We start from the raw sequence: 115,343 nt of genomic DNA, 5'->3' as shown, positions 1-115,343 counted from the left end.
CGGTGACCTGCAGCAATCGCTTCTGCGATAGCGCTCGCAGGCTTGGTTTTGCTGACTGCAAGCAACGTAATTTCTTCTGAAGCACGGCCGCAACGCGTTGCAGCGGCTGAGATTTTGTCCCGGACCTGTGCCAGGTTATGCGCAATGTCGTTCATTTTCCGAGGAGTAGTCTATGGATGTGGAAGAAATTGTGGCCCTTAGTGTAAAGCATAACGTCTCCGATCTACACCTGTGCAGTGATTCACCACCGCGCTGGCGCAGATTGGGCCGCCTTGAGCCGGCCCCGTTTCCGCCGCCGGATGTCGGGGCGTTGCTAAAGGCGTGGCTCAACGACGAACAGCAGGGTGCATGGTGGGCAAACGGGCAGGTCGATTTTGCCGTGACGGTCGCAGGAGACCAGCGTCTGCGCGGCAGTGCGTTTAAGCAGATGAAGGGCATCTCCGTTACCCTGCGGCTGTTGCCGCGTTCCTGTCCGCAGCTCCCTTCACTTGGGGTGCCGCGCGCTATTCCCGAACTGTTGTCCAGCGACAATGGGTTGATTCTGGTAACGGGAGCGACCGGCAGCGGTAAATCCACCACGCTGGCCGCAATGGTCGACTTCCTCAACCGCCATACTGACGGCCATATCCTCACGCTTGAAGATCCGGTGGAGTTTATGTACCAGAGTGAACGTTGCCTGATTCAGCAGCGGGAGATAGGCCAGCACAGCCCGTCATTTGCAGAGGCGCTGCGCAGTGCGTTACGCGAGGACCCGGACGTTATTTTGCTGGGGGAGCTGCGCGACAGCGAAACGATCCGCCTGGCGCTGACGGCGGCGGAGACCGGGCATCTGGTGCTGGCGACGCTGCACACGCGCGGGGCAGCACAGGCGATTGAACGGCTGGTCGATACGTTCCCGGCGCAGGAGAAAGATCCGGTGCGTAACCAGCTGGCCGGCAGCCTGCGGGCAGTGCTGGCGCAAAAGCTGCTTCCCGATCTTCAGGGCGGGCGCGTCGCGCTGTACGAGCTGCTGGTAAATACCGCGGCGGCGGCGAATCTGATTCGTGAGGGGAAGACGTGGCAGCTGCCCGGCATCATTCAAACCGGCCAGCAGGCGGGAATGCAGAACTTTGACCAGAGCCTGGCGGAGAGACGGGCACAGGGGCGGCTGTAGGCCCCTGTGTTTAAAAGCCCTGTTCGAAGTAGCTTTCGAGGATGATAACGGCTGAAGCGGAGTCTACGCTGCCTTTGTTGAGCGCCCGGAAGCCACCGTGTTCAAACAGGCCTGCACGCGCTTCGACGGTGCTGAGACGCTCGTCGTGAAGCTTCACGGAGACGCCAAAGCGGCCATGGATTTTATTGGCGAATTTACGCGCGCGGGCGGTAAGCGGTTGCTCGGTGCCGTCCATGTTCAGCGGCAGGCCGACAATCACGTCGTCCGGCTGCCAATCTTTGAGCAGGCGCTCAATCAGGTTCCAGTCCGGCGTGCCGTCGTTAGCTTTCAGCGCCGTGAGCGGGCGGGCGGTGCCGGTGATCCGTTGACCCACGGCGACGCCGATGCTTTTGGTGCCGAAGTCGAAGGCGAGAAGGGTGCCGCTCATTACGCGTGCCCCGCTACGCCAGGCATGGTCAGAATATCAATGCCTATCAGCTTTGCCGCGTCACGCCAGCGATCGGCAATAGGGGTTTTAAACAGAATATTCATGTCCGCAGGTGCGGTAAGCCAGGCGTTATCGAGGATCTCTTGCTCAAGCTGGCCTTTCTCCCACGACGAATAGCCCAGCGCCACCAGCACTTCGGAAGGCTGCTCAGCGGTGCCCAGCGTTTCAAGCACGTCGCGCGAGGTGGTGATCACGGTGTTATCGGAGATGCGAATGCTGGAAGAGAATACCGGCGGGGTATGCAGGATAAAGCCGCGATCTTCGGCAAGAGGTCCACCCAGCATCACCGGTTTATCAAGCCGGATTTCCGGCAGGCGCGCTTCAGCCGAGATTTTCAGCTTGTCCAGAATCCCTTCAACCTGCAGGTTTTCCAGCGGTTTGTTGATGATAATACCCATCGCGCCGTCTTCATTGTATTCACAAATATAAACCACGGCGCGGCGAAAAATCGGATCCTGGAGAGCAGGCATGGCAATAAGAAAGTGATGCTGTAAATTCATTGTCAGAGGTACTGTTTCCTGGTTTAAAAAGCGACAGCGCCCAGTATGGGGATAAACCCAGGCGCTGTCACAGTTTATTTCTGTAAACGTTTTTCGATAGCGTCCATCAGCATTCCGGTGATCGAGATCGGGAACTCCGCTTCGATTTCGCGAATGCAGGTTGGACTGGTGACGTTAACTTCGGTCAGGCGATCGCCGATGATATCCAGGCCAACGAAGATCAGGCCTTTGGCTTTCAGCGTTGGGCCAACGCGGCGGGCAATTTCCCAGTCGCTTTCGGTTAGCGGGCGCGGCTCGCCGCGGCCACCTGCCGCCAGGTTACCGCGGGTTTCGCCACCCTGTGGGATACGCGCCAGGCAGTAAGGCACCGGCTCACCGTCCACGACCAGCACGCGCTTATCGCCATCTTTGATCGCTGGAATATAGTTTTGCGCCATGCAGTAACGCGTGCCCAGCTCGGTCAGCGTTTCGGCAATCACGCCAATGTTCGGGTCGCCTTCCTTCACGCGGAAAATAGACGCGCCGCCCATGCCGTCCAGCGGCTTCATGATGATGTCGCCGTGCTTCTGCCAGAATTCTTTCAGCTGCGCTTTGCTGCGGGTGACCAGCGTTTCCGGCGTCAGGTCAGAGAACCAGGCGGTGTAAAGCTTCTCGTTGCAGTCGCGCAGGCTCTGCGGCTTGTTGACGATCAGCGTCCCTTTCTCTTCGGCACGCTCAAGGATGTAGGTGCTATAGATGTATTCGGTGTCAAACGGCGGATCTTTACGCATCAGGATAACGTTGAGGTCGGCCAGGGCAATGTCCTGCTCGGTGCCGAATTCGTACCATTTGTCGTAGTTCTGCTCGACGTTAACGATGCGGGTGCGTGCGCGGGCTTCACCGTTGATCAGATAAAGATCGTTCATCTCCATATAGTGGAGCTCATAGCCACGACGCTGCGCTTCCAGCAGCATGGCGAAGCTGGAATCTTTCTTGATGTTAATGTTTGCGATGGGATCCATCACGATGCCGAGCTTTATCATGTTCTTCTCCGTTAATACTTCAACCCAGATCGCCAAACCGTACCTGTAGCGCGGTTATGGCCGTGAGTGCCGTTGTCTCAGTGCGCAGAACGCGAGGTCCCAACAGAATATCAGTAAACTGGTAGCGCGCCGTCATCGCAATTTCGTCCGCCGACAGGCCGCCTTCGGGACCAATCAGCAGGCGTACGCGCTCAACGGGCAGCGGCAGCGTATTGATGCTGGCGCTGGCGCGCGGATGAAGATTGAGCTTCAGCCCGCTATCCTCTTCTGCACACCAGTCCTCCAGATCCATCGCCGGGCGGATCTCCGGAATACGGTTGCGGCCGCTCTGTTCGCAGGCCGCAATGGCGATTTTCTGCCACTGCTGGATCTTTTTGTTCAGACGTTCCGCATCCAGTTTAACGCCACAGCGCTCGGAAAAAAGTGGCGTAATGAGGCTTACACCCAGCTCAATGGATTTTTGAATGGTGAACTCCATCTTTTCTCCGCGCGACATCACCTGCCCAAGGTGGATATGCAGCGGCGATTCACGGTCGTCCACTTCGCCGCGCAAGACATTCACATGCACGCTTTTTTTATCCGCCCGCGTGATTTCCGCGTCGAAAACCTGATTCGAGCCGTCGAACAGCTGTATTGCCTGGCCAGCCCCCATGCGCAGCACGCGGCCGACGTGGTTGGCGGCGTCGTCAGACAGGGCGATTTCGCGGCCTGCGGTAATCAGTTCAGGGTGGTAAATGCGGGGAATGCGCATAGTCAAAAATTCCATATGTCATGCGGTATAAGCGAATTGCCGTAGTGTAGGTTAGCTCTTTTGCGCCTGGCAAGCCCGCTGGACGTAAGGGTTATGATTCCCCTGGACTCTGGCGATACGTTCGTCGCGCTGGCATTCCCATTCCGTCACCGGATACTGCTTATCCCAGGCATTGAACAGCTGCGTCTGCTGGCGTGAAAGGTTGAGGTCATAACGGTCACGCATGTAGAAGTAGGTGCGGGCGATGCTGCCGCGCGCGCGGGCAGGGGGCTCGGCGACTTTCTCTTTGAAATCTACCTTCATACCGCACTGGCCATACTGGCCTTCGCCACCGTTCCACTGGCTGTACATGAAATTGCCGCGGTCGCCGTTCACTTCACCAACCGCAGGCTGCAGGTTATGCATGTCGCTTTCCATCTGGCGATAAACCGGATCTTTGGCGCAGTTTTTACGTCCGCCGTCCTGCCAGCACTGGCGCTGGTGACCAAACTGCCAGGCCGGAACGACATGCTCCCACTCGATGCGGCTGGCGCGGTTTTCGTTTTTACGCACCTTATAGCCGCAGGATTCGAGGTCAACGACCCCTTTTTTGCCCTGCCAGTTAATTTTGCAGCCGCAGTAGAAATCGCCCGGCACATCGGCGTTCACCTTCACGCCTGCTGCCTTGGCCTGGGAAAAACTGTTGATACCGTCGGCCAGGGCCTGACCGGAAAGCGCCGTCGCCAGAAAAGCGACCGCGAGAGAAACATTACGGGACATCTTACACTCCGTGTCAAAACGAGCCCGCAACGTAACGAATGTTGTTCCTGTATGCAATCAGTCAGATCAGGAAAGTTCCTGAAAGTTCAGGTGATTACTCTGCAATCAGCGGTTCGCCGCATTTGACGCAGCGGTAGGTCGCCTCGCCGCGCACCACGCGGTTATGGCGGCGGACGGTAAGCTGGTGCTGCTGGCACTGGCAGCGGTAGGGGAAGGTATTGCGGCGCACCGATTCCAGCTCGAACTGATGGGTACGGCGCGCCGGAACGCCGAGCACCGCCTCCATCATCCACTTCCACTCTTTGCCGTGCGGTGCGACGCGGCCAAAATGCTTCCATACCAGAAGGTGCGCCAGCTCGTGCGGCACCACTTCTTCAATAAACGCCTGCTGGTTTTCCATCATCAGCACCGGGTTCAGGCGGATCTCGTACGATTCCAGCCAGGCGGTGCCGGCTGCGGTGCCGCGCTGCTGATAGACCAGCTTCGGTTCAGGGTAATTGCGGCCGAGTTTCAGATTCGCCTGGGCAAGTTTTTCCCGCAGGCTGCGCATAACGGCTTGCTGAATGGCGATGGGGAGACGGGGAGCTTTCATAGGGGCAGAGCATAAAGCGGGAAGCGGGGAGGCGCAAGAGGCGCCTCCCGCAAGAGGATTAGTCGTGGGCGCCGATTTCGCGCAGCGGACGACCTTTCATCAGGTTACGTTCAATATGTTCCAGAGAAACATGTTTGGTTTCTGGAACCAGCCAGACGGTCAGCACAATAAAGAAGATATTCAGACCGGCGTAGACCCAGAAGGTGTTGGCATTGCCCAGGGTGTTGAGCATGGTCAGGAACGTTGCGCCGACGATCATGTTGGCAATCCAGTTGGTTGCGGTAGAGCAGGTGATACCAAAATCACGCCCTTTCAGCGGCTGGATTTCAGAGCACAGTACCCAAATCAGCGGACCGGCGCTCATCGCAAACCCGACGATAAACATCAGCAGCATGCCCACCGCGAAGTACTGGGCGGTTGGGGAGTGGATGCCCACATGCATCATCGTACCGAGAACGCCCATACCCGTCGCCATCACCAGGAAGCCCAGGGTCAGGGTTGGCTTACGACCCCAGCGGTCCACCAGGCCGATGGCGATAAAGGTCGCCAGCACGTTGGTCAGGCCCACGATGACGGTGCCCCACATCTGCTCGGTGGTGTTGGTGTAACCCGCCAGTTCAAAGATTTTTGGCGCGTAGTACATGATGACGTTCATCCCGGTGAACTGCTGCATCACCTGCAGCAGCACGCCGAGGAACACCGCCCGACGGAAGTTGCTGTTCTCTTTAAACAGCGCCCAGCCGGACTGTTTTACCTTCAGGCTTTCGCGGATCTCTTCCAGCTCGTTTTTCGCTTCCGCGCTGGTATCGCGCAGGCGGAGCAGCACGCGTTCGGCATCAACGAAGCGGCGTTTGGCGGCAAACCAGCGCGGGCTGTCCGGCAGGAAGAAGACGCCAATCAGCAGCAGAATGGCCGGGATGATGATCACGCCGAGCATCCAGCGCCATGCGCCGCTGTAGCTGAACGCGGTATCGGACAGGTAAGCGCCGAGAATACCGATGGTGATCATCAGCTGGTACATGGAAATCATACTGCCGCGGATTTTCTCCGGCGCAATTTCGGAGAGGTAAAGCGGGGCGGTGTATGACGCCACGCCCACCGCAAGGCCCAGCAGCACGCGGGAAAGAATAAGCACTTCAACGTTAGGGGCAGCAGCGGAGAAGAGCGAACCGGCGACGAAGAGGATCGCACCGATCATCAGGCTCTTTTTGCGTCCGAGCTTGAAGGAGAGCCAGCCGCTGCCGACGGCCCCAACGGCCGCACCGAACATCATGGAGCTAACCACCCATTCCTGGGTATGCGCGTTAATCTGGAATTCGTCTGCGATGAAGGGAAGAGCGCCGGCAATGACGCCGATATCCAGGCCAAAGAGTAATCCTGCCAGGGCGGCGAGGAAGCAGACGAAGAAAGTCATCGCCTTGTTGGACGTACGCCCCTGTTTTTTATTGTCAGGCATTATGCCCTCCAGTTGGGTTATCAGTTTTATTGATGATAAGGGTAGGTGAGCGACCCATAAAAATATGTGAGATTAATCACAATGGTGTAATCGGTTACACTAACGTGCAACCGTAAAAATTATTAAAGCTTTGAAAATATAGAGGTAAACGAGGTGATGCGCATCGCGTTTGTTTGAATTTCAGACTTAACTGAAAGGAAATGTAACAGCAGAAGAAAGGCGAACATGCAAAGAGATTATTCTGAAAGCGGAGTGGTGCCGGTGCGGTGTAATCGCTTTCAGTTGTGCGGCTTTAGCCGCCACCCGACATAAAAAAAGCCAGCACAAAGGCTGGCCTGTTTAATACTCTCGGCTGTCGATTACTTCAGACCGGCAGCCTCACGCAGCAGAGCGGCTTTGTCGGTTTTTTCCCATGGGAAATGTTCACGACCAAAGTGACCGTATGCAGCGGTTTCCTGGTAGATTGGGTGCAGCAGATCCAGCATCTGAATCAGGCCGTATGGACGCAGGTCGAAGAACTCGCGCACCAGCAGGGTCAGCTGTTCTGAAGGCACTTTTTCAGTACCGAAGGTTTCCACCATGATGGAGGTTGGCTCAGCCACGCCGATAGCGTAGGAAACCTGAATCTCACAGCGGTCGGCCAGGCCGGCAGCAACGATGTTTTTCGCCACATAACGTGCAGCGTACGCGGCAGAACGGTCAACTTTAGACGGATCTTTACCGGAGAACGCGCCGCCACCGTGACGCGCCATGCCGCCGTAGGTATCAACGATGATTTTACGACCGGTCAGGCCGCAGTCGCCCATTGGGCCGCCGATAACAAAGCGTCCGGTTGGGTTGATGAAGAATTTGGTTGCTGAGCTCAGCCATTCGGTCGGCAGAACCGGCTTGATGATCTCTTCCATCACTGCTTCCTGCAGGGATTTCTGATCGATCTCTTCGGCATGCTGGGTAGACAGCACCACCGCGTCAATACCGACGATTTTGCCGTCGTCGTACTGGAAGGTGACCTGGCTTTTCGCATCCGGGCGCAGCCACGGCAGGGTGCCGTTTTTACGCACTTCAGCCTGACGCTGCACCAGACGGTGTGCGTAGGTCACAGGTGCTGGCATCAGCACGTCGGTTTCGTTGGTTGCATAACCGAACATCAGGCCCTGGTCGCCCGCGCCTTGTTCCAGCGGATCGGCACGGTCAACGCCCTGGTTAATGTCCGGAGACTGCTTGCCAATCGCGCTCAGTACCGCGCAGGAGTTGGCATCAAAGCCCATATCAGAATGCACATAGCCGATCTCACGCACCGTGTTACGGGTGATCTCTTCGATATCAACCCATGCGCTGGTGGTGATCTCACCGCCAACCAGAACCATGCCGGTTTTGACATAGGTTTCACACGCTACGCGCGCTTTAGGATCCTGCGCCAGGATCGCATCCAGCACCGCATCGGAGATTTGGTCAGCAATTTTATCAGGATGTCCTTCTGATACGGACTCGGACGTAAACAGGTGTTTTGCCATGTTTTATTTCACCTAAGAGGAATTTGGTTAGCTCAAGCTGCTGTGTGGAATAGCCAAAGGAGATAATTCTACCAAGGCCTGCAGGTTTTTGACACTGGCAGTATGAGTGTTAATCAGTATAGATGGATTAACATCTGGATGGCTATTTTAGGTCACTTCTTCGCCCGATTTCCAGTTTTTTTTGATTCATCTCTCACTGCGTTGAAATGGCTGCTGGAAATTTTTCCTGACGCTGCTGGCAACACGCGTATTTTTGTTTTGCTTTTTAGCCCCCTTCTCGGTATAAAACGCGGCGCGCGGCTCACATAAAATCAGCGCTCGATGAATACATCGTGTCGCCACTTCCAGCCGGGTTAAGCAGTGAACTTTTAGCTTTGGCTTGGGGTCCGTTTCATCAGAGGCGGCCGTGGAGGTGATACGAGATAATGAACCATCGTTTTCCGCTAATTCAGCGCTGCCGTTCTGGCGCGCCATTGATTCCCGCAACCCGCATTTCTAGTCTGCAAACCTGCCGATGTTATACCCATCTCGGCGCTTCTCAGGATTCAAGGGCCGGTTACGCTCTGTGAAAACTGAACAAGGGCGCTCTTGTTAATACAAGAGTTTTCTCGTGGTTTCGCCGAACCTTGTCATACAGAGTTCGGATACGTGTTTTACAATGATATGAATAAGAAACCGGTCGCACGGTCTGGATTTCAGCATACTCTGCTGGGAAACGGAGCCGTTTATGGGTTGTTATCGCCGTATAACGCTGCGATAGTAGTCAACTGTTTTACACTTAATACAAAGAGTTGAGGTTCGCTATGTCTGACGACATGTCTTCTTTTTCGCCTTCGTCAGCGGGCGAACAGGGTGTACTACGTTCTATGCAGGAGGTTGCGATGAGCTCCCAGGAAGCCAGCAAGATGCTGCGCACTTACAATATTGCCTGGTGGGGCAATAACTACTACGACGTCAACGAGCTGGGCCACATCAGCGTCTGCCCGGATCCGGACGTCCCTGAAGCGCGCGTGGATCTCGCGAAGCTGGTGAAAGCCCGTGAAGCGCAGGGCCAGCGTTTGCCTGCACTGTTCTGCTTCCCGCAGATCCTGCAACATCGCCTGCGTTCCATTAACGCCGCGTTCAAGCGCGCGCGTGAATCCTACGGCTATAACGGCGACTACTTCCTGGTTTACCCGATCAAGGTGAACCAGCACCGCCGCGTAATCGAATCCCTGATCCACTCCGGCGAACCGCTGGGACTGGAAGCAGGCTCCAAAGCGGAGCTGATGGCGGTTCTGGCGCACGCGGGCATGACACGGTCGGTGATCGTCTGTAACGGCTATAAAGACCGCGAATACATTCGTCTGGCCCTGATTGGCGAGAAGATGGGCCACAAGGTCTATCTGGTGATCGAGAAGATGACCGAAATTGCCATCGTGCTGGAAGAGGCCGAGCGTCTGAACGTGATCCCACGCCTCGGCGTGCGTGCGCGTCTGGCGTCGCAGGGTTCCGGTAAATGGCAGTCTTCCGGCGGTGAAAAATCCAAGTTCGGCCTCGCGGCGAACCAGGTGCTGCAGCTGGTGGAGATCCTGCGCGAGCGCGGTCGTCTGGACAGCATTCAGCTGCTGCACTTCCACCTTGGCTCGCAGATGGCCAATATTCGCGACATCGCCACCGGCGTGCGTGAGTCCGCGCGTTTCTACGTTGAGCTTCACAAGCTTGGCGTGAATATTCAGTGCTTCGACGTGGGCGGTGGCCTGGGCGTGGACTACGAAGGAACCCGCTCGCAGTCCGACTGCTCGGTGAACTACGGCCTGAACGAATACGCCAACAACATCATCTGGGCGATTGGCGATGCCTGTGAAGAGCACGGCCTGCCGCACCCGACGGTGATTACCGAATCTGGCCGCGCGGTTACCGCGCACCATACGGTGCTGGTGTCTAACATCATCGGCGTCGAGCGCAGCGAAATCACCGAAGCGACGCCTCCGGCAGACGATGCCCCACGTTCCCTGCAAAGCATGTGGGAAACCTGGCAGGAGATGCACGAGCCGGGCACGCGCCGTTCCCTGCGCGAATGGCTGCATGACAGCCAGATGGACCTGCACGATATTCACGTCGGCTACTCGTCAGGCACCTTCAGCCTGCAGGAGCGCGCGTGGGCCGAGCAACTCTATCTGAACATGTGCCATGAAGTGCAGAAACAGCTCGACCCGAGCAACCGCGCGCATCGTCCGATTATCGACGAGTTGCAGGAGCGTATGGCGGACAAAATGTACGTTAACTTCTCCCTGTTCCAGTCGATGCCGGATGCCTGGGGTATCGACCAACTGTTCCCGGTTCTGCCGCTGGAAGGGCTGAACCACGCCCCGGAACGTCGCGCGGTGCTGCTGGACATCACCTGTGACTCTGACGGCGCGATTGACCATTACGTTGACGGTGACGGTATCGCAACGACGATGCCAATGCCGGAGTACGATCCGGAGAACCCGCCAATGCTGGGCTTCTTTATGGTGGGTGCGTATCAGGAGATCCTCGGCAACATGCACAACCTGTTCGGCGATACCGAAGCGGTTGACGTGTTTGTCTTCCCTGACGGCAGCGTCGAGGTTGAGCTGTCCGATGAAGGGGACACCGTGGCGGATATGCTGGAATACGTGCAGCTGGATCCGAAAAAACTGCTCACCCAGTTCCGCGACCAGGTGAAAAACACCGGTCTGGACGATGCCTTGCAGCAGCAGTTCCTGGAAGAGTTTGAAGCGGGTCTGTACGGGTACACCTACCTGGAAGACGAGTAGTAAAACATCCCTCTCCCGGTGGGAGAGGGTTGGGGTGAGGGCATCAGACCGCACAATGCCCTATACTCACTTGAACCCGTATGAATTACCGGCGATAATTCGCCCCAATATGCGATTTACGAATCAATCCCTTCCTCGTCGGGTTTAACGACGCGGAGGGGATTTTTTTTCATCTGTTTTTAATGTATCGACGTTAAAAGAGGTCAGGACATGAGCACTTTAGGTCATCAGTACGATAACTCTCTGGTATCTAACGCGTTTGGTTTTTTACGCCTTCCAATGAACTTCCAGCCGTACGACAGCGACGCTGACTGGGTGATCACCGGTGTACCGTTCGACATGGCAACCTCCGGTCGTGCGGGTGGTCGTCACGGCCCGGCGGCAATCCGTCAGGTTTCCACCAACCTGGCCTGGGAGCACAACCGCTTCCCGTGGAACTTCGACATGCGCGAGCGCCTGAACGTGGTGGACTGCGGTGACCTGGTGTACGCCTTCGGCGACGCGCGCGAAATGAGCGAAAAATTGCAGGCGCACGCAGAGAAACTGCTGGCGGCCGGCAAACGCATGCTCTCCTTCGGCGGTGACCACTTTGTCACTCTGCCGCTGCTGCGCGCCCACGCGAAGCACTTCGGTAAAATGGCGCTGGTGCACTTCGATGCGCATACCGACACCTACGCGAACGGCTGCGAGTTCGACCACGGCACCATGTTCTACACCGCGCCGAAAGAAGGCCTGATCGATCCGAACCACTCTGTGCAGATCGGCATCCGTACCGAGTTCGACAAAGACAACGGTTTCACCGTGCTGGACGCCGGCCAGGTGAACGATCGCGGCGTGGACGATATTCTGGCTCAGGTTAAGCAGATCGTCGGCGATATGCCTGTATACCTGACCTTTGATATCGACTGCCTGGATCCGGCGTTTGCACCGGGTACCGGTACGCCGGTTATTGGCGGCCTGACGTCAGACCGCGCCATCAAGCTGGTGCGTGGCCTGAAGGATCTGAACATCGTTGGAATGGACGTGGTGGAAGTGGCGCCAGCCTATGACCAGTCCGAGATCACCGCGCTTGCCGCGGCGACCCTGGCGCTGGAAATGCTCTACATCCAGGCCGCGAAAAAAGGCGAATAAGCCTTACGCGCTGATTGCTGCTGCGCGACGCATGCGCAGCAGCAACATTCCCCCGGCAAGCAGGGTGATTACCTGCGAGACGACCAGCACCGAAAAGCCTGAGCTGACTGACCCTACCGACCTCATCACCATCCCCATCAGCAGCGGAATAAACGCCGCGCAGATATTGCCGATCCCGTTGATAATGCCGTAAGCGCTGCCCACCGCTTCCCGCGCGGCGTGATGCTGGATCACCGCCGGAATAGCCGCCCCCTGAAGCCCCCAGAAGATATTCGCCGAGAGCATAAACAGCGCCAGCCAGGCAGGCTGATGGCTGAGCATCAGCGCGACCACGGACAGCGCCGTCAGCGCGCCGCCCACCACAAACAGCATTGGCGCCTGTTCCGGGCGCATTTTGTCGAGCAGCACCCCGCCGAGGAACTTCGAGCCCAGGCTCAGCAGGAAGGGAACGGCCGCAAGCATGCCCGTGGCGTGCAGCGAGAAATGATGCTCGTCGCGCAGCCATGCGGGCAGCCAGGCGCTGCTCCCCCAGAGATAGCTCAGAGTGGCAATCTCCACCAGCAGGATCCACCCGAGCAGCGGCGTTTGCCAGGCCAGCGAAAACGTCTCTGTAAAGCCCGGTTTTTTCATCTTCACCGCACTTCGCGGCGCGGGCAGGAAGCGCCAGACAAGGCCGCCGCCCAGCACCAGATTTAATACCGCCAGGGCATAAAACGACCCGGCCCAGCCGAGATGCGCCATCAGCCACGTTACCAGCGGAAAGCCCACGGCCAGCCCGAGCGAGACGCCCAGCGCGGTCACGGCGTTGGGTTTGCCGATCTCCTGCGCGCTAAAATGATCGCTGATGAAGCGCGTTTTCAGCGAAAAGAGCGGTCCCTCAGCGATCCCCAGGATCGTGCGCGCGACGAGCATGCCCATCAGCGATCCGAGCAGCGGGGAAATGGCGCATACCGCTGCCCAAATCGCTATGCTGCTCAATAATCCCTGTCGATAATGGAGTTTGCTTTCAATAACCGGAGTTAATAATAAAGCCGAAAATCCATAACCCAGCAGAAAACAGGTCATAAGCATTCCCTGTAACATTCTGTTTTCATTTAGCTGAAAATGCTGAGCAAATTCCGGGTTTAAAATCATTACAGAAATATTCACCCGGTCAACGTAGGAAATAATAATCAGTAATAACAGTGCCACTGTGCCTTGCCATCTTGCCGTCATAACGCCTGCCTTATGTTTTCGCTTATTTCTATTTTTATGCGCGTGATTGTCACGTGGGTAAAATGGTTCACCTGTGAAACTCATTGTTTATTAAGGTAAAAATGAAATTAAGTTTCACAGGTGAAACACCATGGTTTTCTCTTCTTTTATTTTTAAGGAACAAAAAGAAAAGAAGTCAATCACTGTTTATTAAAATTTAAGGCCATCGATAAATCGTATTCTTTCACACCGAAATAATGAAAATTTCATATCGCTGCATTTTTTCGTGATCCTTTGCACACTTAGTTAATTAATTACCGTTTGATTAACAAATTCGTCACATTGCTGCTTGACGAAACATTCATCGCTTTTATATTGACCGTATTAAATAAGAAACAGAGTTTCATATATGAAACAAAAGCCTGGAGGATCGTGATGAGCTGGATAGGCGTATGTGACGCAGAACAAGTACAGGAAGATTTCCCTTTTAGCGGCAACGTCGACGGTAAAGAGATCGGCGTGTATTTGATTGACGGTGAATATTACGCGCTGGAAGACGTATGCCCCCACGCCTATGCCCTGCTGAGCCAGGGCTTCGTGGAGGACGGCAAGGTGGAATGCCCGCTGCACGAGGCGGTATTCGACGTCAAAACCGGCCAGTGCCTGCACGGCCCCGGCGGGCGCAACCTCAACCGCTACCCGGTTCGGGTTTTTGAAAACCAGATTCAGATTACCTTCGTCGAGGAGACCGTGGCATGAGCGACACCCTGAACTACAACCCGGCGCTGCCGGAAAGCCGTCAGTTTGCCCCACCGGCTGAGGGCGGTAACGGTGCGATCCATAAGCCGGGTGATTACCAGAACCTGATCTGGCAGACCCGCAGCCGCGAGCCGGAAAGCTGGGAAGTGAACCTCATCGCCACGCTGGAAGATCTCTTCGAGAAGGGGGTTGAAACCTTACCGGAGCTGGTGAACGGGCTGAACGCGGTGCGCATGCAGGATCAGCAGGGCGAGCCGTGGAGCGAGGCCAGCTTCCAGGCATTCTTACAGGTTAACGGCTACTGAGGGCAACGCGATGACGACTACCGTACAACACTATCTCGATAAAGGTCTGCGCGGCCTCTGGTATCCGGTGCTGGCGAGCTGGGAGGTGCAGTCTGCACCGGTGGGCATTACCCGCCTGGGCGAACAGATTGTGGTCTGGCGCAACAAAGACGGCCAGGTGCAGGCGCTGGAGGACCGCTGTCCGCACCGCGGCGCACGCCTGTCGATGGGCTGGAACCTGGGCGACCGCATTGCCTGCTGGTATCACGGCGTGGAGGTCGCGGGCAACGGCGAGGTGAAAGACGTGCCCGCGGTGGACAAATGCCCGCTGGTCGGCCAGCAGTGCGTGCGCAGCTACAACGTGCAGGAGGCGCACGGCGCAATCTTCCTGTGGTTTGGCGTCACCGCGGACCAGCAGCCGGACGAGCTGACCTTCCCGGACGAGCTCGCCGATACGGACAGCTTCAGCAACTTCCTCTGCACCGCCGCGTGGAAATGCAATTACCAGTACGCGCTGGAAAACGTGATGGACCCGATGCACGGCACCTATCTGCACTCCTCGTCGCACTCGATGGCGGAAGGGGATCGCAAGGCCGACATGGTGCTCCAGCCGACCAAAACCGGTTTTATTTTTGAGAAAAAAGGGCAGAGCGGCGTCAACTTTGACTGGGTGGAGCTGGGCAACAGCGGCACCTGCTGGATGCGCCTCTCCATTCCGTACAAGAAGCGTTTCGGGCCGGGCGGCCACTTCTTTATCGTCGGCATGGTGGTGCCGGAAGATAACGACAACTGCCGCGTCTTCTTCTGGCGCATTCGCCGGGTGCAGGGCTGGCAGCGCGACATGTGGCGCTTCATGTACCGCAACCGTCTGGAAAAACTGCACTGGGAAGTGCTGGAGCAGGACCGCGTGGTGCTGGAAAGCCTGGCGCCAAACGCCCGCGACCATGAATATCTGTATCAGCACGACGTCGGCCTCTCGCGCCTGCGCCGCATGATGCAAAAGGCCGCCAAAGAGCAGCTGGCGATGCGCGAAGAACAGCAGGGAGCCGCCTGATGAACGGGCTGCTGAGCGGCAAACGCATCGTCATAACCGGTGCCGCGCGCGGGCTGGGCTTTCACTTTGCCAAAGCCTGCGCGGAGCAGGGCGCGGCGGTGGTGATGTGCGACATCCTCAAGGGCGAGCTGGCCGAGAGCGCCCACGCCCTGAGCGAGCGGGGCTATGCGATCGAACCGCACGTTATCGATCTGGCCGATCCACAGTCCATTGAGCAGGTGTTCAGCGCGATTGGCGAGCAGGGTCAGATCGATGGCCTGGTGAACAACGCGGCGATGGCGACGGGCGTCGGCGGCAAAAATATGCTCGATTACGATCCGGATCTCTGGGATCGGGTGATGAGCGTTAACGTCAAAGGCACCTGGCTGGTGTCGCGCGCCGCAGTGCCGCTGCTGCGCGAGGGCGCGGGTATCGTGAACGTTGCGTCCGACACCGCGCTGTGGGGCGCGCCGCGCCTGATGGCCTACGTCGCCAGTAAGGGCGCCGTGATTGCCATGACCCGCTCAATGGCACGCGAACTGGGTGAAAAGCGTATACGCATTAATGCCATCGCGCCGGGGTTAACCCGCGTCGAGGCGACCGAATATGTTCCGGCCGAGCGCCATCAGCTCTACGAGAATGGCCGCGCGTTAACCGGCGCGCAGCAGCCGGAAGACGTCACCGGCAGCGTGGTCTGGCTGTTAAGCGATCTGTCGCGGTTTATCACCGGGCAGCTGATCCCGGTCAACGGCGGTTTTGTCTTTAACTAAGGTGTGGCGATTATGGCAAACGATCAGGAAGTGAAGTATCTGGTGCCGGGGCTGGAGCGCGGTTTACAGCTGCTGTTGGCCTTTGGCGAGCAGCATCGCGATCTGACCTTTGCCGAGCTGCACCGGCTGGTGGATATGCCGAAGGCGACCGCCTATCGCGTGGTGCAGACGCTGGAGTACATGGGCTTTCTGGAGCGCAACGCGCGCACCAATACCTTTTCGCTGGGCATGAACGTGCTGCGTCTCGGCTTTGAGTACATCGCCTCGCTGGACGTGGCGCAGGTCGGCCAGCCGGTGATTGAGCAGCTGCGCGACGTGAGCCAGTGCAGCAGCCATCTGGCGATCCGCGACGGGCGCGACATTATCTACATCGCCCGCGTCAGCGCCGCCGGGTCGCGCATCAATCAGGTCAGCATTGGCACCCGCCTGCCGGTGCACTGCACCTCGCTGGGCCGCATGCTGCTGACCGATATTTCCCGCGCCGAGTTCGAACAGTTGTTCCCGCACGAGCGCCTGCCGGGCAACACGCCGGGGCAACTTCACGACCGCGAGGCCCTGTGGCAGATGGTGCAGCAGGACAAAGCCCGCGGGTTTGTCATCGGCGAATCCTTCTTCCGCCACGGCATCTCCTCCATCGTCTACCCGGTGTATGACCGAAGCGGGCGCGTGGCGGCGGTGGTCAGCATTCTGGTGCCGTCGGAAGAGATCCCGCAGACCGACCGTGAGCGGTTGCAAAACGAGGTTCGCCTCGCGGCGGATAAAATTTCTGGCTTCTTAGGCTATTTGTCACAGGCCAGCTAAATCAGTGAGTTAACGTCAGGCGCTTGACTGCGTCGGGCATGTTTTACGCCCAATTTGGGCCAGATGAGGCAACGAACGATGAGTGTAACCGGAATTGAAAAGCTGGAATTTGGCGTGGAAGACCTGACGCACTGCGCCAAATTTATGCGTGATTTTGGCCTGACGGGCGATGCCAGCGGCCAGCGTTTTACCACCCTGAGCGGCGCGCGCGTGGAGCTGAACCCCATCGACAGCCCAGACCTGCCGCCGGCGTTTGAAGCGGGCAACACCCTGCGCCGCATGACCTGGGCGGTGGCCGCACAGTCAGATCTCGACGCGCTGCGCCCGAAGCTGGCGAGACAGCCCGGCTTTCGCGAAGTGGGCGACGCGCTGGAATGCCTCGATCCGAACGGCATGACCCTGCGCGTGCAGGTCAGCCAGCAGACCGACGTGGAGCTGAACGTTGAGCCGATCAACCAGTGGGGCGATGCCCGCCGTATCGACACGCCCAGCCCGGTTTACGATCGTGCGCAGCCGATCAACGTCGGGCACGTGGTGTTCTTCGTGGAGGAGCTGGCGGCGGTGGAGAAATTCTACCGCGAGGTGCTCGGCTTCCAGGTTTCGGACCGCTACATCAACCGCGCCGTGTTCCTGCGCTGCGGGGTGCGCGGCGGACATCACAACCTGTTCCTGCTGCAACTGCCGAACCGCAGGCGCGGCCTCAACCACGTGGCCTTCACCGTGCGCGACATCCACGAGGTGATCGGCGGCGGTATCGCGATGAATAAAAATGAATGGAGCACCTTTATCGGGCCGGGCCGCCATCCGGTGTCGTCGGCCTATTTCTGGTACGTCAATAGCCCGACCGGCGGCGCGTTTGAGTATTACACCAACGACGACTATCTGACCGAAAACTGGCAGCCGCGCGAGCTGGAGCACTCCCTGGTCTCCTTTACCGAATGGGCGGTAGAAGGCGGGATTGACCACGACACGCGCCGCCAGCAGAAAAAGCCGGAGGCGGTATGACGTCGCGCATTGTCATTATCGGTGGCGGTCAGGCGGGCGGCTGGGCGGCGAAAACCCTGCGCGACGAGGGCTTCGACGGCGAGATCTGCGTGGTGGCGGAAGAGGAGTGGGATTTCTACGAACGTCCGCCGCTGTCGAAAGCGTCTCTGCTGGAGCCGGACGCGGCGCTCCCGCGGCTGTTTAGCGAAGAAGCACAGCAGGCGCTGAACCTGACCTGGTACCGCCCGCTGCGTGCTGAATCAGTCGATCGTGAAGCGAAAACCGTGCGTTTAAGCAACGGCGAACGTCTTAGTTACAACATTCTTTTAATGGCCACCGGCGGGCGGGCGCGCCTGCCTTCGCAGGCGTGGGCGGCGCATCCGCAGGTCTACACTCTGCGCCACTGGCAGGATGCGCAGCGCCTGAAGGCGCGTCTGGCGGAAAGTAAAAGACTGGCGATTGTCGGCGGCGGCTGGATCGGCCTTGAGATTGCCGCTTCCGCGCGCAAAAGCGGCGTAGCGGTCACGCTGTTCGAGCAGCAGCCCGCGCTGTGCATGCGCTCGGTGAGCGGCGAGGTGTCGCAGCGCTTAGAGGCTATCCATCGCGAGCAGGGGGTGGATATCCGTACCGGCTGCGGCGCGCTGGAGCTGGAGGACGATAACGGCCTGCCGGTCATCCACTGCGACGGCCAGCGCGAAACCTTTGACGCGGTGGTGGTGGGGATCGGTGTCGATCTCAATCTTGAGCTGGCGCGCGATGCGGGACTTCGCACCGAGCGGGGGATCGTGGTGAACGCCCAGGGACGCACGTCCGATCCGTTCATCTTTGCCGCCGGCGACGTGGCGCAGCACCATCACTACGGCCTGTGCATCCAGTCCTGGGCCTTCGCGCAGAATCAGGCAGTGGCGACGGCGAAAGCGATGCTTAACCCCGATGCGCCAGGCTACGACGACGGGCCGTGGCTGTGGTCGGATCAATATCAGCACAACATCCAGATCCTCGGCATTCCGCAGCCGGGCAGCCGAACGATAGTGCGTGAAGAGGCGCTGTACTTCTCGCTGGACGACAACGGTCGGCTAACGCAGCTGGTGGCGTTCAACGATGCGCGCACCGTCAAGCTGGCGAAGCGCTGGATGGCGGCGGGGCGGGACCTGTCGGACGTACCGCTCGCCGACCCGGCTTTTTCACTGATGTCATTGCGATAGCTAACCCGCACCCGTAGGGGGAGACATGACTACATTAGAGACCAACACCGCGCCCGTCGAGGCGAGCGGTGAGGGAACCCGCACGCCTGAAAAAGCGGTGCGCTGGGCCATCCCGCTGTCGCTGCTGGCCTGCGTGCTGCTGGCCTTTTTCGACAAAATCAGCATCGCGGCGCTCTTTTCCGACACCCATTTCCAGCAGGCGATGGGCATCGATTTTGACACCACGCGCCTCGGCATTCTGATGAGCGCCTTCCTGCTGAGCTACGGTTTTTCGTCGGTATTTTTGAGCGGTTTAGGCGACAAAATCGCGCCGCTGCGCCTGCTCACCGGGATGATGGCGATCTGGTGCGTGCTGATGGTGGCGATGGGTTTTACCCATAACTACACGCTGATGATCGTCCTGCGCATCCTGCTGGGCGTGGCGGAAGGACCGCTGTTCCCGCTGGCTTTCGCCATCGTGCGCCACAACTTCCCGCAGCATTTACAGGCGCGCGCCACCATGCTCTGGCTGCTGGGCACGCCGGTTGGCGCGGCGATTGGCTTCCCGCTCTCCCTGTGGCTGCTGAACACCTTCGGCTGGCAGAGCACCTTCTTTGTCATGGCAATGCTGACCGTGCCGGTGCTTATCTTTGTGCGCGTTGGCCTGCGCGGGATCCGTCTGGAAGCAAAACCCGGCACCTCGCAGGCGTCCCGGGACGAGCGGCGCGCGGCGCGGCGCGAGCTGTTTGTCAGCCCGCACTTCTGGATCATCTGCATCTTTAACATCGCCTTTCTGACCTACCTGTGGGGCATCAACGGCTGGCTGCCGGGCTATCTCATTAAGGGCAAAGGCATTCATCTGGAGCACGCGGGCTGGCTGTCGTCGATGCCGTTCATCGCCATGCTGGCGGGCGAGGTGATTGGCGCGTGGCTCTCTGACCGGGTCGATAAGCGCGCGGCGGCCTGCTTTATCTCGATGGCGGGGGCGGCGGTAGGCCTGGCGGCGGTGATGCACCTCGACACCCCGCTTGCCATCATCGCGGCGATGAGCTTCAGCACCTTTATGTGGGGCACCGGCGCCCCCAACATTTTCGCCCTGCTGGCGAAAGCCACCCATCCCCGGGTGAGCGCCACGGCGGGCGGCATCTTCAACGGGCTGGGAAACTTTGCGGGCGCGCTGTCGCCGGCGGTGATGGGCGCGCTGATCGCTTTCACCCACAGCATGGATTCCGGGCTGATTTTTCTGGCGGTGATGGCGGCGGTGGGCTGCGTCCTGTTACTGCCGCTGCTGAGACGTTACTGAGGAGAGTGTCATGACTGATTCAACCGTAACCAACAAAACAGGCATCAAACCTGACCACCTGACGATGGAAGAGTGGGTCGAGTCGCGCATCGCGCGCTTCGAAGGCCGTAAATACGACTGGAACGCGCTGAAGTTCCAGGCCGATTTTGACCCGAAATACCGCCGGGCGCAGATGCGCTACATCGGCACCGGAGCAACCGGCGTGGCGAACGACACCAATACCGTGCAGGCGGACCATTTTACCTTCTCCACCATGGTGCTGCCGTCGAAGTGCGAAGGGCCGCTGCACCTGCACGACGACGTGGAGGAGGTGTTCTTCATGCTCAAAGGACAGATCACGCTGATGATCCAGGACGGCGACAACTACACCGAAACCGTGCTGCGCGAGCGTGACCTGATCTCCGTCCCGCCGGGCATCTATCGCGGCCTGTTTAACCACGGGGAAGAAGAGGCGCTGATGTGCGTCATGCTGGGAACCAACAAGCCGGAAATCCCGACCTACCCATCCGATCATCCGCTCTCAAAAGTGAAGCGGAACTAAGGGGGCGACATGACGGCTTTTCGTGAACAGGGAAGCGGCATCCCGCTGATGCTGCTGCACGGGATCAGTTCGGGCGCTGCGTCCTGGCACAAGCAGATGGCGCTGGAGGGCTTTCGCGTGCTGGCGTGGGACATGCCCGGTTACGGCGAAAGCCCGATGCTGGCGGTTGAGCGGGCGAACGCGGGAGATTACGCCGACGCGCTGGCGGCGATGCTCGACCGCGCAGGCGTCTGGCAGGCGGTACTGGTGGGCCATTCCCTGGGGGCGCTGGTGGCCAGCGCGTTTGCGGCGAAGTTCCCTGAACGCGTTATTCATCTGGTGCTGGCGGACGCCGCGCAGGGCTACGGTAATGCCGCGCCGGCGCAGCGAGAGCAGGTCTGGCGTAATCGCGAGCAGCAGATGGCGCTCGGCGGCGACATTCTCGCGCAGACCCGCGCCGCGAAGCTGCTGCGCCCCGGCGCGCGCCCGGACGATATCGCCACCGTCGCGGCGGGCATGCGCAGGCTGCGTCCCGAAGGCTACCTTGCTGCCGCGTGGATGCTGGCGCATGACGACATTCACGGCTGGCTTAAGCGTTACGCCGGTCAATTTGAAGTCTGGTGCGGCGAGCAGGACGCGATAACGCAGCCCGAGCTGGTGCAGGGGCTGGCGCTGCGCTACGGCATGCCGTTTACCGCGATTCCGCAGGCCGGACACGCGAGCTATCTCGATAACGACGCGTTTTTTAATCAACAGCTTTTACGCATTAACGAAGAGGTGCGCGATGAATGCACACATTGACGGCCGCGTAGCGGTCGTTACCGGCGGTTCGTCCGGCATTGGCTTTGAAACGCTGCGCCTGCTGCTGGGCGAAGGGGCGAGAGTCGCCTTCTGTGGCCGCGACCCGGACCGGCTCGCCAGCGCCCATGCGACGCTGCAAAACGACTATCCTGACGGGGAAATTTTCTCATACCGCTGCGACGTGCTGAACGCCGACGAGGTGCAGGCCTTCGCAGATGCGGTGCAGGCGCGCTTTGGCGCGGCGGATATGCTGATCAACAACGCCGGTCAGGGCTACGTGGCGCACTTCAGCGACACGCCTCGCGAGGCGTGGCTGCACGAAGCCGAACTTAAACTGTTTGGCGTCATTAATCCGGTGCAGGCGTTTCAGCCGCTGCTGGAACGCTCCGATATCGCCTCCATCACCTGCGTTAACTCCCTGCTGGCGCTTCAGCCGGAAGAGCACATGATCGCCACGTCGGCAGCCCGCGCCGCGCTGTTGAACATGACGCTGACGCTCTCGAAAGAGCTGGTAGGCAAAGGCATTCGCGTCAATTCCATACTGCTCGGTATGGTCGAGTCCGGCCAGTGGCAGCGCCGCTTTGAAAGCCGGGCGGATAAAAGCCAGAGCTGGCCGGAGTGGACGGCGGAGATCGCGCGCAAGCGCGGCATTCCGATGGCGCGCCTCGGCAAGCCGCAGGAGCCCGCGCAGGCGCTGCTGTTCCTCGCCTCGCCGCTGGCCTCGTTTACCACCGGCGCGGCGCTGGACGTTTCCGGCGGCTTTTGCCGTCATCTGTAAGGACGCATCATGAAGAAGGTAATGTTAATTGGTTATGGCGCCATGGCGCAGGCGGTGATTGAGCGTCTGCCCGCTGGTGTGGCTATCGGCTGGATCGTGGCGCGCGCGTCTCACCATGCCGCCATTCGCGACCAGTTTGGCGATGCGGTCGAAGCGCTGACCTCGCCGATGGCGTGCGCACAAACGCCCGATCTGGTGCTGGAGTGCGCCAGCCAGCAGGCGGTTGCGCAGTACGGCGAAGCGATTCTGCGCCGCGGCTGGCATCTGGCGGTCATTTCCACCGGCGCGCTGGCGGACAGCGCGCTGGAGCAGCGCCTGCTCGCGGCGGGCGGAAAACTGACGCTGCTTTCCGGGGCGGTGGCCGGCATCGACGGGCTGGCGGCGGCGAAGGAGGGCGGGCTTGAGCGCGTCACCTATCAGTCGCGTAAAAGCCCGGCCAGCTGGCGCGGCAGCTACGCCGAGCAGCTTATCGACCTTAACGCAGTCAGAGAGGCGAAGGTCTTTTTTGAAGGCAGCGCCCGCGAGGCGGCGCGCCTGTTCCCGGCGAACGCCAACGTGGCGGCGACCGTGGCGCTCGGCGGCGTCGGGATGGATGAAACCCGCGTGCAGCTGATGGTTGACCCGGCAACGAAACGTAACACCCACACGCTGCACGTAGAAGGGCTGTTTGGCGAATTCCATCTGGAGCTGAGCGGGCTGCCGCTGGCGTCTAACCCTAAAACCTCCACCCTGGCGGCACTCAGCGCGGTGCGCGCCTGCCGCGAACTGGCCCTGAGCTGAGGAGTGACGATGGACGATCTGAATATTTTTATCGGCGGCCAGTGGCGACGCGGCGGTGGCAACCCGATGCAGAGCCACTTCCCGGCTGACGGGTCGCTCAATGCGACGTTGAACGCGGCAAACCTTGACGATCTGCACGACGCGATCGAGGCCGGCGAGCGCGCGTGGCGCGATCCCGTCTGGCGCAACAGCCTGCCGCACGTGCGGGCAAAGATCCTGCACAAGGTGGCGGATCTGATTGAGTCCCGCGCTGACGAGCTGGCGCAGATGCAGAGCCGGGATAACGGCAAGCCGCTGGCGGAGGCGCGCGGGCTGGTGATGAGCGCGGCGGGAACGGCCCGCTACTTCGCCGCCGCCTGCGAGCTGCTGGAAGGGGAACTGCCCACGCCGCGCCAGCCGGATCTGCTGACGCTAAGCCGCTATGAGCCGCTCGGCGTGGTGGCGGCCATCACGCCGTGGAACTCGCCCATTGCCAGCGAGATGCAGAAGGTCGCCCCGGCCATCGCCGCCGGGAACGCGGTGATCCTCAAGCCAGCCGAAGCCACGCCGCTGATGGCGCTGGAGCTGGCGCGCATTTTTGAACAGGCCGGGCTGCCCGCCGGGCTGCTGAGCGTGCTGCCGGGCAAAGGCTCGGTGATTGGCGACGCGCTGGCGCGCCATCCCCGCGTGCGAAAAATTTCCTTTACCGGCGGCACCGCCACGGGCCGCCATCTGGCGCACGTGGCCGCGGAAAAGCTGATCCCGGCGTCGCTGGAGCTGGGCGGTAAATCCCCGACCATCGTGCTGGAGGATGCCGACGTTGAGCAGGCCGCGCGCGGGATCTGCTACGGCATTTTCAGCTCAGCAGGGCAGGCGTGCATCGCCGGGTCCCGGCTGTTTATCCACGAAAGCCTGTACGCGCCGCTGATGGCGCGGCTGCTGGAATTAACTCGCGGGCTGCGCGTAGGGCACCCCTTCACCGACGGCGTTCACGTTGGGCCGCTGATCAATGAGAAACATCGCCAGAGCGTGCAGGAATACGTCGAGCTGGCGAAGCGCGAGGGGGGCCGGGTGCTGTGCGGCGGGGAGATCCCGGCGGATCCTGACCTCGCAAACGGCAGCTTCTTCCAGCCGACCATTATCGAAGGGCTGACGAACGGCGCCCGCGCCTGCCAGGAGGAGATCTTCGGCCCGGTGCTGGTGGCGATGCCGTTTCGCGATGAAGCGGCGTTGATCCGCGAGGCGAACGACTCGGTTTACGGCCTGGCGGCAGGGATCTGGACCCGCGACACCGGGCGGGCGCTGCGCCTGAGCGAGCAGCTGGAGGCCGGTACGGTGTGGATCAACACCTACAAAGTTTTTGCGATTTCGACCCCGTTCGGGGGCTTTAAAGAGAGCGGTCTGGGCCGCGAAAAGGGCATTCAGGGGCTGAAAGCCTGGATGCAGCAAAAGAGCATTTATCTGGCGACGGGTAACAGCGTCAACCACTGGTGCGACTGAGAAAGGGTGAGCAATGAGCGAAATGATAACCGTCGGCGACGCCATCGCCAGAACGCTGGAGCAGTATCAGGTTGAGGCCATCTACGGCGTCATCTCCATTCACAACCTGCCGATCGCGGACGCGGTAGGGCAGCGGGGCAAAATCCGCTTCGTGCCCGCGCGCGGCGAGGCGGGTTCCGTCACCATGGCCGACGCCCACGGGCGATTTTCCGGCCTCGGCGTGGCGCTGACCAGCACCGGCGCGGGGGCGGGGAACGCGGTAGGCGCGCTGGTGGAGGCGATGAACGCCTGCACGCCGCTGCTGCATTTAACCGGACAGGTTGAAAAGGCCTGGCTGGACGCTGACACCGGGTTTATCCACGAGACCCGCGACCAGCTGACCTTCCTGAAGGCCAGTTCAAAACGGGCGTACCGCATCAGCAATGCCAGCCAGGCGATAGCCATCCTGCATAAAGCCATTCAGGAGGCGCAGACGCCGCCGTGCGGGCCGGTCTCCGTGGAAATCCCGATTGATATTCAGGGGGCTAAAATTCCTCTGTCTCTGGTGACCGCACCGGTGAAACCAGCTTCGGCTGCAGCTGTGGATCCCGCGATGGTGGATGCTTTATGGGCGCAGCTCAGGCAGGCTAAACAGCCGCTGCTGTGGCTGGGCGGCGGGGCGCTGGGAAGCGCTGACGCGGTGAAAAAGCTGGCCGATGCGGGCGTGACGGTGATCTCCAGCACCCACGCGCGGGGCGTGCTGCCGGACGACCATCGTGCCAGCCTGCGGGCGTTCCACAATTCGCCGTCGGTAGAGGCGCTGATTGCGCAGTGTGATTTTACGCTGGTGGCCGGTTCTCGCCTGCGCAGCAACGAAACCCGCTCCTGGACGCTGGAGTTGCCGTCTCCACGCGTGCAGATGGATATCGACCCGGCGGCGGCGAGCCGTAACTATCTGATGGATAACACGCTGATAGCCGACTGTTCAGCGCTGCTTGGCGCGCTGGCTGAAAAAGCGCAGGGCCGCGAGTGGGGCAACGCCCAGTGGGACGCGCAGGTGCAGCAGGTGGTCTCGCAGGCTGAACAGGGCCTGCGCGAGCAGTGCGGCGCCTATGCGAAGCTCAACGACGCCATTGAAAAAGCCCTGCCGCAGGACGGCCTGCTGGTGCGCGATATCACCGTTTCCGGCAGCCTGTGGGGCAGTCGTCTGTTCCGCGCTAACGGTCCGCTGATGAACATTCACTCTCTTGCCGGGGCGATTGGCATGGGGCTGCCAATGGCGATTGGTACCGCGATTGCCAACCCGCAGCGCAAGGTGGTGGGGCTGGTGGGCGACGGTGGCCTGAGCCTGAATTTAGGCGAGCTGGCGACGCTGGCGCAGGAGAAAGCTAACGTGACGATGCTGATCATGAACGACGGGGGCTACGGCGTGATGCGCGGCATTCAGGATAAGTACTTCGGCGGGCGACAGTATTATAACGAACTGCATACGCCGGACTTTACCCTGCTGGCACAGGCAATTGGCCTGCAGGCGTGGAGCGTTGAGCGGGCAGAGGATTTTGAAGCCGTGATGACGGAAGCGCTGGCGATGCCGGGACCGTCGGTAGTGGAAGTGCGGATGGGTCAGATTGGCGCTCTGAAGTTTGCCGGGCCGCCGCAGAAAACGCTTTACTAGCTGTTTTCCCTCTCCCTGAGGGAGAGGGAGAAAACAGTAGTCCGGGTAAGGCGAAGCCGCCACCCGGCTTGTTTTATTAGAATACGTTAAACGGGTATTCCACGTAGGCGCGGATCTCGTCCCCGCCCACGTTATAGTCGCTGGCGTTGCTGGAGACGCGCAGCACGGAGTAGCGCAGTTTCAGCTTCAGATCTTTCGCCGGGCCGTCCTGCACCTGGTACTGGATCTGGTTAAACCACTCGTGCTCTTTGCCGTTGCTGGTTTCAGAGGTCTTGATATTGTCGCCGCGCACGTAGGCGGTGGTCCAGCTCAGGCCCGGCAGGCCGAGTCCGCCGAAGTCCAGGCCGTAAGAGGCCTGCCATGAGCGTTCGTCTTCACCGTTAAAGTCAGACCAGTAGGAGTTCGCGAGCCAGATGGTGTTGCCGCCGTCGCCCACGCCGCCCTTGTCGCGATATCCGCCGTAGTTGTAGCCGGTGCTGCCGCTGCTCTGCTGGTACGCCACTTTGAACGTGTGAACATCCCAGATGTAGCTCGCCGCCAGGCTCCAGATGGTGTTGCTGCGGCCGGTGTCGAGGCTGTCAGCGTAGCCCTGATCCAGACGCGAGTTATAGCCGTTAAAGTCGAGCACCAGCTGCTGCCCGGTGCTGAACGGCTGTTTGTAATTCAGCCCCAGGTACTGTTTGTTCATCACCTCTTCGTTATGAGAGGCGTATAGCGCGCCGCTGAACTGGTCGTTGAACTGGTAGCTTGCGCCACCGAAAGTCAGGCTTTTCAGGCCGCTGTCGTGGCGGTCGTCGCTTTTACGCTGCTCGTCGGTGAAATAACCGGCGTTCACTTCCAGCCCGTCGATCTCTTTAGACGTCAGCATGGCACCGGTGTAGCTTTCAAACAGCAGGCGGGAGCTGTCGGCGTTAACGATAGGCAGTTCAGGACGCTGGTTACCGTAGCTCAGCACGGTATTCGAGATCCGCATTTTGGCGGTAGCGCCAAATTTCGCTAAATCGGATTTGGCCCGGCCATCGTCTTCCTGTTTAAAGAAGTCGATACCGCCCGCGCCGCTCTTGCCGCGACCGCCGTCCAGGCGCACGCCGTACTGCGCGATGCCGTCCACGCCAAAGCCCACCAGCCCTTCGGTATAGCCGGATTCAAAGGTGGCGATGATCCCCTGACCCCATTCGGCTTTATCCTGCTGGCCCTGATGGTAGTCACGGCTGATATACGCATTGCGTAAAAACAGGTCTAAATGGCTGTCGTCGATAAAACCCTTGCTGTCAGATTGCTGGCTTGCAGCGGCGGGTAATGCGGAGAATAAACTTAAAGCAATTAACGATAATTCTTTTTTCACGGAGGGAACGTCTCTGTCTTAATATATTAAATTGAATTACTGCGCGTTTGATAATTACCGGAAAGATTAACGATTGCAATAAATATGTGACCAGACGTTTCAGCCGGAAAGGGTAGGTCTGACGGGGCTTTCAGAGGTGTTACCGATACGTGCGATTTAGTTAGCAATTCATGCGAAATAAAAAGGAGGCAAAATTGCCTCCTTCCAAAATTATTTAATTCCGTCTGCGGCCATTCGGTCGCGAATATGCTGCGCGCGCGCTTCTGAGGCCGGGTGATCGTCAAACATGGAGCTCTGGCGACCCGCTTCCAGTTTTGCCAACTTTTCGAAGCTGGTGGCTAAACCGGATGGATTAATACCGCGTTTGCGCAACAGATCGTAGGAGTAGTCGTCCGCTTCGGACTCCTGACGCTGCGAGAACTGGGAGTTAACCAGTTTTTCACCTACGTCACCAAGCTGCGACTGGGACAGGCTGCCAACGATGCCGCCCGCAGAGGCCGCCGCCGCGCGAATGGCGTTGGTGCCTAAGGCAACCTGCATCCCTTTCTTCACGTGGCCGAGCGCAACGTGACCCATTTCATGGCCGATAACCGCTTCCACTTCGTTGTCGGTCATCATATCCATCAGCCCGCTGTAGACGCGGATACAGCCGTTAGCCATCGCGAAGGCGTTGACGTCTTTCGCCATGTAAACCTTGTAGTTCACCGGCTGGCCGTTGATGTTATCGCCGAGCGCGGAAGCAATCTTATTCAGACGCTGTGTGTAGGTACTGTCAGCCGGCGCAAGCGTGGCTTTTCCGTCCATATCTTTACAGGCCTGATCGCTCAGCGCTTTAACCTGCGCGTCGCTCAGGGAGTAGGCCTGAAAGGCTTCTGCACCTGAGGTCATCAGACCGTTAGAGTCCATATTCTGACAGCCGCTCAGCACGAGCGTTGTACCCAGGGCCAGCACTATTGCACGCATTTTCATGAGGTTGCTTCCGTACTCGTTAAACTGAATAAAATCCGAAAAGTGCCCCCGCAACGAAGCCGGGGCGGGATAAGTATAAGGAATATCTACAGGCGCGGGCGAGCAGATTGCGCAACATGCGAGCATGATCCAGAGATTTCTTAAGCTGCAAAAGAATGGTCCATGTACATGCCCTGCGGCTTGGGTTACATTGTTGGCACTTTTTTCCGGCGTAGCCCAAAACGCGCTGTCGTCAAGGGCATGGCCTTTAACAGTCCGATCTGGAGTTAAAATGTCCTCACGTAAAGAGCTTGCTAATGCTATTCGTGCGCTGAGCATGGACGCAGTACAGAAAGCCAAATCCGGCCACCCGGGTGCCCCTATGGGTATGGCTGATATCGCCGAAGTCCTGTGGCGTGATTTCCTTAACCACAACCCGCAGAACCCGGCATGGGCTGACCGCGACCGTTTCGTGCTGTCTAACGGCCACGGCTCTATGCTGATCTACAGCCTGCTGCACCTCACCGGCTACGATCTGCCAATCGAAGAGCTGAAAAACTTCCGTCAGCTGCACTCCAAAACTCCAGGTCACCCGGAAGTGGGCTACACCGCTGGCGTAGAAACCACCACCGGCCCGCTGGGTCAGGGCATTGCTAACGCTGTGGGTATGGCGATTGCCGAGAAGACCCTGGCGGCGCAGTTCAACCGTCCTGGCCATGACATCGTTGACCACTTCACCTACGCTTTCCTGGGCGACGGCTGCATGATGGAAGGCATTTCTCACGAAGTGTGCTCCCTGGCTGGTACCCTGAAACTGGGCAAACTGGTGGCGTTCTACGACGACAACGGTATCTCCATCGACGGTCACGTTGAAGGCTGGTTCACTGACGACACCGCCGCACGTTTCGAAGCCTACGGCTGGCACGTTGTGCGTGGTGTTGACGGCCACGATGCTGACTCGATTAAACGTGCAGTAGAAGAAGCTCGCGCAGTCACCGACAAACCGTCCCTGCTGATGTGCAAAACCATCATCGGCTTCGGTTCTCCGAACAAAGCGGGCACCCATGACTCCCACGGCGCACCGCTGGGCGACGCGGAAATCGCACTGACCCGTGAAGCACTGGGCTGGAAACACCCTGCCTTCGAAATCCCGTCTGAGATCTATGCTCAGTGGGATGCTAAAGAAGTGGGCCAGGCGAAAGAAGCGGCCTGGAACGAGAAATTCGCTGCCTATGCGAAGGCGTTCCCACAGGAAGCGGCTGAATTCACCCGTCGTATGAAAGGCGATATGCCGTCTGACTTCGACGCGAAAGCCAACGAATTCATCGCGAAGCTGCAGGCGAACCCGTCTAAAATCGCCAGCCGTAAAGCATCTCAGAATGCGATTGAAGCGTTCGGTCCGCTGCTTCCGGAATTCCTGGGAGGCTCCGCTGACCTGGCGCCTTCTAACCTGACCCTGTGGTCTGGTTCTAAGCCAATCAACGAAGACACTGCCGGTAACTACATCCATTACGGTGTACGTGAGTTCGGTATGACCGCTATCGCGAACGGTATCGCTCTGCACGGTGGTTTCCTGCCATACACCTCTACCTTCCTGATGTTCGTGGAATACGCACGTAACGCCGTGCGTATGGCTGCGCTGATGAAACAGCGTCAGGTGATGGTCTACACCCATGACTCCATCGGTCTGGGCGAAGATGGTCCAACTCACCAGCCGGTAGAGCAGGTAGCTTCCCTGCGCGTAACCCCGAACATGAGCACATGGCGTCCATGTGACCAGGTTGAATCTGCGGTGGCGTGGAAATACGGCGTTGAGCGTCAGGACGGCCCGACCGCGCTGATCCTCTCCCGTCAGAACCTGGCGCAGCAGGAGCGTACCCCTGAGCAGCTGGCAAACATCGCCCGCGGTGGCTATGTGCTGAAAGATTGCGCAGGCCAGCCTGAGCTGATCTTTATCGCGACCGGTTCTGAAGTTGAACTGGCTGTAGCAGCATGGGAAAAACTGACTGCCGAAGGCGTGAAGGCGCGCGTGGTTTCCATGCCGTCTACCGATGCGTTCGACAAGCAGGATGCGGCTTACCGTGAATCCGTACTGCCTAAAGCGGTTTCCGCTCGCGTGGCGGTGGAAGCGGGTATCGCTGACTACTGGTTCAAATACGTGGGCCTGAACGGCGCTATCGTTGGTATGACCACCTTCGGTGAGTCTGCTCCGGCAGAACAGCTGTTCGAAGAGTTCGGCTTCACCGTTGAGAACGTTGTCGCTAAGGCGAAAGAATTGCTGTAATCGCCGTTTTGCCCGGTGGCGCTTACGCTGACCGGGCCTACAAATGGCTCAAAAGTAGGCCGGGTAAGCGCTAGCGCTTACCCGGCTTTTTTGCGTCATTATTCCAACGAAAATGTGACGCAAGTCATATAGCTCGCTTATTCATCTGGACAGACATTCCTTTTATTCCCCGATTCGCTTATTCTTGCTGAAGCGTTTCAGTCGATTAAATGTTCGACAATTGACCAATCAATCGCAGTTTGTGATAGCAAAGATTCCCCTTCGGGCGTCGCTGGATTACTCTTTCAGCCACCTCAAACTCAGGGATTGCTTTGCAGGAGATCTATGACCGTACGCGTAGCGATTAATGGCTTCGGTCGCATCGGGCGTAATGTGGTTCGTGCTTTGTATGAATCCGGACGTCGGGCGGAAATCACCGTGGTGGCAATCAATGAACTGGCGGATGCTGCTGGCATGGCGCATTTATTGAAGTATGACACCAGCCACGGACGCTTCGCCTGGGATGTGCGCCAGGAAAGAGATCAGCTTTTTGTGGGTGATGACGCTATTCGTGTGCTGCATGAGAACAGCATTTCCGGGCTACCCTGGCGTGAACTGGGTGTGGATGTCGTGCTTGACTGTACCGGTGTGTATGGCAACCGCGAACACGGCGAAGCGCATCTGACAGCAGGCGCGAAAAAAGTCCTGTTTTCTCATCCCGGAAGTAACGACCTCGACGCGACCGTCGTGTTTGGCGTCAACCAGCATGAGCTGCAAGCCGAGCACCGCATTGTTTCCAACGCCTCCTGCACCACCAACTGCATTATTCCGGTCATCAAACTGTTAGACGATGCGTATGGCATTGAATCCGGCACCGTAACCACGATTCACTCCGCCATGCACGATCAGCAGGTTATCGACGCCTATCACCCGGATTTACGACGCACTCGCGCGGCGAGCCAGTCAATCATCCCGGTGGACACGAAACTGGCTGCAGGGATCACCCGAATTTTCCCGCAGTTTAATGACCGTTTCGAAGCGATTGCCGTGCGTGTTCCGACGATAAACGTCACCGCAATCGACCTCAGCGTGACGGTGAAAAAACCGGTAAAAGCCTGTGAAGTCAACCTGTTGCTGCAAAAAGCGGCACAGGGAGCATTTCATGGTATAGTTGACTATACGGAATTACCGTTGGTCTCAGTAGATTTTAACCACGACCCGCACAGCGCCATCGTGGATGGCACGCAGACGCGAGTCAGTGGTGCGCACCTTATCAAGACGCTGGTCTGGTGTGATAACGAATGGGGCTTTGCTAACCGAATGCTCGACACCACGTTAGCCATGGCCGCAAAAGGTTTCAGGTAGAGCGCACCTTGCGCTTGCAAAACTTTAAGAATCAACGAGAGGATTCACCATGTCTGTAATTAAGATGACCGATCTGGATCTGGCAGGTAAACGCGTTTTCATCCGTGCCGATCTGAACGTACCGGTTAAAGATGGCAAAGTGACCAGCGACGCGCGTATCCGTGCATCTCTGCCAACCATTGAACTGGCTCTGAAGCAGGGCGCTAAAGTGATGGTCACCTCCCACCTGGGCCGTCCAACTGAAGGCGAGTACAACGAAGAGTTCTCTCTGCTGCCGGTTGTTAATTACCTGAAAGACAAACTGTCCAACCCGGTTCGCCTGGTGAAAGATTACCTGGACGGCGTAGACGTTGCCGAAGGTGAGCTGGTTGTTCTGGAAAACGTTCGCTTCAACAAAGGCGAAAAGAAAGACGACGAAACCCTGTCCAAAAAATATGCTGCACTGTGCGACGTATTCGTGATGGATGCATTCGGTACTGCGCACCGTGCGCAGGCATCTACCCACGGTATCGGTAAATTCGCAGACGTCGCGTGTGCGGGTCCTCTGCTGGCTGACGAACTGGAAGCACTGGGTAAAGCACTGAAAGAACCTGCTCGCCCAATGGTCGCTATCGTTGGTGGTTCTAAAGTGTCTACCAAACTGACCGTTCTGGATTCCCTGTCTAAAATCGCTGACCAGCTGATCGTTGGCGGTGGTATCGCGAACACCTTCGTTGCCGCTCAGGGCCACAACGTGGGTAAATCCCTGTACGAAGCAGACCTGGTTGACGAAGCCAAACGCCTGCTGGGTACCTGTGATATCCCGGTTCCAACTGACGTTCGCGTGGCGACCGAGTTCTCCGAAACCGCAACCGCGACCCTGAAATCAGTAAACGACATCAAAGACGAAGAGCAGATTCTGGACCTGGGCGACGTTTCTGCACAGAAACTGGCTGAAATCCTGAAAAACGCAAAAACTATCCTGTGGAACGGTCCTGTTGGCGTGTTCGAATTCCCGAACTTCCGCAAAGGGACTGAAATCGTGGCTAACGCAATCGCAGACAGCGAAGCGTTCTCTATCGCAGGCGGTGGTGACACCCTGGCAGCAATCGACCTGTTCGGTATCGCTGACAAGATCTCCTATATCTCCACTGGTGGCGGCGCATTCCTCGAATTCGTGGAAGGCAAAGTACTGCCAGCAGTAGCAATGCTCGAAGAGCGCGCTAAGAAGTAAGCCATTCAAGGGCAGGGAAACCTGCCCAATTTTCAGCGCGCTTTTAAGAGCTCGCACCTTTTCTAACGGCCGAAGATACAGGACTAAGCAACATGTCTAAAATTTTTGATTTCGTAAAACCTGGCGTTATCACTGGTGATGACGTACAGAAAGTGTTCCAGGTAGCTAAAGAAAACAACTTCGCTCTGCCAGCAGTTAACTGCGTAGGTACCGACTCCATCAACGCCGTACTGGAAACCGCTGCAAAAGTTAAAGCACCGGTTATCGTTCAGTTCTCTAACGGCGGCGCTGCGTTCATCGCAGGTAAAGGCGTGAAAACTGACATTCCTCAGGGTGCTGCTATCCTGGGTGCTATCTCTGGTGCGCACCACGTTCACCAGATGGCTGAACACTACGGTGTTCCAGTTATCCTGCACACTGACCACTGCGCGAAGAAACTGCTGCCGTGGATCGACGGTCTGCTGGACGCGGGTGAAAAACACTTCGCGGCAACCGGTAAGCCACTGTTCTCTTCTCACATGATCGACCTGTCTGAAGAGTCACTGCACGAAAACATCGAGATCTGCTCTAAGTACCTGGCGCGCATGGCCAAAATGGACATGACCCTGGAAATCGAACTGGGTTGCACCGGTGGTGAAGAAGACGGCGTGGACAACAGCCACATGGACGCTTCTGCCCTGTACACCCAGCCAGAAGACGTTGATTACGCTTACACCGAGCTGAGCAAAATCAGCCCACGCTTCACCATTGCAGCGTCCTTCGGTAACGTGCACGGCGTTTATAAGCCAGGTAACGTGGTTCTGACCCCGACCATCCTGCGTGATTCTCAGGAATACGTGTCTAAGAAACACAACCTGCCGCACAACAGCCTGAACTTCGTCTTCCACGGCGGTTCCGGTTCTTCTGCTCAGGAAATCAAAGACTCCGTAAGCTACGGCGTAGTGAAAATGAACATCGATACCGACACCCAGTGGGCAACCTGGGACGGTATCCTGCAGTACTACAAAGCGAACGAAGCTTACCTGCAGGGCCAGCTGGGCAACCCGAAAGGCGAAGACCAGCCGAACAAGAAATACTACGATCCACGCGTATGGCTGCGCGCTGCTCAGACGTCCATGGTGACCCGTCTGGAGCAGGCTTTCAAAGAACTGAACGCAATCGACGTTCTGTAATTTGAGCTGCTGACAGCATCAGAAGGCCCGCAAATGCGGGCCTTTTTTTATGCTTTTTCAATATCCTGCAATACCTGTTTTTGTGATCTGTTTGGCAAAGCCGGTGCTTTTTGTTTACCCTTTACTGACCTGCCTGTCTCCATGGGGGATGGATTTTGTGTTTTGGTTTAACAAAAGGAAGAATAAATGGAACAACTCGATGTTGTAGACAGCATCAATAACGCCGGCAACTGGCTGGTGCGCAACCAGGCCCTGCTGCTGAGCTATGCCGTGAACATTGTCGCGGCGATTGCCATCATCATCGTCGGGATGATCGTGGCGCGTATCGTGTCGAACGCCGTCAACCGTGTGATGGTCGCACGACACATTGACGCCACGGTGGCTGACTTCCTCTCTGCACTGGTGCGCTACGGCATTATCGCCTTCACGCTGATTGCCGCGCTGGGCCGTGTTGGGGTGCAAACCGCCTCCGTGATTGCCGTTCTTGGTGCCGCCGGCCTGGCCATTGGTCTGGCACTGCAGGGCTCGCTTTCAAACCTGGCGGCGGGCGTACTGCTGGTGACTTTCCGTCCGTTCCGTTCCGGTGAATATGTTGACCTTGGCGGCATCGCCGGTACCGTGTTGCAGGTACAGATTTTCTCTACCACCCTGCGTACCGTCGATGGTCGTATTGTGGTGGTACCGAACGGGAAAATCATTGCGGGCAATATCATTAACTTCTCCCGCGAGCCGGTGCGTCGTAACGAGCTCATCATCAGCGTGGCGTATGATTCCGATATCGATCAGGTGAAGTCGCTGATCGCAAATATCATCGCCTCTGACGACCGCATTCTGAAGGACCGCGAGCAGACGGTTCGCCTGAACGAACTGGGTGCTTCCTCTATTAACTTCGTGGTGCGTATCTGGAGCAAAAGCAGCGATCTGCAAAACGTTTACTGGGATGTGCTCGAGCGCATCAAGCGCGATTTCGACGCCAACGGCATCAGCTTCCCTTACCCGCAGATGGACGTAAACGTCAAAAAAGTCAAAGAAGCAGAATAACGTCACCCGTAGGCCCGGTAAGCGCTCGCGCCACCGGGCTTTACTTTTATAAGCTCCGCTAATACCCAATTAATATTATCCATTTCCTCTAATGTGATTCGCGCAGTATAGTCAGCCTCCAGAACAACACTGCGAGAAAATCGTCATGCTATCTTATTATTTTCAAGGGCTTGCCTTAGGTGCGGCCATGATCCTTCCGCTCGGCCCGCAAAACGCCTTCGTGATGAATCAGGGCATTCGCCGCCAGTATCATCTGATGATTGCCCTGCTGTGCGCGGTGAGCGATCTGCTGCTGATTTGCGCCGGCATTTTTGGCGGCAGCGCGCTGCTGATGCAGTCGCCCTGGCTGCTGGCGCTGGTGACCTGGGGCGGCGTGGCGTTTCTGCTGTGGTACGGATTCGGTGCCCTGAAAACGGCGATGAGCAGCAACATTGAGCTGGCAAGCGCCGAAGTGATGAAGCAGGGCCGCTGGAAGATTATCGTCACCATGCTGGCGGTCACCTGGCTAAATCCGCACGTCTACCTTGACACCTTCGTAGTGCTGGGCAGCCTGGGCGGACAGCTGGACGTTGAGCCGAAACGCTGGTTTGCGCTCGGCACGGTCAGCGCCTCTTTCCTCTGGTTCTTCGGTCTCGCCATTCTGGCGGCATGGCTGGCGCCTCGTCTGCGGACTGCCAAAGCCCAGCGCATTATTAATACCCTGGTGGGGCTGGTGATGTGGTTTATTGCTTTTCAGCTGGCAAAAGAGGGCATTCACCACGTCCAGGAATTGTTCAACTAATCCTTGTCTTATGGACAACTGAGCAAGACCCGCTAAGCTTGCTGGCATGAGCCCTGTTGTTAGGGCACTCTTCGCAACATGGAGGAATGACAGTGAAGTTTAAAGTGATGGCCCTCGCGGCATTAGTAAGTTTCGGTGCGGTGTCGGCGCAGGCAAGTGAACTGCCGGATGGCCCGCACATCGTCACGTCAGGCACCGCAAGCGTGGACGCGGTACCGGATGTTGCAACCCTGGCAATTGAAGTGAATGTGGCGGCGAAAGATGCCGCTTCCGCCAAAAAACAGGCAGACGATCGTGTTGCGCAATATCTCTCTTTCCTGGAACAGAACGGTGTTGCTAAAAAAGACATCAGCTCTGCGAACCTGCGTACCCAGCCCGATTACGACTACCAGAACGGCAAAAGTATCCTGAAAGGCTATCGCGCCGTGCGCACTGTGGAAGTGACCGTGCGTCAGCTGGACAAGCTGAACTCTCTGCTGGACGGTGCGCTGAAGGCCGGCCTGAACGAAATCCGTTCCGTGTCGCTGGGCGTTGCGCAACCGGAGAAATACAAAGACGAAGCGCGTAAAGCGGCGATTGATGATGCCATTCATCAGGCGGAACAGCTGGCGTCTGGCTTCAAGAGCAAGCTTGGCCCGGTATACAGCGTGCGTTACCACGTCTCTAACTACCAGCCAAGCCCGATGGTTCGGATGATGAAGGCGGACGCCGCGCCGGTTTCTGCTCAGGAAACCTACGAGCAGCCAACGATTCAGTTCGACGATCAGGTTGATGTGGTGTTCCAGCTGGAACCCGTTGCAGCACAGCCGAAACCTGCACAATAATCAATAGGCCGGGTAAGGCGTAGCCGCCACCCGGCTTTTCATTTTAATCCTGTCTCAACACCTTATGTCCAAATGCCAGCAGCGCATCAGTCACGTTGCGCATCATGCGGCTTTCCGGCGCAAAACGGTGCCAGTAGAGCATCCGGCGCTGATACAGCCCCGGCGTCAGGTCAATCAGCTCACCGCTTTTCAACTCTTTCTCAATCTGTAAATGCGGGATCATGCAGCAGGTGGTGCCCTGACGCGCCAGCTGCACGAAAGCTTCGGACGAGTTAACGATATGACACGGCACGCTGCCCGGCGGCAGATCGAAGTTTTGCTGCAAAAACGCCTGGTGCATATCGTCCAGATGGTCGAACGCCACGGCAGGCGCCTTCAGCAGCGCGGCGCGGGTGACGCCATTCGGGAAGTAGCGCTCCGCAAAGGCTTTTGAACCGACAAACAGGTAGTCGAGCGCGCCCAGCTGATCGACAAGACAGCTTGGCAGGGCCTGAGGCTGGATACTGACCGCCCCAACCACTTCGCCGCGACGCAGGCGTTCCTGGGTGCGGGTTTCATCTTCGACCTGAAGATTCAGGCGGATAGGGGAGTCGGCCAGCACCGGCGCAAGGGCCGGCAGCAGCCAGGTCGCCAGACTGTCGGCGTTCACCGCCAGCGAGAGCAGCAGCGGCGTGGAACCCGTTTGTTCGTCACCCAGCCACTCGTCTTCCAGCAGTTCAACCTGACGCAGCAGGGCGAGAAGCTTTTGCCCTTGCTCCGTTGGGCGCGGCGGTACGGTACGCACCAGCAGCGGCTGCCCGAACATGTTTTCAAGCTGTTTGATACGCTGTGATACGGCGGACTGGGTGATGCACAGCTTTTGCGCTGCGCGCTCAAAGCCGCGTTCACGAATAACTGCATCAAGTGCCTGTAGTGTTCTGTAGTCCGGACGTTTCATTGCTCTGGCTGGCTCCTAAATTTTGCTTAATCTGCACTATGACACAATTTTCCCTTCCTGACAGACGAAATCCATTCGACGTGTTCTATAATGCGCCCTGAGTTTTCACACCACAGGCAAAACGATCATGACGCAGGATGAACTGAAAAAAGCAGTAGGATGGGCCGCTCTCCAGTACGTACAGCCAGGGACCATTGTCGGTGTTGGTACGGGGTCAACGGCGGCGCACTTTATCGATGCACTGGGCACGATGAAGGGGCAGATCGAGGGCGCGGTTTCCAGCTCCGATGCGTCCACGGAAAAGCTGAAAAGCCTCGGCATTACCGTTTTCGATCTCAACGAAGTGGATCGTCTGGGCATTTACGTTGATGGCGCGGATGAAATCAACGGCCATATGCAGATGATCAAAGGCGGCGGCGCGGCGCTGACCCGTGAAAAGATCATCGCCTCCGTGGCGGACAAGTTCATCTGCATCGCGGATGCCTCCAAGCAGGTCGACATTCTGGGTAATTTCCCGCTGCCGGTTGAAGTGATCCCGATGGCGCGCAGTGCGGTTGCCCGTCAACTGGTTAAGCTGGGCGGCCGTCCGGAATACCGTCAGGGCGTGGTCACCGACAACGGTAACGTCATCCTCGATGTTCACGGTCTGGAGATTCTCGACGCGATTGCGCTGGAAAACGCCATCAACGGCATTCCAGGCGTCGTCACCGTAGGGTTATTTGCCAACCGCGGCGCGGATGTGGCGCTGATCGGTACGGCTGACGGTGTGAAAACCATCGTAAAATGATCTGACGGGGGGAGTGCTCCCCCCGCTAAAAAATTTTTGAAAAGCTAAATTTGGTGACTTGTGTCACGCTTTTCCGCCTCTTTTGCCGATCCTGCCACGTTTGTAAATTTTCTCAGCATTTTACTCTGTCATTTTGCCCTGTATGACTTTTCTTCAGAGTGCCGACGCAAACGTTCATATTGCTGCAATAGTTTTTTTTGATATGTTGGCTACAGCGGATTTCAATCCAGCACAACATCAGTTCAGATAAAAACAGGGTCGGGGAAATGGCAAAGGTATCACTGGAGAAAGACAAGATTAAATTCCTGCTGGTCGAGGGCGTGCACCAGAAAGCGCTTGATAGCCTTCGTGCGGCGGGTTACACCAACATCGAATTTCACAAAGGCGCGCTGGACACTGAAGAGCTGAAAGCCGCCATCCGTGATGCCCACTTCATTGGCCTGCGATCCCGTACCCACCTGACTGAAGACGTGATTGCCGCGGCAGAAAAGCTGGTTGCTATTGGCTGTTTCTGCATCGGCACCAACCAGGTCGACCTGAACGCTGCCGCAAAACGCGGTATCCCGGTCTTTAACGCCCCGTTCTCTAACACCCGTTCCGTGGCGGAGCTGGTAATTGGCGAGCTGCTGCTGCTGCTGCGCGGTATCCCGGAAGCTAACGCCAAAGCGCACCGTGGCGTGTGGAACAAACTGGCCGCGGGCTCATACGAAGCCCGTGGTAAAAAGCTGGGTATCATCGGCTACGGCCACATCGGTACCCAACTGGGGATCCTCGCGGAATCGCTGGGGATGCACGTCTACTTCTACGATATCGAAAGCAAGCTGCCGCTGGGTAACGCGACGCAGGTACAGCATCTGTCTGACCTGCTGAACATGAGCGACGTGGTCAGCCTGCACGTGCCGGAAAACGCCTCCACCAAAAACATGATGGGCGCGGAAGAGCTGGCGCTGATGAAGCCGGGATCTCTGCTGATCAACGCCGCGCGTGGTACGGTGGTCGATATCCCTGCACTGTGCGATGCGCTGAAGCGTAAGCATCTCGCGGGGGCGGCCATCGACGTGTTCCCGACGGAACCGGCCACCAACAGCGATCCGTTTAACTCTCCGCTGTGCGAATTCGACAACGTGATTCTGACGCCGCACATCGGCGGTTCTACTCAGGAAGCGCAGGAGAATATCGGTCTGGAAGTGGCGGGTAAGCTGAGCAAATATTCCGACAACGGTTCAACGCTTTCTGCGGTGAACTTCCCGGAAGTGTCTCTGCCGCTGCACGGCGGTCGTCGTCTGTTGCACATCCACGAAAACCGTCCTGGCGTGCTGACCGCCATCAACCAGATTTTTGCCGAGCAGAGCGTCAACATTGCCGCCCAGTATCTGCAGACCAACTCGCAGATGGGCTATGTGGTCATTGATATCGAAGCGGATGAAGACGTGGCTGAAAAAGCGTTGCAGAGCATGAAGGCCATACCGGGAACGATTCGCGCGCGTCTGTTGTATTGATGGTGCGGTCTGTGGTGTCGGGTGGCGGCTACGCCTTACCCGACCTACGTTGAGCTTTTGTAGGCCGGGTAAGCGTAAGCGCCACCCGGCTTTATGCTACCAAAGCCACGTTTTACCTGGCGTTACCACCGCAGGCAGCGGAATATCCCATTTCTCCACCGGCAAGGCTTCTACAGCCTGGCAATCATGCGCATACCCCACCGGCTGCAGCCCGTACTGCTGCCAGTTTTGCAGCGTCCTGTCGTAAAAACCGCCGCCCATACCTAAGCGCTGTCCTTGTTCATCAAACGCCACCAGCGGCGTAATCAGCACGTCCAGCTGTGACAGCGGGAGTACGTCGCGCACGTCGAGTTTCGGTTCGGTGATTTTCAGACGATTCACCACCAGCTCGCTGTGCGGATGGTAGTGCAGAAACAGCAGATTGCCCCGGCTGAACGGATGCAGTACCGGCAGGTAAACTTTTTTCCCGGCGCGCCAGAGCTGGTCGATAAGCGGCTGGGTGTCCAGTTCGCCGTCAAACGAGAGAAACAGCGCGACGGTGTTTGCCATCACCACGGGCGGATAGGCCATCATGCGGGCAGCAGCCTGCTGCGCAAAGTGTGCTTGTTGTTCGGACGTCAGGGCGCGACGACGCTGGCGAATGAGCTGACGGATGTCCTGGCGTGAAGCAGAAACTTCAGGGAATTGAGTCATGGTAGTCGGTAGAAGAAGAGAGAGGGAATCTCCGAGATGCCGCCGCAGGCTGTAACCCTTGAACCCTTGGTTCAAGGTGAATGTGTCGTCATAGTTTTAAGGCTTCTCGGACGAACCGAGCATGCTCACCAACCATGGAGCGCCACATTCTTGTGGTATGAAATATCGGCTCAGGGGACTGGCCCGCTTGCAAACATCTCAGAGAAATTTTGTCTTCACAGTTACTCTACCATAGTCAACTGCGAAGTGTTATTCAAACTTTGGTCCCGGTCTTTCGGGATTGCGACCTTGATCAAGCAACGCCTGTTCAATGGTCTGCTGGAGCATTTTAATGCGCTGCTCCATGCTAGCCGCGTAATCGCGGGTCTTCGCTTTTTCCTGAGTCAGTTCATAGCTGATGTTCAACGCGGCGATGAAAACCAGCTGCTCAGTATTTGTGACTCTAGTGCGTTCTTTTAGATCTTGCAACCGCTGATTCAAATCGTCCGCAGCCTGATTCAAAGCATCCCTTTGTTCAGGTGGACAATTCACTCGCAGTGAACGGCCAAAAATCTGGAGATCGACGGGTTGTGCAGACATGCCACCTTCCTGCTGATTGACTGCGCTGCCTTCGCTTACTGCCCCGGGGGCTGCGAAGGGGCGACACTATAGCTACCCTGATGTGAAGATACAAGCCCTTTTCTGGTATCACCAGGGTCCAAAGTGGTAGCATATCATGAATATCCTCCCTTTGATGACGAATGCGTATGTCTATACAGAACGAAATGCCTGGTTACAAGGATTTAAACCAGTTACTGAACCAGCAGGGAGTCGGTCTTACCCCTGCCGAAATGCACGGTCTGATCAGCGGCATACTGTGCGGCGGAAACAGCGACAGCTCATGGCAGCCGCTGATCCACGACCTCACCAACGAAGGGCTGGCGTTTGGCCACGAACTGGCGGAAGCGCTGCGAAAAATGCACGCGGCAACCAGCGATTCGCTGGAAGACGATGGCTTCCTTTTTCAGCTTTATCTGCCTGAAGGCGACGATGTCAGCGTCTTTGATCGCGCCGATGCGCTCGCGGGGTGGGTAAACCACTATCTGCTTGGCCTGGGCGTCACCCAGCCTAAGCTTGATAAAGTAACCGGCGAAGCGGGTGAAGCGATTGACGATCTGCGCAACATCGCCCAGCTTGGTTACGATGAAGAGGAAGATCAGGAAGAGCTGGAAATGTCTCTCGAAGAGATCATCGAGTACGTGCGCGTGGCGGCGCTGCTGTGCCACGACAACTTTACGCGCTCGCAGCCGACCGCGCCGGAAGTTCGCAAGCCAACCTTACATTAAGAAAAATAACGCACAGGAGGGTGTCATGGTTATCTCGCAACAAGAGTATTTGCGCCGTCGTCAGGCGCTGCTGGCAAACATGCAGCCGGGAAGCGCGGCGCTGATTTTTGCCGCGCCGGAAGTGACGCGCAGCGCCGACAGCGAATACCCCTATCGCCAGAGCAGCGATTTCTGGTACTTCACCGGCTTCAACGAGCCGGAAGCGGTGCTGGTGCTGATTAAGAGCAATGACACCCACAACCACAGCGTGATTTTCAACCGCGTACGAGACTTAACCGCTGAGATCTGGTTTGGCCGCCGCTTAGGGCAAGAGGCCGCCCCGGAAAAGCTGGGCGTTGACCGCGCGCTGGCGTTTAGCGAAATCAACCAGCAGCTCTATCAGCTGCTTAATGGCCTCGACGTGCTCTACCACGCGCAGGGCGAATACGCCTACGCCGATGAGATTGTTTTCAACGCGCTGGAAAAACTGCGTAAAGGCTCGCGGCAGAACCTGTCCGCGCCCGCAACCCTCACGGACTGGCGTCCGGTGGTGCACGAGATGCGTATGTTCAAATCTGAAGAAGAGCTGAACGTGCTGCGCCGTGCGGGCGAAATCAGCGCCCTGGCGCACACCCGCGCGATGGAAAAATGTCGTCCCGGAATGTTTGAATACCAGCTGGAAGGCGAAATTCACCACGAATTTAACCGCCACGGCGCGCGTTATCCCTCCTACAACACCATCGTTGGCGGCGGGGAAAACGGCTGCATTCTGCACTACACCGAAAACGAAAGCGCGCTGCGCGACGGCGATCTGGTGCTGATTGACGCCGGTTGCGAATATCAGGGCTACGCGGGCGACATCACGCGTACCTTCCCGGTGAACGGCAAGTTTTCGCCAGCGCAGCGGGCGATTTATGACATCGTTCTCGAATCTCTCGAGACGGCGCTGACGCTGTATCGCCCGGGCACCTCCATTCAGGAGGTGACCGGTGAGGTGGTGCGTATCATGATTACCGGGCTGGTTAAGCTTGGGATCCTCAAAGGGGATGTCGACACCCTGATTACCGAGAATGCTCACCGCCCGTACTTTATGCACGGCCTGAGCCACTGGCTGGGGCTGGACGTGCACGACGTGGGCGCGTACGGCCCTGAACGTTCGCGCGTGCTTGAACCGGGCATGGTGCTGACCGTCGAGCCAGGCCTGTACATCGCGCCGGATGCCGACGTGCCAGAGGAATACCGCGGAATTGGCATTCGTATTGAAGACGACATCGTCATCACCGAAAGCGGCAACGAAAACCTGACCGCGAGCGTGGTGAAAAAAGCGGACGATATCGAGGCGCTGATGGCAGCGACGCGCGTATGAGCGTGATTATCGTTGGCGGTGGCATGACCGGCGCCACGCTGGCGTTAGCCATCTCGCATTTGACGAAGGGGCAGCTTCCGGTGCATCTGGTTGAAGCCGTCGCGCCGCAGGCGAAGAATCACCCTGGGTTTGATTCCCGCGCCATTGCCCTGGCGCAGGGCACCTGCCAGCAGCTATCCCGCATTGGCATCTGGCAGGCCATCGCCGACTGCGCTACCGCCATTAATACCGTGCACGTGAGCGATCGCGGTCATGCCGGGTTTGTGACGCTGGATGCCCATGATTACCGTATTGACGCGCTGGGTCAGGTCGTTGAACTGCACGATATTGGCCTGCGCCTGTTCCGCCTGTTGCAGGACGCGCCGGGCGTCACGTTGCACTGCCCGGCACGCGTTGCCAGCTTCACCCGTAGTGAAGACGCGGTTAGCGTAACGCTGGACAATGGCACCGTGCTTGACGGACAGCTTCTGGTGGCGGCTGACGGGTCGCGCTCGGCGCTCGGCACCCAGTGCGGCGTAGAGTGGCGGCAGCAGCCTTACGGGCAGGTCGCGGTCATCGCGAACGTCTCGACCGCAGCAGAACACAACGGCCGGGCGTTTGAGCGCTTCACCCAGCACGGCCCGCTGGCGATGCTGCCGATGACGGGCGGGCGCTGCTCGCTGGTCTGGTGCCACCCGCAGGAAAAGGCCGAAGAGGTTAAATCCTGGTCCGACGAACGTTTTTGTACCGAGCTGCAGAAAGCCTTTGGCTGGCGGCTGGGGCGTATTACCCATGCCGGGAAACGTGCGGTCTATCCGCTGTCGTTAACCACGGCATCACAGTCTGTTTCTCACCGCGTGGCGCTGGTCGGCAACGCGGCGCAAACCCTCCACCCCATCGCCGGGCAGGGCTTTAACCTCGGCCTGCGGGATGTGATGAGCCTGGCCGAAACGCTTTCGCAGGCGTGGAGCGAACAAAAAGACTGTGGCGCTTACCCGGTGCTAAGCCATTACCAGACGCGACGTCAGGCTGATAAAGAGGCGACAATTGGCGTCACCGACGGCTTAGTCCATCTCTTTGCCAATCGCTGGGCGCCGCTGGTTGTTGGTCGCAACCTCGGGCTGATGGCGATGGAACTGTTCATTCCGGCACGTGACGTGCTGGCGCAGCGGACCCTGGGTTGGGTCGCGCGTTAAGGAGTTATCACTGTGCAAAATGTTGATGTTGCCATCGTTGGCGGCGGAATGGTTGGACTGGCGCTGGCCTGTGGATTACAGGGCAGCGGCCTGCGCGTGGCCGTGCTGGAGCAAAAGCAGCCCCAGCCTGTCGCATCAGATGCCCCGCCGGAACTCCGCGTGTCGGCGATTAACGCGGCCAGCGAAAAGCTTTTGACGCGTCTCGGCGTCTGGTCAGATATCGTCGCCCAGCGCGCCAGCTGCTATCACGGCATGGAAGTGTGGGACAAAGACAGCTTTGGCCATATTGCCTTTGATGATGAAAGCATGGGCTATAGCCATCTGGGGCATATCATAGAGAATGCGGTGATCCACCACGCGCTGTGGCAGAAAGCAGAGCAGTGCAGCGACGTGACGCTAATTGCGCCTGCGCAGATCCAGCAGGTGGCATGGGGCGAAAACGAGGCGTTTATCACCCTGCAAAGCGGCGACATGCTGACCGCGCGTCTGGTGGTCGGTGCCGACGGCGCTAACTCCTGGCTGCGCAACAAGGCTGATATCCCGCTAACGTACTGGGATTACCGCCATCATGCGATGGTGGCAACGATCCGTACTGAAGAGCCGCACGGCGGCGTTGCGCGGCAGATTTTCCACAACGACGGCATACTGGCGTTCCTGCCGCTTGCCGATCCGCACCTGTGCTCGATAGTCTGGTCCCTGGTGCCGGAGAAAGCGCAGCAGATGCAGGATGCGACGCCGGAGGCCTTTAACCAGGCGCTGTGCGTGGCGTTTGATAATCGCCTTGGCCTGTGCACGCTTGAAAGCGAGCGGCTGGTTTTCCCGTTAACCGGCCGCTACGCGCGTCAGTTTGCGGCGCACCGTCTGGCGCTGGTGGGGGATGCTGCCCATACCATTCATCCGCTGGCCGGGCAGGGCGTTAACCTCGGCTTTATGGACGCGGCGGAACTGGTGGAAGAACTGCGTCGCCTGCACCGTGAGGGTAAAGATATCGGCCAGCATCTGTATCTGCGTCGCTACGAGCGCAGCCGCAAGCACAGTGCGGCGATGATGCTGGCAGGAATGCAGGGCTTCCGCGAGCTGTTTGCCGGGGCAAATCCGGCGAAAAAACTGCTGCGCGATATCGGCCTCAAGCTGGCCGACACCCTTCCCGGCGTCAAACCTCAACTTCTTCGTCAGGCAATGGGTCTTAACGATCTTCCCGACTGGTTACGCTAACCTCGATCCCCGTCACACTTTATTTTCCCGGCCTCTGCGCCGGGGAAATCCCCTCGTTTGAAATATTCTAATTCCACGCCATTTTTCGCATTAGTTATTCTCATGTCATGATTTTTACGTGACGGAAATTCGGCCCGTTTTTCCGCACGAAATATCACCATGTGCTAAATCCTGTTAGATCATTGTTAATTTTGTGCGGGGTTAATCGCATTTTTCCAGTGAATAACTCTGTAGGCTTTTCAGCGTTTTTTGGTCATAAGCTAATGTGATGACCCGTTTTACCTTATGGTTAACCGCCGGTTTCGGTGGTAAGTTCAGGTAAAAGAGAACGTTTGCGTCGGCATTCGCGAACGAGGCCGATACCGGGTTTCACGGTGAATTTTTCAACGAGGACAAGATGGCTCAACAGACTCCTTTGTACGAACAACACGTGTTATGCGGCGCCCGCATGGTGGACTTCCATGGCTGGATGATGCCGCTGCACTACGGCTCGCAGATTGATGAGCACCACGCGGTGCGCACCGATGCCGGTATGTTCGACGTGTCCCACATGACGATTGTCGATCTGCACGGTAGCCGCACCCGGGAGTTTTTGCGTTATCTGCTGGCAAACGACGTCGCCAAACTGAAGACGCCGGGCAAAGCGCTCTATACCGGCATGCTCAATGCCTCGGGCGGCGTGATTGACGACCTTATCGTCTACTACTTCACCGAAGATTTCTTCCGCCTCGTTGTAAACTCCGCCACCCGCGAAAAAGACCTCTCCTGGATCACCCAACACGCCGAACCTTATGCCGTCGACATCACCGTCCGTGACGATCTGTCGCTGATCGCCGTGCAGGGGCCGAACGCGCAGGCAAAAGCCGCGTCTCTGTTCAGCGACGAGCAGCGCACCGCCACCGAAGGCATGAAGCCGTTCTTCGGCGTGCAGGCGGGGGATCTGTTTATCGCCACCACCGGCTACACCGGTGAAGCGGGCTACGAAATTGCGATGCCGAACGAGAAAGCTGCCGATTTCTGGCGTGCCCTGGTAGAGGCGGGCGTAAAGCCTGCGGGTCTGGGCGCGCGCGATACGCTGCGTCTGGAAGCGGGCATGAACCTCTACGGTCAGGAAATGGATGAAGGCGTCTCTCCGCTGGCGGCCAACATGGGCTGGACCATCGCGTGGGAACCGGCTGACCGTGACTTTATTGGCCGTGAAGCGCTGGAGATGCAGCGCGAGAAGGGCACCGAACAGCTGGTGGGACTGGTGATGAAGGAAAAAGGCGTGCTACGCGGCGAGCTGCCGGTGCGCTTTACCGATGCTGACGGCAATCATCGTGAAGGCGTGATCACCAGCGGAACCTTCTCACCGACGCTGGGCTACAGTATTGCACTGGCACGCGTGCCGGCGGGCATTGGCGAAACGGCGGTGGTGCAAATCCGCAACCGCGAAATGCCGGTCCACGTGACCAAACCGATTTTTGTTCGCGCCGGTAAGCCGGTCGCCTAATCATTTTTATCAGGAGAACTTCAATGAGCAATGTGCCAGCAGAACTGAAATACAGCAAAGAACACGAGTGGCTGCGCAAAGAGGCGGACGGCACTTACACCGTAGGGATCACCGAGCACGCGCAGGAGCTGCTGGGCGACATGGTGTTTGTTGACCTGCCTGACGTGGGCACGACTGTTAGCGCGGGCGACGACTGCGCCGTGGCGGAGTCCGTAAAAGCGGCGTCTGACATCTACGCACCGGTAAGCGGCGAGATTGTTGCGGTCAACGATGCGCTGAGCGATTCGCCAGAGCTGGTCAACAGCGAGCCTTATGAAGGCGGCTGGATCTTCAAGATCAAAGCCAGCGACGAATCGCAAGTTGCCGCGCTGCTGGATGCAACCGCGTACGAAGCACTACTGGAAGACGAATAACGTTGTGCCGGATGGCGCTGCGCTTATCCGCCTTACAGGGCCCGGTAAGCGGTAGCGCCACCGGGCAACAGCGTTACAGATAACTACGATTCACTGCACGTATCAGGAACCATCGCTCATGACACAGACTTTAAGCCAGCTTGAAAACCGTGGCGCCTTCATTGAACGTCACATTGGGCCGGATGCTCAGCAACAGCAGGAGATGCTGAAGACGGTTGGCGCGGATTCATTAGACGCACTGATCGGCCAGATTGTGCCAAAAGACATCCAGCTTGCCACGCCGCCTCAGGTAGGGGAAGCCACCACGGAGTTCGCCGCGCTGGCGGAGCTGAAGGCTATTGCAGGCCTCAACAAGCGCTATAAGTCTTACATTGGCATGGGCTACACCAACGTGCAGTTACCGCCGGTTATTCTGCGCAACATGCTGGAAAACCCGGGCTGGTACACCGCTTACACCCCTTATCAGCCAGAAGTCTCCCAGGGGCGTCTGGAAGCGCTGCTGAACTTCCAGCAGGTGACGCTGGATCTGACCGGTATGGATATCGCTTCCGCCTCTCTGCTGGATGAAGCGACCGCCGCTGCCGAAGCGATGGCGATGGCAAAGCGCGTGAGCAAGCTGAAAAATGCTAACCGCTTCTTCGTGGCGGCGGACGTGCATCCCCAGACGCTGGACGTGGTGCGCACCCGTGCAGAAACCTTCGGCTTTGAGGTGATCGTCGACGACGCCGACAAAGTGCTGGATCACCAGGAGGTCTTCGGTGTGCTGCTGCAGCAGGTGGGTACCACCGGCGAAGTTCACGACTACGGCGCGCTGATTGCCGAGCTGAAATCCCGCAAAGTGGTTGTCAGCGTTGCCGCCGATTTTATGGCGCTGGTGCTGCTGACGGCGCCGGGCAAACAGGGCGCGGATATTGTATTCGGCTCCGCGCAGCGCTTCGGCGTGCCGATGGGCTACGGCGGCCCGCACGCGGCGTTCTTCGGCGCGAAAGATGAATTCAAACGCTCCATGCCAGGCCGTATCATTGGCGTGTCAAAAGATGCTGCCGGTAATACCGCGTTGCGCATGGCGATGCAGACCCGCGAGCAGCATATCCGCCGCGAGAAAGCGAACTCCAACATCTGTACTTCCCAGGTACTGCTGGCAAACATCGCCAGCCTGTATGCGGTATTCCACGGTCCGGCTGGCCTGAAGCGCATTGCCAGTCGCATTCACCGCCTGGCCGATATTCTGGCCTGCGGCCTGCAGCAGAAGGGCCTCAAGCTGCGCCACGCGCACTACTTCGACACCCTGTGCGTGGAAGTGGCAGACAAAGCCGCCGTGCTGGCGCGCGCGAATGCAGCAGAAATCAACCTGCGCAGCGACATTCACAACGCGGTCGGCATTACGCTGGATGAAAGCACCACTCGCGACGATATCCTGAATCTGTTCAGCGTGTTGCTGGGCGACGCTCACGGTCTGGACGTTGATACGCTCGACAAAGAGGTCGCGCTCGACAGCCGCTCCATTCAGGAAAGCATGCTGCGCAATGACGCGATCCTGACTCACCCGGTGTTCAATCGCTATCACAGCGAAACCGAGATGATGCGCTATATGCACTCTCTGGAGCGCAAGGATCTGGCGCTGAACCAGGCGATGATCCCGCTGGGCTCCTGCACCATGAAGCTGAACGCCGCGGCAGAGATGATCCCGATTACCTGGCCTGAATTCTCCGAACTGCACCCGTTCTGCCCGCCAGAACAGGCGGAAGGCTATCACATGATGATCAACCAGCTTTCAGACTGGCTGGTGAAGCTGACCGGTTACGACGCGCTCTGCATGCAGCCAAACTCCGGCGCACAGGGTGAATACGCGGGCCTGCTGGCGATCCGTCACTATCACGAAAGCCGTAACGAAGGCCACCGCGATATCTGCCTGATCCCAAGCTCCGCCCACGGCACCAACCCGGCCTCAGCCCAGATGGCGGGCATGGAAGTGGTGGTGGTCGCGTGCGATAAGAACGGCAACATCGATTTGGCCGACCTGCGTGCGAAAGCCGAGCAGGCGGGCGACAAGCTCTCCTGCATTATGGTGACCTACCCGTCCACCCACGGCGTGTACGAAGAGACCATCCGTGAAGTGTGCGAAGTGGTGCACCAGTTTGGCGGTCAGGTATACCTCGACGGCGCGAACATGAACGCTCAGGTGGGCATTACCTCTCCGGGCTTTATCGGCGCGGACGTGTCGCACCTGAACCTGCATAAAACCTTCTGCATTCCGCACGGCGGTGGCGGCCCGGGCATGGGACCAATCGGCGTGAAAGCGCACCTGGCGCCGTTTGTGCCGGGCCACAGCGTGGTGCAGATTGAAGGCATGCTGACCCGTCAGGGCGCGGTCTCTGCGGCACCGTTCGGTAGCGCATCAATCCTGCCAATCAGCTGGATGTACATCCGCATGATGGGCGCGGAAGGGCTGAAGCAGGCGAGCCAGGTGGCTATTCTGAACGCCAACTACATTGCGACTCGCCTGAAGTCCGCCTTCCCGGTGCTCTATACCGGCCGCGACGGTCGCGTGGCGCACGAGTGCATTCTGGATATTCGTCCGCTGAAAGAGCAGACCGGCATCAGCGAGCTGGATATCGCCAAGCGTCTGATCGACTACGGCTTCCACGCGCCAACCATGTCGTTCCCGGTTGCGGGAACGCTGATGGTGGAGCCGACCGAGTCTGAAAGCAAAGCCGAGCTGGACCGCTTTATCGACGCGATGCTGGCCATCCGCATGGAGATCGACCGCGTGCAGGACGGCGAATGGACGCTGGAAGATAACCCGCTGGTCAACGCCCCGCACACCCAGCACGAGATGGTGGCAGAGTGGAACCACGGTTACTCCCGCGAGCTGGCCGTCTTCCCGGCAGGCGTGGCAAACAAATACTGGCCGACCGTGAAGCGTCTTGATGACGTTTACGGCGACCGTAATCTGTTCTGTTCCTGCGTGCCGATGAGCGAATACCAGTAATTATTTGCCATACTGTAGGCCGGGTAAGCGTAAGCGCCACCCGGCTTTTTTTTATCTGGAGGTTGTGAATGGCAATTGCACTGGTCACCGGCGCGAGCCGGGGCATTGGGAAAGCCACCGCGCTGCAGCTGGCACGTGAAGGCTACACCGTGGCGGTGAACTATCACCACAACATTAAAGCCGCGACGGACGTTATCAATCAGATCGTTGAGGCCGGCGGTAAAGCGTTTGCCGTGCGTGCGGACATCAGCGATGAAGCTCAGGTGCTGGCGATGTTTGACAGCATCGATCGTGAAGGTGAGCCGCTTCGCGCGCTGGTCAATAATGCAGGCATTCTGTTTGAGCAATCCACCATCGAGAATCTGTCCGCAGAGCGCATTAACCGCGTGCTGGCGACCAACGTCACGGGCTACTTCCTCTGCTGTCGTGAAGCGGTGAAACGCATGTCCATCAAGCATGGCGGCAAGGGCGGGGCTATTGTGAATGTCTCTTCCGCCGCGTCTCGTCTGGGCGCGCCGGGTGAATATGTCGATTACGCTGCTTCCAAAGGCGCGGTTGATTCGCTGACAACCGGGCTATCGCTGGAGGTGGCGGCGCAGGGTATCCGCGTGAACTGCGTGCGGCCTGGGCTGATTTATACCGATATCCATGCTTCCGGCGGAGAGCCGGGGCGAGTGGATCGCGTGAAATCGTTACTGCCGATGCAGCGCGGCGGCCAGCCGGAAGAGGTGGCGCAGGCGATTGTCTGGCTGCTGAGCGAGAAGGCGTCTTACGTGACGGGCAGTTTTATCGAGCTGGCTGGCGGGAAGTAACCCCCTCACCCTAACCCTCTCCCCAAAGGGAGAGGGTTAGGTGCCCGGCGTTAAAGTTTCTCGCCGTTGCTGGCAATCACGCCTTTATACCACTCGAAGCTTTTCTTACGGGAGCGCGACATGTCGCCCGTGCCGTCGTCGTGCTTGTTGACGTAGATAAAGCCGTAGCGCTTGCTGTACTGACCGGTGGTGAACGACACGCAGTCGATGCAGCCCCACGGCGTATAGCCCATCAGATCCACGCCATCGTGCGTGACGGCTTTGATCATCTCTTCCACGTGGGCACGCAGGTAGTCGATGCGATAGTCATCGTTGATGCTGCCGTCTTCTTCCACCTTGTCGTAGGCACCGAAACCGTTCTCAACGATAAACAGCGGCTTCTGATAACGCTCGTACAGTTCGCACAGGGAATAACGCAGGCCCACCGGGTCAATCTGCCAGCCCCAGTCGGACGCCTTCACGTGCGGGTTCGGCACGCTGCCTTCAAAGCCGGAAATGGCGTCACCAGTGCCGCCTTCCGCCTTCACCGCGTTGGTCATGTAGTAGCTGAAGCCTAAGTAGTCGCAGGTACCTTCACGCAGGATCTGCTCGTCGCCCGCCTCCATTTTGATGGAAAAGCCGCGGCGCTCCCACTCGTTCAGCACGTAGGACGGGTAGTAACCACGCAGCTGGACGTCGGTAAAGACATAGCGCTCGCGCATGGATTCCTGGGCGAACATCACGTCTTCAGGCTTGCAGGAGAACGGATAGAGCGCCACCATCGCCAGCATGCAGCCGACTTTCATCTCCGGGTTGATGCGGCGCGCGGCTTTCACCGCCAGGGCGCTGGCCACAAACTGATGGTGCAGCACCTGGTACATGGTCTCTTCCGGGTTGTCATGTTCGGTATAGACCACGCCCGAGCAGCAGTAGCCGAACAGCGGGGCGCGCCAGTTGCGCTGGTTGTTGATTTCGTTGAAGGTCATCCAGTATTTGACCTTGTGCTTGTAGCGCTCAAACACCACTTCCGCGAAGCGCACAAAGAAATCGACCACTTTGCGGTTGGTCCAGCTACCATACTCCTGCACCAGGTGCAGCGGCATTTCGAAGTGGGAGAGGGTGATCACCGGTTCGATGTTGTACTTCAGCAGCTCATCGAACATGTCGTCGTAAAACTTCAGCCCTTCTTCGTTTGGCTGCGTTTCGTCACCTTTCGGGAAGATGCGCGTCCAGGCGATAGAGGTACGGAAACACTTGAAGCCCATCTCGGCAAATAGCTTGATGTCTTCTTTATAGTGGCCGTGGAAGTCGATAGCTTCGTGGTTTGGGTAGTATTTACCCGGCACCACCTCCTGCGTGATTTCGCGCGGCACGCCGTGTGCGCCGCCGGTCAGCACGTCACAAATGCTTGGCTCTTTGCCGCCTTTGTTCCAGCCGCCTTCAACCTGGTGAGCGGCAACCGCGCCGCCCCATAAAAAATCTTTTGGTAAGGTTAATTTTTTCATCGCTGCTATTCTCAATAAATGGCTTATTGGCATTGAGTCTAGCAAAGCGAAATTGAATGTCACGATATAACAATTTGCGGAAATTGTGATTTGTCACATCGAAAAAACAAGGTGTTTTATTCCGTCAGTTTTTTCGCCAGCTTGCGTCCGAGAGATTCCAGAATATAAATGACGGGAATTTGCGTGGTGATATCGTAGACGCCGCCAATTCGCGTCTGGGGAACGTGCCAGGAGAGATTAAAGTCCGCCAGTTTCGCCAGGCGCGAGTGCTCGTGGCTGGTGATAGAGAGCACCTTGCAGTGATGAAGGCTGAACTGGCTGGCGAAGCGCAGGATCTCCTCGGTTTCGCCCGAGACGGAGAGCACAATCGCCAGCGCATTTTTCGCCATATCATTGGTGACCGGGAAATAAGGGTCATCAATATGATTACTGAATTTACCAATGTTTGAAAAGAAACGCGCGCCATATTTCGCCAGTGAGCCTGACGTTCCCGCCCCAACAAATATAATGCGCTCTGAAGAGAGAATGATATTTACCGCGTCATTTAATAGCGCGTCGAACTCTTCATTATTCACGCTTTTAAAGAAGCTGATAATTTCGCTGGCGCCGAAATTCGCCTGCTGGGGCTCGTTCTGCTCAAGATAGAGCTTAAAGCGCACGCGAAATTCAGAATACCCTTCGCAGTTGAGCTTGCGGCAAAAGCGCAGGATAGTGGTGGTTGAGACGCCGGCCGCATCCGCCAGCTCGCGGATGGTCATGTACATCACTTTGTCCCGGTTTTTGATGACATAGTTGTAGACCATCATTTCCAGGTTATTGAGACTGGCAATGGCGGAGTGGGTGAACATACTCACAGTGGCAAAACTCTCATTCAGACCTCATTTATCCATCATATCATGCAGCCAGACGGCAGGAGCCAATTTTATGCCATTGATTAGTAACGCTTAAATTTTTATGTGAACAAATGTCAGGTGAATTTTTCGTTTATGTTTTTGATTTTTATTATAAAAATTTACTTTAAAATTATTTTAGCTAACAGGTGTTCACTGGAATCATTCTCAGTTAGCATAGTCATGCGATGAATAATCATCTTTAGTTTTCCCGGAGTTTAGTATGGCGAGCAGACCATTAATCGCACAGGGATATTCGCTGGCTGAGGAAGTAGCCAACAGCATCAGCCACGGCATTGGCCTGGTGTTTGGGATTGTCGGTTTAGTGTTATTGCTGGTACAGGCGGTGGATACCAATGCCAGCGCGATGGCTATTACCAGCTATAGCCTGTATGGCGGAAGTATGATCCTGCTGTTCCTGGCCTCGACGCTCTATCACGCGATTCCGCATCAGCGGGCCAAAATATGGCTTAAGAAATTTGACCACTGCGCTATCTATCTGCTGATTGCGGGTACCTATACGCCTTTCCTGCTGGTGGGGCTAAACTCACCGCTGTCGCGCGGCCTGATGATTGTTATCTGGAGCCTGGCGCTGCTGGGGATCCTGTTTAAGCTGACCATTGCGCACCGGTTTAAAGTGTTGTCGCTGGTCACCTATCTGACGATGGGCTGGCTGTCGCTGATTGTGGTGTATCAGCTGGCGATTAAGCTGGCAGTAGGGGGCGTCACGCTGTTGGCGGTGGGCGGTGTGGTCTACTCGCTGGGCGTTATTTTCTACGTCTGTAAGCGCATCCCATACAACCATGCCATCTGGCACGGCTTTGTGCTGGGCGGCAGCGTGTGCCACTTTTTGGCGATTTATTTGTACGTGGGGCAGGTTTAGTTTGTTGTCGGTGGCGGTTTCGCCTTACCCGACCTGGATTTGCACCCGTAGGCCCGGTAAGCGCAGCGCCACCGGGCGATAGAGCATCACTCTTCCAGTGAATACGGTAGCGGCTCAATACTCAACGTATTCGCGTCGTCGCGCACGCGGAACACGCTGTCCGCTTCCATGTCGTTGTTCATTACAGCCTGTACCAAAAGACGGCCATCGTCCAGCTGGACTGCGGCTAACACGGTACCGGTGCGGCGCCAGTTGTCGCCCATCTTCAGTTCTAAGTCTTCTCCTGCTTCCGGTACGCGGCTGGCATGGCCTGCCAGTGTCCACAACGCGCGTTTGTTTGCCCCACGGAATTTTGCACGCGCGACCATTTCCTGACCGGTGTAGCAGCCTTTTTTAAAGCTGATGCCCCCCAGCGCCTGCAGGTTAGTTGCCTGAGGAATAAACTGCGCGCTGTTGGCTGCGTCAATTACAGGCAGACCCGCTTCGATGTTCAGCGCCAGCCACTGCTGGCTGTTGTTGAGCTGAGCTTCGCCGCGCAGCGCCTCGGTCACGCGTTCGGCTGTTGCGGCATCCGTGACTAACAGGAAGCGCTCTGCCGGGTGTTCAAACCACAGGATGGAAGTTGCGCCCTCGCTGACCACCTGTTTTTCTGCATCCGGCAGCTCAGCAAACAGGTTTTTCAGCGCCGCACGCGCCTGGAAGCCCGCCACGCCCAGCAGAACATGTTCGTCGTCCGGGGCGATGGTGACTTTGGAAAAGACCGCGTATTTTTTCAGTTCTTTGAGCTGCGCATCGCGCAGGCTGCGGCGCTCAATAAAGGCAAAACCGTCCTGACGGCGGAAGAGACGCAGGTTGCTCCACATTTTGCCCTTAGGATCGCAGTGCGCGGCCAGCAGATGCTGGTGTTCAGTCAACTGCGCAACATCCGCAGTCACCTGACCCTGCAAGTATTTTTCGGCGTCGGCGCCGGAGAGGGTTGCCAGCGCCCAGTCATCAAGAGAAATAAGCGTCAGCGGCAGACGCGCAGAGGCGGCGGGCTGGCGAGGAGAAAATGGTGTAAAGGCCATAACGGTATCCTGAATTGCTTAACGCTTTGATAATGCCTAATGGTAAAAGAGCCTGCAGGCATTGCAAGCGCTTTCAGCAGACCATTTGTGCCATAAACGGGTTATGCGTAGCGCTACGCAAAATAGTGTAATCCGCTGTCTATGTAGGGATTATTCTGGAAGCCAGCCCGTCAAACGCAATATTCCAGTAATGAAACGGTCAAAAACACGTTACACTAGCTGGTGTCCCCGTAGAGAAATTAAGAACAGAAAACGGGGTACCGACTGTGCCAAACGTAATGCAGGAAACTGAACATGGATATTAACAACAAGGCCCGTATTCACTGGGCATGCCGTCGCGGAATGCGTGAACTTGATATTTCCATCATGCCTTTCTTCGAATATGAATACGACAGCTTAAGCGATGATGATAAGCGTCTGTTTGTTCGCCTGCTTGAGTCTGACGATCCGGATTTATTCAACTGGCTGATGAACCACGGCAAACCCGCCGACACCGAGTTGCAACGGATGGTGCAATTAATTCAAACACGGAATCGGGAACGTGGTCCTGTGGCAATCTGATCTTCGCGTCTCGTGGCGCTCGCAGTGGATGTCTTTATTGCTCCACGGGCTGGTTGCGGCCATCGTTTTACTCATGCCGTGGCCGCTCAGCTATACGCCGCTGTGGCTGCTATTACTTTCGTTTGTTGTTTTTGACAGCGTACGCAGCCAGCGTCGCATTAACGCGCGTCAAGGCGAGATCAAGCTGTTGATGGATTCCCGCCTGCGCTGGCAGGGAAAAGAGTGGGATATTCTCGGTGTGCCCTGGATGCTTAACGCCGGGATGATGCTACGGTTACGCAAAGTGGGGGGCGGACGTTGCCAGCACCTGTGGCTGGCGGCGGACAGTATGGACGCATCAGAATGGCGGGATCTGCGCCGGATGTTGCTGCAACAGCCGACGCAGGAGTAACGCGCGTTAGCTGAATTTTTCTGCCATTTCGCCGAGGATCTGCTCGCACCAGGCCTGCAGGCGCTCGTCGCTGAGATCGTACTGATTAGTTTCATCCAGCGCGAGCCCGACAAACAGCTCGCCGTCGGCAATAATCGGCTTTTTACTGGTGAATTCATACCCTTCGGTTGGCCAGTAGCCAATAAACGCCGCCCCTTTTGGTGCCAGCTTATCGTGCAGCATGCCGAGTGCGTCCAGGAACCATTCGCCGTAGCCCAACTGGTCACCCATGCCGTACATCGCAATAATTTTACCGTCGAAATTGACTGAATCGAGCTGATCCCAGATGGCTTCCCAGTCTTCCTGTATCTCACCAAAATCCCAGGTTGGGATGCCCAGAATCAGCACATCGTACTGCTCCATCAAGGCGACCGCGTCATCTTTCAGGTTATGCAACGTCACCAGTTCCGGGCCAATGATGTCGCGAATTTTCTCCGCCGCCATTTCGGTGTAGCAGGTGCTGGAACCATAGAACAGACCAATATTCATCGCGTAACTATCTCAATTCTTGCTATGACTTTGCGCGTAGTGTACCAGAAACCGGTCGCAATCAGGCATAATGGCCTGACTGCAAAATCAAAGGGGCTGATGTGGAAAAGGATCTCGCACTCGTTGAACAGTTTCTCGACGCGCTGTGGCTTGAGAAAAATCTGGCCGAGAATACCCTCAGTGCCTACCGGCGCGATCTCACCATGCTGGTCGAGTGGCTGGCGCGTCGGGAGCTATCGCTTGCGAGCGCGCAAAGCGACGACCTGCAGGCGCTGCTCGCTGAACGCGTAGAAGGAGGGTACAAAGCCACCAGCTCTGCACGCTTGCTCAGCGCAATGCGTCGGCTTTTCCAGCATCTTTATCGGGAGAAGATTCGCGAAGACGATCCCAGCGCGCTGCTGGCGTCCCCGAAACTCCCGCAGCGGCTGCCGAAAGATCTCAGCGAAGCACAAGTTGAGAGATTATTACAGTCACCGGCTGTTGACCTGCCGCTGGAGTTACGCGATAAAGCCATGCTTGAGCTATTGTATGCTACCGGCTTGCGCGTTTCGGAACTGGTTGGCCTGACGATGAGCGACATCAGCCTTCGTCAGGGCGTGGTGCGCGTCATCGGTAAAGGAAACAAGGAAAGGCTGGTTCCGCTGGGAGAAGAGGCGGTTTACTGGCTGGAGACGTATCTTGAGCATGGCCGCCCCTGGCTGCTCAATGGCGCGTCTATCGACGTCCTGTTTCCGAGCCAGCGCGCGCAGCAGATGACGCGACAAACGTTCTGGCATCGCATCAAGCATTACGCCACACTGGCGGGTATCGACAGTGAAAAGCTTTCGCCGCACGTATTGCGTCACGCCTTCGCGACGCATCTGTTAAACCACGGCGCAGATTTACGCGTGGTGCAGATGCTGCTGGGACACAGCGATCTTTCAACGACGCAAATTTACACCCATGTCGCGACGGAACGCCTGCGGCAGCTACACCAACAGCACCACCCTCGTGCGTGAGTGCCGACAAATTGTAACAGGATCAATTATGAAAAAGTCTTTCGCGCTGTTCACCCTGCTGGCAGCCTCATTTACCGGCTTCGCCCATGCGGATGACGCCGCCATCAAACAGTCTCTGGCTAAGCTTGGCGTCACCAGCAGCGACATCCAGCCTGCGCCGGTTGCCGGTATGAAAACCGTACTGACCAACAGCGGCGTGCTGTACGTCACCGAAGACGGCAAACACTTTATTCAGGGACCGCTGTACGACGTGAGCGGCGCGCAGCCGGTAAACGTCACCAACCAGCTGCTGATGAAAAACCTGAACGCGCTCGAAAAAGAGATGATCGTCTATAAAGCGGCGCAGGAAAAACATGTGATTACCGTCTTCACCGACATCACCTGTGGCTACTGCCACAAGCTGCATGAACAGATGAAAGACTATAACGCGCTGGGCATTACCGTGCGTTACCTGGCCTTCCCGCGCGCAGGCGTACAGAGCAAGCCAGAGCAGGACATGAAAGCGATCTGGTGTGCCAAAGACCGCAACAAAGCGTTTGATGACGCGATGAACGGTAAAGACGTTAAGCCTGCCTCCTGCGACATCGACATTGCTAACCACTACGCGCTGGGCGTGCAGTTTGGCGTGAGCGGTACGCCAGCGATTGTCCTGAGTAACGGCTATGTCGTTCCGGGCTATCAGGGACCGAAAGAGATGAAAGAGTTTCTCGACGCGCACCAGAAACAGTTTGGTGGTAAATAATTCGCGTGAAAGCCCCCATCAAATTGCGCCGCCGCGAGGCGGTTGAACACGTTGATTTACCGGACGATCTCCCGCCGCTGCTAAAGCGCCTCTACGCAAGCCGCGGCGTGCGTCGCGCAGAGGATCTTGAGCGCAGCGTGAAAGGGATGCTGCCCTGGCAGCAGCTGAACGGTATCGAGAAAGCTACCGAAATGCTCTACAACGCGCTGCGTGAGGGAACGCGCATTGTGGTGGTAGGGGATTTCGACGCCGACGGCGCAACCAGCACCGCCCTGAGCGTGCTCAGCCTGCGCGCGCTGGGCTGTGATAATGTCACCTATCTGGTGCCGAACCGCTTTGAAGACGGCTATGGCCTAAGCCCGGAGGTGGTCGATCAGGCCCATGCCCGCGGTGCGCAGATGATCATGACCGTCGACAACGGGATCTCCTCCCATGCGGGCGTCGATCATGCTCACGCTTTGGGGATCCCGGTGCTGGTCACCGATCATCACCTGCCCGGCGATACGCTCCCCGCAGCAGAAGCGATTATTAACCCCAACCTGCGCGACTGCGATTTCCCGTCGAAATCCCTCGCCGGCGTGGGCGTGGCGTTTTATCTGATGCTGGCGTTGCGTACTCTCTTACGCGATAAGGGCTGGTTCGAATCCCGCGGCATTGCCGTTCCAAACCTGGCCGAATACCTCGACCTGGTGGCGCTGGGCACCGTGGCGGACGTGGTACCTCTTGATGCCAATAACCGCATTTTGACCTGGCAGGGCTTAAGCCGTATTCGCGCGGGCAAGTGCCGTCCCGGAATTAAGGCGCTGCTGGAGATTGCCAACCGCGATCCGCTCAAGCTGGCGGCAAGCGACCTGGGCTTTGCCCTCGGGCCGCGTCTGAACGCTGCCGGAAGGCTGGACGATATGTCCGTCGGCGTGGCGCTGCTGCTGTGCGACAACATCGGTGAAGCGCGCGTGCTGGCCAACGAGCTGGATGCCCTGAACCAGACCCGTAAAGAGATTGAGCAGGGGATGCAGGCCGAAGCGCTGACCCTGTGCGAAAAACTTGAGCGCAGCGGCGATACGCTGCCGGGCGGGCTGGCAATGTACCACCCCGAGTGGCATCAGGGCGTGGTCGGCATTCTGGCGTCGCGCATTAAAGAGCGCTTCCACCGTCCGGTGATCGCGTTTGCGCCCGCGGGTGACGGCACGCTGAAAGGCTCTGGCCGTTCGATTCAGGGGCTGCACATGCGCGATGCGCTGGAGCGTCTGGATACGCTTTATCCCGGTCTGATGATCAAGTTCGGCGGCCACGCGATGGCGGCAGGCTTGTCGCTGGAAGAGGCAAAGTTCGACGAGTTCCAGCGCCTGTTTGGCGAGCTGGTCACCGAGTGGATTGACCCGGCGTTGCTGCAGGGCGAAGTGGTCTCTGACGGTGAGCTGTCTGTCTCCGAAATGACGATGGAGGTCGCGCAGATGCTGCGCGATGCCGGTCCATGGGGGCAGATGTTCCCGGAACCGCTGTTCGACGGGCGATTCCGTCTGCTGCAGCAGCGTATCGTCGGCGAACGCCACCTGAAAGTGATGGTCGAGCCCGTGGGCGGCGGACCGCTGCTGGACGGCATCGCCTTCAACGTTGACACCTCCATCTGGCCGGACAACGGCGTGCGCGAGGTCGAGCTGGCGTACAAACTGGATATCAACGAGTTTCGCGGTAACCGCACCCTTCAGATCATCATCGACAATATCTGGCCAATTTAGCGGCAGTAATCTCTATAAAAAAGGGCGTGGATTCGGTACAATCCCGCTCTTATCACCGCATTTTGACAAGTCCATAAAAGAAAACAGACCATGTTTGAAATTAATCCGGTAAAAAACCGTATTCAGGACCTCACGGAGCGCTCTGACGTTCTTAGGGGGTATCTTTGACTACGATGCCAAGAAAGAGCGTCTTGAAGAAGTAAACGCCGAGCTGGAACAGCCGGACGTCTGGAACGAACCTGAACGCGCACAGGCGCTGGGTAAAGAGCGTTCCTCTCTCGAAGCTATCGTAGATACGTTGGATCAAATGGCTCAGGGGCTGGAAGACGTTTCCGGTTTGCTGGAGCTGGCCGTCGAAGCCGACGACGAAGAAACCTTTAACGAAGCCGTGGCAGAACTCGATGGGCTGGAAGAGAAGCTGGCACAGCTGGAATTCCGTCGCATGTTCTCCGGCGAATACGACAGCGCTGACTGCTATCTCGATATTCAGGCAGGTTCTGGCGGTACCGAAGCGCAGGACTGGGCCAGCATGCTGACGCGTATGTATCTGCGTTGGGCGGAAGCGCGCGGCTTTAAAACCGAAATTATCGAAGAGTCTGAAGGTGAAGTGGCCGGTATTAAATCCGTCACTATCAAGATCATTGGCGACTACGCCTACGGCTGGCTGCGTACCGAAACCGGCGTTCACCGCCTGGTGCGTAAGAGCCCGTTTGACTCCGGTGGTCGTCGTCATACCTCCTTCAGCTCCGCGTTTGTTTACCCGGAAGTTGACGAAGATATCGATATCGAAATTAACCCGGCGGACCTGCGTATTGACGTTTACCGCGCGTCCGGCGCGGGTGGTCAGCACGTTAACCGTACGGAATCTGCGGTGCGTATTACCCACATTCCAACCGGGCTGGTAACACAGTGCCAGAACGACCGTTCCCAGCATAAGAACAAAGACCAGGCCATGAAGCAGATGAAAGCGAAACTTTATGAGCTGGAGATGCAGAAGAAAAATGCTGAGAAACAGGCGATGGAAGACAACAAGTCCGACATCGGTTGGGGCAGCCAGATCCGTTCTTACGTCCTTGATGACTCCCGCATCAAAGACCTGCGTACCGGGGTTGAAACCCGCAACACGCAGGCGGTGCTGGACGGCAGCCTGGACCAATTTATCGAAGCAAGTTTGAAAGCAGGGTTATGAGGAACCAACATGTCTGAACAACAAGCACAGGGCGCTGACGCGGTAGTCGATCTTAACAACGAACTGAAAACCCGCCGCGAGAAGCTGGCAGCGCTGCGCGAGCAGGGCGTGCCGTTCCCGAACGATTTTCGTCGTGACCACACCTCAGACCAACTGCACGCTGACTTCGACGGTAAAGAGAACGAAGAGCTGGAAGCGCTGAACATCGAAGTGGCCGTTGCAGGCCGTATGATGACCCGCCGTATCATGGGTAAAGCCTCCTTCGTGACCTTGCAGGACGTCGGCGGCCGTATTCAGCTGTACGTTTCCCGTGACGACCTGCCGGAAGGCATCTACAACGAGCAGTTCAAGAAGTGGGACCTGGGCGATATCCTGGGCGCAAAAGGTAAACTGTTCAAAACCAAAACCGGTGAACTGTCTATCCACTGCACCGAGCTGCGTCTGCTGACCAAAGCCCTGCGCCCGCTGCCGGACAAGTTCCACGGCCTGCAGGATCAGGAAGCGCGCTATCGTCAGCGTTACCTGGATCTCATCTCTAACGATGAATCCCGCAAGACCTTCAAAATTCGCTCCCAGATCATGGCCGGTATTCGCCAGTTCATGGTCAACCGCGACTTTATGGAAGTGGAAACCCCGATGATGCAGGTGATCCCTGGCGGCGCGTCTGCGCGTCCGTTCATCACCCATCACAACGCCCTGGACCTGGACATGTACCTGCGTATCGCACCGGAACTGTACCTGAAGCGTCTGGTGGTCGGTGGTTTCGACCGCGTGTTTGAAATCAACCGTAACTTCCGTAACGAAGGTATCTCCGTTCGCCATAACCCAGAGTTCACCATGATGGAACTCTATATGGCGTACGCGGACTACAAAGATCTGATCGAGCTGACCGAATCCCTGTTCCGTACCCTGGCGCAGGACATTCTGGGCACCACGCAGGTTCCTTACGGTGAAGAAGTCTTCGACTTCGGCAAGCCGTTCGAAAAACTGACCATGCGCGAAGCGATCAAGAAGTACCGTCCGGAAACCAACATGGCGGATCTGGATAACTTCGACTCTGCGAAGGCCATCGCTGAAAGCATCGGCATCAAGGTTGAGAAGAGCTGGGGTCTGGGCCGTATCGTGACCGAGATCTTCGAAGAAGTGGCGGAAGCACACCTGATTCAGCCGACCTTCATTACCGAATACCCGGCTGAAGTCTCTCCGCTGGCGCGTCGTAATGACGAGAACCCGGAAATCACCGACCGTTTCGAATTCTTCATCGGCGGCCGTGAAATCGGCAACGGCTTTAGCGAGCTGAACGATGCGGAAGACCAGGCGCAGCGTTTCCAGGATCAGGTTGACGCGAAAGCAGCAGGCGATGACGAAGCGATGTTCTTCGACGAAGACTATGTGACCGCGCTGGAGCACGGCCTGCCGCCAACTGCAGGTCTGGGTATTGGTATCGACCGTATGGTGATGCTGTTCACCAACAGCCACACCATTCGTGACGTGATTCTGTTCCCGGCAATGCGCCCGGTGAAATAAGGCGTTACGTTGCTAAAAAAGCCCCGAAAGGGGCTTTTTTATTGCGCCGCGAACGCTCTCAGCGCGTCTCGCGCGACCGTTGCTTCCTGCACCATCCACGGGCTAAAGCTCCATGGGGCGGCGTCCAGCGCGCGGAATAACGACTCCAGCGTCACCCATTCAAATGCCATCACTTCATCATGGTTAATTCGCAGTTCGCTGGTGACGCGGGCAGCGAAGACCGGGCAAATCTCGTTTTCCACGATCCCGGAAGGATCCGTTTCGCGGTAGCGGAATTCTGAGGCGACAGGCGTAATCGCGGTAATTTCTGCGCCAATCTCATCGCGGCAGCGACGGATAATTGCCTCTTCCGTCCGTTCACCAGATTGAGGGTGACCGCAGACGGAGTTCGTCCAGACGCCCGGCCAGGCTTTTTTACTTAGTGCGCGTCGGGTTACCAGACACTCGCCTTCGGCGTTAAACAGCCAGGATGAGAACGCCAGATGCAGCGGGGTTTGGGCAGTATGCGCGGCGTATTTTTCCTGAGTGCCAATCACCATTCCCTGGTCATTAACCAAAATAACGTGTTCTTGAATACTCATTCATGCTCCAGTGCCAACGATGCGGATGGTTCTGCACCATCAACAGGGAGCATTATACGGCAATCTTATACGAACGGTTTGTTTCCAGGAGCGGAAAAGGGCTGACCCATATCTCTCAGGGCTGGTATCATAGTGCGCCATTCACGCTGACCGAGGATCTGTTTTGTTTGCAGGAAGCCTGACGAGAAATCCCATCATCGCCATCTTTTGCCTGACGCTGACGCTATTCCTGGCTGGCTGTTCAGGAAGCAAATCGTCGGATATGGGTAGCTATTCCGGTGCGGTCTATACCGTTAAGCGCGGGGATACGCTGTACCGGATTTCGCGCGCAACGGGGACCAGCGTGAAGGATCTGGCGCGCCTGAATAACATCTCTCCGCCGTACACCATCGAAGTGGGGCAAAAGCTCAAGGTGAACGGCAGTTCGTCCTCGGGCAAAAAATCCTCATCGAAAGGCAAAACCGCCAAAGTGACGCCGTCCTATCAGGTACCGCAATCGTCATGGCCGCCGGTTGGACAGCGCTGCTGGATTTGGCCTGCCAGCGGTAAAGTGGTCGCCCCTTACTCACTCTCTGAAGGTGGCAACAAGGGTATTGATATCGCCGCTGCGCGCGGTACGCCGGTTTATGCCTCCGGGGCAGGGAAGGTGGTTTATGTGGGTAACCAGCTGCGCGGCTACGGTAACCTCATCATGATTAAGCATGGCGAAGATTACATCACCGCCTACGCGCATAACGACACGATGCTGGTCAACAACGGCCAGAACGTGAAGGCGGGGCAGAAGATAGCCACCATGGGCAGCACCGGTACCGATTCGGTGAAGCTGCACTTCCAGATCCGCTATAAGGCGACGGCCATCGATCCGCAGCGTTACCTTCCTGCGCCCGGCAGCAAACCGAAGTGCTAAGTGATTATTTAATCGCCGGTTAGTTGTGAAGAGGCTTGTATGAAGGTGCGTAAGGTCTATAATGCCTTACGCACCTCAAAGCGGGCGTAGTTCAATGGTAGAACGAGAGCTTCCCAAGCTCTATACGAGGGTTCGATTCCCTTCGCCCGCTCCAAACTCACCTCCCCTGAAGTCTACCAAACTCAATTTTTCCTTGATAAATCAGTAGTTATAGCATTCTATTAGTCTATTGAACTCAATTGTACTCCCTCAGGGTCAAGCTTAATGTGGGGGTATGGATGGGGGTATAATTGTACCCCCTGCTGAGAGGTACCCCCAATGAAGCTGACAGCGCGTCAGGTTGAAACTGCAAAACCTAAAGATAAGCCCTACAAACTCGCTGACGGTGGTGGTCTTTACCTGCTGGTTAATCCCAACGGTAAAAGATACTGGCGTCTCAAATACCGTTCGCTAGGTAAAGAGAAACTGCTCGCTATTGGCGTTTATCCTGATGTTTCTTTAGCTGAGGCGAGAAGTAAGCGAGAGGATGCAAAAAGAACATTAGCTGCTGGTAACGATCCCTCTCTTGAACGAAAAATTGAGAAACTTAGTCGTCAACAAGACGCTGAAAACTCGTTTGAGGCTATCACACGGGAGTGGTATCAGCGTCGCTATGACCGCTGGTCTGTCTCCTACCGCGAAGAAATGCTGAGAACCTTTGAAAAGGATGTGTTCCCTTATATCGGTCACAGGCCAATCAAAGATATCAAGCCGATGGAGCTGCTTGCTGTTCTTTCAAAAATAGAAGCACGAGGAGCAACTGAGAAGGTCCGTAAGGTTCGCCAGCGTTGTGGAGAGGTCTGGAAGTATGCCGTTGTGACTGGCAGGGCCGAGTACAATCCAGCACCAGATCTAGCCAGCGCCGTGACTCCTCATGAGAAAGAGCACTATGCTTTTTTAACCCAGGATGAATTGCCAGAGTTTCTTCGGACTCTGAACACCTATGCTGGTAGTGTGCTTGTTAAGATTGCGATGCAATTACTTATTCTGACAGGAGTAAGGCCTGGGGAGTTGAGGCAAGCGGAGTGGCAGGAATTTGATTTTGAGCGGAAGGTTTGGAACGTGCCAGCAGAGCGAATGAAAATGCGCCGCCCTCATCTGGTTCCGTTATCAAGCCAGGTAATTGACCTGCTTAATCAGCTTAAACCCATGACTGGAGCAGGAACGTTGCTGTTCCCAGGACGTAATAATCCTAAGAAACCGATGAGTGATATGGCATTGACTGTATTGGTAAGGCGCATCGGCTATGCAGGACGCGTTACAGGGCATGGATTCCGCCACACGATGAGTACCATTTTGCATGAGCAGGGATTCAACTCGGCCTGGATTGAGTTACAGCTGGCTCATGTCGATAAGAACTCAATTCGTGGAACATATAATCACGCTCAATACTTGGAAGGGCGGAGGGAAATGATGCAGTGGTATGCGGATTATATAAGCCAACTCGAAAAATCGAAACTAATACATGCCTCTTAATAATATTTGTTAATGAGAGGATTGTTCTTTTATGAACAAGGGAAAAATTATCCGTAGAGCGCTTACTCAGGAAAGCGCTCCAGAACAAAAATTCTATTTTTTTTGTTGCTGATGGAAAATCGCGCTGCTTATGGTTTTTAAAAGTTTTTTTCTTTGCTGAAGCATCAGTAACAAAAGTGCGGCTTTTCCATTTTTTTGAGGGCGACAAGCTGATTTCGTCATAATGAGAACGAATCATTTTGTAAGCGCCACTCAGTTCAATCGCCAAAGTTTCTTTCAGAAGTACACTAAAACCTTTCAATTGGCTAATACCAATCTTCTTCTAGGATTTATCATCTGTAGGGTTAGTCCTATGGGCAAAAAATAATCACAGTACAAAACCATTATCTTTTCACGCATCTAGCGGTCACGCCGCAGAGTTTCCTTTTTGGCATCATTTGCATGCTGATAATAAGCAGCCATATAGCCACGCGATTAAATTACCGGATGGCCGTTTCGGTTAGATCCGACTTTCTTGCTTATTTCAACTTTCCGGAAGTGTACCACGGCGGAGAGATAAGCAAAGCGCCTTTATCGGCCGTAGGGCGCGGGATAAGGACCAGGGCCTGAAACCACAACATATATGAGAATAATCAACTGAAAGCGTGGCACATATTGCGCCCCCGGCTCCGCAGTTTGAGGCGGCTTACCGTGACCTGCTTGGCATCCGGACGGAAGATGATCTGACCCGGATTTTACTGCGTAATGCGCAGTACCTTCGCATGCGTGCCAGCCAGGCTCTGCCGCGGGGACAGCAGTTCTACGGGGGGACAGCCCTCTATTTTGCCCTGTTCTGTGACGTTGACAGCCGGGATGAGCAGAGCATCGAAGCCTTCTGGGCCTGCATAGCCCGCTTCTGGGGCGCGTGGTACCGCCGTCAGGATTATTACAGTCAGATTAACCAGCTGCGCAGTATCATGGGTCTTGATCCCGCAGAACGCCTCTTTGAGGCACAGGCAAAAGGTTTTTACAGCCAGGCAGAGATTTTTGAGGACGAAAGCGGTGAAAAGGGACTGAGGCAGGTTCTGCTGACGCTGCGTACCGCGAACACCCGTGCGCTGCCGCCTGACGCCATCAAAGCGTTCAGCCTGCCTTACTGCAATGGCCACATTCTGACGCCTGATCCGGGGTATGGCGAGCCGCTTATTTTCCAGAACAGCGTTTTGGGAATGGGCTTCCGGTTCAGGGAAGGCACCAGCTCCCTGCATTGTTACAGCGTGGAGGACGCCCGTATCGGAGACACCCAGACGCTCAGCGAACTGGCCAGTGCCCTGGTCGATGGCGTCGATGAAACACTCCGTGCTTATGCCCATACCATCCCGGTCAGTCAGGCGTGATTTTCGTAAAGGCCACCACCGTGTGGCCTTTCTTCTTTTATCTGAACAGGTTTTTATTCAGGAGAAGAGATGTTCCTCAAGGCCAGCGCTTTCATGCGTAAACCCTGCAAGTTTGAGGCTGTCTATCACATGCGAAGGATAGTTACGCCGTCCAATACTTTGAGACCAGATCTCTGATAACTCAGCCTCAAGAGCCTGCGCACTACCTGAAAAAGCGGCGGTCACCTCTTTTTTGTAATATTCGTAGCGACGGTCATGTTCTTCACTGAAATGAAAACGCCGGATATCCATTAATGCCTGTAGTCCGGCGACTCTTTCTGCAGTTGCCCACTGCATAAAACTGGCAAGTGAGGATTTGGTGTCTCTCATCATTTTAATTTCATGCTTCGTCGCTTCCAGTAAACTCACCGGTTTTATCGGTGAATCACTAACACTGGATATGTCATTACGTAATTCATCCTTCAGAGCATCGCGATCCCATGCCATTTTCCAGACGTCAATGAGAGTAATCAAATCTGTCATGGTCAATCCCGGAACAGTTACGGGCAGACCGATAATTCGTGCCAGCTCTCTGCAACTCTGAATCTTGTTCAATGCCTCTGTCAGTTCCTTGCTGCCGATGTCGTATTCAGATTTGATAGTTTGTATGATGTCATCAAGGCCTGCAGCCGGATCGGACCATAAATGCCGTGGCGGTAACTGAACGGCAATAGCATGAAGATCTTCACGACTGAGATTTTTGGTGAAAACACCGGTGGAGTATTCCCTCCCTAGCCACTCAGTCAACCCGGCTAGTTCTTCCAGTTGCTGACGAATGACACGGAATTGATCACGCAGGACCAATACATTGATAACACTGACATCTGTCAGATGTTTCCTGGCTTCAGTACTGTAACTGTAGCGAAACGTCTGACCGGTGGGATCTGTTTCACCAATACAGCGAATGAGAGGTTCCAGCGCTGACACCTTTTCCTTATAACGCCGATCAAACGCGACTGCATGGCCTGAAAAAAAAGCCCACAGGTTCATAATATCGTGCTGATTCAGCACTTTTTCTATGTCTGCCTCAGGCGCAAGCGGCTGTTTTCTTAGTTTCGCAAGCTGACTGAGATCCTCTATCTGCCCCTTTATAGTCAGTTCCACAGAGTGTCGCAGATTGAAACAGATAGGATAAATAAGCGTATCCAGCACTGCTTTGTGTCCCGTTTTGTGTCCCGTTGTCAGGGCATCAATAAGCAGGAATACGCTGTCAGCGAAGCCATCAGCGTAGTAATAAAGGTCCGGACAACCGTTATCTCCCACGCAGGCATTGTATGCCCCCAGTTCATAATCTCCCCGGAACAGGGCATTCCAGTTCCATTGAGGCATCTTTAAATCAGAGTTTCCGTTATCTATCGTTCGCTCAACCATATGCATCCCCTCTCTGTGTAAAACTTCCGTTATAAACTGTCCATACAACGTCAGAAGGATTATCCCGTCTGACAATGACTTAGTACAACACAAATAGGGAGGCGGTTGTTGATAGGCACGCGGATCCGGAACTCAGGGTTTTCGGATCTGCGGAGAAATGAGAGGGAACAGGCGTTGCTGTAGCGCCGAACTCATCACTTTCAGTAATTCATAATGCATCACAACTTTCTTCATCAAAACAAAATGATTAATAGCTAATAATAAAATGCTAGGTTAGCATGATGAGCAAAACAAAGATGAAAGGAATGATGATGCTCAGCCAGCTTAACCTGCGTTTTCATAAAAAGCTGATCGAGGCGCTGAAAGTGCGTGCCGGTCGCGAAAATACTTCGGTCAACGCCCTGGCCGAACGCTTCCTCGATGACGGCCTGAAAACGGTCGCGCCCGGCGACGGGTATTTTCAGCTGGTCGCCGATCCGGATGCCACCGTCCGGCAGCTGTACCGGCATATCATTCTCGGCCAGACCGTCGGCACTGCTCCGGTATCCCGGGATGAGCTGCGCTTCATCCTGGCCTGTGCCCGTGAGGCCTTTATTGGCGGCCGGAACAGGCTGGCCACACTTCCTGCCCTGGGCACGCTGCTCGACATCACCCGCGACCTGCTGGCCTGGCAGGTTGAGAACGACCGTCCGGTTGACGGCCACTACCTGAAGGGGATCTTCCGCCTGACCGGAGAAAACTGGACGGAAGAGTTTGACGCCTTCCGGGCAGCGCTGCGCCCGGTTGTGGATCAGATGTATGCCGAACACCTTCTGCGTCCGCTGGAGAGCGACTGCTTTAACCTCGCCGATATTCCCGACAGTGCACTCGCCGGGATTTTCACCCTGCCGCGTCTGAAAGCCGTTTTCCCGCTGATGCTGCGCGGGCTGGACTGGAGCGGGGAGAAGGCCCGAGATCTGGCTCAGGAGCTGCGCCCGGTGATCCCGGCCGTCACGCAAACCATTGAAGCCGGCACGCTGCGCATTGAGATCCGCATTGACGGCCAGCATCCCGGAGAACGCCCTGGTGCCTGGTACACCACGCCCCGTCTGCACCTGCTGATCACCGGTCAGGACTTTGTAGTGCCGTACGGATGGGAGACCTTCTCCGAACTGCTGGGCCTGTTCACACTGTATACCCGGTATCCTGAAGCTCTGGCGCACGGCCATCAGGGGGAGCGCGTGATGTTCTCCCCGCCTGGGCACGTATCAAAAGAGGGATTCTTCGGGATAGACGGCCTGCGGATTTTTATGCCGGCAGAGGCCTTTGAGACGCTGGTCCGGGAGCTCAGCACACGATGCTCGGTAGACACGCTGGCGGAGGCCCTGACCGGACTGCGCTGCCTGTACGGAGATCTGTAGATGGCGACTGAAAATGTACAGTCCCGCGCCGGCTTTGAAGGCCCAGTACTGAAAGCTGAAGATGACCGTTACGGGTATACGGCGATAGCAGAGGGGCTGGCCCACAGCATCAGCGCTCTGGATGAAAATGTCAGTACCGTCATAGGTATCGAAGGACAGTGGGGTTCCGGCAAAACCAGCCTGCTGAACTTACTGACAGAACAACTGAAGAATCAGGTCCCGGCCACCACGCAAATTGTGGTTTTCTCTCCATGGGTCAACTCACCGGATGAAAGCCCGGTAAACGCGCTGATGATGACCATCGCGGCCAGGCTGGCGAAGCTGGATACGTCGGCCATGGCGCAGGCTGGAAAGGCAGTGCCCCTTGCAGAGAATATCCTTAACTACGCGCAGCAGACCTCGCGCCGGCTTGCGCCTGTGACCCGATTCGCCGGTAATTTTGTTCCGGGTCTGGGGCTTGTCGCCGATGGCATGGACGCCCTTGCGGAAACCAGCCTGAAGGGACGGGAACAGACTGCGGCTGAACTCCGGGCTGATATTGAAGGTAAAATCGCTGCCCTGGGCGTCAGCTTTATCGTCGTGATTGACGATCTTGATCGTCTGGAGCCAGCGCAGGCGGTGGAAGTGCTTCGTATGGTACGGTCGGTCGCGGACTTCTCGCGATTCCGCTACGTCATGTGCTATGACCGGGACGTCCTGGCGCATGCGGTTGAATCTGGTCTCGGTGTGCAGAACGGAAAACGCTATCTGCAGAAAATTATTCCGTTGTCGTTCAGTTTGCCCCGACCGGAAAACTTCTCTTTACGCAGGGAGCTTCACCGGGGAGCCATGACTGTCTGGCAGGAAATATCCGGTCCTGTAACTGATAATGAGGCTTTACAACTCCTTTCTCGCTATGTGGATGTCTATGGTGAGGGGCTCAGGACGCCCCGTGAAGTCAATCAGGTACTGAACGCAATCCGGTTCCGCTATCCAGGGCTGCGTGATTATGTATTTTTTCCCGACCTGTGCCTGCTTCAGCTGATTTCAGTGGTTAACCCTCTCTTCGCCGGCTGGGTGGAGCACTACCTCACCGTATGGTCTGTGGTAGAAAACCGGGACGGCATTGCACATGAAGAAGAACAGAAAGCCCTGATCGCTGAACTGACTGAAGCTCTGAGGGAATTTGGCAGGACCCGCGCTGCTTCGGTATGGGAACTCCGTGCCTGGTTGCCGGGTGTGTCCGGGTTTGATCCTGATCATCTCGGGCTGTTCGATGCGATTACCCTGCAGGATACTGAACGCTATCGTCTGAAGCGGAGGCTGTGCAGCAGTGAATACTGGAGCTATTACTTTTCATATTCTTCACCTCAGAACGTCATGTCTGATGCGGAAATTAGCAACATCATACAGCTGGCCGCGAGTGATTATTCCGCTCTGAAAAAGCGACTACTGAAGAGTGTCACCAGTAACGGTGTATCATCCCGGACCTGGTTTGAACACATTCTTACGCGTCTTTCTCCTTCCGTTACGGCCAAAGCAGAAGTCAGCGCGAAGCGCAATTTGGTAAAATTTTTCTTCACCTGTAGTGACCAGGTTCTGCCATGGTACAGGGCGAGGGATATATTCTATCGCCAGGAGAAAATCGGTATCGATGGTCTTGTCAGCCAGCTGGCTCAACAGATGCTTGATAAGCGGCGCAGCCAGGCAATTCAATTGATAACCCGTTGTTTCCGGCATACCCGCGCATTTGTTTGGGCGACAGTCTTTCTGCGCAATATTCGGGATAACTCCGGTCAGGGCGACGCTGTTTTCACTCAGGATGAAATAACCCTTTTTAGCAATGCGCTAAATGAGCGGTTGCAGGAGAAACACATTCAGAAAAAAATGCCAGATGTACCGTATCTGGCAACTTTCCTGTACGCATGGCGTGACATAGCAGACGAGCAAACCGTCGCGCAGTGGGTCTCAGGAGTAGACCTGTCAGACCGTGATTTTCTGAAGATGTTACTTAATCTGCGCACGGCGGTCAGCAGCAGTAATCAGGGTGATTATCTGCGGCTTGACCTGGATGTGATCAGTACTGTTTTTGGTATCACAGGACTTATGGAACGGTTTGAATATATAAAGGCCAGGCAGGAAGCCAGCCTGGCGGGTATGATAAGCGAGGTTGAAGACGCCATCTTACTTAATAAAGATACTATCTGAAGCTTTCACTATAATGTTAACTGGCTACGCTCATTCGCAAGAGGGTATTAATTCCTTCCGGACCGGAGTGCATTGGGGTAATAAATGTCCGCTGCGTGCCAGATATAGTCATTCACACCCTGAGAGTTACACTTTTAAGTGATTCAGGGTATGCGCTTATTGGTTACGAATATTGTGCCAGAATCATGTGATTTGATGATTGCCGCTTTGCTTTCGAGCCAGTAAGTGCTCCACGTTCGCTAACGAATACTCAGGGCATGCAGAAAAACTGCTGACTATATTTCTTTCGAAGAGCGTGGAATGCATACCAATCCCCGATAAAAAGGAGTTGGTGATGACTGCGAAAGATCAGTTTGCTGCTCATGTTGGTTTGGACTGGGCGGATAAAAAACACGATGTCTGCGTTCAGTTTAAAAACGGTGATCGCATATTTCATGTGATTGAACATACGCCTGAGGCACTTGATATCTGGCTCAATGAGTTACACCAGAGGGCGAAAGGCAGGATTGCTATTGCCGTTGAGCTGAAGAAAGGCCCGGTGGTGTATGCCCTCCAGAAGTACCCATTTGTCACTGTTTTTCCAGTACACGCGTTGTCACTGGCCCGCTACCGACAGGCTTTCTGGCCCAGCGGTGCGAAGGATGATCCGCAGGATGCTGAGTTGGCATTAGACCTGATGCTACGTTATCCCCACAAGATAAAAGCCATTGAAGCCGACAATCCGGATATCCGATTACTCCAGCAATTAGTTGAGCAGCGCCGACTGCTGCTCGAAGACAAGCGTCGCTTTGTTAATCGGCTCATCAATACGCTTAAGCAGTATTACCCCCAGCCTCTGGAATGGTTCTCCCATCGGGACAGCTCACTGTTCTGCGAGTTAATCATTCGATGGCCGAGTCTGCAACAACTCAAACGGGCTCGCAGCGATACTGTCCGTCATTTTATGAATGCTAAAGGTGGTCCTGCTGTTGCATATACCGAACAGCGGGTTGCAAGTATTGCCAGCGCTATTCCCCTGACCACAGATAAAACTGTCATCGAGGCAAATGCATTGATGGCAACAGCACTTGCATCCCAAATCAAACTGACAGGCGACCTAATCAGAACCTACGATGAACGAATTGAATCCTTATTCGATACGCTTCCGGATGCAGAACTGTTCAAATCACTTCCTGGAATGGGACCGTGTATGGGCCCACGGATGCTTGCAGCACTGGGTGATAACCGCAACCGTTTCAACAGCGCCGAAGAAATTCAAAACTACGCTGGCATCGCACCAGTAACCGAGCGAAGTGGTCAAAAATCCTGGGTACACTGGCGTTGGCAGTGCGCGAAGTTCGTCCGGCAGACATTCGTGGAATGGACTGCGAAGACGGTTAACTCATCGTACTGGGCCAGACTTTATTACCAGGGCCAGCGAGAAAAAGGGAAATCTCATCAGTCAGCAATCCGGGCTCTGGCATTTAAATGGATAAGGATCATTTACCGCTGCTGGAAGACCAGAACCCGGTACGACGAAGCGAAATATATGCTGGCACTGGAAGCGCGGAAGTCGCCCTTACTGAAGCCATAAAAAGCTTGTCGAATGTCTCAGGGCGTGAAGCGGACATTCATTGTACAGATTTGTTGAGCTCAACTAGGCAAACAATGCTGCCTGCTGCAGGTTATTTATTATTTCGCCAAATATTTTCGCATCAGTGCATTTTCTAATGTGATTCCACGGCAAATAGGAAAACCTCTCTCCACTACATGAAAACCGTGTCGTAGAAAGAACGCTTCCGCAGCCTTACTTACATTTGAAGTAAGCTCACTAGTTCCATGTTGCCTCGCTTCCTGATGAATGCAATTCATTAGTAATGTCCCTACCCCCTGTCCTGAATAGGTTCCTGAGACATAAAAATGGTCAATGTACCCATTTGGTTGGAGATCTGCATATCCAGCTATTACGCCATCAAGCTCTACAACAAAAGGGCATAGCTCCCTCATGTGATTGGCCCATTGTTCCTGGTCGATTTCTGCCGGGGCCCAGGCATCAATTTGTTCATGTGTGTAGTAGTGTGATGCGATGGTATGTACAGAAGAATAATACACGTTAAATAATGAGATTTCATCCCCATTACGGAACCTTCTTATTTTCATAAAACCTCATTATGAAAGCTGCTTGTAGAACAATACTACTTTTTGTGAAACAGAGTGTCATCTCCTCTCTCACAGTCGGCCCCCACCAGTTAGCCAGTCCGTTCCAGAAGCGGACGTTAAGTCCTGAAAATTGCCATAAGTTTAATGATGGCTGCCAGTTCTTCGGAGTGTCTTCGTGATCCAAACTGTAGATGATGTCCCTACTAGTATCATTCGGCTGAGAAAACGTAATAATCGCGAAGTAATACTCGTCTCAACTCCCGAATTTACAGGAAGAGTTATCGCCAGTTGGCTGCCCTTAAAATCTTTATTAATTAGCGTCCCGCATTAGGGGCATTTTTATATACTCGCATAGCATTTTGTTTGAATATTTTCGGATAACTACAGGATAGCAATGGGGTTAAAACAAACATCAAAACACCCGCTCCAAACGCCGCTAAACCATGTAGCCAGCTGATTATTGACAGAGGTATTAAAGTGCGCATAAAAAAATAACTGTGTGCTGATTTGAGCCCATTTAGGTATCCATGGCCTGCCCCCAAGATTAGATACAACCTTCAGTTAGTAATCTATTCATAAGCCACATGAGGACATCCCCATGAAGAATCGTTTTTCCGACGAACAGCTCATCAGTATTCTCCGTGAAGCGGAAGCCGGAGTTTCTGCCCGGGAGCTCTGTCGTAAGCATGCCATTTCCGATGCCACTTTCTACACCTGGCGCAAGAAGTTTGGTGGCATGGAAGTAACTGAGGTAAAGCGTATTTTGGAAAGCGCGCACTGTTTCGAGGCTGTCAGGCGACAATAACAACAGACCTATGGTCGGAGTTCACTTGCCGTTTGCTGGATTAATTGGGCTTTGAATATGATTTAGAGTTGCGCTTAATTAATCCAACTTTGCAAGCCAACGCAGAATGGATTTAATGATAGTTTCAACGGACGATTTCGCGATGAGTGTTTGAATGAGCACTGATACAGCGATATCGTGACTCAAGGAAAATCATTAAATGGCGGTAGAGTTATAACTAGCTTTATGCACATTCGGCACTGAAATATCAGACGACATCAGATTTTACAGTACGGTTACAAAATGGGAAAAAGACAAACAAAACTACAATTCTAACTGATGTTTCTATCTAATAAATTGGGCTAGTCATTACAACTGTAATTGCATTTGAATGAATTCACATACAGTATTTAAAAATAAGTTTGGAGGCAGTCAAGGTGGCTTTATCCATAAAGTAACTTGGAAAAAGCCTCCATAAAAAAACGATACCTTGTTATATTGATGACAGGCTGTCTTTTGTCGCAAGCAGATTTTTGTTCAAACAAAGCCCGTAGCGATGAATTGTTAATATGGTGTCATCTGGAAACCCTGCTTTAACTAAGGATTTTCTGAATTTAAATACGAGTTGATTGATTCTGTTCTCAGATTTAACCATTTTATTACCCCACAAGCGAGCAGTTATTTCATTTTTACTATTTACTTGAGCGAGAAGGCAAACTAAAAGTTTGTACTGATTTTTACTTAGCTTAACCTTTGCACTGTTTGATTTAAGAGAAAATATAAAATCTTGCTTTAGCTTGACCTTTTCATTTTCGAAATCGCCATAGGTTTCAATTAATTTATTCATGAAATTACCTCACCAGCGCAATGAGCATTGATATTATGAGTGAAGAGGTGAATTAATTTGGATATGAATGAACAATAATTTAGCAACCCAAAGAAAACTCACTCAACTGACCTTAAACACAATAGGCGGTGATTGTTTTCTTAGCTATATATAACTTAAAAATTGATTTTAATAGATTATTATGCTGTAAAAAATAGCTTAATAGGTTTTTATGTTGGTATTATGTTGTGTGTAAAAAGAGCTTGCTTAAGCAAGCTCTTTTTACGTTAATAAAAATGACAGAAAATTATTCTATCGTACACAACATGATAGGCCGTAGAGGGGTGGTGACCACATAATTTTTGTTACTAGTTGGTGTAAAATTAAGCTTTATTACATCATCTTTAAAAAGGCGAGATACACGTGATAAGATTTTGCTTCTTTCTCCTAACTGAAGTGAATAAAAGCCATTTTCTTTAGTATAAGTAAAATTTATTATTTCTGATGTTGATAACAGATCCTTTTCATCAGCGCATGTTGCTGAACCGGTAATGATTATATATCCTGTGCTGTTTCCTTTGAATGCAAAATAAAAATCGGACGAACTTTTCCTTGCGCATGATGGTAGTTCAGTATCATCCGATATATACATCCTGGATCTACAGCTAAATTTTGAAGAAAGATATTCATATGTATAAACTCTAACAATTGACGTAAATGCAGCCAAAATTAGCAAGACTAACATTAAAATTATGTGCAGACGTATATTCATTTTAAATGATACTCTCTATAGTTTATGCACGGCGCAGAGCTGTTATATGGGCAGAAGCTTATCAACTGTGTTGATATATTTCTGTTAATCGCATCATTGTATACGCGATAGAAAAAATAGATATTGGATTTAACATTATTGCAATCTACTACATTTTTTTTCATTATCTCGTTAATGTGTTTACGAACATCATCTTTATTTATAAGTTTTGTCTCGCTATCAGTTATATAAATTCTACATTTCCCTATGCGAAATAATTCAGAGCGAAATTTAGTTAGTTTCCACTGTGAATGGTAATAAGGGGCGGATAAAATAAAAGTGAAGGATGTTATAAATAAAAACAGGAGCGAAAAATATTTTTTTGTCTGTTTGTTATTTATCGAAGACAGATTATTACGCTTTTTTAGTGTATTATCTGGCGTAATTTTTTTGTTTTCACGAGGTAGGGTATCAATGGAATTAGCACTGAAAACAAGTCCTTTTTTTGGAACTGTTTTGATAATATCATCACAACCACAAATCGCGAGTGACTTTCTTAATAATGACAGGTTATTATTAAGATTATTATTAGATGAGTCTAATCCATGACTCTCCCATATCTCGTTTAAAATATAGTCCCTACTTAATAACTGATTATTGTGAGTAACAAATAGCAACAGGATACCATTATTAGCCCTAGAAAGAGTAATGGTATTGTCATGGTGATGGGGTGAGTATAGAGTGGCTGACAGAGGATCATACCTCAAATGTTCATTTATTTTATAAATCATTTTACTCTCTGAAAGTGTGTTACATTTTATATTAGCATGAATGTAATAATACAGTTATGTTATCAAATGTAAACAATGTAGCTTAACAGATGGTATGTCATTTTATATCTTAATTTCAATGACTTAAATAAAACCATGTCTATGTAGAAAACTAAAGACCTCATTTGAATGTTAAAATTATACTTACAATACTAGTGACCTGCCCCCAAGATTAGTTACAACCTTCAGTTAGTAATGTCGCTTGGTTTTTCTTCATATTTCCCGTTTCGCCAGTCCGCTGCAAATTCAGCTGGCGTCTGGTAATCCAGCGATGAATGTGGACGGCACTCGTTATAATCCTGCCGCCAGTCATTAATCGTTTTCCGGGCATGAAGAATATTGCGAACCAGTGTTCATTCAGACACTCATCGCGAAAGCGTCCGTTAAAACTCTCAATAAATCCGTTCTGTGTCGGCTTGCCCGGCTGGATAAGCCGTAGTTCCACACCATGCTCAAAAGCCCATTGATCGAGCGCGCGGCAGGTAAATTCCGGGCCCTGATCGGTTCTTATCGTAGCCGGATAACCGCGAAACAACGCGATGCTGTCCAGAATACGCGTGACCTGAACGCCTGAAATGCCGAAAGCAGCCGTGATCGTCAGACACTCCTTCGTGAAATCATCCACACAGGTCAGGCACTTGATCCTCCGACCGTTGGCCAGTGCGTCCATAACGAAATCCATCGACCATGTCAGGTTCGGCGTATCCGGGCGCAGAAGCGGAAACCGTTCGGTTGCCAGCCCTTTACGGGGTCGTCTGCGTTTTACGCTCAGTCCATTAAGGTGGTAAATACGGTATACCCGCTTGTGATTGACGTGAAGGCCCTCCCGACGCAGCAGCTGCCAGATGCGGCGGTAACCAAAACGCCTGCGCTCCAGTGCCAGCTCAGTGATGCGCCCTGATAAATGCGCATCAGCTGCCGGACGCTGAGCCTCGTAGCGGCAGGCCGACAGGGACAAACCTGTAAGCCTGCAGGCACGACGTTGCGACAGACCGGTCGCATCACACATAAACTCAACGGCTTCTCGCTTCTGGCCTGTCGTCAGTACTTTCGCCCCAGAGCCACCTGAAGTGCCTCCTTATCCAGCATGGCTTCGGCAAGTAGCTTCTTGAGGCGGGAGTTCTTCTCTTCAAGAGATTTAAGCCGCTTCACCTCAGGAACTTCCATGCCACCAAACTTCTTGCGCCAGGTGTAGAAAGTGGCATCGGAAATGGCGTGCTTACGGCAGAGCTCACGGGCAGAAACCCCGGCTTCCGCTTCGCGAAGAATACTGATGATCTGTTCGTCGGAAAAACGCTTCTTCATGGGGATGTCCTCATGTGGCTTATGAAGACATTACTAACATCGGGGTGTGTTAATCAACGGGGAGCATGTCAGTACAAATCTATTATAAGAGGTGGAACTTGAGGAGCCACCTCTCAATATTTATACTATCTACGGATATTATCTAGCGTTGTTCAGCCACTCACACAACACATTAAACGTACGAAAACCCAGTTTCCAAACTGTTCTTCGTTTGTATGTACTCACAACTTTCTCATTGATGCTACACATTTGACTGACTTCTGCCACAGAATTACCTGCAGCCAACGCGCTCATGACTTGGAATTCTCTTGGCGTTAACATTTGGGTATGAGTAGCCCGAGGATATTTGGTACGACTAAGTGGCTGAAGCACTTCCTTAATGACTGTTGCCATATCCTTCAAAGATGCATCTCGTGACAAAGTTTTTATCCATGGATACAGTGGGAAGTTTTCGGTTCTCATTTGGTTTTTATCTACTAAGAATATCATTGCAATTAAAGGATTCTCTGATGCTAGAAGTGTTGCTGGTAGGTCCCAAAAAGTTTTAGACGTAAAAAAAATTAACAAAAAGGGTTTTCTTAATTTATGGGTGTTAGTAGCTAAGTGTTCACTAACAAACAATTTCAGACCTTCTGAATAATATTTATTTTCGTCCATTATTATAAATTCTGTTTTATTTTTAAAACTTAGTTGATGAGTCACATAATTATGTATCTCTGATAGTTCCATAATTGTTCTTTTTTTTAATATGTGTTTAGGTTCAAGCCCAATCGATAAAAAACGATTGCAGAAATGTTTCTCTGATAAACTTAAGGTTTCTAATGACGACAAGTAGGATATGAAGTTTTTATTTACATCAGGCACAGAGATTCTCCTTGAACACTTTAGTAAAAAAATTGTTTGGCATCGTCTCAAATGTCAAACAGCTCCAGAACATAACAAACCTGCAATGGGCGATTCTACTGAAATATCCGATTAATACACTTTATATCCTGAAAATAAATTAACTACAGCATAATGTGCTGTGTTGTTGTTGGGTGTGGATGTTTTATCCTCAGCTATTATTTTTTCTTTATGATTTTAGTTTTTTGTTGCGAAGTTTATTTTATTGTGTTTTTGAGTTTGAACTTCAAGGTTTTGGTATGGAATAATCCGTACCACTGACAGGGCATGTAGATATCATCTTTTGGTTTGCCACTACCAATATGTCGAGATTCTAAATATATTTTATCTGTTTTTTCATGCTGTCAGTGAACGTACTGCAGAATACGCAGTGGCGAGTAAATCTGCTATCAACAATCAGCAAATAAGGGAATAATTTTTATGTCAATCATTCTAAAGAAAACTTTGGTAGCTGCTTTAATCACTATCGGAATGGCTTCTACAGCACAAGCTGCTGACGGCGGTCATGGTAAAATCACCTTTAAAGGGTCGATCCTTGATGCAGCTTGCTCTATTTCTCAGACGTCCGATGAGCAGACTGTACAATTGGGACAGGTTTCTAAAGCTGCTCTTCAAAATGGTGGAAAGTCAAATCCAACCAATTTCTCTATTAATCTAGAAAATTGTATGATAGATGGTGATAATGCTAAAAATAAGGTTCAGGTAACCTTCACGGGTAAAGAATCGACTGCAGATAACGGTTTGCTGGGGATCTCAGGCTCGGCCTCAGGGGCTAGCGTCGCCATTACAGATGCTGCAGGTGCACTGATCAAGTTGGGTTCTCCGACTAAACCGCAAGAGCTTCAAAATGGTAAAGCAACTCTTAATTTCGCCGCATATCTGCAAGGGAATGGTGGTACTTCCGCTGTAACTGAAGGTGATTTTACAACCGTTGCTGATTTTACCCTCGCTTACAACTAATTCATTTCACTTCGTCTTAATTTAATTAGCGAGTTAATGCATGCGGGATGTAACCGCATGCATGTTAAGGTTATTAAATACAACTATTAATATAAACTTGATACAGATTATATGCTTTCTGTCAAAATAAAACTGCCAACCAATTATTAAACATTTTTTATTTATTGATTTAATTCATGGTACGTGCGATCTAGTTTTAATTGTATTTTTGTTATTGCGATACATACTTATTTATAATAATTTAGACCTTTTTAATGTGGTGTTTTCACTATCAGTAGGGCGAGATTTTTTACACATTTAGCTCCTCAGTTGAGCAAGGTTGAATATAATTGACTTTATTGATAAGTAACACGCTCACAATTTGTTACTTATAGCGAATTATTTAACAGGCGGTAATATGAAGCGGGCGATAAAAGGAAGGAAAATACTCCTGCAATGTATTGGGCTTTGTATCTCTCTGGCTTTGTATCCGTACATTAGAGTAGCACATGCTGCCGATTATATTGAATTCAACACTGATGTTCTCGATCTAAATGACCGTAAAAACATTGATTTGAGCCACTTTTCCCGAAGTGGCTACATTATGCCTGGTATCTACAACATGGTGGTGCGCATTAATAAAAATGATCTGCCTGAGCAGCCGATAGCGTTTTATGCACCGAAAGATGACCATAACGGAAGTAGAGCCTGTATTAATAAGGCGCTAGCTTACAAACTGGGATTCAAGGAAGAGGTTCAAGGTAAGTTGAGGTGGTGGCATCAGGGAGAATGCCTAGACGAAAAAAGTGTAAACGGGATGGAAATTCACGGTGATTTGTCGACATCTTCTCTGTATCTGAATATTCCTCAGGCGTTTTTAGAATACGTTTCTGAGGATTGGGATCCACCTTCCCGCTGGGAAGAGGGGATTCCCGGTCTGTTGTTTGATTATAACATAAACTCCCGAACTCAACATCAGCAGGATGGTAGTAAGGCTAATAGCATTAGTGGTAATGGCACTACTGGAATAAATATAGGTGCATGGCGGATGCGGGCGGACTGGCAAGGTAATATGGACCACCAGACGGGGATGTATCCAACAAATTCCAAAACGCTTGAGTGGAGTCGTTACTACCTCTATCGTGCACTACCATCTTTACGCGCAAAAATGACACTTGGGGAGGACTTCCTGAGTTCTGGGCTGTTCGATAGTTTTCGTTTTGCCGGCATAAGCATGCTCTCCGATGACAGCATGCTTCCTCCTAACTTAAGAGGATATGCACCAGAAATTGTAGGAGTGGCAAAGACTAATGCGAGGATTACTGTCAGCCAACAAGGGCGCGTGTTGTACGAGACATCAGTCGCTGCTGGACCATATAGGATTCAGGATATCAATGATGCGGTTAGTGGTGAGCTGAACGTTAGAGTAGAGGAACAGGACGGTAGTGTAGGGGAATATACAGTTAATACGTCTTCCATTCCTTACCTCACACGGCCAGGGTCCGTACGTTATAAACTTGCTGCCGGCAGGCCAGTAGATAGACGGCACCATAGCCAGGGACCTATTTTTGCTACTGGCGAGTACTCCTGGGGGGTCAGCAATGGTTGGTCGCTTTATGGTGGGGCTTTGGCAGGTGTCAATTACAGTGCTATATCCCTCGGCATCGGCAAAGATCTGATGGCTTTAGGAGCATTATCTTTAGATGCCACGCAATCTCGGACTCGTCTAAAGGGTATCGGTGAAGATAACCGGAAAATTGAGACTCTAAGTGGTGGATCATATCGTCTGAGTTATTCGAAGACCTTTGATGAGTACGATAGCCAGGTGACCTTTGCAGGTTATCGATTCTCGCAAAAGAACTTCATGAGTATGAGTGACTATCTTGACGCTCGAAAGTATGGAATCCATACAGGTAATGGAAAGGAGATGTACACCGTCACTTTTAATAAGCTGTTCCGTAACTTGGAGTTAACAGCTTATGCCAATTTCAGTCACGAAGCTTACTGGGATAAAAGGGCAAACGATCGCTATAACCTGACATTATCACGCTACTTCAATCTAGGGCGTTTGTACAATCTGAACTTGTCACTGACAGCTTATCGTAACCTGTACAACGGCATAAAAGATGATGGTATGTATGCATCTTTGTCGATCCCCTGGGGTAAAAATGGCACCGTGAGTTATAACGCGGCGGTAAATCGGGATGATACGACACATAGTATGAGTTATAACGGCCAAGTCGATGAGCAGAGCAACTATCAGTTGAGTGCCGGTACAACTCGTTACGGGAATACTGCCAGTGCTTATTACTCCAGGGAAGGAGACATCGCCAAGATGAGTATCAATGCAAGTTACCAGGCTGGGCGCTATCAGGCTGTAGGTATTTCCGCTCAAGGTGGATTGACCCTAACAGCAAAAGGAGGAGCTCTTCATCGTACAGGAATTTCTGGAGGTACACGAATGTTAGTAGACACAGAGGGGGTGAAGGATATCCCTGTTCGAGGATATGGCAAAATTCTTCGAACAAACCGCTGGGGTAAAGCTGTCATTAGTGATGTCAACAGCTACTACCGTAATAAGGCCACTATTGATCTTGACCAACTCGGAGAGCAGGCGGAAGCAACCTCGTCTGTGGTTCAAGCTACACTAACCGAAGGTGCGATTGGTTACCGCAAATTTAATGTGATAGCTGGCTCGAAGGCTATGGTGGTCATCAGACTTGTTGATGGTAGCGAGCCGCCATTTGGTGCCACCGTTCTTAACAAACGTCAACAGGAAACTGGAATTGTGAGCGAAGGCGGTAATGCTTATTTAAGCGGTATCGAGCCAGGAGAGATTATGACGGTCCGTTGGAATGGCTCGACTCAGTGTGAGATCAAGATGCCTACGCCTCTGCCGAAAGAGTTGCTGATGAATACACTGTTGCTTCCATGTCATGAATTATAAACTGGAGATAAAGATTCTTCGAAAATTATAGATAAGAACACTGATGACGCTTCCTAGCATATTTATTCATGGCAGGTGAGACTCGTAATACATCGTCTACCTGTCAGAGATAATTAGATTGAGAGAATACACTGATGAACAAACCTATATATAAATGGCTGAAAAAAGTAAATTTTATTATTTTAGTACCCCTTGCGATGGCCATATTAGTAAATCCTGCAGCCCAAGCTGCTATTTCACTGGATCGAACACGAGTAATTTTTGACGGTTCACAAAATTCGGTTAGTATGAGTATTAGCAATCAGAACAAGCAATTACCCTACCTGGCTCAGGGATGGATTGAGGATGAACAGGGGAATAAGCTGCAAAGCCCGCTGACAGTGCTACCACCAGTCCAGCGTATTGAGCCAGGTAAGGCAAGTCAGTTGAAAATCCAGGCAGTGTCTGGCATACAGATGCTGCCACGTGATCGTGAATCACTCTACTACTTCAACCTGCGTGAAATTCCGCCGAAGAGCAGTAAGTCGAACACGTTACAGATTGCGCTTCAAACCCGGATTAAGCTGTTTTATCGTCCGAAAGGACTCGCAATTGACAGCATGACGGCACCGCCACAGGAACGATTAACTCTGACTCGTTTGGGAGATAAGTATCAGGTAAACAATCCCACACCGTACTACGTAACCTTTGTTGACGCAGGTAAAGTGAAGGGGCAAAGTGTAAAAGGTTTCGAACCTATGATGGTGCCACCTAAAGGGAAACTACCTTTGATGCTGAGTGCCTCTTCACTAGGTAATAATCCGGTTCTGACCTACGTGAATGATTACGGTGGTCGTGTACAACTGACATTTAGCTGCGAGGGGGTTCAGTGCAATGTACAGCCGAAAACGAGGGGGTAATTTACGCCATGGAGAGTGAATATGGCACTGAAATATGTGGCAATGAGACATAAAAAGAAATCACTGAGACACGCGACAAGCTTCGTATTGGCAGGTTGTATAGCGACGGCTTTGCCACTTAATTACAGCCTTGCAAATTACGCGAATTTTCGAAACATTCGAATTGACTTCTTGGTTACCATCACATCCCGACCATGTACACTCAATGACAACAAAACAATTGAGGTGAATTTTAAGGATGTACAGACAACTCAGATAAATGGAGTGAATTATCGTACGCCAATAAATTATAGCTTATCTTGCCCGAATGGAGAACCTGCTTTGATGAAATTGCAGGTACTTGGGGGAGTATCGACATTTGAAAATACAGCCCTTCAGACCTCTGTAACGGGGTTGGGCATACAAGTACAGAATGGAAATACAGCGATTCCGATCGGTAGTTGGATCAATTTTACCTATCCGAACATACCGAAGTTGTTCGTCGTACCGATAAGAAAAGCTGATGTAGGACTGCCTGGGGGGGCATTTACTTCAGTAGCTACGTTAAAATTAGAGTATCAATGAGAGAGGATAAGATAATGGATAAAAATATCAAAACATTATCAATGAGCGGTCGTATTTTTCAATGGCTGTTATTTTTCGGGTTTTTAGGATATGCGATGATTTCCCAGTCTGCAGGAAATGTTGCTATGAACTTTAAAGGTACTTTAGTTGTACCACCTCCTTGTACAATTAATGGTGACAAACCGATAGAGGTACAATTTGGAATGGTAGAAACTACTAAAATCAATGGTTCTAGCTATAAGCAAATAACATTACCTTACAGTCTGTCATGTACTGAGGCCACATCAACATCACTCAGACTGCAGATTAAGGGTGACACTGGTTATTCAGTTGATTATCTTCAGACTAGCGTACCTGATTTAGCAATCAGTATTAAAAATATGCAAACGCAAACTCTAATAAAACCTAATGCTTGGGTGAACTTTGAAAGTACCAACCCTATTAAATTAGTGGCTACGCCTGTTAAAAAGAGCGGGGCTATTCTTGGGGCTGGGGATTTCACGGCAACGGCAACGATGATGGTAGATTATCAGTAAATTAGGTTATAAAATGAGAATCGTCAGAACTATACCGATGTAATTAGTCGCCATAAATGCTGACTAAGATTTCAAGCAGCTGGGCCGCTAATATTATATCTATTAGTGGTACGCTTGTCGTACCACCCGCATGTACTGTTGATGATGGAGAGCATATAGATTTGGATTTTGGTAATCGCATCGGTGGAAAAAATAAACAGCGTAATTTATCGCACAAAATTTAATTACCAAATTACTTGTAAAAAAATCCAAGTTGATGAGTGGGCAGTGAAGAGACGCTGTCTCTGTATTTTTTATGATTGTTGACTGATTTCTGTATCAGAATATACGTACTCTCAGGATAAAACTTTTACACTACATCCAGAACAATGAGATATGCCATATTGACAATATGGTATTGCTGGTAATTATCTGATCTGAGAATCCTGCTTTGCCTGGAATGTTGGCTCTTGATACAGGCGCCCTTATACAGTGAATCCCTATTGGATTGAAAACGGCGGATTGGAAATCTATTATGCTTGGCCAATCAATAAGCAAATGGTCACTTCAGGAAGGTAGCAATGAAATTATGTTGAAGAGGTTTATAGATGGTGAGACCAGGCCCTTCGGGTGTGTTTTATTAGCTATGGTACATTCACTGTGACTGTGACTGTGACTGTGACTGTGACTGTGACTTTCAGTCTGAATAATGAGTACAAAAAAATGAAAATTTGTGAAATGTTCTTACTTCAAAAAGAGGCAAGTCATACAGCGATGGAGACAGAGATTAGACGTCTTCAGTTACTAGAAAATGCAGTGCTCAATTATGGAGGAGGGCTTGATACGCTTTTTCTGCGAACGTCTTCTCATAAGAGTACATGTCCTGAAACGGCCTCGATACTATGTGATATGTCAAGTTACCTACGGGATATTAGAAAGCACACAAGAATTCTATAATGATTACTGAAGCGCAGCTAAAGACAGTACGGATAAAGTATGACTGATATTAATCATAGTCATTAAATACTATAGGGTGAATTTATTATCTAAATTTTATTAATATAGGTGCTCGGATAGCTATGAAATACAAATATCTAGGTTTTTTATTTATTTCCTTATTTTTTTGTTTGCCAACTTATGGTGCCGTAACAGGCAACGCTAAAATACAACAGCTTGGAGATTCACGGTATTTGATTAACTGGAACTACGACTGGGTAGGCACATCCAGTGCCAATCGCCCCCCAAAATTCTGTACTAAAGGGTGTATATTGACACTATATTTAAAGCCGGCTTCACATGCTATGCCTTATGAATATATTGAACTGACTGATACTAGAACCGTCTTAAGTGGTGTACCTGATGGTGATAGCTATGCAGAAATTATGGAGGCCTGGCGTAAATCCAATCCTAAAAAGAGTGGTTCTTTGATTGTCAATCGGCCTAATGCTGGGTTTTCATCAAATTCAATATTATCGATAAATATAAGGGAGTTAGACTCAGCACCATTAAATGGATTATGGCCAGATGATAGTGCTTCATTTCAGAATGGGCTTAAAGACATAACATGCTATTTTGGGGGCTCTAATTTACTAATATATAATCTAAGAGGTTCAAGTGGGGATGGTACAATTACTCAGGATAAGTACCTCAGTATTGATTGTACATCACCGACTAAATATCGTGTAAATGTAGTTAATAACAAAATAAATATTAGGGGTGGTGTGGTTGTCAGGTTGGTGGATGAGAACGACATTGATTTCGGACCCGTCGGTGAATGGCTAAATATTAATGGGGAAAAACAATTGAGGATCAGGGCGGTGGTGACAATTCCTCCGGGGGTGCAAGAAGGTCTTTATAGTGGTAGTACAGTTTTAACTATTGAAATCTGGTAGTTAGCAAGTTTGATCTATAACAAAAGAGTAAATCAGGTATGAAACCGACATGTTCATTTCAGTAAATAGAGAATGAAATAATAATTACCAGGAACACAATTAAATTATGAAGCCTTTTGCCTGATTAGTGAGGACGTGATGACTATCAGTGAGAAAGAGTTGCTTGAGGCAGGTTTCAGCAAGAGCTGGGACTGGTCAGCTGCCAGCAGCCGACTCACCGGTATAAGCTAGGCGGCCATGAGCACGTTGCTATCCCACATTTCGCCGTAACGGAGTTCAACCGGGTGTGGTGCGGTGATGTGACCTATATCTGGACAGGTAAACGCGGGGTGTACCTCGCCGTTGTTCTCGACCTGTTCGCAAGAAAGCCAGTGGGCAGGACAATGTCGTTCTCGCCGGACAGCAGACTAACCATGAAAGCGCTGGAAATGGCATGGGAAACTCGTGGTAAACCCGTCGGGGTGATGTTCTACAGCGATCAGGACGGTCATTATACGAGCATGCAGTTCCGGCAGTTATTGTGGTGATACCGGATCCGGCGGGGAAACTGCCGGGATACCAGCCCAATGGAGCGCTTCTTCACGATCCTGTAGAATGAGTGGATGCCAGAAACAGGTTACGTAAGCTTCAGCGATGCAGCTCACGCAATAACGGACTATATAGTTTAATATTACAGCACACTCAGGCCGCACGAATACAATGGTGGGTTACCCCCAAACGAATCGGAAAACCTATACTGGAAAACTCTAACGCGGTGGCCAGTTTTAGTTGACCACTTTATACTGAAGAGGCCAAAAGTTTTTATCTTCACCATGGCTTTAAGGCATCGCAAACCCAGGGCCGGACATTGTTTCTCAAACTACCACAGTAGGTTATGAGTACGGAATGGGGGGGGGGGCACTTATTTAACTGGTTGATAATAAACATGAAATTCATTATCTTTAACATAAGATAGATTGCATGCATTCATAATACACCTAAAGAAAAGGCCGCATCCTGCAGCCTTTCCTCTCACACTCACCCTTTCGGGAACACCCAAACATGCTTCTCCGGCAGCGAAAGATGGCAGTGCTGCGGATCCCGCACCTCATGCCCATACGCGCGAATGACAAAATCATCTCCCGGCGTGCGGAACAGGTACTCCCAGCGGTCGCCAAGATACATGCTGGTGAGCAGCGGCAGCTCAAGCTGATTTTCCCCTGGCCCCTCAACCACCGCCACGCGTTCGACCCGGATCACCGCCGTAGCGTCATCACCGCTCTGCACCCCTTCGCCCGCCTGGCCCCACAGCACCCAGCCTTTTCCTTCGATACGCGCTCTGCCGTCGCGCACTTCGGTGACCTTACCGTGCAGGCGGTTGTTGCTGCCCATAAACTCGGCGGTAAACAGCGTTTTCGGCGAGCCGTACATCTCCTGCGGCGTGCCCTGTTGCTCAATTTTGCCGTTGTTAAGCAGCAGGATGCGGTCGGATATGGACATCGCTTCGTTCTGGTCGTGCGTCACCATCAGCGCGGATAACCCGAGCTTGATAATCAGCTCGCGCAGGAACACGCGGGCCTCTTCGCGCAGCTTGGCGTCGAGGTTGGAAAGCGGCTCGTCCAGCAAAATCACCGGTGGGTTGTACACCAGCGCCCGGCCAATCGCCACGCGCTGCTGTTGCCCGCCGGAGAGCTGGTGAGGGTGACGTTTGCCAAGATGACCCAGACCCAGCTGGTCCAGCACGTCCTGCACGCGCTGCTGGATCTCTTTGGCCGGAACTTTACGCAGCTTGAGCGGATAGGCCACGTTCTCAAACACGGTTTTGTGCGGCCACAGGGCATAGGACTGGAACACCAGCCCCAGGTTACGCTCTTCTGCCGGGATCTCACTGCGCGGCGTGCCGTCGTAAACTTTATTGTTGCCAATGACAATCGACCCCTGCGTCGGTTTTTCCAGACCCGCGACGGCACGCAGCAGGGTGGTTTTACCGCTGCCGGAGGGGCCTAACAGGGAGACTACTTCGCCGCGCTTCAGGTTCATGGAGACACCTTTTAAAACAGGATTGTCGCCGTAGGTTAAGTGCAGATCGTCAACCGCTAATTCAATCATGTATTTTCACTCCGAAACGAAGGGCAATGCCCAGACCTACCACGACCAGCAGGATGTTAATGAAAGAGAGCGCCGCCACGATATCAATGGCACCCGCGGCCCAGAGGGAAACCAGCATTGAACCGATGGTCTCCGTGCCGGGGGAAAGCAGATACACACCCGTTGAGTATTCGCGCTCAAAGATCAGAAACATCAGCAGCCACGAACCAATAAGACCGTAGCGGGAGAGTGGGATGGTCACATGACGGGTGATCTGCCCGCGCGTCGCCCCGGTGCTGCGCGCGGCTTCTTCAAGCTCTGGCCCCACCTGCAGCAGCGTGGAAGAGATAAGCCTCAGCCCGTAAGCCATCCACACCACGGTATAGGCCAGCCAGACGCTAAAAATGGTGCTGCGCAGCGAACGCAGCCAGACGATGACGTTCTCGCGCATCCAGTCGGTCCAGGCGAACCCGGAAAGCCAGCCGGATTTCAGCGAGTTGTCCAGCCACATCGGCAGGAACAGGAACACCCACAGGAACGCCAGACCGGCAAGCAGGCCAGGCACGGCGCGCGGCACCAGCACGCTGTAGTCCAGGAAGCGCGTGGTGTTATCCGGTTTGCGGTGCATCGCAATCCCGACGAACAGGTAGCACGCCACGGCCAGTGCGCCGCCAATCACCCCAATTGCCATGGAGTTGACGATGGCGCGCAGCAGGTTGGGCTGTGCCCAGATGGTGCGGAAAGTGCTCAGCGAAAGCTCATCCCACAGCGAAACGCCGACGCCCCAGTTGGAGATAAACGCGCGCAGCACCACGCCGAGCAGCGGCACGCCGATGGTGACGGTGAGCCAGAAGGCAACCACCGCCCCGGCAACCCAGCGCCATTTGCCCAGCGGTAACGCGCGAGCCTGTGAGGCTTTCCCTTTCATCGTGACGAAGCGGTTGGCGGTGCGCATCAGACGGCGCTGGAGCATCACCAGCGGGATGGTGATGCAGATCAGCACCACGGCAACCGCCGCCATCAGGTGATAGGAAGGCGTGCCGAGCTTGTTCGTCAGCTGGTACAGGTAGGTTGCCAGCACCATATTGCCTTCCGGATCGCCGAGCACCAGCATCAGGCCAAATACTTCCAGCCCGAGGAAGAACAGCAGCACGATGGCGTACAGGATCGACGGGCGCACCATCGGCAGGCTGACCGAGGTCATCACCTGCAGCGGAGAGGCACCCGCAATGCGCGCGGCTTCTTCCACATCAGAGCCGACGCTGCGCAGCGCGGATGAAATATAGAGATAGGCATGCGGAACGTGCGTCAGGCCAGCAATGACCACGATGCTCGACATATCGTAGATGTTCCACGGCACAAAGCCGATCAGCGCCTGCGCCCACAGGGACAGAAAGCCCACGGGACCGGCAGCCACCACATAGCCAAAGCCGAGCACCATCGGCGATACAAAAATGGGGACCAGGATCAGCGGTTCAATCAGGCGGCGGCCGGGCAGGTCGGTGCGAACCATCAGAAACGCCAGCACGCCACCCAGCGGAATGGCGATGATGACCAGCCCGAAGGCGAGAATAAAGCCGCTTCTCAGGGCCTTATAGAAATCAGGGTCGGCGAAGATAAAGCCAAATGATTCAAGGCTCCACTCTTTTGCCGGAGAAAAGAACGGAGCGGACAGGAAGCTCTGTATCACGATAAACGACAGCGGCGTGTAGATAACCAGAGCGGTTATCAGCACGACGATGCCGCGCGGCAGGCTTTGCCACTTTCTGCGTAATGTATTCATGGGGTATCCCTGGTGTTGCAGCCCAATAAAACGAACTCAGTCGACAGGGAGCGCGACGGCGTGCGCCGCGCCCGAACGCTTATTTGGCGGCGGCTGCACGCCACTCTTTGATGTACTCCAGGCGTTTTTTCGGCTGCAGGTACTCCAGCAGCGTTTCATCAACCGGGATCGGCTTCAGCGCGTTACCGAGGATTTTGGTCAGGCCGTCAATATCATTTTTGCCTTCGATATCGTTACGGATGGAGGGGATATCCGCCTGACTGGCCAGAATGCTTTGCCCTTTTTCAGACAGCACATAGTCCAGCCACAGTTTTGCCGCATTGCTGTTTTGCGCCTGCTGGCTGATGAACGACACGCGCGAGAGCACCAGCGTGTAATCTTTCGGGTACGAAATGCCGAGAGAAGGATCGTTCTTCGCACGGGCTTCAGCATAGGATCCGAGGATGTTAAAGCCGATCAGGTTTTCACCGGAGGAAACCCTCTCCATCATGGTGCCCGTTGATGACTGCACCGCTAAGCCGCCTTTGGCGACGTCGGCCAGGGTTTTAAAGTAGTTTGGATCGGCCTTGTGATCCTGCACGGAAAGCATAAAGCCAAGACCCGATTTTTCGATGTCGTAGGTGGTGACTTTGCTCTTGAATATGTCCGTCTGGCTGGCAATCAGCTTCGCCAGCGCGGCGTGAGAATCCGGCACGTCGCCAGCCGGGATCAGGCGCTTGTTGTAGATAAAGACCACTGGCTCATAGGTGGTGCCGTATGCCTTATCTTTCCAGACTGCCCATTTCGGCAGCTGACTTTGCTCCGGCGATTTGTACTCCATGGCGTAGTCGGTGGCGAGTTTCAGCCCGGTGTCCATTGAGGAGCTCCAGACCACGTCGCCGCTACCGCCACCGGAGGCCTGTTCGCTGATAAAACGGTTGTACAGCTCGGTGCTGTTCATGTCGTTGTATTCAACTTTGATGCCCGGGTAGGTTTTTTCGAAGCCCGCAATCAGCGGCCCGGCGGCTTTGGTGTCGGTGGTGGAGTAAATCACCACCTTGCCCTCTTTGGTGGCGGCATCGACAACTTTTTGATACTCAGCAGGATAGCCCTGCGGCAGGGCAGAGAGTGCAGAAGCAGAGAACAGTACGGTAGCGGTAAGCAGAGAAATTCGGAACGTGTTCGACATTATAGTTAACCTTTTAGTTACATTTGAGGAACTAATTGTCAACATAGCGTAAAGCGCGCCTCCGACAATAGGGAGGCGCGGGCAATGATTCCGAAGTGTGACTGTCACCATCGTTTCAGCAATTAACACCATAAAATCCGCGAACGTTTGCCTGCGAACGGTTTCGGATTACGGTTTATCGTCGGCTTTGCGGTATAGCCGCCGTGGATGACCAATATTGCCATACAGCATTTCGACGATGATTAACCCGCTCTCCACGCAGTATTCCAGGTAGCGACGCCCCGTGGTTTTGCTGATCCCCACGTTTTCCACCACCTCTTCAACCGACATCGCGCTGTCGGGATGTTCGGCGAACAGGCGTTTAATCCTTTCCAGCGTTTGGGGTTCAATGCCCTTCGTCGACGGCGTAATGGAGGCTTCCGCGGCAGGCAGATTAAACAGACGATCCAGCGCGTGCTGGTCGACCACCTTCACCTGCTGCACGGTGTGGACGAAGCGCATAAACCGCTCCAGCGAGGCGTGCAGGCGCTGGAAAAAGACGGGCTTGATCAGGTAGTCAAACGCGCCGCTGCGCATGGCATGGCTGCAGGTCTGCATATCGCTGGCGGCGGTGATGAAGATCACCGAGCATTCATAGCTTTTCAGCAGCGGGTTATCGATGAGCTCCACGCCTTTACCGTCCGGGAGATAGTTGTCCAGCAGGATAAGCCGCGGCTGATGCTGACGAATCAGGCAGCATGCCTGCTCAATCGACGCGGCGATGCCCACCACGCGCAAGTGAAAATTCTGCTCGATATACTCGCGATGCAGCTCCGCCAGGTGCGGTTCATCTTCAACGATCACAACGTCAAGTGGTTGGGTCATGCGGTTGTCCATTGGGAATAAACACAGAAAAAATGGTGCCCTGCGGCGTGTTGTCGGCGATCTCTATGCTGCCGCCCGCTTTCCTGATATAGCCTGCCACCAGAAACAGGCCAATACCGTGCTCGGTACCCACAATGTCGTTTTCACTTTCCGGTTTGCTGCTGAAACCCTGGCGGAAAATGTGTGGCTTCACCGCCTCATCCACACCGCAGCCTCTGTCTGCCACCTCTATCAACAACTCCTGGTTGCGGTCAGAAATGTAAAGTTCCACCGGCGCGGGGACCGGTGCCTTAAGGGTCGCGTCCACCGCGTTATCCAGCAGGTTACCAATAATGGACATCAGCTCCGTTTCGTTGAGCGTGCGGGGCATGCGGGTGAGCTGGCAGGCCGGGTCAAACTGCAGTTCAACGCCTTTTTCGCGCGCGCTGACGTATTTTCCTAACAGCAGCCCGCACAGGGCCGGAGAGGAAAAATGGGCCGAAACGAAGTCCAGCACGCGCTGCGCGCCTTCTGACTGCATCTGGATGTAACGGATCGCCTCGTCATAGTGTTTCATCTGCAGCAGCCCCACCAGCGTCGCGGTCCAGTTCAGCTGCTCGTGGCGCATAATGCGCAGGTTGTCCGCATAGCGCTTGATCTGGCTCAGTTGGCTGCTGAGGGTGTTAATGTCGTTTTTGTCGCGAAAGCTGTACACCCAGCCGCTTTCAACGCCGGGTTCGACCTCAATCGCCACGCGGTTAACGATCACCTCTCGCTGGTTAAGCACTGCGATCTGGTCGTGGCGACCAGCGCTTACCGAGGCGTAGCGCTGGGATAAAAAGCCCGGCGACGTCTGCAGAACGACTTCCAGCGGTTTGCCGATAAGTTCTTTCTCACTTTGATGAATATCCAGCATCTCCCTGGCTGCCCGGTTAATTAAAATCAGCCGCTTCTCTTCATTGATGGCAAATACCCCCTCGTACATCGCTTCTAATAACGCGCGTTGCTGCAAAACCAGCTGGGCGATATCTTTCGGCTCAAGGCGGAACATCTGCTTTTTAAGATTGCGGGTAAACAGCCAGGAGAAAATAAACAGCAACAGCAGAAGGGCAATACCGTACAGTCCAGCCTGCCAGAGAATGCGGGCGTTAATATTGGCAATATACGAGGTCAGATAGCCGACCGAGACGATGCCAATGACCTGATGCTGCGCATTAAAAATTGGCGCTTTGCTGCGCAGCGATACCCCAATCCCGCCCTGACGCACGGAAATAATGGTTTTGCCTTTTAACACCTCCGCATTATCCCCTCCAATCATCGGTAAATTAATGCGCTCCGGTGATTCCGAATGATAAAGGTGCTGTTCCCGTGTATCGCCAATCACAATATAGCTGGCATCGCTTTCGGCACGCAGCGGCTGTATTAAGCGGGCGATACCGGGGATATCTCTGGCTGCCACCATTTCCGCCAGACCCGGTATCAGGGCGATTTCACTGGCCTGAACCCGGGCGCGCTGGCCCAAATCGTGGTGTAGCTGTCGGTCAATAAAATGAAACAGGATCGTTCCCAGCAGAACTAACAGCAGGCAGGAGAAGCACACCAGCGCTAAAAACAGCTTTACCTGAAAAGAGAGTCTGCGTTTCATTCCACCTGTGCTAGCCCTATGAAAGTGAGAGATTTGCGGAGCCTGACATGTGCCAATAGCGGACGCAATCTGGCGAGAAAAGAGTTGTGACCTGGCTTTTCGTTTTCGGCGTTATAGCCATCAGGATCCCGTAAGGCTATGCTTCATTCAGCAAGATAATAATTACAGAGGCAATGTCATGGATAAAGAACTACTGGATGAGGGGTACCGGGCCTATACCGGCGAGAAAATTGACGTTTACTTTAATACCGGGATCTGCAAACACTCAGGTAACTGCGTGCGTGGGAGCGCAAAGCTGTTTAATCTGAAACGTAAGCCGTGGATCATTCCTGATGAAGTGGACGTTGAAACGGTTGTACGCGTGATTGATACCTGCCCGAGCGGTGCGCTGAAGTATCGCCAAAAATAAGCGAGGAACCATGGATATTCTGGAAGGCCATAACAAGTTTTACGTGAATGATGCAGACGGCAATCAGGTCGCAGAGATTGTCTTCGTGCCGACCGGCGAGCACCTGAGCATTATCGAGCACACTGATGTGGATGAGAGCCTGAAAGGGCAGGGCGTCGGTAAACAGCTGGTGGCGAAAGTGGTGGAGAAGATGCGCGGTGAGAACCGCAAAATTATTCCGCTGTGCCCGTTTGCGAAGCATGAGTTTGATAAGACGCGGGAATATGACGATATTCGGGCGTAAATAACGCGCCCGGCAGCACGCCGGGCACGAGTACGTCTAGCCAACAAACATCACCGACACGCACAGCACGCCGACGACCAGCGTCAGCAGGCTGCCAATGGAGCGGTACGGTTTCAGGGAAGGGATCAGATACGTCGACAGCGTCGGCATGATAAACAGGATCATGGCGATAAGCGGGCCGCTGATAGCGTAAATCATCGAGATGGCGTTCGGGTTAATACAGCAGACCGCAAAGGTGATTAACGACACTCCCATAATGGAAATCGCGCGGTTAAAGGCGCGGCTCTTTTTAATCCCCACTTGATTAAGCGACGACTTCACGATCTCCGTCGCCCCTTCAATCACCCCAAAATAGGTGCCGAGGAACGATTTCGACATCGCTACGATCGCCACGATAATCCCGGAAATGCCGAGCCAGGCTGGGGAAGACGGCATCATCGACAGCGCTGACAGAATCGTCACCCCCTGCTCTTTGGCGGCCATAATATAGGACGGTGGGATAGAGAGCAGGCAACTGAAGACAAAGAACAGCACGCTCAGGCAGATAATCAGGTACGCCACCTTCATGATCTTCTTGCATTTATCCATGGCACCGTCGGCAAACTTCTCGCGACGGTCAACGGCAAACGTTGAGATAATCGGGGTATGGCTAAAGGCAAACACCATCACCGGAATTGAAATCCATACCTGATGTAGCGTTTGGCGATCGAAAGCCATCTGGCTGGTGAGCAACGAGGGCTGCCAGCTTCCGGTGAGATAGATCGAGACAAACAGGAAATAGGCAATCAGCGGAAACACCAGGAAGCCCATCACTTTTATCGTGATATGCCGTCCCATCAGGAAAATCAGATTCAATACCAGCACCACCCCCAGGCTGACCAGCACGCGAACGGTGGTGTCCACCGTCAGGTGTTTTGCCAGCTGCTCGGTTAACGAGTTGGTAATGGCCACCGCATAAATCTGCACCACCACAAAAAAGGCGATGAAATAGAGCGTGGTGATCAGATTGCCAATCTTCTTACCATAGTAGTGGGAGACGGCGCCGGTGATCCCTTCATTACCTTTTGTGTTTGACGAGAGAATAAATTGCGCCAGCGCCCGGTGCGGCCAGTAGGTTAACGGATAGGCCACGAGGGCGGTGATAAACAGGACAATAGCGCCTGCGGAGCCCAGCTGAATGGGCAAGAACAGCGTTCCTGCGCCCACGGCCGTGCCATAGAGAGCGAAACTCCAGAGAGTCTCATCTTTTGACCAAATTTTCGACATTAGAGCAACGTTTCAACTAACAAACCATCAGAATGGCGTGCAATTTACCATAGTTATGCCTGAAGAGCGCAGTTGCTTCGACGGAGTTTGGCCGGAACAGGCGTCCGGCCAGCGAGGGTTTAGCCTGCCAGAGCGCGTCGTTGCTGGCGACGCTTAAGGAATTTCTCACGCAGGTTATCGTATGCCCAGTTATAGAGCATGGTGTATGGCAGGAAGAACAGGAAGAAACCAATTTCTAACGTGAATGCCTCAAGCAGGGTCACACCCAGCACGGCGGCGACAATCGACACGCCGATTACAATAAACCCGCATTCGAACCCCAGGGCGTGCAGCGCGCGCACTTTTGCCGTACGTTTTACGCGCTGGACAGGCCAGAAACGGTCGAAGCCGAAGTTATAGATAATGTTCCAGAGCATGGCGGTGGTAGCCAGGATAATGGTTAACCCACCCATCTCCACCACCGAGCGCTGCATCAGCCATGCCGCCGTGGGGGCGAGAATTGCCGTGGCAATCCCTTCGAAACAGACAGCATGAAAGATCCGCTCCGGCAGCTTACGTTGGAGTGCATCCTGATGTTGCATAGTGTAGACCTCATTTATTCACCGGTATGGGCGTTGATGCAGCCTATTTTTATCGCTAAAGCTGATATATTAAAGATAGTATCCATCGATAAAGTAGATAGTTTATGCGCTATTCACCTGAAGCTCTTACCGCGTTTGTTGAGACCGTTGCGGCAGGCTCTTTCTCTGCTGCCGCGCGCAGGCTGCGTAAAAGCCAGTCGACGATCAGCACCTCCATTGCCAATCTTGAAGCCGATCTGGGTTTCGAACTGTTTGACCGCTCGGCGCGCCAGCCGGTGTTAACGGTCCAGGGGGAACAGGTGCTGGGCTATGTGCAGGCCATCCTCGCCGCCAGCACGCGGCTGGATGAGCTGGCGGTGTCGTTAACGGCACAAACGGAGGCGCGTCTGACGTTTGTCCTCTCCGATACCCTCAACCCCGACGTGCTTGAAGATCTGATGAAGCAGTTTGACGCTCGCTTTCCCCACACGGAATTCGAATGCCTGATTGGCGAGGAAGAGGACGTGATCGATCTGCTGCAAAAGGAGCGCGCGCAGGTGGGGCTGACGGAAGCGCGAGACGGTTATCCTACGGATATTGGCGCTACCCGGCTGCCGGTGCAGACCCGAATGGCGATATATGCCGCGACCACGCATCCGCTCGCCGGACAACACGAGGTGCAGAGCGACGAGCTGCACGGCTGGCGGGAGCTGAGGCTCAGCACCTACCTTGAGCGCGAGGCTGAGATCGCGCGCGGGCCCGTCTGGTCAGCGCCGAACTACCTGTTACTGCTGAGTATGGCCGTCCAGGGGTTCGGCTGGTGCGTGCTGCCGTGCGCGCTGGTGGATGAATTCGCCGCCGCGAAGTCGCTGGTACAGCTCAATGTTCCCGGCTGGCCACGGGCGATCGGCATCGATCTGCTGTGGAATAAACGATCCCCTCCCGGCGTGGCCGGAAGCTGGCTGCGGCAGTATCTGCAGGATGCACGCTAATCCTTGTGATTAAACTCACTATTTTTAAACAATTAAGATAATTGCCAGTAACAATCCTCTACTATCGTCATGTCATTTAACACAGAGGTCGTGATGAAAGATGTCGTAATAGTGGGTGCGTTGCGTACGGCTATCGGCTGTTTTCAGGGAGCGCTTGCGCGTCACTCGGCGGTTGATCTGGGCAGCGTGGTCGTTAAAGCGCTGGTGGAACGTAGCGGGATCGCAGCCCATGAAGTTGATGAGGTGATCCTGGGGCAGGTTCTCACGGCCGGTGCCGGGCAAAACCCTGCGCGTCAGGCGGCGCTGAAGGGTGGGCTGCCCAACACCGTCTCCGCTATTACCATCAACGACGTCTGTGGTTCAGGGTTAAAAGCGCTGCATCTCGCCACCCAGGCCATTCAGTGCGGTGAAGCGGATGTGGTTATAGCTGGCGGACAAGAGAACATGAGCCGCGCGCCGCACGTTCTCACCGATAGCCGAACCGGCGCGCAGCTGGGTAACAGCCAACTGCTCGACAGCCTCGTGCATGACGGGCTGTGGGATGCGTTCAACGACTATCATATGGGCGTGACGGCAGAAAACCTGGCGCGCGAGTACGGCATTAGCCGCGAATTGCAGGACGCCTATGCGCTCAGTTCGCAGCAAAAAGCGCGTGCCGCGATTGATTCCGGTCGCTTTCGCGACGAGATTGTCCCGGTCAGCACGCAGCGTCAGAACGGCGAGGCGATCGTCGTCGATACCGATGAACAGCCGCGCACGGATGCCAGCGCGGAAGGCCTGGCGAGACTGAATCCCGCGTTTGAAACGCAGGGCTCGGTCACCGCAGGCAATGCCTCGTCCATTAACGACGGTGCCGCCGCCGTGATGATGATGAGCGAAAGTAAAGCCCTTGAGCTCGATCTCCCCGTGCTGGCCCGCATTAAGGCGTTTGCCAGCGTGGGCGTGGATCCTGCGTTGATGGGGATTGCGCCGGTCTACGCTACCCGTCGCTGCCTGGAGCGCGCAGGGTGGCAGCTTTCGGATGTCGATCTGATCGAAGTGAACGAAGCCTTTGCCGCGCAGGCGATCTCGGTCGGCAAAATGCTGGAGTGGGATCCGCTGCGGGTCAACGTGAACGGCGGTGCAATTGCGCTGGGTCATCCCATCGGCGCATCCGGCTGCCGAATCCTGGTTTCGCTGGTCCACGAAATGAAAAAGCGAAACGCGCGCAAAGGGATCGCTACCCTCTGTATAGGCGGCGGACAGGGTGTGGCGCTCGCCATCGAACGCTAATTTCTCCTCACTTAAAAAACCTCCTTCGGGAGGTTTTTTTTATCGTTTTCTTCTCTTCATGGGAAGTAATCGTGATCCGCGCGTCATTTCTGTTATAAACAAAAATAAAAAATGAAACGTTGTTTTAATTGCAATTGAAAACCCTATTTTATGCCGCTAGTATGTGCTCATCATAAAACGAAACGTCGTTTCGTTTAATTTCTGCCTTCGGGCATGACCACATCTGGAGGTTACCGTGGACGTCAGACAAAGCATCCACAGCGCGCACGCCAAAGCGCTGGATACTCAGGGACTGCGCAGCGAGTTTTTAATTGAGCAGGTGTTCGAAGCCGATAAGTACACCATGGTCTATAGCCACATCGACCGCATTATCGTGGGCGGCATTAAGCCGGTGGCGAAAACCGTCTCCGTGGGCGGTGAAGTAGGCAAGCAGCTGGGCGTAAGCTACTTCCTGGAGCGTCGTGAACTGGGCGTGATTAATATTGGCGGGCCGGGCACGATTACCGTGGACGGCCAGTGCTACGAGATTGGTCATCGCGACGGGCTGTACGTCGGCAAAGGGGCGAAAGAGGTGGTCTTTGCCAGCATCGACGGCAGTAAACCCGCGAAGTTTTACTACAACTGCGCCCCGGCGCACACCGCTTATCCAACCAAAAAAGTAACGCCCGCAGACGTTGCGCCCGTGACGCTGGGCGACAACCTCACCAGCAACCGCCGCACCATCAATAAATACTTCGTGCCGGATGTGCTGGAAACCTGCCAGCTCAGCATGGGGCTGACCGAGCTTGCGCCAGGCAACCTGTGGAACACCATGCCGTGCCATACCCACGAACGCCGCATGGAAGTCTACTTCTACTTCAATATGGATGAAGACGCCTGCGTGTTCCACATGATGGGACAGCCTCAGGAAACCCGTCATATCGTCATGCATAACGAGCAGGCGGTGATTTCACCCAGCTGGTCTATTCACTCCGGCGTGGGGACGAAAGCCTATACCTTCATCTGGGGGATGGTTGGAGAAAACCAGGTCTTCGATGATATGGACCACGTCGCGGTTAAGGATCTGCGCTAGTCGCGGGCAGTTAAGCATACATCTGCCTGTTGATGACAGGCGCTGAAAGAGTAAGGAACAAACATGATTCTGGATGCATTTTCTCTGCAGGGTAAAGTGGCCGTGGTTTCCGGGTGTGACACCGGACTGGGCCAGGGGATGGCGTTAGGCCTGGCGGAAGCGGGCTGTGATATCGTCGGGATTAACATCGTTGAGCCCACGGAAACCATCGAACGCGTAACCGCGCTGGGCCGCCGTTTTCTCAGCCTGACCGCCGACCTGCGTAAAATCGACGCTATTCCGGAGCTGCTGGATCGCGCGGTGGCGGAATTTGGCCATATCGACATTCTGGTCAACAACGCGGGGCTGATCCGCCGCGAAGACGCGATTAACTTCAGCGAGACCGACTGGGACGATGTCATGAACCTGAACATCAAGAGCGTATTCTTTATGTCCCAGGCGGCGGCGAAGCACTTCATCGCGCAGGGCAAGGGCGGCAAGATCATTAACATCGCCTCGATGCTCTCCTTCCAGGGCGGCATCCGCGTGCCGTCTTACACCGCGTCGAAAAGCGCGGTGATGGGCGTGACCCGCCTGCTGGCGAACGAATGGGCGCAGCACAACATCAACGTCAACGCGATTGCGCCGGGCTACATGGCCACCAACAACACCCAGCAGCTTCGTGCTGACGAAGAACGCAGTGCGGCGATCCTGGAGCGTATTCCGGCGGGCCGCTGGGGGCTGCCGAGCGATCTGATGGGGCCGGTAGTGTTCCTGGCTTCCCCGGCATCAGACTATATAAATGGTTATACCGTCGCGGTTGATGGCGGCTGGCTGGCGCGATAACCTAACTTATGACAAAAACCTCTGCTCTTCGGCGGAGGTTTTTTTTGCTTAAAATTTGTCAAAGTCCATATTGATAAACACGAAAAATCCATACTTAAAAATCATAGATGACTGCCATCACATTTTTATTATTTAAAAATTAAGGTGTTAGTAAAATCAGGTGATTATCCAGTATTAGTTGAAATTGTAATGTCCATCACAGATCGCTATGCCATAGCGAAATAATCCATATCTTCACGAATTCCCGCCTGACACTTTTCCCCGCTATCTCGTAATTTCATTTAACGAATTTTGCTGTTGAGGCAGGAAAAATATGACATCTATAAATGACTCTACCCTGATGCCCGCCGCGCTGCGCGATACCCGCCGCATGAACCAGTTTGTCTCCATTGCGGCAGCCGTGGCCGGTTTGTTGTTCGGCCTGGATATCGGCGTTATCGCCGGGGCGCTGCCGTTTATTACCGATCACTTTACGCTGAGTAACCGCCTGCAGGAGTGGGTGGTGAGCAGCATGATGCTCGGCGCGGCCATCGGCGCACTGTTTAACGGCTGGCTTTCGTTCCGCCTTGGGCGTAAATACAGCCTGATGGTCGGGGCGGTCCTGTTTGTTGCCGGGTCCATAGGTTCGGCGTTTGCCACTAACGTTGAAGTGCTGCTGCTCTCCCGCGTGCTGCTGGGCGTGGCGGTGGGGATTGCCTCCTACACCGCGCCGCTGTATCTCTCCGAAATGGCGAGCGAGAACGTGCGCGGCAAGATGATTAGCATGTACCAGCTGATGGTGACGCTGGGCATCGTGCTGGCGTTCCTGTCCGATACGTACTTCAGCTACAGCGGTAACTGGCGGGCGATGCTCGGCGTGCTGGCGCTGCCTGCGGTAGTGCTGATTGTTTTAGTGATCTTCCTGCCCAACAGTCCGCGCTGGCTGGCGCAAAAAGGGCGTCACGTGGAAGCGGAAGAGGTGCTGCGCATGCTGCGCGACACGTCTGAGAAAGCGCGTGAAGAGCTGAACGAGATCCGCGAAAGCCTGAAGCTGAAGCAGGGCGGCTGGTCGCTATTTAAGGCTAACCGCAACGTGCGCCGCGCGGTGTTCCTCGGCATGTTGCTGCAGGCGATGCAGCAGTTCACGGGGATGAACATCATCATGTATTACGCCCCGCGCATCTTCAAAATGGCCGGTTTTACCACCACCGAACAGCAGATGATCGCCACGCTGGTGGTGGGGCTTACCTTTATGTTCGCCACCTTTATCGCGGTGTTCACCGTCGATAAAGCCGGTCGTAAGCCTGCGCTGAAAATTGGCTTTAGCGTGATGGCGCTCGGCACGTTGATCCTCGGCTACTGTCTGATGCAGTTTGATAACGGCACGGCGTCCAGCGGCCTCTCCTGGCTCTCCGTGGGCATGACCATGATGTGTATTGCTGGCTACGCGATGAGCGCCGCGCCGGTGGTGTGGATCCTGTGCTCTGAAATTCAGCCGCTGAAATGTCGCGATTTTGGTATCACCTGTTCCACCACCACCAACTGGGTGTCGAACATGATCATCGGCGCGACCTTCCTGACGCTGCTGGATGCGATTGGCGCGGCGGGCACCTTCTGGCTCTATACGGTGCTGAACGTGGCATTTATTGGCGTGACATTCTGGCTAATTCCAGAAACCAAAGGCGTGACGCTGGAACATATTGAACGCAAGCTGATGAGCGGAGAGAAACTGCGAAATATCGGCGTGTAAGAGTTAATGCCGGGTAAGCGCAGCGCCACCCGGCGTTTTGTTAGCGTGATGCTGAATAACTACCAACTTTGATAGCAATTCCTCAGATAGTCCATTCTCGCGTTCAGATTATTCTTAGTTTCTTGTATTATCGGGCAACTGAACTCACCCGGCAGGAATTTACTGCACCCGAAACAGAAGAACGGCTATGTCAGCAATGGATTTCAAAAAAAATACGGACCTCGATTTTTCCTCATATGCTCCTCCAGCAGTCAGTTCAAAAGAGATCGATCTTCTGGGCCTGTTAGATATTCTGATTACCGCGAAAAAACGCATTGCCACCATTATCTTTGTTTTCGCGCTGGCAGGTCTGGCAATTGCGCTTCTACTGCCGCAAAAATGGACCAGTAAAGCGGTGATCACTCCGGCGGAACAGACACAGTGGAACCCGCTGAGCCAGATGATGGTTGCGCTGCAGGTTCTTGATGTGAAGGTGCCGGTTACCCGTCAGGAAGTCTTTGACCTGTTTATTAAAAAATTCCAGTCGCAGTCATTGCTTGAAGAGTATATGACCTCTTCCCCTTACGTGATGGCGCAGCTCAAGAATGCGCAAGTGGACCCGCTTGAACTGCACCGTGCGGTTGTCAATATTGCAGACAAAATGAAAGCGGTGAATGATGTTCAGGGAAAAGATGCGGATAAAGCGCCTTTCGTCTCCTGGACATTGAGCTTCACCGCGCCGACCGCAGCCGATGCCCAATCCGTTCTGGAGGGGTATATCAACTATATCTCGGCAATTGTTGAGAAAGAGACGGTGCAGAATATCCGCAACCAGATCGCCCTCAAAACGAACGAGGTAGAGCAGCAGCTGACGCTCGACCGCGTTCGTCTGACCAATGTGCATAACACCAACCTGCAGCGGCTGAACTATTCGCTGGAAGTGGCGAATGCGGCGGGCATTAAGAAGCCCGTTTATAGCAACGGGCAGGGGATAAAAGACGATCCGGATTACTCCGTTGCGCTCGGGGCTGACGGTATCGCGGAAAAGCTAAGGATTGAAAAAAATCTGAAGGATGTGACGGAGCTGAACGCGGACTTCCAGAACCGGGAATATTACCTGGCGCAGCTGAAACAACTCTCCTTCGCAGACGTTAAGCTTGAGCCATTCAGGTATCAGCTTTCGCCATCGATGCCGGTGAAAAAAGACGGCCCGGGCACAGGCATGATTGTCATTCTGGCGGCGATCCTTGGCGCTCTGTTTGCCTGCGGCAGCGTATTACTCCGTGAGGCCATGCTCAGCCGAAACCCATTGCCAGAGCCGGTAACGGAATAAATTCTGCACACATGAAGGCGCTGCAACAGCGCCTTTTTTATTTCAGGAAATCCTCGCGAACAGGCGTAAAGGTGTCCAGCAGCGTGCCGGCCCTGAGGCAGACGCAGCCGTGCATCACATGTGGTTTTTTGTAGAGGGTATCTCCCGCCGTCACGACATGCTTCTCTTCACCAATGGTAAACTCAAATTCACCAGAGAGAACATAGGTTAACTGTTCGTGCGGGTGGTTATGCAGTGGGCCAATCGCGCCCTGCTCAAACTGTACTTCAACCGCCATCATCCTGCCGCCGTGGGCCAGCACGCGACGCGTAACGCCATTCCCCAGATCTTCAGACGCGGTCTCTTTGTGGAACATAAACATGGCTTAGCCCTTCATAATAAAACAGTGTTTTATTTAATTTACATTGGCCAGCTTAAAAAGAAAACGACGTAATAAAGAACTGGAAACAGGATCACAAGTTTGCTTCACTGGCTTAAACAGATAAGGAGCGATGATGAAAACGATTGGCCTGATAGGCGGGATGAGCTGGGAATCGACAATCCCTTATTACCGCCTGATTAACGAAGGCGTAAAGCAGCGTCTGGGCGGCCTGCACTCCGCGAGCCTGCTGCTGCACAGCGTTGATTTTCATGAAATCGAAGCCTGCCAGTCGAGCGGCGAATGGAATAAAGCCGGAGAAATCCTGGCTGATGCCGCGCTGGGGCTGGAGCGTGCGGGGGCGCAGGGCATTCTGCTGTGTACCAACACGATGCACAAAGTGGCCTCGCACATTGAAGCGCGCTGTTCGCTGCCGTTCCTGCACATCGCGGACGCCACCGGACGCGCCATTCGCGCTTCGGGAATGTCGCGCGTGGCCTTGCTGGGCACACGTTACACCATGGAGCAGGATTTCTATCGCGGGCGCTTGCACAGCGAGTTTGGGATTGAAAGCCTGATCCCGGATGAGGGGGACCGGGCGCGCATCAATCAGATTATCTTCGACGAGCTCTGCCTCGGAACCTTCAGCGAAACCTCCCGCGCATATTACGTCAGCGTAATAGATAAACTGGCGCAGCAGGGGGCTGAAGGGGTAATTTTCGGCTGCACGGAGATCGGTTTGCTGGTGCCGGCCGAACGAAGCCCCATCCCGGTGTTTGATACCGCGGCCATTCACGCGGCAGATGCCGTGGAATTTATGCTGTCATAACGGGTTTTGCAGGTCAGGTAAGCGAAGCGCCACCTGACGCGCATGCTCAACTAAGTGTTCGGTGAATGCGTCCACCAGCGCGGAAGCCGGACGGTGCAGCGGGCGGATAAGGCTTACGGTGAACGGGACGGAAACGCTAAAACGGCGGATGACGATCCCGCTTCCTGCATAGTCCAGCGCCGTAAGCGGATTGACGACCGCAACGCCAACGCCCGCGCGCACCATCGCGCATATTGACGCCGCGCTGTGGGTTTCAACGACCATCCGCCGCTTCACCTGATGCTCAGAAAAAAGCGTATCCAGCAGCTGCCGGTAGCTGTCCGTTTGCGACAGGCTAATGTAGTTTTCACCATGAAAATCCGCGGGCGTCAGCACTGCTTTGTGGGCAAGCCGATGCCCGGCGGGCAGAACGCACACTTCATCCAGCGCGAGCAGTTCCGTGCGCGCCGTTCCTGCGGGTGTCGAGAGGGTTTCGGTTAACCCGAGATCGTGCCGCTGTGCCGACAGCCACTCTTCAAGCAGAGGCGACTCCTGCGGGACGATGGTGAGATTGACCTCAGGATAGCGGGCCAGAAAAGGCTGGAGCAGCGTCGGTAAAAAGGACTGAGAGAAGACGGGCAGGCAGACAATCGACAGCTCGCCCTGACGAAACTCGCGCAGGCTTTCCGCCGCGCTGACGATTCTGTCCAGCCCGTACCATGAGCGCTGCACTTCCTCAAACAGGCGCAACCCCTGCACCGTCGGGTGAAGCCTGCCCCGGGCGCGTTCGAACAGCTTCAGCCCCAGCACTTTCTCGAAGCGCGCCAGCTCGCGGCTGACCGTCGGCTGCGAGGTATGCAGCATCTGCGCGGCTTCGGTGAGATTGCCGGCGGTCATCACGGCGTGAAAAATCTCGATGTGGCGTAAATTGACGGCGGGCATAGGGCACCTGAAAGCAAGGAACTGTCCATATCATTTTTGCATAGACTCGCGATAAAACGATATTTTTTATTCTGCTTCCGCTGTGGCGTAATCATAAAAAATGAATTGAACCGGAGAAGACCATGCCACGCCCGCTCAACCAGACGGATACCGATTTGAACGCTGAAAACCTGCTGCGCCTGCCCGCCGAGTTTGGCTGCCCGGTATGGGTCTACGACGCGCAGATCGTTCGCGAGAAGATCGCCGCCCTGCATCAGTTTGACGTGGTGCGTTTTGCCCAGAAGGCCTGCTCCAATATTCATATTCTGCGCCTGATGCGCGAGCAGGGCGTGAAGGTTGACTCCGTATCGCTGGGTGAAATCGAACGTGCGCTGGCGGCAGGCTTTGATACGAAAACCGATCCTGACGCGATCGTCTTTACCGCGGATGTGATCGACGACGCAACGCTTGCGCGCGTGCATGAACTGCAGGTGCCGGTGAACGCCGGTTCTGTGGATATGCTGGAGCAGCTTGGGCAGGTTTCACCCGGCCATCGCGTCTGGCTGCGCGTCAACCCGGGCTTTGGACATGGCCATAGCCAAAAAACCAACACTGGGGGCGAAAACAGCAAGCACGGGATCTGGTATGCCGATATGCCTGCCGCGCTTGAGGTACTGCAGCGCTACAGCCTGAAGCTGGTCGGTATTCATATGCACATTGGCTCCGGCGTCGATTACGGGCACCTGGAGCAGGTGTGCGGGGCGATGGTGCGCCAGGTTGTTGACTTCGGTCAGGATCTGGAGGCGATCTCCGCCGGTGGCGGTCTTTCCATTCCTTATCGTGAAGGGGAAGAGGCGATCGACACCGATCACTATTACGGCCTGTGGAGCGCCGCGCGCGATCAAATTGCCGCGCATCTGGGCCATGCCGTGAAGCTGGAAATTGAGCCGGGTCGTTTCCTGGTAGCCGAAGCCGGCGTGCTGGTGGCTCAGGTACGCAGCGTCAAAGAGATGGGCTCCCGCCACTTCGTGCTGATTGATGCGGGCTTTAACGACCTGATGCGTCCGTCCATGTACGGCAGCTACCATCACATTACCGCCCTGGCTGCCGATGGCCGCGATTTAACGCACGCGCCGCGCCGCGAGACGGTGGTCGCAGGCCCGCTGTGTGAATCCGGTGATGTGTTTACCCAGCAGGAAGGTGGCAAAGTTGAAACCCGCGCGCTGCCCGAGGTGAAGCCGGGCGATTACCTGGTGCTGCACGACACCGGGGCGTACGGGGCGTCTATGTCCTCGAACTACAACAGCCGTCCGCTGCTGCCGGAAGTGCTGTTTGATAACGGCAAGGCGCGGCTGATCCGTCGTCGCCAGACCATTCAGGAACTGCTGGCGCTGGAACTCGTTTGATTAAAGTACGGCCCCGTTGTGACCGAATCGCGTAATACCAGCGTGCCGGTAAACGGCGGGATCGCATCGACCGGCTGGTTCTTCGCCAGCCGGATCGCCTGATCGATAGCCGTGACGATCATGTTATCTATCGGCAGATAAACCGACGACAGCGCAGGCTCCAGCCACTTTGCGCTTGGGGCATCGTCAAAGCCGAACAGGGAGATATCCTGCGGGATCTTAAGCCCTGCCTGATGCAGCGCTTTGGACGCGCCCAGCGCCATATCATCGTTACAGGCAAACAGCGCGCTGAACGACACCCCTTCAGCAATCAGCTCCTTACACAGCTCATAGCCCCGCGTCATTCCCGCATCACCGTACTTTATTCGACGCTCGTCCAGACGAATGCCGTGCTTTTCCAGCGCCTTACGGTAGCCCATCAGCCGTGCTTTACCCGTGGGGGTGTGGATCGGAACGGTAATGCAGGCGATCTCCCGGTGGCCCTGATTGATCAGGTAATCCACCGCCTTAAACGCGGCATCCTGCTGTTCGAAGAACACGCAGCGCTCCGGTGCCTGGCTGACTTCACGGTTGATGACCACCAGCGGCGTTTGCACGGTATTAATCAGCTTGATGATCGCTTTTTCGCTCATATAGCGCGTGTAAAGCACGATGGCATCGCACTGGCGGTCGGCCAGCATTTGCACCGCCTGCTCTTCCTGCTCTGGCGCGTCGTGACCGTCGGTGACGATCAGCTGTTTCCCGTGGGTTTCGGTCTGCCGCGACGCCTGCTGCAAAAGACGACCAAAGTAAAAGCCGTCGAAGGTAGAGACGACCAGACCAATGCTGTTGCTGGTCTGGTTAGCCAGCGAACGCGCGAGAAAGTTTGGGCGGTAGCCCAGCTCTTCCATCGCAGCAAAGACCTGCTGACGCGTGCTCTCTTTAACCTGACCTGTGCCGTTCAGCACGCGCGAGACGGTAGCCTTCGACACGCCCGCGCGCAGTGAGACATCCAGCATTGTTGCCATTCTACATTCCTGCTTCCACGTAATGGTTTGCAGTTTAACACAGACCTGACAGCGTATAAGCGATGCGGGAAGCGCAAAACTTCTGCCACGATCACGCTTTTTGGTCACGATTCGCCTGGCCTGCCGGAAGTAAAACTAAATAGTCTGACTCTGGTAAAATAATCGCCAAACCGGGCTGGAGGCGTCAGGCCAGCATATTCATTAAAAACGCAGGTGAAACGTGAAAAAGACCGTCATTCTCCCGCTTTACGAGGCACCGCGCTATGCGGAGCAGGTCACCGACTGGCTCTGGCAGGCCTTTGGCGAGGGGCTTGCGCGGGATTTTTTCCATAGCATCGTCGAGCACAGCCAGACGCCGGGTGCCCTGCCGCTGACCTTTATCGCCGTAGAGGATGAACGGCTTCTCGGGACGGTGGGACTCTGGCGCTGTGATTTGATTACCCGTCAGGATCTCTGTCCGTGGCTGGCGGCGCTCTACGTTGACGACGCGGCGCGCGGCAAGGGGCTGGCAGGAAAGTTACAGCAGCATGTTATACGCTTCGCCGCACGGGCCGGGTACGAGGAACTTCATCTCTGGTCTGCCTGCCGCGACTTCTATGAACGTTACGGCTGGCAGTATATTGGCGATGGGCTGGAGTATCCGGATAAAACGGTACACATGTATCGCTATTCGCTCTGCGCGTCAGCGGGCGCAGCAACGGAGTGACGGCGCACTAACGTTGGGCTGAAGAGATGGGTAATCTCCGGCGGCTGGCGTTGTTCGGCCAGCGCCAGCGCCAGCTCTGCGGCCTGGGTGGCCATCGTGATGATGGGGTAGCGTACGGTGGTCAGGCGCGGGCGCACGTACCGGGAGACCAAAACATCGTCGAAGCCAATCAGCGAGATTTCCGCTGGCACCTCAATCCCGTTGTCATTCATGACGCCCATTGCCCCGGCGGCCATCGAATCGTTATAGCTGGCGACCGCGGTGAAATTCCGTCCGCGACCCAGCAGCTCCGTCATGGCCTGTTCGCCGCCGCTCTCATCCGGTTCACCGTAGGCCACCAGACGGTCATTGCACGGCAGACCGTTTTCGCGCAGGGCGTCGTAGTAGCCCTGCAGGCGGTCTTCCGCATCAGAAATGGGGTGATTGGAGCAGAGATAGCCAATCCGGGTATGACCCTGTTGAATCAGATGACGGGTCGCAAGCCAGGCGCCGTAGCGGTCGTCGAGGGCTACACAGCGTTTTTCAAAGCCGGGGATAATACGGTTGATAATCACCATGCCGGGCATCTGCTTCATCAGGTGAATTAGCTCGGCATCCGGGATCATTTTGGCGTGTACCACCAGTGCAGCGCAGCGGTGGCGGATCAGCTGCTCGATGGCCTGGCGTTCTTTTTGTTCATTATGATAGCCATTGCCGATCAGCAAAAAATTACCCGTCTGATAAGAGACCTGTTCAACCGCTTTTACCATGGCACCGAAAAAGGGGTCGGAAACGTCTCCCACCACCAGCCCAATAGTCTCTGTTGACTGCTGGGCGAGCGCGCGGGCGTTGGCATTCGGATGGTAGTTCAGGGTTTCCATGGCGCTTTGTACCGCCTGGCGTGATGCGTCACTGGCTTTGGGTGAATCATTAATCACGCGGGAGACGGTAGCTACCGACACACCTGCCAGACGAGCCACATCCTTTATTGTCGCCATTTATAACCTTCTTATTTGGGGTAAGCGTTTACACACTGAATAGTGTTGCGGAAAAGTGACGTCCATTCAAGGGAAGCCGGTTTCCGCGCGCCACAAACGTGACGCAGACCAACCCTGGTAGTGTAATCGTTACACGCCTGGTCATGTCAGAAGAATGTCATTCTGAACCTTTAGTTACACTTTGCCTCAGGCTGTTGCGATTGTCCGGTGGCGATGACGTTAAAGAGGTTGGTAGAGTCGAGATCCCAGAGGTATTGATAGGTGGAATCAACTCCGGTTGATTAACACGACTTACACCAGCCTGCGTTCTTACGCAGGTTTTTTTTTGCCTGATCGTTCAACCTGTAACAGCAAAAGAGAATATTCACACCTGGTTGCATTTCGGCTCATTCCCTTGCGTTTTCCTGCTGGCGAAGCGCAGGGTCAACAGCCACAATCAAGATCCCAGAGGTATTGATTGGTGAGAATTCTTAGTACGGTTTCGTACTCATCTCTTGCACCAACCTGCGCGGATGCGCAGGTTTTTTTTCGCCTCCATTTTTGCTGTCGCTCCCGTATCACTTCTCGTGTAATCTGCCACCATTTACTGTCAACCCACCACACTGTCTGGCAAAGGGAGTTGAGATGCTATTTGGGTTTTTCCGTACACTGTTCCGTATTCTTTTTCGCATCCGCGTCACTGGCGACGCCCAGGCGCTTCGTGGCGAGCGCGTTCTCATCACACCCAATCATGTTTCCTTTATAGACGGCATCCTGCTTGCGCTGTTTCTGCCCGTGCGTCCGGTGTTTGCGGTCTATACCTCCATCAGCCAGCAGTGGTATATGCGCTGGCTCACCCCACTGATCGATTTCGTACCGCTTGACCCGACAAAGCCGATGATGATTAAACACCTGGTACGTCTGGTGGAGCAGGGGCGTCCGGTGGTCATTTTCCCGGAAGGGCGCATTTCAGTGACCGGTTCGCTGATGAAAATCTACGACGGCGCGGGGTTTGTCGCGGCGAAATCAAACGCGACCGTGGTGCCGCTGCGCATTGAAGGCGCAGAGTTGACCCATTTCAGCCGCCTTAAGGGGCTGGTGAAGCAGCGTCTGTTCCCCAAAATCACGCTGCATATCCTGCCGCCAACGTCGTTACCGATGCCGGAAGCGCCGCGTGCCCGCGATCGCCGTAAAATCGCCGGGGAAATGCTGCACCAGATTATGATGGAAGCGCGCATGGCCGTTCGTCCGCGTGAAACGCTGTATGAATCCCTACTTTCGGCGCAGTACCGCTACGGCGCGAAGAAAAACTGCATTGAAGACATCAACTTTACCCCGGATACCTATCGTAAACTGCTGACCAAGACGCTGTTCGTGGGCCGCATTCTTGAGAAGTACAGCAAAAAGGGCGAAAAGATCGGCCTGATGCTGCCAAACGCGGGCATCAGCGCGGCGGTGATTTTTGGTGCGGTTTCCCGTGGCCGTATACCGGCGATGATGAACTACACGGCGGGCGTGAAAGGGCTGACCAGCGCCATTACCGCCGCCCAAATCAATACCATCTTTACCTCCCGACAGTTTCTTGACAAAGGCAAGCTGTGGCATCTGCCGGAACAGCTGACCCAGGTACGCTGGGTCTTCCTGGAAGATCTAAAAGCGGACGTGACCACCGGCGACAAGCTGTGGATTTTTGCGCATCTGCTGGTGCCGCATCTGGCCCAGGTCAAGCAGCAGCCGGAAGATGACGCGATTATCCTTTTCACGTCGGGTTCGGAGGGTAACCCGAAAGGCGTCGTCCACAGCCACAAGAGTATTCTGGCGAACGTTGAGCAGATCAAAAGCATTGCCGACTTTACCGCGAATGACCGTTTTATGTCGGCGCTGCCGCTGTTCCACTCCTTTGGCCTGACGGTGGGGCTGTTCACGCCGCTGCTGACCGGTGCCGAGGTGTTCCTCTATCCCAGCCCGCTGCACTACCGCATCGTGCCGGAGCTGGTGTATGACCGTAACTGCACCGTCCTGTTCGGGACCTCAACCTTCCTGGGTAACTATGCCCGTTTCGCCAATCCGTATGATTTCTATCGCGTGCGGTACGTGGTGGCCGGTGCGGAAAAGCTGCAGGAGAGTACGCGTCAGATCTGGCAGGACAAGTTTGGCCTGCGCATCCTCGAAGGCTATGGCGTTACCGAGTGTGCGCCCGTGGTCTCGATTAACGTGCCGATGGCGGCGAAACCGGGAACGGTGGGCCGAATTCTGCCGGGGATGGATGCGCGCTTGCTGGCGGTGCCGGGCATTGAGGACGGTGGCCGCCTGCAGCTGAAAGGGCCGAACGTGATGAACGGTTACCTGCGCGTGGAAAACCCAGGCGTGCTGGAAGCGCCAACGGCGGAAAACGTCAACGGCGAGATTGAAACCGGCTGGTACGACACCGGTGACATCGTTCGTTTCGATGAGCAAGGCTTTGTACAGATTCAGGGGCGCGCAAAACGCTTCGCCAAAATCGCCGGTGAGATGGTCTCTCTGGAAATGGTTGAACAACTGGCGACGGCCGTGTCCGCCGAGAAGATGCACGCCACGGTCGTGAAGAGCGATGCCAGCAAAGGCGAGGCGCTGGTGCTGTTTACCACTGATGCTGAGCTTAAGCGCGACAGATTACTGAGCTATGCGCGTGAACACGGTATTCCTGAACTGGCCGTGCCGCGCGATATTCGCTACCTGAAGCAGCTTCCGGTGCTGGGTAGCGGCAAGCCCGATTTCGTGACCCTGAAAGGTATGGTTGAAGAGGCGGAACAGCAAAATGCGTGAGTCAGTACACACTAACACCTCGCTGCGTTCAAAAGGCATGATGGCGGTCATCGCCGCGCAGTTTCTCTCTGCGTTCGGTGATAACGCGCTGCTGTTTGCCACGCTGGCGCTGCTGAAAGCCGAGTTTTACCCTGACTGGAGTCAGCCGATCCTGCAGATGGTGTTTGTGGGCGCTTACATTATCTTTGCCCCGTTTGTGGGGCAGGTGGCGGACAGCTTCCCGAAAGGCCGGGTGATGATGTTTGCCAACGGTCTCAAGCTGCTGGGCGCTGCCAGTATATGTTTTGGTTTTAATCCGTTTGTTGGCTATACGCTGGTGGGCATCGGTGCTGCCGCCTACTCCCCAGCGAAGTATGGCATTCTCGGAGAACTGAC

General features: G+C 54.6%; 107 protein-coding genes, 1 tRNA gene, 1 other RNA gene and 4 pseudogenes (2 of these 113 running past the window's edge). 74 read left to right on the top strand and 39 right to left on the bottom strand.

Annotated features, from left to right (window positions below; all coding sequences use genetic code 11):
- A protein-coding gene (locus OKF39_RS19685) for a YggS family pyridoxal phosphate-dependent enzyme (protein ID WP_479983275.1) crosses the window boundary here: on the bottom strand, positions 1 to 155 show its 5' end (the start). The gene continues 547 nt to the left of window position 1, outside the view; 155 of the gene's 702 nt are visible here — the first part of the coding sequence; the start codon lies at positions 153 to 155; its stop codon lies beyond the left edge, outside the window.
- Positions 156 to 172: 17 nt separating this feature from the next.
- Here OKF39_RS19685 and OKF39_RS19680 point away from each other — a divergent pair, with 17 nt between their 5' ends.
- Positions 173 to 1,153 (top strand): type IV pilus twitching motility protein PilT, encoded by a 981-nt coding sequence (locus tag OKF39_RS19680; RefSeq protein ID WP_041908325.1) that lies wholly within the window; start codon positions 173 to 175, stop codon positions 1,151 to 1,153.
- A 10-nt stretch (positions 1,154 to 1,163) separates the two neighbouring features.
- Here the strand turns inward: OKF39_RS19680 and ruvX are convergent, their stop codons facing one another.
- From ruvX to OKF39_RS19635, 9 genes are all read right to left on the bottom strand, one after another.
- Positions 1,164 to 1,580, bottom strand: a complete 417-nt coding sequence (ruvX, locus tag OKF39_RS19675) for a Holliday junction resolvase RuvX (RefSeq protein WP_479983274.1) — start codon at positions 1,578 to 1,580, stop codon at positions 1,164 to 1,166.
- Positions 1,580 to 2,140, bottom strand: coding sequence for a YqgE/AlgH family protein (locus OKF39_RS19670; RefSeq protein WP_028014368.1), 561 nt, complete (start codon positions 2,138 to 2,140; stop codon positions 1,580 to 1,582). The genes ruvX and OKF39_RS19670 overlap by 1 nt, the downstream gene beginning before the upstream one ends.
- Positions 2,141 to 2,214: 74 nt before the next feature.
- Positions 2,215 to 3,162: a glutathione synthase gene (gshB, locus tag OKF39_RS19665; RefSeq protein ID WP_033146605.1), complete on the bottom strand. Its 948-nt coding sequence runs from the start codon at positions 3,160 to 3,162 to the stop codon at positions 2,215 to 2,217.
- 19 nt (positions 3,163 to 3,181) lie between these two features.
- Positions 3,182 to 3,913, bottom strand: coding sequence for a 16S rRNA (uracil(1498)-N(3))-methyltransferase (gene rsmE, locus OKF39_RS19660; RefSeq protein WP_041908327.1), 732 nt, complete (start codon positions 3,911 to 3,913; stop codon positions 3,182 to 3,184).
- Between the two features lie 51 nt (positions 3,914 to 3,964).
- Positions 3,965 to 4,672 carry a deoxyribonuclease I gene (endA, locus tag OKF39_RS19655; RefSeq protein WP_028014365.1) on the bottom strand — a complete coding sequence of 236 codons (708 nt, stop codon included), beginning with the start codon at positions 4,670 to 4,672 and terminating at the stop codon, positions 3,965 to 3,967.
- Positions 4,673 to 4,766: 94 nt separating this feature from the next.
- Complete coding sequence (locus OKF39_RS19650) at positions 4,767 to 5,264, bottom strand: SprT family zinc-dependent metalloprotease (protein ID WP_028014364.1); 498 nt, start codon at positions 5,262 to 5,264, stop codon at positions 4,767 to 4,769.
- A 58-nt stretch (positions 5,265 to 5,322) separates the two neighbouring features.
- The gene (gene galP / locus OKF39_RS19645) at positions 5,323 to 6,720 is read right to left on the bottom strand and encodes a galactose/proton symporter (RefSeq protein WP_041908328.1); all 1,398 of its coding nucleotides are present in this window, start codon (positions 6,718 to 6,720) and stop codon (positions 5,323 to 5,325) included.
- A gap of 359 nt (positions 6,721 to 7,079) precedes the next feature.
- Entirely contained in the window at positions 7,080 to 8,234 is a 1,155-nt protein-coding gene (metK, locus tag OKF39_RS19640) for a methionine adenosyltransferase (RefSeq protein WP_041908329.1), read from the bottom strand.
- A 186-nt stretch (positions 8,235 to 8,420) separates the two neighbouring features.
- The gene (locus tag OKF39_RS19635) at positions 8,421 to 8,708 is read right to left on the bottom strand and encodes a hypothetical protein (protein ID WP_479983824.1); all 288 of its coding nucleotides are present in this window, start codon (positions 8,706 to 8,708) and stop codon (positions 8,421 to 8,423) included.
- Here OKF39_RS19635 and OKF39_RS19630 point away from each other — a divergent pair.
- From OKF39_RS19630 to speB, 4 genes are all read left to right on the top strand, one after another.
- Entirely contained in the window at positions 8,660 to 8,803 is a 144-nt protein-coding gene (locus OKF39_RS19630) for a hypothetical protein (RefSeq protein WP_418721940.1), read from the top strand. The genes OKF39_RS19635 and OKF39_RS19630 overlap by 49 nt on opposite strands.
- Positions 8,804 to 8,897: 94 nt before the next feature.
- Entirely contained in the window at positions 8,898 to 9,029 is a 132-nt protein-coding gene (gene yqgB / locus OKF39_RS19625; protein WP_127312443.1) for an acid stress response protein YqgB, read from the top strand.
- A gap of 8 nt (positions 9,030 to 9,037) precedes the next feature.
- Positions 9,038 to 11,014, top strand: a complete 1,977-nt coding sequence (gene speA / locus OKF39_RS19620; protein WP_045629995.1) for a biosynthetic arginine decarboxylase — start codon at positions 9,038 to 9,040, stop codon at positions 11,012 to 11,014.
- A 210-nt stretch (positions 11,015 to 11,224) separates the two neighbouring features.
- Positions 11,225 to 12,145, top strand: a complete 921-nt coding sequence (gene speB / locus OKF39_RS19615) for an agmatinase (RefSeq protein WP_017382921.1) — start codon at positions 11,225 to 11,227, stop codon at positions 12,143 to 12,145.
- A 3-nt stretch (positions 12,146 to 12,148) separates the two neighbouring features.
- Here speB and OKF39_RS19610 read toward each other — a convergent pair whose 3' ends face one another.
- Entirely contained in the window at positions 12,149 to 13,360 is a 1,212-nt protein-coding gene (locus OKF39_RS19610; protein ID WP_236300059.1) for an MFS transporter, read from the bottom strand.
- 414 nt (positions 13,361 to 13,774) lie between these two features.
- Here OKF39_RS19610 and OKF39_RS19605 point away from each other — a divergent pair, with 414 nt between their 5' ends.
- The 14 genes from OKF39_RS19605 to OKF39_RS19540 all read left to right on the top strand — a co-directional run bounded on the left by OKF39_RS19605 (position 13,775) and on the right by OKF39_RS19540 (position 26,469).
- Complete coding sequence (locus tag OKF39_RS19605) at positions 13,775 to 14,098, top strand: Rieske (2Fe-2S) protein (protein WP_003860044.1); 324 nt, start codon at positions 13,775 to 13,777, stop codon at positions 14,096 to 14,098.
- Entirely contained in the window at positions 14,095 to 14,403 is a 309-nt protein-coding gene (locus OKF39_RS19600) for a recombinase-like helix-turn-helix domain-containing protein (protein WP_479983273.1), read from the top strand. Before OKF39_RS19605 ends, OKF39_RS19600 begins: the two co-directional genes overlap by 4 nt.
- A gap of 10 nt (positions 14,404 to 14,413) precedes the next feature.
- Positions 14,414 to 15,436, top strand: coding sequence for an aromatic ring-hydroxylating oxygenase subunit alpha (locus OKF39_RS19595; RefSeq protein ID WP_028014352.1), 1,023 nt, complete (start codon positions 14,414 to 14,416; stop codon positions 15,434 to 15,436).
- Entirely contained in the window at positions 15,436 to 16,185 is a 750-nt protein-coding gene (locus OKF39_RS19590; RefSeq protein WP_059358280.1) for an SDR family oxidoreductase, read from the top strand. Before OKF39_RS19595 ends, OKF39_RS19590 begins: the two co-directional genes overlap by 1 nt.
- Before the next feature lie 12 nt (positions 16,186 to 16,197).
- On the top strand, positions 16,198 to 16,986 hold the full coding sequence (locus OKF39_RS19585) for an IclR family transcriptional regulator (RefSeq protein ID WP_479983272.1): 789 nt from the start codon (positions 16,198 to 16,200) through the stop codon (positions 16,984 to 16,986).
- A gap of 78 nt (positions 16,987 to 17,064) precedes the next feature.
- The gene (locus OKF39_RS19580; protein ID WP_063438564.1) at positions 17,065 to 17,991 is read left to right on the top strand and encodes a VOC family protein; all 927 of its coding nucleotides are present in this window, start codon (positions 17,065 to 17,067) and stop codon (positions 17,989 to 17,991) included.
- A complete protein-coding gene (locus OKF39_RS19575) occupies positions 17,988 to 19,175 on the top strand; it encodes an NAD(P)/FAD-dependent oxidoreductase (RefSeq protein WP_479983271.1) in 1,188 nt (395 codons plus the stop codon). The genes OKF39_RS19580 and OKF39_RS19575 overlap by 4 nt, the downstream gene beginning before the upstream one ends.
- A 25-nt stretch (positions 19,176 to 19,200) precedes the next feature.
- Positions 19,201 to 20,457: an MFS transporter gene (locus OKF39_RS19570; RefSeq protein ID WP_045260759.1), complete on the top strand. Its 1,257-nt coding sequence runs from the start codon at positions 19,201 to 19,203 to the stop codon at positions 20,455 to 20,457.
- A 10-nt stretch (positions 20,458 to 20,467) separates the two neighbouring features.
- Positions 20,468 to 20,998 (top strand): cupin domain-containing protein, encoded by a 531-nt coding sequence (locus OKF39_RS19565; RefSeq protein WP_017382915.1) that lies wholly within the window; start codon positions 20,468 to 20,470, stop codon positions 20,996 to 20,998.
- Between the two features lie 9 nt (positions 20,999 to 21,007).
- Complete coding sequence (locus tag OKF39_RS19560) at positions 21,008 to 21,778, top strand: alpha/beta fold hydrolase (RefSeq protein ID WP_069732728.1); 771 nt, start codon at positions 21,008 to 21,010, stop codon at positions 21,776 to 21,778.
- A complete protein-coding gene (locus OKF39_RS19555) occupies positions 21,762 to 22,556 on the top strand; it encodes an SDR family oxidoreductase (protein WP_047367429.1) in 795 nt (264 codons plus the stop codon). Before OKF39_RS19560 ends, OKF39_RS19555 begins: the two co-directional genes overlap by 17 nt.
- A gap of 9 nt (positions 22,557 to 22,565) precedes the next feature.
- Positions 22,566 to 23,336 (top strand): aspartate dehydrogenase, encoded by a 771-nt coding sequence (locus OKF39_RS19550; protein ID WP_136343753.1) that lies wholly within the window; start codon positions 22,566 to 22,568, stop codon positions 23,334 to 23,336.
- A gap of 9 nt (positions 23,337 to 23,345) precedes the next feature.
- Positions 23,346 to 24,815 carry an aldehyde dehydrogenase gene (locus OKF39_RS19545; protein WP_479983270.1) on the top strand — a complete coding sequence of 490 codons (1,470 nt, stop codon included), beginning with the start codon at positions 23,346 to 23,348 and terminating at the stop codon, positions 24,813 to 24,815.
- Positions 24,816 to 24,828: 13 nt separating this feature from the next.
- Positions 24,829 to 26,469, top strand: a complete 1,641-nt coding sequence (locus OKF39_RS19540; RefSeq protein WP_479983269.1) for a thiamine pyrophosphate-binding protein — start codon at positions 24,829 to 24,831, stop codon at positions 26,467 to 26,469.
- 76 nt (positions 26,470 to 26,545) lie between these two features.
- On the opposite strand, the gene OKF39_RS19535 is transcribed toward OKF39_RS19540, so the two are convergent.
- Together OKF39_RS19535 and loiP are read right to left on the bottom strand one after the other, a co-directional pair.
- On the bottom strand, positions 26,546 to 27,814 hold the full coding sequence (locus OKF39_RS19535; protein WP_479983268.1) for an OprD family outer membrane porin: 1,269 nt from the start codon (positions 27,812 to 27,814) through the stop codon (positions 26,546 to 26,548).
- 210 nt (positions 27,815 to 28,024) lie between these two features.
- The gene (loiP, locus tag OKF39_RS19530) at positions 28,025 to 28,783 is read right to left on the bottom strand and encodes a metalloprotease LoiP (protein WP_028014340.1); all 759 of its coding nucleotides are present in this window, start codon (positions 28,781 to 28,783) and stop codon (positions 28,025 to 28,027) included.
- Positions 28,784 to 29,054: 271 nt separating this feature from the next.
- On the opposite strand from loiP, the gene tkt reads away from it, so the two are divergent.
- The 7 genes from tkt (at position 29,055) to OKF39_RS19495 (ending at position 37,421) form a co-directional block, all read left to right on the top strand.
- Positions 29,055 to 31,046, top strand: a complete 1,992-nt coding sequence (gene tkt / locus OKF39_RS19525) for a transketolase (protein ID WP_041908344.1) — start codon at positions 29,055 to 29,057, stop codon at positions 31,044 to 31,046.
- Between the two features lie 324 nt (positions 31,047 to 31,370).
- Positions 31,371 to 32,390 (top strand): erythrose-4-phosphate dehydrogenase, encoded by a 1,020-nt coding sequence (gene epd, locus OKF39_RS19520; RefSeq protein WP_047367434.1) that lies wholly within the window; start codon positions 31,371 to 31,373, stop codon positions 32,388 to 32,390.
- A gap of 49 nt (positions 32,391 to 32,439) precedes the next feature.
- Positions 32,440 to 33,603 (top strand): phosphoglycerate kinase, encoded by a 1,164-nt coding sequence (gene pgk, locus OKF39_RS19515; protein ID WP_028014337.1) that lies wholly within the window; start codon positions 32,440 to 32,442, stop codon positions 33,601 to 33,603.
- A gap of 92 nt (positions 33,604 to 33,695) precedes the next feature.
- Positions 33,696 to 34,775, top strand: a complete 1,080-nt coding sequence (gene fbaA, locus OKF39_RS19510; protein WP_008499731.1) for a class II fructose-bisphosphate aldolase — start codon at positions 33,696 to 33,698, stop codon at positions 34,773 to 34,775.
- A gap of 186 nt (positions 34,776 to 34,961) precedes the next feature.
- The gene (gene mscS / locus OKF39_RS19505; RefSeq protein ID WP_003860082.1) at positions 34,962 to 35,816 is read left to right on the top strand and encodes a small-conductance mechanosensitive channel MscS; all 855 of its coding nucleotides are present in this window, start codon (positions 34,962 to 34,964) and stop codon (positions 35,814 to 35,816) included.
- Between the two features lie 145 nt (positions 35,817 to 35,961).
- Positions 35,962 to 36,597, top strand: a complete 636-nt coding sequence (gene argO / locus OKF39_RS19500; protein ID WP_047367435.1) for an arginine exporter ArgO — start codon at positions 35,962 to 35,964, stop codon at positions 36,595 to 36,597.
- Positions 36,598 to 36,689: 92 nt separating this feature from the next.
- On the top strand, positions 36,690 to 37,421 hold the full coding sequence (locus OKF39_RS19495) for an oxidative stress defense protein (protein ID WP_028014336.1): 732 nt from the start codon (positions 36,690 to 36,692) through the stop codon (positions 37,419 to 37,421).
- Between the two features lie 43 nt (positions 37,422 to 37,464).
- On the opposite strand, the gene argP is transcribed toward OKF39_RS19495, so the two are convergent.
- Positions 37,465 to 38,358 carry a DNA-binding transcriptional regulator ArgP gene (argP, locus tag OKF39_RS19490; protein WP_003860089.1) on the bottom strand — a complete coding sequence of 298 codons (894 nt, stop codon included), beginning with the start codon at positions 38,356 to 38,358 and terminating at the stop codon, positions 37,465 to 37,467.
- Positions 38,359 to 38,485: 127 nt separating this feature from the next.
- Here argP and rpiA point away from each other — a divergent pair, with 127 nt between their 5' ends.
- Positions 38,486 to 39,145 carry a ribose-5-phosphate isomerase RpiA gene (gene rpiA, locus OKF39_RS19485; RefSeq protein ID WP_003860091.1) on the top strand — a complete coding sequence of 220 codons (660 nt, stop codon included), beginning with the start codon at positions 38,486 to 38,488 and terminating at the stop codon, positions 39,143 to 39,145.
- Positions 39,146 to 39,411: 266 nt separating this feature from the next.
- On the top strand, positions 39,412 to 40,644 hold the full coding sequence (gene serA, locus OKF39_RS19480; RefSeq protein WP_041908347.1) for a phosphoglycerate dehydrogenase: 1,233 nt from the start codon (positions 39,412 to 39,414) through the stop codon (positions 40,642 to 40,644).
- Positions 40,645 to 40,740: 96 nt separating this feature from the next.
- On the opposite strand, the gene OKF39_RS19475 is transcribed toward serA, so the two are convergent.
- The 3 genes from OKF39_RS19475 to zapA form a co-directional block, all read right to left on the bottom strand.
- Positions 40,741 to 41,337 (bottom strand): 5-formyltetrahydrofolate cyclo-ligase, encoded by a 597-nt coding sequence (locus tag OKF39_RS19475; RefSeq protein ID WP_063155132.1) that lies wholly within the window; start codon positions 41,335 to 41,337, stop codon positions 40,741 to 40,743.
- Between the two features lie 24 nt (positions 41,338 to 41,361).
- A non-coding RNA gene (gene ssrS, locus OKF39_RS19470) (6S RNA) lies at positions 41,362 to 41,545 on the bottom strand.
- 41 nt (positions 41,546 to 41,586) lie between these two features.
- A complete protein-coding gene (gene zapA / locus OKF39_RS19465) occupies positions 41,587 to 41,916 on the bottom strand; it encodes a cell division protein ZapA (RefSeq protein WP_006811891.1) in 330 nt (109 codons plus the stop codon).
- Positions 41,917 to 42,083: 167 nt separating this feature from the next.
- Between zapA and OKF39_RS19460 the strand changes: the two genes are divergently transcribed.
- The 8 genes from OKF39_RS19460 to OKF39_RS19425 all read left to right on the top strand — a co-directional run bounded on the left by OKF39_RS19460 (position 42,084) and on the right by OKF39_RS19425 (position 52,106).
- Entirely contained in the window at positions 42,084 to 42,662 is a 579-nt protein-coding gene (locus tag OKF39_RS19460) for a YecA/YgfB family protein (protein WP_028014333.1), read from the top strand.
- A 31-nt stretch (positions 42,663 to 42,693) separates the two neighbouring features.
- A complete protein-coding gene (gene pepP / locus OKF39_RS19455; protein WP_479983820.1) occupies positions 42,694 to 44,007 on the top strand; it encodes a Xaa-Pro aminopeptidase in 1,314 nt (437 codons plus the stop codon).
- On the top strand, positions 44,004 to 45,182 hold the full coding sequence (ubiH, locus tag OKF39_RS19450) for a 2-octaprenyl-6-methoxyphenyl hydroxylase (RefSeq protein ID WP_041908350.1): 1,179 nt from the start codon (positions 44,004 to 44,006) through the stop codon (positions 45,180 to 45,182). The genes pepP and ubiH overlap by 4 nt, the downstream gene beginning before the upstream one ends.
- Positions 45,183 to 45,194: 12 nt before the next feature.
- Positions 45,195 to 46,397: an FAD-dependent 2-octaprenylphenol hydroxylase gene (ubiI, locus tag OKF39_RS19445; RefSeq protein ID WP_045629982.1), complete on the top strand. Its 1,203-nt coding sequence runs from the start codon at positions 45,195 to 45,197 to the stop codon at positions 46,395 to 46,397.
- A gap of 397 nt (positions 46,398 to 46,794) precedes the next feature.
- The gene (gcvT, locus tag OKF39_RS19440) at positions 46,795 to 47,889 is read left to right on the top strand and encodes a glycine cleavage system aminomethyltransferase GcvT (RefSeq protein WP_248071094.1); all 1,095 of its coding nucleotides are present in this window, start codon (positions 46,795 to 46,797) and stop codon (positions 47,887 to 47,889) included.
- Positions 47,890 to 47,912: 23 nt separating this feature from the next.
- Positions 47,913 to 48,302: a glycine cleavage system protein GcvH gene (gcvH, locus tag OKF39_RS19435; protein ID WP_008499718.1), complete on the top strand. Its 390-nt coding sequence runs from the start codon at positions 47,913 to 47,915 to the stop codon at positions 48,300 to 48,302.
- A 118-nt stretch (positions 48,303 to 48,420) separates the two neighbouring features.
- Entirely contained in the window at positions 48,421 to 51,294 is a 2,874-nt protein-coding gene (gene gcvP, locus OKF39_RS19430) for an aminomethyl-transferring glycine dehydrogenase (protein WP_479983267.1), read from the top strand.
- A 68-nt stretch (positions 51,295 to 51,362) separates the two neighbouring features.
- Positions 51,363 to 52,106, top strand: a complete 744-nt coding sequence (locus OKF39_RS19425) for an SDR family oxidoreductase (RefSeq protein WP_028014327.1) — start codon at positions 51,363 to 51,365, stop codon at positions 52,104 to 52,106.
- A gap of 50 nt (positions 52,107 to 52,156) precedes the next feature.
- Here the strand turns inward: OKF39_RS19425 and bglA are convergent, their stop codons facing one another.
- A complete protein-coding gene (gene bglA, locus OKF39_RS19420; protein WP_479983266.1) occupies positions 52,157 to 53,590 on the bottom strand; it encodes a 6-phospho-beta-glucosidase BglA in 1,434 nt (477 codons plus the stop codon).
- A gap of 116 nt (positions 53,591 to 53,706) precedes the next feature.
- The gene (locus tag OKF39_RS19415; protein WP_028014325.1) at positions 53,707 to 54,438 is read right to left on the bottom strand and encodes a MurR/RpiR family transcriptional regulator; all 732 of its coding nucleotides are present in this window, start codon (positions 54,436 to 54,438) and stop codon (positions 53,707 to 53,709) included.
- 265 nt (positions 54,439 to 54,703) lie between these two features.
- Between OKF39_RS19415 and trhA the strand changes: the two genes are divergently transcribed.
- On the top strand, positions 54,704 to 55,363 hold the full coding sequence (trhA, locus tag OKF39_RS19410; protein ID WP_023331242.1) for a PAQR family membrane homeostasis protein TrhA: 660 nt from the start codon (positions 54,704 to 54,706) through the stop codon (positions 55,361 to 55,363).
- Positions 55,364 to 55,449: 86 nt separating this feature from the next.
- On the opposite strand, the gene ygfZ is transcribed toward trhA, so the two are convergent.
- Positions 55,450 to 56,430, bottom strand: coding sequence for a tRNA-modifying protein YgfZ (ygfZ, locus tag OKF39_RS19405; protein WP_028014323.1), 981 nt, complete (start codon positions 56,428 to 56,430; stop codon positions 55,450 to 55,452).
- Positions 56,431 to 56,724: 294 nt separating this feature from the next.
- Between ygfZ and sdhE the strand changes: the two genes are divergently transcribed.
- On the top strand, positions 56,725 to 56,991 hold the full coding sequence (gene sdhE / locus OKF39_RS19400) for an FAD assembly factor SdhE (protein ID WP_010435322.1): 267 nt from the start codon (positions 56,725 to 56,727) through the stop codon (positions 56,989 to 56,991).
- On the top strand, positions 56,972 to 57,382 hold the full coding sequence (locus OKF39_RS19395) for a protein YgfX (RefSeq protein WP_028014322.1): 411 nt from the start codon (positions 56,972 to 56,974) through the stop codon (positions 57,380 to 57,382). The genes sdhE and OKF39_RS19395 overlap by 20 nt, the downstream gene beginning before the upstream one ends.
- A gap of 6 nt (positions 57,383 to 57,388) precedes the next feature.
- Here OKF39_RS19395 and fldB read toward each other — a convergent pair whose 3' ends face one another.
- Positions 57,389 to 57,910, bottom strand: coding sequence for a flavodoxin FldB (gene fldB / locus OKF39_RS19390; protein WP_028014321.1), 522 nt, complete (start codon positions 57,908 to 57,910; stop codon positions 57,389 to 57,391).
- A 101-nt stretch (positions 57,911 to 58,011) separates the two neighbouring features.
- On the opposite strand from fldB, the gene xerD reads away from it, so the two are divergent.
- The 5 genes from xerD (at position 58,012) to lysS (ending at position 64,105) form a co-directional block, all read left to right on the top strand.
- Positions 58,012 to 58,908 (top strand): site-specific tyrosine recombinase XerD, encoded by an 897-nt coding sequence (gene xerD / locus OKF39_RS19385; RefSeq protein WP_028014320.1) that lies wholly within the window; start codon positions 58,012 to 58,014, stop codon positions 58,906 to 58,908.
- Between the two features lie 28 nt (positions 58,909 to 58,936).
- Positions 58,937 to 59,650 carry a bifunctional protein-disulfide isomerase/oxidoreductase DsbC gene (gene dsbC, locus OKF39_RS19380; protein WP_049136419.1) on the top strand — a complete coding sequence of 238 codons (714 nt, stop codon included), beginning with the start codon at positions 58,937 to 58,939 and terminating at the stop codon, positions 59,648 to 59,650.
- 5 nt (positions 59,651 to 59,655) lie between these two features.
- Positions 59,656 to 61,389: a single-stranded-DNA-specific exonuclease RecJ gene (gene recJ, locus OKF39_RS19375; protein WP_041908356.1), complete on the top strand. Its 1,734-nt coding sequence runs from the start codon at positions 59,656 to 59,658 to the stop codon at positions 61,387 to 61,389.
- Between the two features lie 90 nt (positions 61,390 to 61,479).
- Positions 61,480 to 62,578, top strand: a protein-coding gene (gene prfB / locus OKF39_RS19370; RefSeq protein ID WP_100170824.1) for a peptide chain release factor 2 whose coding sequence is annotated in 2 segments (ribosomal slippage) — positions 61,480 to 61,554 and positions 61,556 to 62,578 — 1,098 coding nt in all. Because the reading frame shifts where the segments join, the coding sequence is not laid out codon by codon here.
- A gap of 9 nt (positions 62,579 to 62,587) precedes the next feature.
- Positions 62,588 to 64,105, top strand: coding sequence for a lysine--tRNA ligase (gene lysS / locus OKF39_RS19365; RefSeq protein ID WP_014885130.1), 1,518 nt, complete (start codon positions 62,588 to 62,590; stop codon positions 64,103 to 64,105).
- 38 nt (positions 64,106 to 64,143) lie between these two features.
- Here the strand turns inward: lysS and idi are convergent, their stop codons facing one another.
- Positions 64,144 to 64,686, bottom strand: coding sequence for an isopentenyl-diphosphate Delta-isomerase (idi, locus tag OKF39_RS19360; RefSeq protein WP_041908358.1), 543 nt, complete (start codon positions 64,684 to 64,686; stop codon positions 64,144 to 64,146).
- 163 nt (positions 64,687 to 64,849) lie between these two features.
- Here idi and actS point away from each other — a divergent pair, with 163 nt between their 5' ends.
- From actS to OKF39_RS19340, 4 genes are all read left to right on the top strand, one after another.
- A complete protein-coding gene (gene actS, locus OKF39_RS19355; protein WP_069732742.1) occupies positions 64,850 to 65,593 on the top strand; it encodes an amidase activator ActS in 744 nt (247 codons plus the stop codon).
- Positions 65,594 to 65,673: 80 nt separating this feature from the next.
- Positions 65,674 to 65,747, top strand: a tRNA-Gly gene (locus tag OKF39_RS19350).
- 164 nt (positions 65,748 to 65,911) lie between these two features.
- Positions 65,912 to 67,108, top strand: coding sequence for a tyrosine-type recombinase/integrase (locus OKF39_RS19345; protein WP_348568496.1), 1,197 nt, complete (start codon positions 65,912 to 65,914; stop codon positions 67,106 to 67,108).
- Positions 67,109 to 67,752: 644 nt separating this feature from the next.
- Positions 67,753 to 68,484 (top strand): hypothetical protein, encoded by a 732-nt coding sequence (locus OKF39_RS19340; RefSeq protein WP_479983265.1) that lies wholly within the window; start codon positions 67,753 to 67,755, stop codon positions 68,482 to 68,484.
- 57 nt (positions 68,485 to 68,541) lie between these two features.
- On the opposite strand, the gene OKF39_RS19335 is transcribed toward OKF39_RS19340, so the two are convergent.
- Positions 68,542 to 69,894, bottom strand: a complete 1,353-nt coding sequence (locus OKF39_RS19335; protein ID WP_473705192.1) for a hypothetical protein — start codon at positions 69,892 to 69,894, stop codon at positions 68,542 to 68,544.
- A gap of 311 nt (positions 69,895 to 70,205) precedes the next feature.
- Between OKF39_RS19335 and pifC the strand changes: the two genes are divergently transcribed.
- The 3 genes from pifC to OKF39_RS19320 all read left to right on the top strand — a co-directional run bounded on the left by pifC (position 70,206) and on the right by OKF39_RS19320 (position 75,054).
- Positions 70,206 to 71,294, top strand: a complete 1,089-nt coding sequence (gene pifC, locus OKF39_RS19330; RefSeq protein ID WP_473705208.1) for a transcriptional repressor PifC — start codon at positions 70,206 to 70,208, stop codon at positions 71,292 to 71,294.
- Positions 71,295 to 73,481: a KAP family P-loop NTPase fold protein gene (locus OKF39_RS19325; RefSeq protein ID WP_473705194.1), complete on the top strand. Its 2,187-nt coding sequence runs from the start codon at positions 71,295 to 71,297 to the stop codon at positions 73,479 to 73,481.
- 334 nt (positions 73,482 to 73,815) lie between these two features.
- Positions 73,816 to 75,054 (top strand): IS110 family RNA-guided transposase, encoded by a 1,239-nt coding sequence (locus OKF39_RS19320; RefSeq protein WP_473705195.1) that lies wholly within the window; start codon positions 73,816 to 73,818, stop codon positions 75,052 to 75,054.
- A gap of 98 nt (positions 75,055 to 75,152) precedes the next feature.
- On the opposite strand, the gene OKF39_RS19315 is transcribed toward OKF39_RS19320, so the two are convergent.
- On the bottom strand, positions 75,153 to 75,620 hold the full coding sequence (locus OKF39_RS19315; protein WP_425974383.1) for a GNAT family N-acetyltransferase: 468 nt from the start codon (positions 75,618 to 75,620) through the stop codon (positions 75,153 to 75,155).
- 598 nt (positions 75,621 to 76,218) lie between these two features.
- Between OKF39_RS19315 and OKF39_RS19310 the strand changes: the two are divergent.
- A pseudogene (locus OKF39_RS19310) lies at positions 76,219 to 76,383 on the top strand (transposase); the annotation flags it as partial.
- Between the two features lie 123 nt (positions 76,384 to 76,506).
- Positions 76,507 to 76,590 carry an integrase core domain-containing protein gene (locus tag OKF39_RS19305; protein WP_425974516.1) on the top strand — a complete coding sequence of 28 codons (84 nt, stop codon included), beginning with the start codon at positions 76,507 to 76,509 and terminating at the stop codon, positions 76,588 to 76,590.
- 307 nt (positions 76,591 to 76,897) lie between these two features.
- Here the strand turns inward: OKF39_RS19305 and OKF39_RS19300 are convergent, their stop codons facing one another.
- The 4 genes and pseudogenes from OKF39_RS19300 to OKF39_RS19285 form a co-directional block, all read right to left on the bottom strand.
- On the bottom strand, positions 76,898 to 77,251 hold the full coding sequence (locus OKF39_RS19300) for a winged helix-turn-helix domain-containing protein (protein ID WP_425974385.1): 354 nt from the start codon (positions 77,249 to 77,251) through the stop codon (positions 76,898 to 76,900).
- A 747-nt stretch (positions 77,252 to 77,998) separates the two neighbouring features.
- Positions 77,999 to 78,772: a winged helix-turn-helix domain-containing protein gene (locus OKF39_RS19295; protein WP_425974387.1), complete on the bottom strand. Its 774-nt coding sequence runs from the start codon at positions 78,770 to 78,772 to the stop codon at positions 77,999 to 78,001.
- A 224-nt stretch (positions 78,773 to 78,996) separates the two neighbouring features.
- A pseudogene (locus OKF39_RS19290) lies at positions 78,997 to 80,116 on the bottom strand (IS3 family transposase).
- A gap of 138 nt (positions 80,117 to 80,254) precedes the next feature.
- Positions 80,255 to 80,980, bottom strand: coding sequence for a LuxR C-terminal-related transcriptional regulator (locus OKF39_RS19285; RefSeq protein WP_473705196.1), 726 nt, complete (start codon positions 80,978 to 80,980; stop codon positions 80,255 to 80,257).
- A 465-nt stretch (positions 80,981 to 81,445) separates the two neighbouring features.
- Between OKF39_RS19285 and OKF39_RS19280 the strand changes: the two genes are divergently transcribed.
- The 8 genes and pseudogenes from OKF39_RS19280 to OKF39_RS19245 all read left to right on the top strand — a co-directional run.
- Positions 81,446 to 81,979: a fimbrial protein gene (locus OKF39_RS19280; protein ID WP_425974518.1), complete on the top strand. Its 534-nt coding sequence runs from the start codon at positions 81,446 to 81,448 to the stop codon at positions 81,977 to 81,979.
- A gap of 397 nt (positions 81,980 to 82,376) precedes the next feature.
- Positions 82,377 to 84,905 carry an outer membrane usher protein gene (locus OKF39_RS19275; RefSeq protein WP_425974391.1) on the top strand — a complete coding sequence of 843 codons (2,529 nt, stop codon included), beginning with the start codon at positions 82,377 to 82,379 and terminating at the stop codon, positions 84,903 to 84,905.
- A 134-nt stretch (positions 84,906 to 85,039) separates the two neighbouring features.
- Positions 85,040 to 85,804 carry a fimbria/pilus periplasmic chaperone gene (locus tag OKF39_RS19270; protein ID WP_425974393.1) on the top strand — a complete coding sequence of 255 codons (765 nt, stop codon included), beginning with the start codon at positions 85,040 to 85,042 and terminating at the stop codon, positions 85,802 to 85,804.
- Between the two features lie 21 nt (positions 85,805 to 85,825).
- Positions 85,826 to 86,368, top strand: a complete 543-nt coding sequence (locus OKF39_RS19265; protein WP_425974395.1) for a fimbrial protein — start codon at positions 85,826 to 85,828, stop codon at positions 86,366 to 86,368.
- A gap of 14 nt (positions 86,369 to 86,382) precedes the next feature.
- Positions 86,383 to 86,904, top strand: a complete 522-nt coding sequence (locus OKF39_RS19260) for a fimbrial protein (protein WP_425974397.1) — start codon at positions 86,383 to 86,385, stop codon at positions 86,902 to 86,904.
- 1,058 nt (positions 86,905 to 87,962) lie between these two features.
- On the top strand, positions 87,963 to 88,775 hold the full coding sequence (locus OKF39_RS19255; protein ID WP_473705197.1) for a hypothetical protein: 813 nt from the start codon (positions 87,963 to 87,965) through the stop codon (positions 88,773 to 88,775).
- A gap of 170 nt (positions 88,776 to 88,945) precedes the next feature.
- A pseudogene (locus OKF39_RS19250) lies at positions 88,946 to 89,547 on the top strand (DDE-type integrase/transposase/recombinase); the annotation flags it as partial.
- Positions 89,548 to 89,556: 9 nt separating this feature from the next.
- Positions 89,557 to 89,646, top strand: a pseudogene (locus OKF39_RS19245) (GNAT family N-acetyltransferase); the annotation flags it as partial.
- A gap of 146 nt (positions 89,647 to 89,792) precedes the next feature.
- Here OKF39_RS19245 and OKF39_RS19240 read toward each other — a convergent pair.
- From OKF39_RS19240 to OKF39_RS19220, 5 genes are all read right to left on the bottom strand, one after another.
- Positions 89,793 to 90,863: an ABC transporter ATP-binding protein gene (locus tag OKF39_RS19240; protein ID WP_041908363.1), complete on the bottom strand. Its 1,071-nt coding sequence runs from the start codon at positions 90,861 to 90,863 to the stop codon at positions 89,793 to 89,795.
- Positions 90,856 to 92,625, bottom strand: coding sequence for an ABC transporter permease (locus tag OKF39_RS19235; RefSeq protein ID WP_479983264.1), 1,770 nt, complete (start codon positions 92,623 to 92,625; stop codon positions 90,856 to 90,858). The genes OKF39_RS19240 and OKF39_RS19235 overlap by 8 nt, the downstream gene beginning before the upstream one ends.
- 79 nt (positions 92,626 to 92,704) lie before the next feature.
- Entirely contained in the window at positions 92,705 to 93,793 is a 1,089-nt protein-coding gene (locus OKF39_RS19230) for an ABC transporter substrate-binding protein (protein WP_479983263.1), read from the bottom strand.
- A 168-nt stretch (positions 93,794 to 93,961) separates the two neighbouring features.
- On the bottom strand, positions 93,962 to 94,657 hold the full coding sequence (locus tag OKF39_RS19225) for a response regulator (RefSeq protein ID WP_075202785.1): 696 nt from the start codon (positions 94,655 to 94,657) through the stop codon (positions 93,962 to 93,964).
- Positions 94,641 to 96,281: an ATP-binding protein gene (locus tag OKF39_RS19220; RefSeq protein ID WP_479983262.1), complete on the bottom strand. Its 1,641-nt coding sequence runs from the start codon at positions 96,279 to 96,281 to the stop codon at positions 94,641 to 94,643. Before OKF39_RS19220 ends, OKF39_RS19225 begins: the two co-directional genes overlap by 17 nt.
- Positions 96,282 to 96,459: 178 nt before the next feature.
- On the opposite strand from OKF39_RS19220, the gene yjdI reads away from it, so the two are divergent.
- The gene (yjdI, locus tag OKF39_RS19215) at positions 96,460 to 96,690 is read left to right on the top strand and encodes a 4Fe-4S mono-cluster protein YjdI (RefSeq protein ID WP_041908367.1); all 231 of its coding nucleotides are present in this window, start codon (positions 96,460 to 96,462) and stop codon (positions 96,688 to 96,690) included.
- 10 nt (positions 96,691 to 96,700) lie between these two features.
- Positions 96,701 to 96,973: a GNAT family N-acetyltransferase gene (locus OKF39_RS19210; protein ID WP_045260919.1), complete on the top strand. Its 273-nt coding sequence runs from the start codon at positions 96,701 to 96,703 to the stop codon at positions 96,971 to 96,973.
- A 36-nt stretch (positions 96,974 to 97,009) separates the two neighbouring features.
- Here the strand turns inward: OKF39_RS19210 and OKF39_RS19205 are convergent, their stop codons facing one another.
- The gene (locus tag OKF39_RS19205) at positions 97,010 to 98,239 is read right to left on the bottom strand and encodes an amino acid permease (RefSeq protein WP_059358104.1); all 1,230 of its coding nucleotides are present in this window, start codon (positions 98,237 to 98,239) and stop codon (positions 97,010 to 97,012) included.
- Positions 98,240 to 98,358: 119 nt separating this feature from the next.
- Positions 98,359 to 98,820, bottom strand: a complete 462-nt coding sequence (locus OKF39_RS19200) for a multidrug/biocide efflux PACE transporter (protein ID WP_150145010.1) — start codon at positions 98,818 to 98,820, stop codon at positions 98,359 to 98,361.
- Positions 98,821 to 98,924: 104 nt separating this feature from the next.
- Here OKF39_RS19200 and OKF39_RS19195 point away from each other — a divergent pair, with 104 nt between their 5' ends.
- The 6 genes from OKF39_RS19195 (at position 98,925) to wzz(fepE) (ending at position 106,001) form a co-directional block, all read left to right on the top strand.
- Complete coding sequence (locus OKF39_RS19195; RefSeq protein WP_045629969.1) at positions 98,925 to 99,791, top strand: LysR family transcriptional regulator; 867 nt, start codon at positions 98,925 to 98,927, stop codon at positions 99,789 to 99,791.
- 93 nt (positions 99,792 to 99,884) lie between these two features.
- On the top strand, positions 99,885 to 101,063 hold the full coding sequence (locus tag OKF39_RS19190; protein WP_028014300.1) for an acetyl-CoA C-acetyltransferase: 1,179 nt from the start codon (positions 99,885 to 99,887) through the stop codon (positions 101,061 to 101,063).
- A gap of 235 nt (positions 101,064 to 101,298) precedes the next feature.
- A complete protein-coding gene (gene kduI, locus OKF39_RS19185; protein WP_479983261.1) occupies positions 101,299 to 102,135 on the top strand; it encodes a 5-dehydro-4-deoxy-D-glucuronate isomerase in 837 nt (278 codons plus the stop codon).
- 63 nt (positions 102,136 to 102,198) lie between these two features.
- Positions 102,199 to 102,960: a 2-dehydro-3-deoxy-D-gluconate 5-dehydrogenase KduD gene (gene kduD, locus OKF39_RS19180; protein ID WP_003862835.1), complete on the top strand. Its 762-nt coding sequence runs from the start codon at positions 102,199 to 102,201 to the stop codon at positions 102,958 to 102,960.
- Between the two features lie 313 nt (positions 102,961 to 103,273).
- A complete protein-coding gene (gene araE / locus OKF39_RS19175; RefSeq protein ID WP_028014298.1) occupies positions 103,274 to 104,689 on the top strand; it encodes an arabinose-proton symporter AraE in 1,416 nt (471 codons plus the stop codon).
- Positions 104,690 to 104,876: 187 nt separating this feature from the next.
- Positions 104,877 to 106,001 carry an LPS O-antigen length regulator Wzz(fepE) gene (gene wzz(fepE), locus OKF39_RS19170; RefSeq protein WP_045260915.1) on the top strand — a complete coding sequence of 375 codons (1,125 nt, stop codon included), beginning with the start codon at positions 104,877 to 104,879 and terminating at the stop codon, positions 105,999 to 106,001.
- 37 nt (positions 106,002 to 106,038) lie between these two features.
- On the opposite strand, the gene OKF39_RS19165 is transcribed toward wzz(fepE), so the two are convergent.
- A complete protein-coding gene (locus OKF39_RS19165; RefSeq protein WP_045260914.1) occupies positions 106,039 to 106,362 on the bottom strand; it encodes a cupin domain-containing protein in 324 nt (107 codons plus the stop codon).
- A gap of 133 nt (positions 106,363 to 106,495) precedes the next feature.
- On the opposite strand from OKF39_RS19165, the gene OKF39_RS19160 reads away from it, so the two are divergent.
- On the top strand, positions 106,496 to 107,188 hold the full coding sequence (locus OKF39_RS19160; RefSeq protein WP_324663397.1) for an aspartate/glutamate racemase: 693 nt from the start codon (positions 106,496 to 106,498) through the stop codon (positions 107,186 to 107,188).
- Here the strand turns inward: OKF39_RS19160 and OKF39_RS19155 are convergent.
- Positions 107,183 to 108,109 carry a LysR family transcriptional regulator gene (locus OKF39_RS19155; protein WP_045260912.1) on the bottom strand — a complete coding sequence of 309 codons (927 nt, stop codon included), beginning with the start codon at positions 108,107 to 108,109 and terminating at the stop codon, positions 107,183 to 107,185. The two genes, OKF39_RS19160 and OKF39_RS19155, sit on opposite strands and share 6 nt — an antisense overlap.
- A 122-nt stretch (positions 108,110 to 108,231) precedes the next feature.
- Between OKF39_RS19155 and lysA the strand changes: the two genes are divergently transcribed.
- Positions 108,232 to 109,494, top strand: coding sequence for a diaminopimelate decarboxylase (gene lysA / locus OKF39_RS19150; protein ID WP_479983260.1), 1,263 nt, complete (start codon positions 108,232 to 108,234; stop codon positions 109,492 to 109,494).
- Here lysA and OKF39_RS19145 read toward each other — a convergent pair.
- Complete coding sequence (locus tag OKF39_RS19145) at positions 109,464 to 110,501, bottom strand: LacI family DNA-binding transcriptional regulator (protein ID WP_028014292.1); 1,038 nt, start codon at positions 110,499 to 110,501, stop codon at positions 109,464 to 109,466. The genes lysA and OKF39_RS19145 overlap by 31 nt on opposite strands.
- Before the next feature lie 220 nt (positions 110,502 to 110,721).
- On the opposite strand from OKF39_RS19145, the gene OKF39_RS19140 reads away from it, so the two are divergent.
- On the top strand, positions 110,722 to 111,207 hold the full coding sequence (locus OKF39_RS19140; RefSeq protein ID WP_100170816.1) for a GNAT family N-acetyltransferase: 486 nt from the start codon (positions 110,722 to 110,724) through the stop codon (positions 111,205 to 111,207).
- Here the strand turns inward: OKF39_RS19140 and galR are convergent.
- The gene (gene galR / locus OKF39_RS19135; RefSeq protein ID WP_028014290.1) at positions 111,168 to 112,184 is read right to left on the bottom strand and encodes an HTH-type transcriptional regulator GalR; all 1,017 of its coding nucleotides are present in this window, start codon (positions 112,182 to 112,184) and stop codon (positions 111,168 to 111,170) included. The genes OKF39_RS19140 and galR overlap by 40 nt on opposite strands.
- A 624-nt stretch (positions 112,185 to 112,808) precedes the next feature.
- On the opposite strand from galR, the gene aas reads away from it, so the two are divergent.
- Both aas and lplT read left to right on the top strand, forming a co-directional pair.
- On the top strand, positions 112,809 to 114,968 hold the full coding sequence (gene aas, locus OKF39_RS19130) for a bifunctional acyl-ACP--phospholipid O-acyltransferase/long-chain-fatty-acid--ACP ligase (RefSeq protein WP_060572238.1): 2,160 nt from the start codon (positions 112,809 to 112,811) through the stop codon (positions 114,966 to 114,968).
- Positions 114,961 to 115,343: the start of a lysophospholipid transporter LplT gene (gene lplT / locus OKF39_RS19125; protein WP_041908380.1), read on the top strand. It continues 811 nt past the right edge of the window; 383 of the gene's 1,194 nt are visible here — the first part of the coding sequence; its start codon is at positions 114,961 to 114,963; the stop codon falls past the right edge of the window. Before aas ends, lplT begins: the two co-directional genes overlap by 8 nt.

It is taken from the genome of Enterobacter cloacae complex sp. HYC042_NIDB, from assembly GCF_056673315.1.
The sequence above is the reverse complement of the archived record's forward strand: the minus strand, read 5'-3'. Positions and strand labels throughout refer to the sequence as shown.

Bases quoted from the DNA above. Each gene is read 5' to 3' on its own strand.
- OKF39_RS19680 (WP_041908325.1), top strand. From the start codon at position 173: ATGGATGTGGAAGAAATTGTGGCCCTTAGTGTAAAGCATAACGTCTCC.
- ruvX (WP_479983274.1), bottom strand. From the start codon at position 1,580: ATGAGCGGCACCCTTCTCGCCTTCGACTTCGGCACCAAAAGCATCGGC.
- OKF39_RS19670 (WP_028014368.1), bottom strand. From the start codon at position 2,140: ATGAATTTACAGCATCACTTTCTTATTGCCATGCCTGCTCTCCAGGAT.
- gshB (WP_033146605.1), bottom strand. From the start codon at position 3,162: ATGATAAAGCTCGGCATCGTGATGGATCCCATCGCAAACATTAACATC.
- rsmE (WP_041908327.1), bottom strand. From the start codon at position 3,913: ATGCGCATTCCCCGCATTTACCACCCTGAACTGATTACCGCAGGCCGC.
- endA (WP_028014365.1), bottom strand. From the start codon at position 4,672: ATGTCCCGTAATGTTTCTCTCGCGGTCGCTTTTCTGGCGACGGCGCTT.
- OKF39_RS19650 (WP_028014364.1), bottom strand. From the start codon at position 5,264: ATGAAAGCTCCCCGTCTCCCCATCGCCATTCAGCAAGCCGTTATGCGC.
- galP (WP_041908328.1), bottom strand. From the start codon at position 6,720: ATGCCTGACAATAAAAAACAGGGGCGTACGTCCAACAAGGCGATGACT.
- metK (WP_041908329.1), bottom strand. From the start codon at position 8,234: ATGGCAAAACACCTGTTTACGTCCGAGTCCGTATCAGAAGGACATCCT.
- OKF39_RS19630 (WP_418721940.1), top strand. From the start codon at position 8,660: ATGAACCATCGTTTTCCGCTAATTCAGCGCTGCCGTTCTGGCGCGCCA.
- OKF39_RS19635 (WP_479983824.1), bottom strand. From the start codon at position 8,708: ATGGCGCGCCAGAACGGCAGCGCTGAATTAGCGGAAAACGATGGTTCA.
- yqgB (WP_127312443.1), top strand. From the start codon at position 8,898: ATGAATAAGAAACCGGTCGCACGGTCTGGATTTCAGCATACTCTGCTG.
- speA (WP_045629995.1), top strand. From the start codon at position 9,038: ATGTCTGACGACATGTCTTCTTTTTCGCCTTCGTCAGCGGGCGAACAG.
- speB (WP_017382921.1), top strand. From the start codon at position 11,225: ATGAGCACTTTAGGTCATCAGTACGATAACTCTCTGGTATCTAACGCG.
- OKF39_RS19610 (WP_236300059.1), bottom strand. From the start codon at position 13,360: ATGACGGCAAGATGGCAAGGCACAGTGGCACTGTTATTACTGATTATT.
- OKF39_RS19605 (WP_003860044.1), top strand. From the start codon at position 13,775: ATGAGCTGGATAGGCGTATGTGACGCAGAACAAGTACAGGAAGATTTC.
- OKF39_RS19600 (WP_479983273.1), top strand. From the start codon at position 14,095: ATGAGCGACACCCTGAACTACAACCCGGCGCTGCCGGAAAGCCGTCAG.
- OKF39_RS19595 (WP_028014352.1), top strand. From the start codon at position 14,414: ATGACGACTACCGTACAACACTATCTCGATAAAGGTCTGCGCGGCCTC.
- OKF39_RS19590 (WP_059358280.1), top strand. From the start codon at position 15,436: ATGAACGGGCTGCTGAGCGGCAAACGCATCGTCATAACCGGTGCCGCG.
- OKF39_RS19585 (WP_479983272.1), top strand. From the start codon at position 16,198: ATGGCAAACGATCAGGAAGTGAAGTATCTGGTGCCGGGGCTGGAGCGC.
- OKF39_RS19580 (WP_063438564.1), top strand. From the start codon at position 17,065: ATGAGTGTAACCGGAATTGAAAAGCTGGAATTTGGCGTGGAAGACCTG.
- OKF39_RS19575 (WP_479983271.1), top strand. From the start codon at position 17,988: ATGACGTCGCGCATTGTCATTATCGGTGGCGGTCAGGCGGGCGGCTGG.
- OKF39_RS19570 (WP_045260759.1), top strand. From the start codon at position 19,201: ATGACTACATTAGAGACCAACACCGCGCCCGTCGAGGCGAGCGGTGAG.
- OKF39_RS19565 (WP_017382915.1), top strand. From the start codon at position 20,468: ATGACTGATTCAACCGTAACCAACAAAACAGGCATCAAACCTGACCAC.
- OKF39_RS19560 (WP_069732728.1), top strand. From the start codon at position 21,008: ATGACGGCTTTTCGTGAACAGGGAAGCGGCATCCCGCTGATGCTGCTG.
- OKF39_RS19555 (WP_047367429.1), top strand. From the start codon at position 21,762: ATGAATGCACACATTGACGGCCGCGTAGCGGTCGTTACCGGCGGTTCG.
- OKF39_RS19550 (WP_136343753.1), top strand. From the start codon at position 22,566: ATGAAGAAGGTAATGTTAATTGGTTATGGCGCCATGGCGCAGGCGGTG.
- OKF39_RS19545 (WP_479983270.1), top strand. From the start codon at position 23,346: ATGGACGATCTGAATATTTTTATCGGCGGCCAGTGGCGACGCGGCGGT.
- OKF39_RS19540 (WP_479983269.1), top strand. From the start codon at position 24,829: ATGAGCGAAATGATAACCGTCGGCGACGCCATCGCCAGAACGCTGGAG.
- loiP (WP_028014340.1), bottom strand. From the start codon at position 28,783: ATGAAAATGCGTGCAATAGTGCTGGCCCTGGGTACAACGCTCGTGCTG.
- tkt (WP_041908344.1), top strand. From the start codon at position 29,055: ATGTCCTCACGTAAAGAGCTTGCTAATGCTATTCGTGCGCTGAGCATG.
- epd (WP_047367434.1), top strand. From the start codon at position 31,371: ATGACCGTACGCGTAGCGATTAATGGCTTCGGTCGCATCGGGCGTAAT.
- pgk (WP_028014337.1), top strand. From the start codon at position 32,440: ATGTCTGTAATTAAGATGACCGATCTGGATCTGGCAGGTAAACGCGTT.
- fbaA (WP_008499731.1), top strand. From the start codon at position 33,696: ATGTCTAAAATTTTTGATTTCGTAAAACCTGGCGTTATCACTGGTGAT.
- mscS (WP_003860082.1), top strand. From the start codon at position 34,962: ATGGAACAACTCGATGTTGTAGACAGCATCAATAACGCCGGCAACTGG.
- argO (WP_047367435.1), top strand. From the start codon at position 35,962: ATGCTATCTTATTATTTTCAAGGGCTTGCCTTAGGTGCGGCCATGATC.
- argP (WP_003860089.1), bottom strand. From the start codon at position 38,358: ATGAAACGTCCGGACTACAGAACACTACAGGCACTTGATGCAGTTATT.
- rpiA (WP_003860091.1), top strand. From the start codon at position 38,486: ATGACGCAGGATGAACTGAAAAAAGCAGTAGGATGGGCCGCTCTCCAG.
- serA (WP_041908347.1), top strand. From the start codon at position 39,412: ATGGCAAAGGTATCACTGGAGAAAGACAAGATTAAATTCCTGCTGGTC.
- OKF39_RS19475 (WP_063155132.1), bottom strand. From the start codon at position 41,337: ATGACTCAATTCCCTGAAGTTTCTGCTTCACGCCAGGACATCCGTCAG.
- zapA (WP_006811891.1), bottom strand. From the start codon at position 41,916: ATGTCTGCACAACCCGTCGATCTCCAGATTTTTGGCCGTTCACTGCGA.
- OKF39_RS19460 (WP_028014333.1), top strand. From the start codon at position 42,084: ATGTCTATACAGAACGAAATGCCTGGTTACAAGGATTTAAACCAGTTA.
- ubiH (WP_041908350.1), top strand. From the start codon at position 44,004: ATGAGCGTGATTATCGTTGGCGGTGGCATGACCGGCGCCACGCTGGCG.
- gcvT (WP_248071094.1), top strand. From the start codon at position 46,795: ATGGCTCAACAGACTCCTTTGTACGAACAACACGTGTTATGCGGCGCC.
- gcvH (WP_008499718.1), top strand. From the start codon at position 47,913: ATGAGCAATGTGCCAGCAGAACTGAAATACAGCAAAGAACACGAGTGG.
- gcvP (WP_479983267.1), top strand. From the start codon at position 48,421: ATGACACAGACTTTAAGCCAGCTTGAAAACCGTGGCGCCTTCATTGAA.
- OKF39_RS19425 (WP_028014327.1), top strand. From the start codon at position 51,363: ATGGCAATTGCACTGGTCACCGGCGCGAGCCGGGGCATTGGGAAAGCC.
- bglA (WP_479983266.1), bottom strand. From the start codon at position 53,590: ATGAAAAAATTAACCTTACCAAAAGATTTTTTATGGGGCGGCGCGGTT.
- OKF39_RS19415 (WP_028014325.1), bottom strand. From the start codon at position 54,438: ATGTTCACCCACTCCGCCATTGCCAGTCTCAATAACCTGGAAATGATG.
- trhA (WP_023331242.1), top strand. From the start codon at position 54,704: ATGGCGAGCAGACCATTAATCGCACAGGGATATTCGCTGGCTGAGGAA.
- ygfZ (WP_028014323.1), bottom strand. From the start codon at position 56,430: ATGGCCTTTACACCATTTTCTCCTCGCCAGCCCGCCGCCTCTGCGCGT.
- sdhE (WP_010435322.1), top strand. From the start codon at position 56,725: ATGGATATTAACAACAAGGCCCGTATTCACTGGGCATGCCGTCGCGGA.
- fldB (WP_028014321.1), bottom strand. From the start codon at position 57,910: ATGAATATTGGTCTGTTCTATGGTTCCAGCACCTGCTACACCGAAATG.
- dsbC (WP_049136419.1), top strand. From the start codon at position 58,937: ATGAAAAAGTCTTTCGCGCTGTTCACCCTGCTGGCAGCCTCATTTACC.
- lysS (WP_014885130.1), top strand. From the start codon at position 62,588: ATGTCTGAACAACAAGCACAGGGCGCTGACGCGGTAGTCGATCTTAAC.
- idi (WP_041908358.1), bottom strand. From the start codon at position 64,686: ATGAGTATTCAAGAACACGTTATTTTGGTTAATGACCAGGGAATGGTG.
- OKF39_RS19345 (WP_348568496.1), top strand. From the start codon at position 65,912: ATGAAGCTGACAGCGCGTCAGGTTGAAACTGCAAAACCTAAAGATAAG.
- OKF39_RS19335 (WP_473705192.1), bottom strand. From the start codon at position 69,894: ATGGTTGAGCGAACGATAGATAACGGAAACTCTGATTTAAAGATGCCT.
- pifC (WP_473705208.1), top strand. From the start codon at position 70,206: ATGCTCAGCCAGCTTAACCTGCGTTTTCATAAAAAGCTGATCGAGGCG.
- OKF39_RS19325 (WP_473705194.1), top strand. From the start codon at position 71,295: ATGGCGACTGAAAATGTACAGTCCCGCGCCGGCTTTGAAGGCCCAGTA.
- OKF39_RS19320 (WP_473705195.1), top strand. From the start codon at position 73,816: ATGACTGCGAAAGATCAGTTTGCTGCTCATGTTGGTTTGGACTGGGCG.
- OKF39_RS19315 (WP_425974383.1), bottom strand. From the start codon at position 75,620: ATGAAAATAAGAAGGTTCCGTAATGGGGATGAAATCTCATTATTTAAC.
- OKF39_RS19300 (WP_425974385.1), bottom strand. From the start codon at position 77,251: ATGAATAAATTAATTGAAACCTATGGCGATTTCGAAAATGAAAAGGTC.
- OKF39_RS19295 (WP_425974387.1), bottom strand. From the start codon at position 78,772: ATGATTTATAAAATAAATGAACATTTGAGGTATGATCCTCTGTCAGCC.
- OKF39_RS19275 (WP_425974391.1), top strand. From the start codon at position 82,377: ATGAAGCGGGCGATAAAAGGAAGGAAAATACTCCTGCAATGTATTGGG.
- OKF39_RS19270 (WP_425974393.1), top strand. From the start codon at position 85,040: ATGAACAAACCTATATATAAATGGCTGAAAAAAGTAAATTTTATTATT.
- OKF39_RS19265 (WP_425974395.1), top strand. From the start codon at position 85,826: ATGGCACTGAAATATGTGGCAATGAGACATAAAAAGAAATCACTGAGA.
- OKF39_RS19260 (WP_425974397.1), top strand. From the start codon at position 86,383: ATGGATAAAAATATCAAAACATTATCAATGAGCGGTCGTATTTTTCAA.
- OKF39_RS19255 (WP_473705197.1), top strand. From the start codon at position 87,963: ATGAAATACAAATATCTAGGTTTTTTATTTATTTCCTTATTTTTTTGT.
- OKF39_RS19240 (WP_041908363.1), bottom strand. From the start codon at position 90,863: ATGATTGAATTAGCGGTTGACGATCTGCACTTAACCTACGGCGACAAT.
- OKF39_RS19235 (WP_479983264.1), bottom strand. From the start codon at position 92,625: ATGAATACATTACGCAGAAAGTGGCAAAGCCTGCCGCGCGGCATCGTC.
- OKF39_RS19230 (WP_479983263.1), bottom strand. From the start codon at position 93,793: ATGTCGAACACGTTCCGAATTTCTCTGCTTACCGCTACCGTACTGTTC.
- OKF39_RS19225 (WP_075202785.1), bottom strand. From the start codon at position 94,657: ATGACCCAACCACTTGACGTTGTGATCGTTGAAGATGAACCGCACCTG.
- OKF39_RS19220 (WP_479983262.1), bottom strand. From the start codon at position 96,281: ATGAAACGCAGACTCTCTTTTCAGGTAAAGCTGTTTTTAGCGCTGGTG.
- yjdI (WP_041908367.1), top strand. From the start codon at position 96,460: ATGGATAAAGAACTACTGGATGAGGGGTACCGGGCCTATACCGGCGAG.
- OKF39_RS19210 (WP_045260919.1), top strand. From the start codon at position 96,701: ATGGATATTCTGGAAGGCCATAACAAGTTTTACGTGAATGATGCAGAC.
- OKF39_RS19205 (WP_059358104.1), bottom strand. From the start codon at position 98,239: ATGTCGAAAATTTGGTCAAAAGATGAGACTCTCTGGAGTTTCGCTCTC.
- OKF39_RS19200 (WP_150145010.1), bottom strand. From the start codon at position 98,820: ATGCAACATCAGGATGCACTCCAACGTAAGCTGCCGGAGCGGATCTTT.
- OKF39_RS19195 (WP_045629969.1), top strand. From the start codon at position 98,925: ATGCGCTATTCACCTGAAGCTCTTACCGCGTTTGTTGAGACCGTTGCG.
- OKF39_RS19190 (WP_028014300.1), top strand. From the start codon at position 99,885: ATGAAAGATGTCGTAATAGTGGGTGCGTTGCGTACGGCTATCGGCTGT.
- kduD (WP_003862835.1), top strand. From the start codon at position 102,199: ATGATTCTGGATGCATTTTCTCTGCAGGGTAAAGTGGCCGTGGTTTCC.
- araE (WP_028014298.1), top strand. From the start codon at position 103,274: ATGACATCTATAAATGACTCTACCCTGATGCCCGCCGCGCTGCGCGAT.
- OKF39_RS19165 (WP_045260914.1), bottom strand. From the start codon at position 106,362: ATGTTTATGTTCCACAAAGAGACCGCGTCTGAAGATCTGGGGAATGGC.
- OKF39_RS19160 (WP_324663397.1), top strand. From the start codon at position 106,496: ATGAAAACGATTGGCCTGATAGGCGGGATGAGCTGGGAATCGACAATC.
- OKF39_RS19155 (WP_045260912.1), bottom strand. From the start codon at position 108,109: ATGCCCGCCGTCAATTTACGCCACATCGAGATTTTTCACGCCGTGATG.
- lysA (WP_479983260.1), top strand. From the start codon at position 108,232: ATGCCACGCCCGCTCAACCAGACGGATACCGATTTGAACGCTGAAAAC.
- OKF39_RS19145 (WP_028014292.1), bottom strand. From the start codon at position 110,501: ATGGCAACAATGCTGGATGTCTCACTGCGCGCGGGCGTGTCGAAGGCT.
- galR (WP_028014290.1), bottom strand. From the start codon at position 112,184: ATGGCGACAATAAAGGATGTGGCTCGTCTGGCAGGTGTGTCGGTAGCT.
- aas (WP_060572238.1), top strand. From the start codon at position 112,809: ATGCTATTTGGGTTTTTCCGTACACTGTTCCGTATTCTTTTTCGCATC.